The 115,343-nt window shown below is 69.8% G+C and carries 101 protein-coding genes and 3 tRNA genes (2 of these 104 only partly in view); 40 read left to right on the forward strand and 64 right to left on the reverse strand.

The genetic code is table 11. From position 1 onward, the window contains the following. Positions 1 to 851: the 3' portion of a GlxA family transcriptional regulator gene (locus tag OG542_RS19950; RefSeq protein ID WP_328412698.1), read on the forward strand. Its footprint begins 148 nt before the window's first position; the window shows 851 of its 999 coding nt (coding positions 149–999); its start codon lies off the left edge, out of view; the stop codon is at positions 849 to 851. After that, on the forward strand, positions 848 to 1,339 hold the full coding sequence (locus OG542_RS19955) for an LURP-one-related/scramblase family protein (protein WP_328412700.1): 492 nt from the start codon (positions 848 to 850) through the stop codon (positions 1,337 to 1,339). The genes OG542_RS19950 and OG542_RS19955 overlap by 4 nt, the downstream gene beginning before the upstream one ends. A 55-nt stretch (positions 1,340 to 1,394) precedes the next feature. Here the strand turns inward: OG542_RS19955 and OG542_RS19960 are convergent, their stop codons facing one another. Beyond that, positions 1,395 to 2,192: a carbon-nitrogen family hydrolase gene (locus OG542_RS19960; protein ID WP_328412702.1), complete on the reverse strand. Its 798-nt coding sequence runs from the start codon at positions 2,190 to 2,192 to the stop codon at positions 1,395 to 1,397. Between the two features lie 193 nt (positions 2,193 to 2,385). Between OG542_RS19960 and OG542_RS19965 the strand changes: the two genes are divergently transcribed. Then, a complete protein-coding gene (locus OG542_RS19965) occupies positions 2,386 to 3,210 on the forward strand; it encodes a maleylpyruvate isomerase family mycothiol-dependent enzyme (RefSeq protein WP_328412704.1) in 825 nt (274 codons plus the stop codon). Positions 3,211 to 3,395: 185 nt separating this feature from the next. Next, complete coding sequence (locus OG542_RS19970; RefSeq protein ID WP_328412706.1) at positions 3,396 to 4,133, forward strand: SAM-dependent methyltransferase; 738 nt, start codon at positions 3,396 to 3,398, stop codon at positions 4,131 to 4,133. Positions 4,134 to 4,139: 6 nt separating this feature from the next. Here OG542_RS19970 and OG542_RS19975 read toward each other — a convergent pair whose 3' ends face one another. Beyond that, positions 4,140 to 5,435 carry an MFS transporter gene (locus tag OG542_RS19975; RefSeq protein ID WP_311126689.1) on the reverse strand — a complete coding sequence of 432 codons (1,296 nt, stop codon included), beginning with the start codon at positions 5,433 to 5,435 and terminating at the stop codon, positions 4,140 to 4,142. Continuing rightward, complete coding sequence (locus OG542_RS19980) at positions 5,432 to 6,082, reverse strand: GntR family transcriptional regulator (protein ID WP_328412708.1); 651 nt, start codon at positions 6,080 to 6,082, stop codon at positions 5,432 to 5,434. Before OG542_RS19980 ends, OG542_RS19975 begins: the two co-directional genes overlap by 4 nt. Positions 6,083 to 6,290: 208 nt before the next feature. Here OG542_RS19980 and OG542_RS19985 point away from each other — a divergent pair, with 208 nt between their 5' ends. Then, on the forward strand, positions 6,291 to 7,190 hold the full coding sequence (locus tag OG542_RS19985; protein ID WP_193479238.1) for a D-alanyl-D-alanine carboxypeptidase family protein: 900 nt from the start codon (positions 6,291 to 6,293) through the stop codon (positions 7,188 to 7,190). Positions 7,191 to 7,266: 76 nt separating this feature from the next. Here the strand turns inward: OG542_RS19985 and OG542_RS19990 are convergent, their stop codons facing one another. The 6 genes from OG542_RS19990 to OG542_RS20015 form a co-directional block, all read right to left on the reverse strand. Next, the gene (locus OG542_RS19990; protein WP_311126687.1) at positions 7,267 to 8,091 is read right to left on the reverse strand and encodes a hypothetical protein; all 825 of its coding nucleotides are present in this window, start codon (positions 8,089 to 8,091) and stop codon (positions 7,267 to 7,269) included. A 20-nt stretch (positions 8,092 to 8,111) separates the two neighbouring features. After that, positions 8,112 to 10,346 carry a glycoside hydrolase domain-containing protein gene (locus tag OG542_RS19995; protein ID WP_328412711.1) on the reverse strand — a complete coding sequence of 745 codons (2,235 nt, stop codon included), beginning with the start codon at positions 10,344 to 10,346 and terminating at the stop codon, positions 8,112 to 8,114. A 152-nt stretch (positions 10,347 to 10,498) separates the two neighbouring features. Beyond that, entirely contained in the window at positions 10,499 to 11,905 is a 1,407-nt protein-coding gene (locus tag OG542_RS20000) for a dihydrolipoamide acetyltransferase family protein (protein ID WP_328412713.1), read from the reverse strand. 10 nt (positions 11,906 to 11,915) lie between these two features. Further along, on the reverse strand, positions 11,916 to 12,893 hold the full coding sequence (locus tag OG542_RS20005) for an alpha-ketoacid dehydrogenase subunit beta (protein WP_311126684.1): 978 nt from the start codon (positions 12,891 to 12,893) through the stop codon (positions 11,916 to 11,918). 1 nt (position 12,894) lies between these two features. Next, entirely contained in the window at positions 12,895 to 14,097 is a 1,203-nt protein-coding gene (pdhA, locus tag OG542_RS20010; RefSeq protein WP_311126683.1) for a pyruvate dehydrogenase (acetyl-transferring) E1 component subunit alpha, read from the reverse strand. 405 nt (positions 14,098 to 14,502) lie between these two features. Further along, entirely contained in the window at positions 14,503 to 16,092 is a 1,590-nt protein-coding gene (locus tag OG542_RS20015; RefSeq protein ID WP_328412715.1) for a protein kinase domain-containing protein, read from the reverse strand. Between the two features lie 355 nt (positions 16,093 to 16,447). Between OG542_RS20015 and OG542_RS20020 the strand changes: the two genes are divergently transcribed. After that, positions 16,448 to 18,094, forward strand: coding sequence for a Stk1 family PASTA domain-containing Ser/Thr kinase (locus tag OG542_RS20020; protein ID WP_328412717.1), 1,647 nt, complete (start codon positions 16,448 to 16,450; stop codon positions 18,092 to 18,094). A 75-nt stretch (positions 18,095 to 18,169) separates the two neighbouring features. On the opposite strand, the gene OG542_RS20025 is transcribed toward OG542_RS20020, so the two are convergent. Further along, positions 18,170 to 18,712, reverse strand: a complete 543-nt coding sequence (locus tag OG542_RS20025) for a bacterial proteasome activator family protein (RefSeq protein ID WP_184594011.1) — start codon at positions 18,710 to 18,712, stop codon at positions 18,170 to 18,172. An 85-nt stretch (positions 18,713 to 18,797) separates the two neighbouring features. Then, complete coding sequence (locus OG542_RS20030) at positions 18,798 to 19,367, reverse strand: PadR family transcriptional regulator (RefSeq protein ID WP_328412719.1); 570 nt, start codon at positions 19,365 to 19,367, stop codon at positions 18,798 to 18,800. 327 nt (positions 19,368 to 19,694) lie between these two features. Here OG542_RS20030 and OG542_RS20035 point away from each other — a divergent pair, with 327 nt between their 5' ends. Further along, complete coding sequence (locus OG542_RS20035; RefSeq protein ID WP_328412721.1) at positions 19,695 to 20,051, forward strand: hypothetical protein; 357 nt, start codon at positions 19,695 to 19,697, stop codon at positions 20,049 to 20,051. Positions 20,052 to 20,693: 642 nt separating this feature from the next. Here the strand turns inward: OG542_RS20035 and OG542_RS20040 are convergent. Then, positions 20,694 to 21,683 carry an NAD(P)H-quinone oxidoreductase gene (locus OG542_RS20040; protein WP_328412723.1) on the reverse strand — a complete coding sequence of 330 codons (990 nt, stop codon included), beginning with the start codon at positions 21,681 to 21,683 and terminating at the stop codon, positions 20,694 to 20,696. A gap of 190 nt (positions 21,684 to 21,873) precedes the next feature. Here OG542_RS20040 and OG542_RS20045 point away from each other — a divergent pair, with 190 nt between their 5' ends. Together OG542_RS20045 and OG542_RS20050 are read left to right on the forward strand one after the other, a co-directional pair. Then, entirely contained in the window at positions 21,874 to 22,908 is a 1,035-nt protein-coding gene (locus tag OG542_RS20045; protein WP_311126677.1) for an ATP-binding cassette domain-containing protein, read from the forward strand. Further along, entirely contained in the window at positions 22,905 to 23,753 is an 849-nt protein-coding gene (locus tag OG542_RS20050) for an ABC transporter permease (protein ID WP_328412725.1), read from the forward strand. The genes OG542_RS20045 and OG542_RS20050 overlap by 4 nt, the downstream gene beginning before the upstream one ends. A gap of 7 nt (positions 23,754 to 23,760) precedes the next feature. Here the strand turns inward: OG542_RS20050 and OG542_RS20055 are convergent, their stop codons facing one another. From OG542_RS20055 to pdhA (OG542_RS20080), 6 genes are all read right to left on the reverse strand, one after another. Continuing rightward, positions 23,761 to 24,867: a potassium channel family protein gene (locus OG542_RS20055; RefSeq protein WP_328412728.1), complete on the reverse strand. Its 1,107-nt coding sequence runs from the start codon at positions 24,865 to 24,867 to the stop codon at positions 23,761 to 23,763. Beyond that, complete coding sequence (locus OG542_RS20060; RefSeq protein ID WP_328412730.1) at positions 24,864 to 26,237, reverse strand: molybdopterin molybdotransferase MoeA; 1,374 nt, start codon at positions 26,235 to 26,237, stop codon at positions 24,864 to 24,866. The genes OG542_RS20055 and OG542_RS20060 overlap by 4 nt, the downstream gene beginning before the upstream one ends. Beyond that, complete coding sequence (locus tag OG542_RS20065) at positions 26,234 to 27,196, reverse strand: NTP transferase domain-containing protein (RefSeq protein ID WP_328412732.1); 963 nt, start codon at positions 27,194 to 27,196, stop codon at positions 26,234 to 26,236. Before OG542_RS20065 ends, OG542_RS20060 begins: the two co-directional genes overlap by 4 nt. Before the next feature lie 85 nt (positions 27,197 to 27,281). After that, positions 27,282 to 28,589 carry a dihydrolipoamide acetyltransferase family protein gene (locus OG542_RS20070; RefSeq protein WP_328412734.1) on the reverse strand — a complete coding sequence of 436 codons (1,308 nt, stop codon included), beginning with the start codon at positions 28,587 to 28,589 and terminating at the stop codon, positions 27,282 to 27,284. After that, positions 28,589 to 29,593 (reverse strand): alpha-ketoacid dehydrogenase subunit beta, encoded by a 1,005-nt coding sequence (locus tag OG542_RS20075; protein ID WP_261682798.1) that lies wholly within the window; start codon positions 29,591 to 29,593, stop codon positions 28,589 to 28,591. The genes OG542_RS20070 and OG542_RS20075 overlap by 1 nt, the downstream gene beginning before the upstream one ends. Continuing rightward, a complete protein-coding gene (pdhA, locus tag OG542_RS20080; protein WP_311126671.1) occupies positions 29,590 to 30,741 on the reverse strand; it encodes a pyruvate dehydrogenase (acetyl-transferring) E1 component subunit alpha in 1,152 nt (383 codons plus the stop codon). Before pdhA (OG542_RS20080) ends, OG542_RS20075 begins: the two co-directional genes overlap by 4 nt. 190 nt (positions 30,742 to 30,931) lie before the next feature. Here pdhA (OG542_RS20080) and OG542_RS20085 point away from each other — a divergent pair, with 190 nt between their 5' ends. Then, on the forward strand, positions 30,932 to 31,417 hold the full coding sequence (locus OG542_RS20085) for an Lrp/AsnC family transcriptional regulator (protein ID WP_328418011.1): 486 nt from the start codon (positions 30,932 to 30,934) through the stop codon (positions 31,415 to 31,417). Between the two features lie 7 nt (positions 31,418 to 31,424). Here the strand turns inward: OG542_RS20085 and OG542_RS20090 are convergent, their stop codons facing one another. After that, positions 31,425 to 32,015, reverse strand: coding sequence for a TetR/AcrR family transcriptional regulator (locus OG542_RS20090; protein ID WP_328412737.1), 591 nt, complete (start codon positions 32,013 to 32,015; stop codon positions 31,425 to 31,427). After that, complete coding sequence (locus OG542_RS20095; protein WP_328412739.1) at positions 32,012 to 33,529, reverse strand: 3-hydroxyacyl-CoA dehydrogenase; 1,518 nt, start codon at positions 33,527 to 33,529, stop codon at positions 32,012 to 32,014. The genes OG542_RS20090 and OG542_RS20095 overlap by 4 nt, the downstream gene beginning before the upstream one ends. A gap of 160 nt (positions 33,530 to 33,689) precedes the next feature. Between OG542_RS20095 and paaN the strand changes: the two genes are divergently transcribed. After that, positions 33,690 to 35,381, forward strand: a complete 1,692-nt coding sequence (paaN, locus tag OG542_RS20100) for a phenylacetic acid degradation protein PaaN (RefSeq protein WP_328412741.1) — start codon at positions 33,690 to 33,692, stop codon at positions 35,379 to 35,381. A 69-nt stretch (positions 35,382 to 35,450) separates the two neighbouring features. Here paaN and OG542_RS20105 read toward each other — a convergent pair whose 3' ends face one another. The 3 genes from OG542_RS20105 to OG542_RS20115 all read right to left on the reverse strand — a co-directional run bounded on the left by OG542_RS20105 (position 35,451) and on the right by OG542_RS20115 (position 38,331). After that, entirely contained in the window at positions 35,451 to 36,200 is a 750-nt protein-coding gene (locus OG542_RS20105; RefSeq protein ID WP_328412743.1) for a TrmH family RNA methyltransferase, read from the reverse strand. Between the two features lie 140 nt (positions 36,201 to 36,340). Continuing rightward, complete coding sequence (locus OG542_RS20110) at positions 36,341 to 37,579, reverse strand: HTTM domain-containing protein (RefSeq protein ID WP_328412745.1); 1,239 nt, start codon at positions 37,577 to 37,579, stop codon at positions 36,341 to 36,343. Continuing rightward, positions 37,576 to 38,331, reverse strand: coding sequence for a DUF5819 family protein (locus tag OG542_RS20115; protein ID WP_328418013.1), 756 nt, complete (start codon positions 38,329 to 38,331; stop codon positions 37,576 to 37,578). The genes OG542_RS20110 and OG542_RS20115 overlap by 4 nt, the downstream gene beginning before the upstream one ends. 352 nt (positions 38,332 to 38,683) lie before the next feature. Here OG542_RS20115 and OG542_RS20120 point away from each other — a divergent pair, with 352 nt between their 5' ends. Then, positions 38,684 to 39,817 (forward strand): acyl-CoA dehydrogenase family protein, encoded by a 1,134-nt coding sequence (locus OG542_RS20120; protein WP_328412746.1) that lies wholly within the window; start codon positions 38,684 to 38,686, stop codon positions 39,815 to 39,817. A gap of 18 nt (positions 39,818 to 39,835) precedes the next feature. Here the strand turns inward: OG542_RS20120 and OG542_RS20125 are convergent, their stop codons facing one another. The 4 genes from OG542_RS20125 to OG542_RS20140 all read right to left on the reverse strand — a co-directional run bounded on the left by OG542_RS20125 (position 39,836) and on the right by OG542_RS20140 (position 43,435). Next, the gene (locus OG542_RS20125; RefSeq protein WP_328418015.1) at positions 39,836 to 40,165 is read right to left on the reverse strand and encodes a rhodanese-like domain-containing protein; all 330 of its coding nucleotides are present in this window, start codon (positions 40,163 to 40,165) and stop codon (positions 39,836 to 39,838) included. A gap of 122 nt (positions 40,166 to 40,287) precedes the next feature. After that, a complete protein-coding gene (locus tag OG542_RS20130; RefSeq protein WP_408057773.1) occupies positions 40,288 to 41,157 on the reverse strand; it encodes a hypothetical protein in 870 nt (289 codons plus the stop codon). A 71-nt stretch (positions 41,158 to 41,228) separates the two neighbouring features. Beyond that, the gene (locus OG542_RS20135; protein WP_328412747.1) at positions 41,229 to 42,662 is read right to left on the reverse strand and encodes a DUF2252 domain-containing protein; all 1,434 of its coding nucleotides are present in this window, start codon (positions 42,660 to 42,662) and stop codon (positions 41,229 to 41,231) included. Between the two features lie 107 nt (positions 42,663 to 42,769). After that, entirely contained in the window at positions 42,770 to 43,435 is a 666-nt protein-coding gene (locus OG542_RS20140; protein ID WP_193479211.1) for a ScbR family autoregulator-binding transcription factor, read from the reverse strand. A 172-nt stretch (positions 43,436 to 43,607) separates the two neighbouring features. Here OG542_RS20140 and OG542_RS20145 point away from each other — a divergent pair, with 172 nt between their 5' ends. Together OG542_RS20145 and OG542_RS20150 are read left to right on the forward strand one after the other, a co-directional pair. Beyond that, positions 43,608 to 44,624 carry a ScbA/BarX family gamma-butyrolactone biosynthesis protein gene (locus OG542_RS20145; protein ID WP_311126663.1) on the forward strand — a complete coding sequence of 339 codons (1,017 nt, stop codon included), beginning with the start codon at positions 43,608 to 43,610 and terminating at the stop codon, positions 44,622 to 44,624. Beyond that, positions 44,621 to 45,544 carry an NAD-dependent epimerase/dehydratase family protein gene (locus tag OG542_RS20150; RefSeq protein WP_328412750.1) on the forward strand — a complete coding sequence of 308 codons (924 nt, stop codon included), beginning with the start codon at positions 44,621 to 44,623 and terminating at the stop codon, positions 45,542 to 45,544. The genes OG542_RS20145 and OG542_RS20150 overlap by 4 nt, the downstream gene beginning before the upstream one ends. Here OG542_RS20150 and OG542_RS20155 read toward each other — a convergent pair. After that, a complete protein-coding gene (locus tag OG542_RS20155; RefSeq protein ID WP_311126661.1) occupies positions 45,522 to 46,805 on the reverse strand; it encodes a cytochrome P450 family protein in 1,284 nt (427 codons plus the stop codon). The genes OG542_RS20150 and OG542_RS20155 overlap by 23 nt on opposite strands. Positions 46,806 to 46,896: 91 nt before the next feature. Beyond that, a complete protein-coding gene (locus tag OG542_RS20160) occupies positions 46,897 to 47,568 on the reverse strand; it encodes a ScbR family autoregulator-binding transcription factor (protein ID WP_311126660.1) in 672 nt (223 codons plus the stop codon). Between the two features lie 345 nt (positions 47,569 to 47,913). Between OG542_RS20160 and OG542_RS20165 the strand changes: the two genes are divergently transcribed. Next, positions 47,914 to 48,507: a winged helix-turn-helix transcriptional regulator gene (locus tag OG542_RS20165; RefSeq protein WP_328412753.1), complete on the forward strand. Its 594-nt coding sequence runs from the start codon at positions 47,914 to 47,916 to the stop codon at positions 48,505 to 48,507. A gap of 128 nt (positions 48,508 to 48,635) precedes the next feature. Here the strand turns inward: OG542_RS20165 and OG542_RS20170 are convergent. After that, positions 48,636 to 48,719 (reverse strand) — tRNA-Leu (locus OG542_RS20170). A gap of 483 nt (positions 48,720 to 49,202) precedes the next feature. On the opposite strand from OG542_RS20170, the gene OG542_RS20175 reads away from it, so the two are divergent. The 7 genes from OG542_RS20175 to OG542_RS20205 all read left to right on the forward strand — a co-directional run bounded on the left by OG542_RS20175 (position 49,203) and on the right by OG542_RS20205 (position 58,362). After that, a complete protein-coding gene (locus tag OG542_RS20175; protein WP_311126658.1) occupies positions 49,203 to 50,078 on the forward strand; it encodes a DUF3662 and FHA domain-containing protein in 876 nt (291 codons plus the stop codon). A gap of 10 nt (positions 50,079 to 50,088) precedes the next feature. Continuing rightward, on the forward strand, positions 50,089 to 50,598 hold the full coding sequence (locus tag OG542_RS20180) for an FHA domain-containing protein FhaB/FipA (RefSeq protein ID WP_189727151.1): 510 nt from the start codon (positions 50,089 to 50,091) through the stop codon (positions 50,596 to 50,598). Positions 50,599 to 50,736: 138 nt separating this feature from the next. Further along, complete coding sequence (locus tag OG542_RS20185) at positions 50,737 to 52,290, forward strand: Stp1/IreP family PP2C-type Ser/Thr phosphatase (RefSeq protein WP_311126657.1); 1,554 nt, start codon at positions 50,737 to 50,739, stop codon at positions 52,288 to 52,290. 27 nt (positions 52,291 to 52,317) lie between these two features. Beyond that, the gene (locus OG542_RS20190; protein ID WP_311126656.1) at positions 52,318 to 53,775 is read left to right on the forward strand and encodes an FtsW/RodA/SpoVE family cell cycle protein; all 1,458 of its coding nucleotides are present in this window, start codon (positions 52,318 to 52,320) and stop codon (positions 53,773 to 53,775) included. Next, positions 53,772 to 55,250, forward strand: coding sequence for a peptidoglycan D,D-transpeptidase FtsI family protein (locus tag OG542_RS20195; protein ID WP_328412757.1), 1,479 nt, complete (start codon positions 53,772 to 53,774; stop codon positions 55,248 to 55,250). Before OG542_RS20190 ends, OG542_RS20195 begins: the two co-directional genes overlap by 4 nt. A 169-nt stretch (positions 55,251 to 55,419) precedes the next feature. Beyond that, entirely contained in the window at positions 55,420 to 57,435 is a 2,016-nt protein-coding gene (pknB, locus tag OG542_RS20200) for a Stk1 family PASTA domain-containing Ser/Thr kinase (RefSeq protein ID WP_328412759.1), read from the forward strand. 303 nt (positions 57,436 to 57,738) lie between these two features. Beyond that, a complete protein-coding gene (locus OG542_RS20205; protein WP_328412761.1) occupies positions 57,739 to 58,362 on the forward strand; it encodes a restriction endonuclease in 624 nt (207 codons plus the stop codon). Between the two features lie 248 nt (positions 58,363 to 58,610). Here the strand turns inward: OG542_RS20205 and OG542_RS20210 are convergent, their stop codons facing one another. Genes OG542_RS20210 through OG542_RS20235 form a run of 6 tightly spaced genes read right to left on the reverse strand, consistent with a single transcriptional unit; the run spans position 58,611 to position 62,864 of the window. After that, complete coding sequence (locus tag OG542_RS20210) at positions 58,611 to 59,363, reverse strand: class E sortase (RefSeq protein WP_328412763.1); 753 nt, start codon at positions 59,361 to 59,363, stop codon at positions 58,611 to 58,613. A gap of 13 nt (positions 59,364 to 59,376) precedes the next feature. After that, positions 59,377 to 60,537 carry a class E sortase gene (locus OG542_RS20215; protein WP_328412765.1) on the reverse strand — a complete coding sequence of 387 codons (1,161 nt, stop codon included), beginning with the start codon at positions 60,535 to 60,537 and terminating at the stop codon, positions 59,377 to 59,379. Then, a complete protein-coding gene (locus tag OG542_RS20220) occupies positions 60,534 to 61,172 on the reverse strand; it encodes an aminodeoxychorismate/anthranilate synthase component II (RefSeq protein WP_184593957.1) in 639 nt (212 codons plus the stop codon). Before OG542_RS20220 ends, OG542_RS20215 begins: the two co-directional genes overlap by 4 nt. Then, positions 61,169 to 61,366, reverse strand: coding sequence for a hypothetical protein (locus tag OG542_RS20225; protein ID WP_193479593.1), 198 nt, complete (start codon positions 61,364 to 61,366; stop codon positions 61,169 to 61,171). The genes OG542_RS20220 and OG542_RS20225 overlap by 4 nt, the downstream gene beginning before the upstream one ends. Positions 61,367 to 61,383: 17 nt before the next feature. Further along, positions 61,384 to 62,061 carry a class E sortase gene (locus tag OG542_RS20230; RefSeq protein ID WP_328412768.1) on the reverse strand — a complete coding sequence of 226 codons (678 nt, stop codon included), beginning with the start codon at positions 62,059 to 62,061 and terminating at the stop codon, positions 61,384 to 61,386. Positions 62,062 to 62,084: 23 nt separating this feature from the next. Further along, positions 62,085 to 62,864, reverse strand: coding sequence for a DUF881 domain-containing protein (locus OG542_RS20235; protein WP_193479171.1), 780 nt, complete (start codon positions 62,862 to 62,864; stop codon positions 62,085 to 62,087). 150 nt (positions 62,865 to 63,014) lie between these two features. On the opposite strand from OG542_RS20235, the gene crgA reads away from it, so the two are divergent. Beyond that, on the forward strand, positions 63,015 to 63,269 hold the full coding sequence (gene crgA / locus OG542_RS20240; protein WP_189727162.1) for a cell division protein CrgA: 255 nt from the start codon (positions 63,015 to 63,017) through the stop codon (positions 63,267 to 63,269). 255 nt (positions 63,270 to 63,524) lie between these two features. Here crgA and OG542_RS20245 read toward each other — a convergent pair whose 3' ends face one another. Together OG542_RS20245 and OG542_RS20250 are read right to left on the reverse strand one after the other, a co-directional pair. Further along, positions 63,525 to 64,415 carry a rhomboid family intramembrane serine protease gene (locus OG542_RS20245; RefSeq protein ID WP_193479170.1) on the reverse strand — a complete coding sequence of 297 codons (891 nt, stop codon included), beginning with the start codon at positions 64,413 to 64,415 and terminating at the stop codon, positions 63,525 to 63,527. 136 nt (positions 64,416 to 64,551) lie between these two features. Continuing rightward, the gene (locus OG542_RS20250) at positions 64,552 to 65,079 is read right to left on the reverse strand and encodes a peptidylprolyl isomerase (RefSeq protein WP_184593948.1); all 528 of its coding nucleotides are present in this window, start codon (positions 65,077 to 65,079) and stop codon (positions 64,552 to 64,554) included. A 353-nt stretch (positions 65,080 to 65,432) separates the two neighbouring features. On the opposite strand from OG542_RS20250, the gene OG542_RS20255 reads away from it, so the two are divergent. After that, positions 65,433 to 66,134, forward strand: a complete 702-nt coding sequence (locus OG542_RS20255) for a DUF5324 family protein (RefSeq protein WP_311126647.1) — start codon at positions 65,433 to 65,435, stop codon at positions 66,132 to 66,134. A 438-nt stretch (positions 66,135 to 66,572) separates the two neighbouring features. Here OG542_RS20255 and OG542_RS20260 read toward each other — a convergent pair. Further along, positions 66,573 to 66,645, reverse strand: a tRNA-Ala gene (locus tag OG542_RS20260). 181 nt (positions 66,646 to 66,826) lie between these two features. Between OG542_RS20260 and OG542_RS20265 the strand changes: the two genes are divergently transcribed. After that, complete coding sequence (locus tag OG542_RS20265) at positions 66,827 to 67,375, forward strand: helix-turn-helix domain-containing protein (RefSeq protein WP_189727172.1); 549 nt, start codon at positions 66,827 to 66,829, stop codon at positions 67,373 to 67,375. Between the two features lie 272 nt (positions 67,376 to 67,647). Continuing rightward, on the forward strand, positions 67,648 to 69,144 hold the full coding sequence (locus OG542_RS20270; RefSeq protein ID WP_328412774.1) for a serine/threonine-protein kinase: 1,497 nt from the start codon (positions 67,648 to 67,650) through the stop codon (positions 69,142 to 69,144). 54 nt (positions 69,145 to 69,198) lie between these two features. Here OG542_RS20270 and OG542_RS20275 read toward each other — a convergent pair whose 3' ends face one another. Beyond that, entirely contained in the window at positions 69,199 to 70,494 is a 1,296-nt protein-coding gene (locus OG542_RS20275; RefSeq protein ID WP_328412776.1) for a hypothetical protein, read from the reverse strand. 216 nt (positions 70,495 to 70,710) lie between these two features. Continuing rightward, positions 70,711 to 70,839: a DLW-39 family protein gene (locus OG542_RS20280; RefSeq protein ID WP_003999697.1), complete on the reverse strand. Its 129-nt coding sequence runs from the start codon at positions 70,837 to 70,839 to the stop codon at positions 70,711 to 70,713. A 337-nt stretch (positions 70,840 to 71,176) separates the two neighbouring features. Between OG542_RS20280 and OG542_RS20285 the strand changes: the two genes are divergently transcribed. Continuing rightward, positions 71,177 to 71,539 (forward strand): DUF6344 domain-containing protein, encoded by a 363-nt coding sequence (locus tag OG542_RS20285; protein ID WP_328412778.1) that lies wholly within the window; start codon positions 71,177 to 71,179, stop codon positions 71,537 to 71,539. Between the two features lie 139 nt (positions 71,540 to 71,678). Here the strand turns inward: OG542_RS20285 and OG542_RS20290 are convergent. The 9 genes from OG542_RS20290 to dnaA all read right to left on the reverse strand — a co-directional run bounded on the left by OG542_RS20290 (position 71,679) and on the right by dnaA (position 84,787). Beyond that, a tRNA-Ile gene (locus tag OG542_RS20290) sits at positions 71,679 to 71,755 on the reverse strand. A gap of 113 nt (positions 71,756 to 71,868) precedes the next feature. Next, on the reverse strand, positions 71,869 to 72,693 hold the full coding sequence (locus OG542_RS20295; protein WP_328412780.1) for a DUF3566 domain-containing protein: 825 nt from the start codon (positions 72,691 to 72,693) through the stop codon (positions 71,869 to 71,871). Between the two features lie 18 nt (positions 72,694 to 72,711). Then, the gene (gene gyrA / locus OG542_RS20300) at positions 72,712 to 75,306 is read right to left on the reverse strand and encodes a DNA gyrase subunit A (RefSeq protein WP_328412782.1); all 2,595 of its coding nucleotides are present in this window, start codon (positions 75,304 to 75,306) and stop codon (positions 72,712 to 72,714) included. Positions 75,307 to 75,348: 42 nt separating this feature from the next. Then, positions 75,349 to 77,409 carry a DNA topoisomerase (ATP-hydrolyzing) subunit B gene (gene gyrB, locus OG542_RS20305; protein ID WP_311126641.1) on the reverse strand — a complete coding sequence of 687 codons (2,061 nt, stop codon included), beginning with the start codon at positions 77,407 to 77,409 and terminating at the stop codon, positions 75,349 to 75,351. A gap of 399 nt (positions 77,410 to 77,808) precedes the next feature. Next, positions 77,809 to 78,381, reverse strand: coding sequence for a DUF721 domain-containing protein (locus tag OG542_RS20310; protein WP_311126640.1), 573 nt, complete (start codon positions 78,379 to 78,381; stop codon positions 77,809 to 77,811). Then, a complete protein-coding gene (recF, locus tag OG542_RS20315; RefSeq protein ID WP_311126639.1) occupies positions 78,378 to 79,499 on the reverse strand; it encodes a DNA replication/repair protein RecF in 1,122 nt (373 codons plus the stop codon). The genes OG542_RS20310 and recF overlap by 4 nt, the downstream gene beginning before the upstream one ends. 37 nt (positions 79,500 to 79,536) lie before the next feature. Next, positions 79,537 to 80,412, reverse strand: a complete 876-nt coding sequence (gene gnd, locus OG542_RS20320) for a phosphogluconate dehydrogenase (NAD(+)-dependent, decarboxylating) (protein ID WP_261680478.1) — start codon at positions 80,410 to 80,412, stop codon at positions 79,537 to 79,539. A gap of 236 nt (positions 80,413 to 80,648) precedes the next feature. After that, a complete protein-coding gene (gene dnaN / locus OG542_RS20325; RefSeq protein ID WP_184593893.1) occupies positions 80,649 to 81,779 on the reverse strand; it encodes a DNA polymerase III subunit beta in 1,131 nt (376 codons plus the stop codon). Positions 81,780 to 82,639: 860 nt separating this feature from the next. Beyond that, positions 82,640 to 84,787: a chromosomal replication initiator protein DnaA gene (gene dnaA / locus OG542_RS20330; RefSeq protein ID WP_408057774.1), complete on the reverse strand. Its 2,148-nt coding sequence runs from the start codon at positions 84,785 to 84,787 to the stop codon at positions 82,640 to 82,642. 333 nt (positions 84,788 to 85,120) lie between these two features. On the opposite strand from dnaA, the gene rpmH reads away from it, so the two are divergent. The 9 genes from rpmH (at position 85,121) to OG542_RS20375 (ending at position 92,044) form a co-directional block, all read left to right on the forward strand. Next, positions 85,121 to 85,258, forward strand: coding sequence for a 50S ribosomal protein L34 (gene rpmH, locus OG542_RS20335; protein WP_005482975.1), 138 nt, complete (start codon positions 85,121 to 85,123; stop codon positions 85,256 to 85,258). 21 nt (positions 85,259 to 85,279) lie between these two features. Next, positions 85,280 to 85,651 carry a ribonuclease P protein component gene (rnpA, locus tag OG542_RS20340; RefSeq protein WP_184593889.1) on the forward strand — a complete coding sequence of 124 codons (372 nt, stop codon included), beginning with the start codon at positions 85,280 to 85,282 and terminating at the stop codon, positions 85,649 to 85,651. After that, entirely contained in the window at positions 85,648 to 86,022 is a 375-nt protein-coding gene (gene yidD, locus OG542_RS20345) for a membrane protein insertion efficiency factor YidD (RefSeq protein ID WP_184593887.1), read from the forward strand. The genes rnpA and yidD overlap by 4 nt, the downstream gene beginning before the upstream one ends. 3 nt (positions 86,023 to 86,025) lie before the next feature. Then, positions 86,026 to 87,300 (forward strand): membrane protein insertase YidC, encoded by a 1,275-nt coding sequence (gene yidC, locus OG542_RS20350; protein WP_311126637.1) that lies wholly within the window; start codon positions 86,026 to 86,028, stop codon positions 87,298 to 87,300. A gap of 15 nt (positions 87,301 to 87,315) precedes the next feature. After that, positions 87,316 to 87,825: a Jag family protein gene (locus OG542_RS20355; RefSeq protein ID WP_311126636.1), complete on the forward strand. Its 510-nt coding sequence runs from the start codon at positions 87,316 to 87,318 to the stop codon at positions 87,823 to 87,825. Positions 87,826 to 87,950: 125 nt separating this feature from the next. Next, positions 87,951 to 88,667: a 16S rRNA (guanine(527)-N(7))-methyltransferase RsmG gene (gene rsmG, locus OG542_RS20360; protein ID WP_184593881.1), complete on the forward strand. Its 717-nt coding sequence runs from the start codon at positions 87,951 to 87,953 to the stop codon at positions 88,665 to 88,667. Between the two features lie 265 nt (positions 88,668 to 88,932). Next, the gene (locus tag OG542_RS20365; protein WP_328418019.1) at positions 88,933 to 90,009 is read left to right on the forward strand and encodes a ParA family protein; all 1,077 of its coding nucleotides are present in this window, start codon (positions 88,933 to 88,935) and stop codon (positions 90,007 to 90,009) included. Continuing rightward, a complete protein-coding gene (locus OG542_RS20370; RefSeq protein WP_328412789.1) occupies positions 90,006 to 91,106 on the forward strand; it encodes a ParB/RepB/Spo0J family partition protein in 1,101 nt (366 codons plus the stop codon). Before OG542_RS20365 ends, OG542_RS20370 begins: the two co-directional genes overlap by 4 nt. Before the next feature lie 320 nt (positions 91,107 to 91,426). Beyond that, a complete protein-coding gene (locus OG542_RS20375) occupies positions 91,427 to 92,044 on the forward strand; it encodes a GNAT family N-acetyltransferase (RefSeq protein ID WP_328412791.1) in 618 nt (205 codons plus the stop codon). A 94-nt stretch (positions 92,045 to 92,138) separates the two neighbouring features. On the opposite strand, the gene trxA is transcribed toward OG542_RS20375, so the two are convergent. The 7 genes from trxA to OG542_RS20410 form a co-directional block, all read right to left on the reverse strand. Next, a complete protein-coding gene (gene trxA / locus OG542_RS20380) occupies positions 92,139 to 92,471 on the reverse strand; it encodes a thioredoxin (RefSeq protein WP_184593875.1) in 333 nt (110 codons plus the stop codon). Positions 92,472 to 92,517: 46 nt separating this feature from the next. Beyond that, complete coding sequence (gene trxB, locus OG542_RS20385; RefSeq protein ID WP_311126633.1) at positions 92,518 to 93,486, reverse strand: thioredoxin-disulfide reductase; 969 nt, start codon at positions 93,484 to 93,486, stop codon at positions 92,518 to 92,520. A gap of 167 nt (positions 93,487 to 93,653) precedes the next feature. Further along, positions 93,654 to 94,577, reverse strand: a complete 924-nt coding sequence (locus OG542_RS20390) for an anti-sigma factor family protein (protein ID WP_328412794.1) — start codon at positions 94,575 to 94,577, stop codon at positions 93,654 to 93,656. Next, entirely contained in the window at positions 94,574 to 95,299 is a 726-nt protein-coding gene (sigM, locus tag OG542_RS20395; protein ID WP_328412796.1) for an RNA polymerase sigma factor SigM, read from the reverse strand. Before sigM ends, OG542_RS20390 begins: the two co-directional genes overlap by 4 nt. Before the next feature lie 27 nt (positions 95,300 to 95,326). Next, complete coding sequence (locus OG542_RS20400) at positions 95,327 to 97,027, reverse strand: protein kinase family protein (protein WP_328412798.1); 1,701 nt, start codon at positions 97,025 to 97,027, stop codon at positions 95,327 to 95,329. 141 nt (positions 97,028 to 97,168) lie between these two features. Beyond that, a complete protein-coding gene (murJ, locus tag OG542_RS20405; RefSeq protein WP_328412800.1) occupies positions 97,169 to 99,478 on the reverse strand; it encodes a murein biosynthesis integral membrane protein MurJ in 2,310 nt (769 codons plus the stop codon). Positions 99,479 to 99,520: 42 nt separating this feature from the next. Next, positions 99,521 to 101,881: a DUF6049 family protein gene (locus OG542_RS20410; protein WP_328412801.1), complete on the reverse strand. Its 2,361-nt coding sequence runs from the start codon at positions 101,879 to 101,881 to the stop codon at positions 99,521 to 99,523. A gap of 277 nt (positions 101,882 to 102,158) precedes the next feature. Between OG542_RS20410 and OG542_RS20415 the strand changes: the two genes are divergently transcribed. Continuing rightward, entirely contained in the window at positions 102,159 to 103,604 is a 1,446-nt protein-coding gene (locus tag OG542_RS20415; RefSeq protein WP_261680238.1) for a CCA tRNA nucleotidyltransferase, read from the forward strand. A gap of 99 nt (positions 103,605 to 103,703) precedes the next feature. Here OG542_RS20415 and OG542_RS20420 read toward each other — a convergent pair whose 3' ends face one another. From OG542_RS20420 to OG542_RS20435, 4 genes are all read right to left on the reverse strand, one after another. Then, positions 103,704 to 104,213 carry an LppU/SCO3897 family protein gene (locus OG542_RS20420; protein ID WP_311126626.1) on the reverse strand — a complete coding sequence of 170 codons (510 nt, stop codon included), beginning with the start codon at positions 104,211 to 104,213 and terminating at the stop codon, positions 103,704 to 103,706. A 123-nt stretch (positions 104,214 to 104,336) separates the two neighbouring features. Continuing rightward, positions 104,337 to 105,599, reverse strand: coding sequence for an MFS transporter (locus tag OG542_RS20425; protein ID WP_328412805.1), 1,263 nt, complete (start codon positions 105,597 to 105,599; stop codon positions 104,337 to 104,339). A gap of 89 nt (positions 105,600 to 105,688) precedes the next feature. Then, positions 105,689 to 106,771: an inositol-3-phosphate synthase gene (locus tag OG542_RS20430; RefSeq protein WP_184593856.1), complete on the reverse strand. Its 1,083-nt coding sequence runs from the start codon at positions 106,769 to 106,771 to the stop codon at positions 105,689 to 105,691. A 45-nt stretch (positions 106,772 to 106,816) separates the two neighbouring features. After that, positions 106,817 to 107,500, reverse strand: a complete 684-nt coding sequence (locus tag OG542_RS20435) for a PadR family transcriptional regulator (RefSeq protein WP_184593854.1) — start codon at positions 107,498 to 107,500, stop codon at positions 106,817 to 106,819. A 768-nt stretch (positions 107,501 to 108,268) separates the two neighbouring features. Here OG542_RS20435 and OG542_RS20440 point away from each other — a divergent pair. Together OG542_RS20440 and OG542_RS20445 are read left to right on the forward strand one after the other, a co-directional pair. Further along, positions 108,269 to 110,530, forward strand: coding sequence for a transglycosylase domain-containing protein (locus OG542_RS20440; RefSeq protein ID WP_328418021.1), 2,262 nt, complete (start codon positions 108,269 to 108,271; stop codon positions 110,528 to 110,530). A 122-nt stretch (positions 110,531 to 110,652) separates the two neighbouring features. Next, positions 110,653 to 112,164, forward strand: coding sequence for a glycosyltransferase family 87 protein (locus tag OG542_RS20445; RefSeq protein WP_328418023.1), 1,512 nt, complete (start codon positions 110,653 to 110,655; stop codon positions 112,162 to 112,164). Positions 112,165 to 112,245: 81 nt separating this feature from the next. Here the strand turns inward: OG542_RS20445 and OG542_RS20450 are convergent, their stop codons facing one another. The 3 genes from OG542_RS20450 to OG542_RS20460 form a co-directional block, all read right to left on the reverse strand. Beyond that, positions 112,246 to 113,277, reverse strand: coding sequence for an alanine racemase (locus OG542_RS20450; RefSeq protein ID WP_193479137.1), 1,032 nt, complete (start codon positions 113,275 to 113,277; stop codon positions 112,246 to 112,248). A gap of 61 nt (positions 113,278 to 113,338) precedes the next feature. Further along, a complete protein-coding gene (gene femX / locus OG542_RS20455; RefSeq protein WP_184593850.1) occupies positions 113,339 to 114,460 on the reverse strand; it encodes a peptidoglycan bridge formation glycyltransferase FemX in 1,122 nt (373 codons plus the stop codon). 167 nt (positions 114,461 to 114,627) lie between these two features. Next, positions 114,628 to 114,945 carry a hypothetical protein gene (locus OG542_RS20460; RefSeq protein ID WP_261680230.1) on the reverse strand — a complete coding sequence of 106 codons (318 nt, stop codon included), beginning with the start codon at positions 114,943 to 114,945 and terminating at the stop codon, positions 114,628 to 114,630. Between the two features lie 262 nt (positions 114,946 to 115,207). Here OG542_RS20460 and rpsF point away from each other — a divergent pair, with 262 nt between their 5' ends. Continuing rightward, on the forward strand, positions 115,208 to 115,343 hold the beginning of the coding sequence (gene rpsF / locus OG542_RS20465) for a 30S ribosomal protein S6 (protein WP_030847098.1). The gene runs 155 nt beyond the window's last position; only the first 136 of its 291 coding nucleotides appear in the window; it begins with the start codon at positions 115,208 to 115,210; the stop codon falls past the right edge of the window.

Genomic DNA, 115,343 nt, shown 5'->3' on the forward strand with positions numbered 1-115,343 from the left:
TGTGCACGCCCGTGCCGGAGATCCGGATGAACCACGGCTTCTTCACGCTCACGGGCGTCCCGGGCCTGGACGCCGTGGACCGGGCGGACACGCTGGTCGTGCCCGGCCGGCCGGACAACGTCGTGCCGCGCGCCCCTGATGTGCTCGACGCCCTTCGGCACGCCCACGCGCGTGGCACCCGGATCCTGAGCTTCTGCACCGGCGCCTTCGCGCTCGCCGAGGCCGGGCTGCTGGACGGGCGTCGGGCGGCGACCCACTGGCGGTGGGCGGACTCCTTCCGCCGGCTGCACCCGAAGGTGCTGCTGGAGCCGGACGTGCTGTTCGTGGACGAGGGCGACATCCTCACCGCCGCGGGCAGTGCGGCAGCGCTCGATCTCGGGCTGTACATCTGGCGCCGCGACCACGGCGCCGAGATCGCCAACCACGTCTCCCGGCGGCTGGTGTTCGCCGCGCACCGGGACGGCGGGCAGCGCCAGTTCGTGGAGCGGCCCGTGCCGGACGTGCGGGACGAGTCCCTGGCCCCGCTGCTGGCGTGGGCGCAGGAGCGGCTGGGCGAGCCGCTGACGGTGGCGGACCTGGCCGCACGCGCGCGGGTCAGCCCCGCCACGCTCCACCGGCGCTTCCGCGCCCAGCTCGGCACGACACCGCTCGCCTGGCTGATCGGGGAGCGTGTGGCGCTGGCCTGCCGGCTGATCGAGCGGGGCGAGGAACGGCTGGACGTGGTGGCGGCCCGGAGCGGGCTCGGTACGGCCGCCAATCTGCGCACGCGACTGCGGCGGGCGACGGGACTCAGCCCGTCGGCCTATCGGCGGCGTTTCGGAACGGGCGGCGGGGAAGCCCTGGTGTCATGAGATTCCTCGTGTACGACCGGCTCCTCGGCTTCGGTGACGACTACTGGATCGAGGACGACCGCGGCAGCAAGGTGTTCCTCGTCGACGGCAAGGCCCTGCGGCTGCGGGACACCTGGGAGCTGAAGGACACCCAGGGGCGCGTCCTCGTCGACATCCACCAGAAGATGCTCGCCCTGCGCGACACGATGGTGCTCCAGCGGGCCGGGGAGCCGCTGGCGACGATCCGCAGGAAACGGCTGTCCCTGCTGCGCAACCACTACCGGGTGTCCCTGGCCGACGGCAGCGAACTGGACGTCAGCGGCAAGATCCTCGACCGGGAGTTCGCCGTCGAGTACGACGGGGAGCTGCTGGCGGTGATCTCCCGGCGCTGGCTGACCCTGCGGGACACCTACGGCGTGGATGTCGTCCGCGAGGACGCCGATCCGGCGCTGCTGATCGCTGTGGCCGTGTGTGTCATCCACCTGGCGGAGAGGGAGCGCGAGGACTGAAGGCGCGAGGACCGAAGGCGAGAGGACTGAGCGTGGGAGGGCTGAGAGGGCCCTGTCACGGCCTGCGCGGGGGCTCCAGTCCCAGCAGCCGGTCCTTCAGCGCCGGGAACTGCTCCCGCGTCGTCGCGACCTTCCCCGGGTCGAACTCCACCGTGAGGACCTCCTCGTCGGCACCGGCCCGGGCCAGCACCTCACCCCAGGGATCGACCACGATCGAGTGACCGGCCTGCGGAACCCCGGCGTGCGTCCCGGCCGTTCCACACGCGACGACGAACGACTGGTTCTCGACGGCCCGCGCCTGGGCCAGCAGCGTCCAGTGGGACCGGCGGCGCTCCGGCCAGCCCGCCGACACCACGAGCGTCTCGGCACCGGCGTCGACGAGACCGCGGAAGAGTTCAGGGAAACGGAGGTCGTAACAGGTGCTCAGACCCAGGACGGTCTTTGGCAGACGCACCGTCACCAGCTCGGCACCCGCGCCCATCAGCACGGCCTCGCCCTTGTCGAAGCCGAAGCGGTGGATCTTGCGGTAGGCGGCGGCCAGGTCGCCGGAGGGGGAGAAGACGAGGGAGGTGTTGTAGAGCGGTCCGTCAGGGTCGCGCTCGGGGATGGAGCCCGCGTGCAGCCACACGCCCGCGTCGCTCGCGGCCTTCGCCATCGCCTCGTACGTCGGCCCTTCGAGCGGTTCGGCCTCGCGCCCGAACTCCTCGTAGGCGAAGGCACCCGTGGTCCACAGCTCCGGCAGGACGACGAGATCGGCACCGGCCTGCTCCCGGACGAGCGATGCCACCCGCCGTCGCCGCGATTCGACCGATTCGCCCTCATCTACGGCGATCTGGATCACAGAGGCGCGCACACTACCACCGTCCTGGCATTCGACCCGTCCACATGGGCTTCCCCCCGGGCCTACGATCGTCACACGAAAGCACTGCCGGGGTGCCTCACAGCAGCGTAACTTAGCTGCCAAGACACCCGCCGACAGCCGCCACCTCCCACTGGCAACGCCGCCACCACCTGCCCGTGCACCGACCGCCGAGGGGTCCCGTTCCGTGAGTCTGCATCCCACCCTCCAGCCCTACGCCGACGCCTGGACCCACTCCATCGACGCGATATCCGAGCTGCTCCAGCCGCTCGCGGAGGCCGAGTGGAACCGTCGGACGCCGTGCCCCGGGTGGTCGGTGCGGGACGTGGTCTCCCACGTCATCGGCCTGGACTGCGAGATGCTCGGCGACCCGCGCCCCATCCACACGCTCCCGCGCGACCTCTTCCACGTGACGAACGACCACCAGCGCTACATGGAGATGCAGGTCGACGTCCGCCGGCACCACACGGCGCCGGAGATGACCTCCGAGCTGGAGTACGTGATCATCCGCCGCAACCGCCAGCTGCGGAACGAGTCGCGTGACCCGGGCACGAAGGTGCGCGGCCCGCACGGCTCGGAGCTGACCCTCGAGGAGTCCATGCGCCGGCACGCCTTCGACGTGTGGATACACGAGCAGGACCTGCGCGCGGCCCTCGGCCGGCCCGGCAACCTCGACTCCCCCGGCGCGCACGTGGCCCGTGACGTGCTGCTCTCCGAACTCCCGCGCGTGGTCGCCGAGAACGCCGGGGCGCCGCGCAGCTCGGCCGTCGTCTTCGACGTGCACGGCCCCATCGAGTTCTTGCGCACGATCCGCGTCGACATCCAGGGCCGCGGCACCCTCGAAACGGCCCCCGCCCTCGGCCCCGCAGCGACCCTCACCCTCGACTGGGAGACCTACGTCCGCCTGGCCTGCGGCCGTGTGACGCCGGAGGCGGTGACCGATCGCCTCAAGACGGAGGGCGACCCGGATCTTACGGCGGCGATCCTGCGCAACTTCACGGTGACTCAGTAGCCGTAGCTGCGGGCATGCGTGCCTCCCCCAGTGCCTTAAGGGCCTGGGAGGTGCCCCCAGGGCGGCACGGGTGGGCGCAGCGGCACCCCGTTCCGCCGGGCTGCGCACCCACCCGGCCCCGGCAGTGACGGCCAGGGCCGAAAACCCCATGCCGCCGTCCCACCACCCCACGTAGCGTCCCGCGCATGACCACCCCACCCCGCCACACCCGGCTCACCTTCCACGGCCCTCTGTCGGAGGCCAGGGCAGACCGCCTCATAAGCCGGCTCACCCGCAACAGCCCCACCACCGTCCTCGACCTCGGCTGCGGCTGGGCCGAGCTCATGCTCCGTGTCCTGACCGCCGCCCCGGACGCCACCGGCACCGGCGTCGACATCGACGCGGAAGCCCTGGCCCGGGGCCGCGAGGCCGCCACGGCCCGCGGTCTGGCCGACCGGGTCCGTTTCGTCGAGGGGTCCGCCACCGAGACCCCCCACGACCCCGCCGACCTCGTCCTGTGCCTGGGCGCGAGCCAGGCCCTCGGCGACCGGCTCCCCGAAGCCCTGAAGGAACTCCGCCTGCGGGTCGCCGACGGTGGTCGCGTCCTGCTCGGGGAAGGGTTCTGGCAGCGCACCCCGACCCCGGCCGAACTGTCCGGCATGTGGCCGGACGCCGCCGTCGCCGACCACCACGACCTCGCGACCCTCGTGGACCTGGCGATCGAGGCCGGGTTCAGGCCGGAGTGGACGGAGACCGCGAGCCTCGACGAGTGGGAGGAGTTCGAGTCCGCGTACCTGGCGGACGTCGAGGTGTGGCTGGCCGAGCACCCCGGGCACCCGCTCGCGGCCGAGACCAGGGAGCGTGCCGACCGGCACCGCGCCCGGTGGCTGACGTACCGCGGCGTCCTGGGGCTGGCCTACCTCACCCTCGTACCGACCGCCTGACACACGTCACGCCGGTACGTGCACCTTCTCCACCCGGCTCGCCACCAGGCGTTCCCGCTCGCGCCGGGCGGCACGCCCCCGGAGGCGCAGGATCTGGCTGACGCCGAGGGCCTGGAGCACGAACACCGCCGAGAAGGCGATGCCGTAGTCGTCGCCGGTGGCGTCCAGCAGTACCCCGACGGCGAACAGCGTGGTCATGGAGGCCACGAAGCCGCCCATGTTGGTGATGCCGGAGGCGGTGCCCTGCCGCTCGGGCGGGTTCGCCGGGCGGGCGAAGTCGAAGCCGATCATCGACGCGGGCCCGCACGCCCCGAGGACGGTGCACAGCACGATCAGCAGCCACATCGGGGCGTGCTCGCCGGGGTAGGCCAGCGTCGCCGCCCATAGGGCCGCCGTCGTGCCGACCGTGCCGAGCGCGATGGGCAGCCGCGCCTCCTGGTGCCGGGCGACGATCTGGCCGTAGATCATGCCGACGCCCATGTTCGACAGGACGACGAGCGTGAGGAGTTCACCGGCGGTGGCCCGGGACAGCCCCTGCGCCTCGACCAGGAACGGCATGCCCCACAGCAGCAGGAACACCATCGCCGGGAACTGGGTCGTGAAGTGCACCCACATCCCGAGCCGGGTCCCCGGTTCCCGCCAGGAGGCGGCGATCTGCCGCCGTACGTAGGCCGCGCCCTGGTGCGGGAGCGGCTCCGGCTCGTGGCCCTCCGGGTGGTCCTTCAGGAACAGCAGCACCAGCACGAGCACCACGGCCCCGGCGGCCGCGCTGCCGGCGAACGCGGCCGTCCAGCCGATGCCGTGCAGCAGCCGGGCCAGGACGAGCGTGGAGACGAGGTTGCCCGCCATGCCCACCAGGCCCGCGAACTGGGCGACGAGCGGCCCGCGCCGGGCCGGGAACCACCGGGTGCCCAGCCGCAGCACGCTGATGAACGTCAGCGCGTCACCGCAGCCGAGCAGCGCCCGGGAGGCGAGCGCCATGCCGTACGACGGGGAGAACGCGAAGCCGAGCTGTCCGGCCGTGAACAGCACCGCCCCCAGCGCCAGCACCTTCTTGGTGCCGAGCCGGTCCACGAGCAGGCCGACGGGTATCTGCATGCCCGCGTAGACCAGCAGCTGGAGGATGGAGAAGGTGGACAGGGCCGAGGCGTTGACGTGGAAGCGGTCGGCGGCGTCGAGGCCGGCCACGCCCAGGGACGTGCGGAAGATGACCGCGACGAAGTAGACCGAGACGCCTGTGCCCCAGACGGCCAGGGCCCGCCGGCCGCCCGGAGGATCGCCCGGCAGCAGGCCGGCGCTCATCGGATCTCCCCTCGGGCCAGGTGCGAGAACCAGCTGACGTGCCGGTGGACGAGCCCGACGGCCGCCTCGGCGTCCCCGGAGCGCAGCGCGTCGAGGATCTCCTCGTGTTCGGCGAGGGTCTTGGCGATCCGGTCGGGGTGGGAGTGCATGACGGCGACACCCATGCGCAGTTGGCGGTCGCGCAGCTGGTCGTAGAGGCGGGAGAGGATCTCGTTGCCGCCGCTGCGGACGATCTCGGCGTGGAAGCAGCGGTCGGTGACGGCGGCCGCGGCCAGGTCTCCGGCGGCGGCCTGCTCCTTCTGCCGGGCGAGGAGCGCTTCGAGGCGCTCGATGAGCCCGGCGTGCGCGGGGACGGCCTTGCGCGCCGCGTGCTCCTCGACGAGCAGCCGTGTCTCCACGACGTCGGCGATCTCCTGCGCGGAGACGGGCAGCACGAGGGCGCCCTTCTTCGGGTAGAGCCTGATGAGCCCCTCGACCTCCAGCCGGAGCAGCGCCTCGCGCACCGGCGTGCGGGATACGCCGACGGCCTCGGCGAGTTCGCCCTCGGTGAGCAGGGTCCCGCCCTCGTAGCGGCGCTCCAGGACGCCCTGCTTGACGTGGGTGTACACGCGGTCGGCGGCGGGAGGGGTCTTCACGGCCAGGGTCATGCCGACAGCATAGATACAACAGGTACGCATGGATGCATCCGTCCAGGATGCGGACTCAAATGTCACACGTCTGTGGCAAAGGGCGGGTCCCCCTCGGCAACGGCACAACCAACTGTGCTAGTTACGAGTCAGACACGTGCGGCTCCCTTCCCCTCGTCCTCAATTCTGCCGCACGCCTGGGGCATTCAACGCAATCGGGGTATTTCACTTGATAACCGGCATTAAGGGCACCCGTCTCCGTAGAGCCGCGGCCGTCGCCGTGACCACCGGCGCCATGCTCGCGACCGGAGCCCTCACCGTTGCGCCGGCGCAGGCCGCCACGGCGCCCACGATCGCCGCCAAGGGCGGCTACGTGATGAACAACGCGACCGGCAAGTCGCTCTACACCAAGGCTGCCGACACGCGTCGCTCCACCGGCTCGACCACCAAGATCATGACCGCCCTGGTGGTGCTGAAGCAGTCGAACCTCAACCTGGACAGCAAGGTCACGGTCCAGAAGGCGTACAGCGATTACATCGTCGACAACAACTGGGCGTCGAACGCCAAGTTGATCGTCGGCGACAAGGTCACCGTCCGCCAGCTGCTGTACGGGCTGATGCTGCCGTCCGGCTGCGACGCCGCGTACGCCCTCGCCGACAAGTTCGGCTCGGGCTCGACGCGGGCGGCGCGCGTGAAGTCGTTCATCGGCAAGATGAACTCCACCGCCAAGAGCCTGGGTCTGAAGAACACCAACTTCGACTCGTTCGACGGCATCGGCAAGGGCCAGAACTACTCCACGCCGCGCGACCTGACGAAGCTCGCCAGCAGCGCCATGAAGAACTCCCTGTTCCGCACGGTCGTCAAGACGAAGAAGTACACGGCGAAGACGACCACCAAGTCCGGCGGCACCCGGACGATGGCTCCGTGGGAGAACACCAACCCGCTCCTCTCGAGCTACAGCGGCGCGATCGGTGTGAAGACCGGTTCCGGTCCGGAGGCGAAGGCCTGCCTGGTCTTCGCGGCCACACGGAACGGCAAGACGGTCATCGGCACGGTCCTCGCCTCGACCGACCCCGCCACGCGGAAGTCGGACGCGACGAAGCTGCTCAACTACGGCTTCGCCAAGTAGGACAGGGTCAGAACAGGCACCACGAAGGGGGCTCACCGCCGACGGCGGTGAGCCCCCTCTCGCTTGTCCCAGGAACTCAGGCGGCCGTCCGCTGGCGGCGCTCCAGCGCCCGGGCCGCCTTGCGTCGCCCTCCGGCCAGCACGTTCACGGGCGAGCCCGCCCCGGCTCCCGGCTCCAGCTGCCAGCCGCGGATCCGCGCCGCGACCCGGGCCAGCCGCTGGTCGCCTGGCCGTACGTCGACGGAGAACAGCGACTCGTCGGGCGTACGGTCGTCGCCGCCCCAGCGGACGACGCCGTCGAGCTCGGCGAGGATGTCGCGGATCACGACCTCCTGCTGCGGGTAGAAGCCGCCCCGGGCTCCGCTCGGGTAGAAGCCCGGCCGGATCCGTACCGCCGTGCCGGACGCCAGGTTGGACTCCGGCCGGCCCTTGCCGACCCCGGACGGGTCGTGCCAGCCGACGACGTCGTCCCGGCGCAGGGCGTCGACCTCGTAGTGGAACCGGCGCACCAGGTGGACGAGGACGGTCTCCACGTCGCCCATGCGCACGGCGACGCCCTTGAGGGGAGTGCCGGGGACGGGCCGGGTGTAGACGGTGCCGCCGTCGTCGGCGACGTTCTCCATCTCCCAGCCGTTGTGGGAGCGCGAACCGGCCTGCACGCGCCGGGTCCGGTCCTGTGCGCTGCGCAGAGCGTCCCGTACGCGGGCCGGGATGGGGTTGTGCGCGTCGGCGTACGCCTGGGACAGGAAGTGCGAGACGGGCAGGGCCGCGACGCCCACGGCACCGCCGACGGCGGCGAGACGGCTGAGCAGGGCACGGCGGGACAGACCGCGGCGGTGCGCCGCGCCCGGCCCGGACCGTCTGCGGGTGATGCGGGGGATCTGGGGGAGGTTGAGGTTCAACGGGCTCTCATTCCGGCGATTCACGCGTTGCGGACGATGCTGTTGTACTTCTCGAAGATCTGGTAGACGGCCAGGCTCTGGTGCGTCTGGGCCTCCACGTCGGGGTCCCAGGCCCGGTAGCGGCGCAGGAGTTCGGTGATCTCGAACTCGGCGAGGTCCAGGCGCATGGACCGCGGGGTGGTGACACGGTCACCGGGTGGCAGTTGGCCGCCCGGCCTGCCGCGCACGCCCCACAGATGGATCAGCGCCGCGGTGCGCACGCTGAACGCGTTGTCCTTGTTCAGCCGCTGCCACACCGACCAGAGGTCGGCGTCCTTGCCCGGGTCGCGGCGGTCGCCGGTGGTGTAGCCCCAGCCGATGCAGTGGTTCCAGGCCTGGATGGCGTCGGTCGCGCTGATCTCGCCGATGCCGGTGGGCGAGTCCCTGACGGAGCCGGAGCCCGTGAGGTGGTGGTCGGCGACCTGCTGGTCGGTGGCCTGGCCGGCGAGGCTGTAGTCGCGCATGGCCCAGTAGACGGCCGTCTGGATCAGCGCCTTGCGCATCGTGTACGTGTGCGACAGCTCGGTGATCAGCTCGTCCTGGTCCTGGATCGCCCCGACGGCCTGGGAGTTGGTGTAGAGCCGCGCGTCGCTCCCGATGCCGCCCAGGTCCGGACGCCCGATCGACCGCATGTAGCGCGAGAGGTCGGCCCGCAGCGCGGGCACCTGGCGTGCGTCGAAGGCGACGTCCGGGACGGCGGGCCGGGGCCGGTCGAACGCGCCCTGCCCGGTGTCCCGTCCGGAGGCGATGTCGACGTCCACCTCGAGTTGCCCGTCGCCCGAGCCGAGGGTGCGGATGACGAACTGGTCGTAGGCCCAGTCGCCCGGCAGCGGGCGCCCGGCGTTGCCGTCGAAGCCCGGCGACATGTCGGCCACGAAGCTCGCTGTCGAGCAGCCGGCCGCGCCGACCTGTGCGCAGACGTTGCGGGAGCCGTAGACGCCGATCTCGTAGGGGTGGCCGGAGTCCGCCATCGCCTCCTTGATGCCCTTGAAGTGGGGCAGGACGTTCGCGGTGATCTCGGCGTCGATCGCGTCGAAGTCGACGGCGAAGAAGATCCGCGTGCCCTTTCTGAACCCGTGGTCCAGGGCGGCGTTGACCGCCGCGTACCCGGCCGTCCGCCCGGCGACGTAGTCGAAGTCCGAGGCGTCGTTGTTGACGGTCTGGTAGATCGGGAAGCAGCGCAGGCTCTGCTGGGCGATGGTGGTGAGCTCGCCCGGCTGGATGGCCTTCTCCGGCAGGGACGTGGCGCTCGGGTTGGTGAGGTAGCGGCCGACGTAGGTGATGCCCGCCGCCTTGAGCGTCGCCGCGCGCTCCGGGGTGACCTTCGCGATCGTGTCGCAGGCCTTCCCCTGCCGCGACTGGTCGCCGTAGGACGCCAGGAGGGAGGCGAAGGTGGAGAAGTCGCCGTCGCCCGTGGCCGGGAGGGCGACGAAGGTCTGGAACGCCCGGACGGCGGCGGCGAGGTAGGAGTCGAAGGTGTCGGTGAGGGCGACGGGCCGCCGGTTGACGACCATCCCGGCCGAGAACAGCTGGACGTAGACGCCCTTGTCGCCCTGCCGTACGGCGTGCGACCTCAGGGCCGACTGGGTGCCGGGCCCGAAGTTGCCGTTGGCGGTGCCGTCCGCCATGCCGAGTTCGTACTGCACCCCGAGGACCAGCGCCCTGGCCGTGTCCCGGGACACGTGCCCGTCGCAGGCACCGACGAAGAAGTCCTGGCGGCCGATGTACCGGCCGTTGAGCCACCGCTGCACATCACGGACCTGCCGGGTGCCGGAGGTGCCGAGGACGTACTCGTCCATCGTCAGCAGCGCCTTGAACACCTTGGGCGTCAGACCGGCGCCGGGGAGGGCCTGTTCGACACCCATGTCCGTCTTCAGCCTCGTGACGGCCGCCCGGGTCCGCGCGCCGTACGTGCCGTCCAGGTCGCCGCCGTCGTACCCCTTGCAGTACAGCCCGGCCTGGATGACGCGGCAGAAGTCGGGCGAGGGGACGGTGTCCGCGTCGAGCTCGGGGTACTTGGCGGTCAGTGTGGAGAGCGTGGTGGGTCCGAAGCTGTCGGACAGTGCCGTGATGCCCAGCTCGTACTGCAGAGCACGGGTCAGGGCGTACATGGTGGCCCAGTCGGCCTCGCCGGTCTCCTCCACGGTCCTGCCGATACGGCTGCCGTAGACGGAGTTCACGAACCTCTGGGCCTTGAGCACCATTGCGTCGCGCATGAAGAGTGATCGTATGTCCGGCTAAACCGCTTACTGTGGGGTACTTGGGCGGATCCGAGGAGCTTCTTGTGCTCTTCGGCGTACGGCCGGTTAACCCTCCGGGCAGACGCCGGCGGCCCCCCGCCCGAGGGCAGGGGGCCGCCGCGGCCGGCTCACGCCCAGGTGATCAGACGCTTCGGCTGCTCCAGGATCGCCGCCACGTCCGCCAGGACCTTCGAGCCCAGCTCACCGTCGACCAGCCGGTGGTCGAAGGACAGGGCCAGGGTGGTGACCTGGCGGGGCTTCACCTTGCCCTTGTGGACCCACGGCTGGAGCTTGATCGCGCCGACCGCGAGGATCGCGGACTCGCCGGGGTTGAGGATCGGCGTGCCCGTGTCGACGCCGAAGACACCGACGTTGGTGATCGTCACCGTGCCGTTCTGCATGGCCGCCGGGGACGTCTTGCCGTCCCTGGCGGTCGACACCAGCTCGCCCAGCGACTCGGCCAGCTGCGGCAGTGTCTTGGCGTGGGCGTCCTTGATGTTCGGGACGATCAGGCCACGCGGGGTCGCGGCCGCGATACCCAGGTTCACGTAGTGCTTGACCACGATCTCCTGGGCGGCCTCGTCCCAGGACGCGTTGACGTCCGGGTTGCGCCTGATCGCGACGAGCAGGGCCTTGGCGATCAGCAGGAGGGGGTTCACGCGCAGGCCCGCGAACTCCTTGTCCTCCTTCAGCTCCTCGACCAGCTTCATCGTGCGCGTCACGTCGACCGTCACGAACTCCGTGACGTGCGGCGCCGTGAACGCCGAGCCCACCATCGCCGCCGCCGTCGCCTTGCGGACGCCCTTGATCGGGATGCGGGTCTCGCGGGTGGTGTCGTACGACACCGCCGCCGGCGCGGGTACCGGGGCGGCGGCCACGGGGGCCGCGGGCTGCGGCACCTGCGGCTGGGCCACCGCCGCGTGCACGTCCTCGCGGGTGATGATGCCGTCCGGGCCGGTCGGGACGACCGTCGTCAGGTCGACGCCCAGGTCCTTGGCCAGCTTACGGACCGGGGGCTTGGCCAGCGGGCGTTCCTTGACGGCGGGGGCGGCCGAGGGCGCCGCTCCATGGCCGTTCAGCTCGGTCTGGATCGCGGTCGAGGCCTGCTGGACCGGGACCTCCGGGCCCTTGCGGGGGCGCCGGCGGGTGGACGAGGTCGCCACCCCGTAGCCGACCAGGACCGGCTGGCGGCCCGAGCCCTCCGCCTTCGGCTCCTCCGCGGGCCGGGACACCGCGGGCCGCTCGGCGGCGGGCGCGGGCTCGGGCGCGGCCCCTCCGCTCACGTCGACCGCGATGATCGACGTGCCCACGTCGACCGTGGTGCCCTCGGGGAAGTGCAGATCCCTGACCACGCCGTCGTACGGGATGGGCAGCTCGACGGCCGCCTTCGCCGTCTCGACCTCGCACACCACCTGGCCGTCGGTGACCGTGTCGCCGGGCTGGACGAACCACTTGAGGATCTCGGCCTCGGTGAGCCCCTCACCCACGTCCGGCATCTTGAACTCGCGTACGGACGCTTCCGTCATCGTCGTCACGACCCTCTCCTCAGTACGCCAGCGAGCGGTCGACGGCATCCAGCACCCGGTCCAGGTTCGGCAGGTACTCCTCCTCCAGGCGGGCCGGCGGGTACGGCGCGTGGTAGCCGCCGACGCGGAGCACCGGGGCCTCCAGGTGATAGAAGCAGCGCTCGGTGATCCGCGCGGCGATCTCCGCGCCCGAGCCGAAGAACACCGGGGCCTCGTGGACCACGATCAGCCGGCGTGTCTTCTCCACCGACGCCTGGACCGAGTCGAAGTCGAGCGGGGAGACCGAGCGCAGGTCCAGGACCTCCAGGTTCCTGCCCTCCTCGGCGGCCGCGTCCGCGACCTCCTGGCAGAGCTTCACCATCGGGCCGTAGGCGGCGAGGGTGAGGTCGGTGCCCTCGCGGACCACCTGGGCCTTGTGCAGCGGGCCCGGGATCGCCTCCGTGTTGACCTCGGCCTTGTCCCAGTAGCGGCGCTTGGGCTCGAAGAAGATCACCGGGTCGTCGCTCTGGATGGCCTGCTGCATCATCCAGTACGCGTCCGAGGAGTTGGACGGGCTGACGATCTTCAGGCCCGAGACGTGCGCGAAGAGCGCCTCGGGGGACTCCGAGTGGTGCTCCACCGCGCCGATGCCGCCGCCGTACGGGATGCGCACGACGACCGGGAGCTTGACCTTGCCCAGGGAGCGGGCGTGCATCTTCGCGAGCTGTGTGACGATCTGGTCGTACGCGGGGAAGACGAAGCCGTCGAACTGGATCTCCACCACCGGGCGGTAGCCGCGCAGGGCCAGGCCGATCGCCGTGCCGACGATGCCCGACTCGGCCAGCGGGGTGTCGATGACGCGGCTCTCGCCGAAGTCCTTCTGCAGACCGTCCGTCACCCGGAAGACGCCGCCGAGCTTGCCGACGTCCTCGCCCATGATCAGGACCTTGGGGTCGGACTCCAGGGCGTGGCGCAGCGACTCGTTGATCGCCTTGGCGAGTGCCATCTTGTCGGCCATGTCAGTTGCCCCCCTCATCGGCGAACGCCGCCTGGTACGCGGCGAACTGGGCGCGCTCCTCGTCGACGAGCGCGTGTCCGTCCGCGTAGACGTTCTCGAAGATCGCGAAGTGGTCCGGGTCCGGCATGGCACGGACCGCCTCGCGCACTCGTTTGCCCAACGCCTCGGACTCGGCCTCCAGTTCCTCGAAGAATCCCTCGTCCGCGTGGTTTGAGGTCTCCAGGAACCGGCGAAGGCGCAGGATCGGGTCCTTGGCCTCCCAGGCCTGGCGCTCCTCGTCGCCGCGGTAGCGGCTCGGGTCGTCGGAGGTGGTGTGGGCGCCCATGCGGTAGGTGAACGCCTCGACGAGGGTCGGGCCCTCGCCGGCACGGGCCCGCTCCAGGGCCCAGCGGGTGACCGCGAGGCAGGCGAGCACGTCGTTGCCGTCCACCCGTACGCCCGGGAAGCCGTAGCCCTGCGCGCGCTGGTAGATCGGGACGCGGGACTGCTTCTCGGTCGGCTCGGAGATGGCCCACTGGTTGTTCTGGCAGAAGAACACGACCGGGGCGTTGTAGACCGCGGAGAAGGTGAACGACTCGGCCACGTCGCCCTGGCTGGAGGCGCCGTCGCCGAAGTAGGCGATCACCGCGCTGTCGGCACCGTCTTTGGCGACGCCCATCGCGTAGCCGGTGGCGTGCAGCGTCTGGGAGCCGATGACGATCGTGTAGAGCTGGAAGTTGTTGCTGTTCGGGTCCCAGCCGCCGTTGTTCACACCGCGGAACATGCCGAGCAGGTTGGTCGGGTCCACCCCGCGGCACCAGGCGACGCCGTGCTCGCGGTAGGTGGGGAAGACGTAGTCGTCGTCGCGCAGGGCCCGGCCCGAGCCGATCTGGGCAGCCTCCTGGCCGAGCAGCGAGGCCCACAGGCCCAGCTCGCCCTGGCGCTGCAGGGAGGTGGCCTCGGCGTCGAAGCGGCGGGTGAGCACCATGTCGCGGTACAGGCCGCGGAGCTCTTCCGGGGTGACACCGGCGACGTACTTGTCGTACTCGGCGTTCTTGACGCGCTTGCCCTCGGGCGTCAGCAACTGCACGAGCTGGGGTTCGGCGGCCTTCTTCGCGGCTGCCTTCTTCGCAGGCGTGCGGGCGGTGCCCTTGGTGCCGGTGGTGCCGGCCTTGCTTCCGGCGCTGCGTCGCGATGTGCGCGCGGCAGTGCTCTCCACGGTCACGTGTGCTCCTCCGTCGGTCCGGCCCCCGGGGTTGCCGGTAGGCCAGTGCGGCTCACCTGTTCTCGGCCACCGGGGCACGGGGTGGGTGCCACTCGGCCGGGAACAGGCGTGACAGGTGCCCCGGCGAGCGCCCTGCAACAAGCACGTTACCCAGTGCTCCACATTTCTGTGTAACCCCATCTGACCTGCGATTTTGCTTGGATTTCCAAGTAAATCGGGAAGGCTGGGAAGGGGCCCTGGTCACAGCCTTGCAGGAGGCCGGAGCAACCGCACGTTAACCCGGTGACCCAGGTCACGGGAAGAGCCAATCTGTCGGCGCGGCGAAACGGCACGCGCGCGTGGGGCCCGTTTCCGGGTCCCACGCGCGCGTGGCGTGTTCCTGTTCGGTTGTTCGAGGGCCGTCGGTCAGCCGCCGCCCGCGCCTCCGATGACGCTGCCCGTGGCGCCCCCGTCGGCACCGCCCGTCTCCTCATCCGGAGGCGTCTCCGGGTCCGTGGGCTCCTCGCCCGTCGGCTCGCCGGTCGGCTCCGCGCTGGTCGGCTGGTCCGTCGGCTGGTCCGTGGGCGTCTCGGGAGCGCTCTGGGACTGCGTGTAGGACGGGGTGTACGACGGCGTCCATTCGCCGCCGCCGGAACTCGTGCCGGTGCCGTCGTCCGTCGACGTGTCGGTCGGCTCGTCCGTCACCTCGTCGCTCGGCGTCTCGCTCGGCGTCTTCTTCTCTTCCGTCTGCGAGGTGGTCGGCGACTTCTTGTTGTCGGTGGGACTCTTCGAGCCGCCGCCGGTGTTCTGCAACGCCAGGGCGACACCCGCGACCACGGCGATCACCGCGAGGACGGCGAGGATCCACAGCTTGCCCCGGCCGCTGCCCTTGTTGCCCCGGCCCTCGAAGCCGCCTTCGTCCCCGCCGCCGTAGCCGGAGGGAAGTATCGGCGAGGGAATCTGAGCGGTGCCGGAGACATCGCCGGGGTGGCCCATCACAGCCGTGTGGGCGAAGCCGCCGGACGGGGTGTGCCGGCCCTCGTGCATGTCGACCGGGCCGGTGTTCCAGGTGCCGGTGTGGCCGCCCTGGTCGTAGAGCATCTGGAGCGCGTACTGGACCAGCCCGCGCATCTCCTCGGCCGTCTGGAAACGGTCGTCGGGCTCCTTGGCGAGGGAGCGCATGACCATGCCGTCCAGCTCCGGCGGGCAGACGTCGGAGGCTTCGGACGGCGGCGTCGGGATGTCCTGGACGTGCTGGTAGACGACCGACAGCGGGGTCTCGCCGGTGAACGGCGGGCGCAGCGAGAGGAGTTCGTAGAGCAGGCAGCCCGTGGCATACAGGTCGGAGCGGTGGTCGACGGCCTTGCCGAGCGCCTGCTCCGGGGACAGGTACTGGGGGGTGCCCATGACCATGCCGGTCTGCGTCATGGTGGACTGCGCGCCGTGCAGGGCGCGGGCGATGCCGAAGTCCATCACCTTCACAGCGCCGTTGTGCGTGATGATGACGTTGGCGGGCTTGATGTCGCGGTGCACGATGCCGTGCTGGTGCGAGTAGGCGAGCGCCTCCAGGACGCCCGAGACGATGATCAGGGCCTGTTCGGGGCCCGGCGCCTCGGCGTTCAGCAGCAGATCGCGGATGGTGCGGCCCTCGACCAGCTCCATGACGATGTAGGGGAGCGGCTGACCGCCGACGATGTCCTCGCCGGAGTCGTACACGGCGACGATCGCGTGGTGGTTGAGGCCGGCCACCGACTGGGCCTCGCGCGTGAAGCGCGCCTTGGACACCGGGTCCTCGGCGAGGTCGGAGCGGAGCAGCTTGACGGCGACGGTGCGCCCGAGGCGGACGTCCTCGGCTGCGAACACCTCGGCCATGCCGCCCCGGCCGAGTCTGTGGGTCAGCCGGTACCGGCCGTCCCCGACCAACCCGCCGTTACCCCAGGCCTCCGGCGCGTCCGACATGCCGCCGCCAGTCGCCTCGGGTTCGGACGGGCCCTGAGCGCGCTGCTGCTGTGCCATCAGTCCTCGCCGTCGTTTCTGCCCGCGGTGCGCGCGGTGTTGTTACGGTCTCCGTCGGCCACGCTACAGCCTCCGCGCAAGGCGCCGGTCCGAGACGGGTGCCAGGGCCGGCACGGGACGGACGCGCCATGAAACCTTTACTCAGCACTCTCGTGCAAATTCTGTGTAGCGGCCGCACACCCCCGGTAACGCTTCCGCGACGCTTCTTTCGCGTACGGTCACGGAACGGGCACCGAGCTTGACGTGTCCGTGCCCTGGGGCAGACTTGGCCGGGAATGGCGGTTTGGATCAACGGCGGATCAGACGGATCAGCGGCAGTCGGCAGCTCCTCGGGGAGCCACGGGGGACACGGAACATGAGCCAGGACGGCGCACAGGGGCAGTACACGGGGCGGGCGCTCGCCAGTGGCCGCTATCAGCTGCGTGACCTCCTCGGCCAGGGCGGCATGGCCTCGGTGCACCTCGCGTACGACAGCGTGCTCGACCGGCAGGTCGCGATCAAGACACTTCACACCGAGCTCGGCCGGGAGCAGGCCTTCCGCGAGCGGTTCCGCCGCGAGGCCCAGTCCGTGGCCAAGCTCACGCACACCAACATCGTCTCGGTCTTCGACACCGGCGAGGACACCCTCGACTCCATGACGACGCCGTACATCGTCATGGAGTACGTCGAGGGCCGCCCGCTCGGCTCGGTCCTCGACGAGGACGTACGGCAGCAGGGCGCGATGCCCGCCGACAAGGCACTGAAGATCACCGCGGACGTGCTGGCCGCGCTGGAGATCAGCCACGAGATGGGCCTGGTCCACCGCGACATCAAGCCGGGCAACGTGATGATGACCAAGCGCGGTGTGGTCAAGGTCATGGACTTCGGCATCGCCCGCGCCATGCAGTCCGGTGTGACGTCGATGACGCAGACCGGCATGGTCGTCGGCACCCCGCAGTACCTCTCGCCGGAACAGGCCCTCGGCCGCGGCGTGGACGCCCGCTCCGACCTGTACTCGGTCGGCATCATGCTGTTCCAACTGGTCACCGGGCGGCTGCCGTTCGAGGCGGACTCGCCGCTGGCCATCGCGTATGCACACGTCCAGGAGGAGCCGCCGGTTCCGTCCACGATCAACCGCGCGCTGCCGCCGGCCGTGGACGCGCTGATCGCCCGGGCGCTGAAGAAGAATCCGAACGAGCGTTTCCCCAGCTCCGAGGCCATGCGCGACGAGTGCCTGCGCGTGGCGGCGTCCTTCCACGCCGCCCCGCCGAGCATCGTCCCGGGCACGCAGGCGCCGAGCGGCGCGGGCGTCGGCTCGGCCGTGTTCCCGCCGGTCGACCAGGCGCCCCCGGCCGTCTCGGGCCAGGTCCAGACGCCGTACCAGCCGACCCCGCCCCCGAACCCGTACGGCGCCCCCGCCCCGTCGGCGCAGTCCCCGGCGTACGGCTATCCGCAGCAGGGCGGCTACCAGACGCCGAACCCGGCCGCGTACTCCCCGCAGCCAGGCCCTTCGACCCCGCCGCCGTACAACCTCACGCCCCAGACCGCGCCCGCCTCCCAGGGCGGTGGCAAGAGCAACAAGCCGGTGATCATCGGCTCCGTCGTCGTGGCCGTCGTGGCGGTCGGCGGGCTGGTCGCGGCCCTGCTGATGAACGGCGGCGGCGAGGACGTCAAGGGCGGCGGGGGCAGCAGCGCGAGCGCCTCGGCCTCGGCGGCCAAGAAGCCCGGTTACCGCGGGCCGGACCCGTCGAAGACGATCGACTCCGAGGAGTGCACGGAGCCGGAGGAGTCGTACAACGACCCCGACAAGATCCAGATCCCGGACTTCAAGTTCATGAACATCACGTCCGTCAAAACCTGTGCCCAGGCGGCCGGCTGGCAGGTCAGCACCAAGAACGTGGACGAGAACACCTACGGCCAGGGCACGGTCATGAACCAGTTCCCGTCCAAGGGCACCGATGTCGACCCGGACGACATGCCGGTCATCGAGCTCAACGTCTCGACGGGCAACCCGCCGTCCTGACACCCCGGACATGAGGAAGGGCCCTGCGGCTTCGGCCGCGGGGCCCTTTCGCTTGGGGAGGTCGGGGCCGGGGGCCTACAAGTACGGCCCGCCCGAACGGCCTCCTGGGTGCTGGTCGTCGAGGCCCTCGTGGCCCACGCCCGGCGGGAGGGCGCGGCGCATCTGCTCCAGCTGGGCGCGGGCCGCCATCTGCTGGGCGAACAGCGTCGTCTGGATCCCGTGGAAGAGTCCCTCGAGCCAGCCGACCAGCTGGGCCTGCGCGATGCGCAGTTCCGCGTCGCTGGGGGTCGTCTCGTCCGTGAAGGGCAGGGAGAGCCGCTCCAGCTCCTCGACCAGCTCGGGCGCCAGACCGTCCTCCAGCTCCTTCACCGAGCTGGCGTGGATCTCCTTGAGCCGGACCCGGCTGGCCTCGTCCAGGGGCGCCACGCGCACTTCTTCGAGCAGCTGCTTGATCATGCTGCCGATCCGCATGACCTTGGCGGGCTGCTCCACCTGTTCCGTGACCGGGATCTCGCGGGAGTCCTCGTCTCCGCTGCCGCCACCGAGCGCCATCCCGTCCTGGCCCACGACCAGGATCTGCGGGCTCTCCGGCGACCGTTCGTTTCTCGGCATCTCCATGTCGCCATTCTCTCGCACGCCTGCACCTCACCTCCGTGGTGCCCCCACGGGAAGCTGATCCACCCTGTTTCGACAGACGTATCGGTCAGTCCCCGGGTTGCTCCCCGGAGGGTGGTTCCGCCTCACGGGTGAGACGCAGCAGACGGGCCTCGCAGTGGTCCAGCCACCGGACCTCGGCCTCGGCCTGGAAGACGAGCCGCTCCAGGACGAGCAGCCGGGCCATCTCCCGCGGGTGCCCTGGCCCGCGGGCCAGGGCCTCGGCCCGCTGCCGCACGAGGTCGTGGAGCGCCTGCGCCACGTGCCGGCGCTGGGCCTCGACGACCTCCCGCACGTCGACGCCGTCCGCTCCGACCGCCATCACGAGCTTGATGGCCGGCTCGTCGCGTGGCGGGCCGACCCGTTCCACGGGGCGGGCGTACCAGGCGCGCAGCTCGGCCCGGCCCGCCTCGGTGAGCGCGTACAGCGCCCGTCCCGCCTCGTCGACGCCCTCCTGGGCCACCAGCCCGTCCCGTTCCAGGCGGCCCAGCGTCGTGTAGACCTGCCCGATGTTCAGCGGCCAGGCCCCGCCGGTGCGGGCCTCGAAGTCCGTGCGCAGGCGTGAGCCGTAGCGGGGGCCGGCCGCCAGGACCGCCAGCAGCCCGTGACGTATCGACATAACCGGATTGTGCGCCGATTCCGCCCGTCGGCCGAACCCGGAATGCCGGATGTCCGGGGGAATGTGAGGCTGATTGCTCCGAAATGACCGAACTTGCCGAAATTGCCCTACCGGGCACGGCGGGAAGGGGTCACCAACGTGACTCCATCGCTACGCGCACTGCGGGCGACCGTACTGGTGGTCGCCTTGGGGGCGGGTGCGGTCGCCTCACCCTGCGGTTCTGCTCAGGCCCACGGTTCTGTCCCCTCTGTCCTCTCCATCCCCTCTGTCCTCTCCGTCCCCTCTGTCCTCTCCGTCCCCTCTGTCCGCGCGTACGGCTCTGTCCTCGTGTACGGCGACGAGGCCGGGGTCGTTGCCGTACGCTCCGCCCCGGCCGCGCCCGGGGAGCCCTCGCGGGCCGGGAGCCGGGCCGGTGAGGGGCGGGAGCGGCCGGGGCGGCCGGAGGAGGCCGAGGAGGAGCGGGAAGCTCGTGAGGCTCGTGAGGCCACCGCCGTGCCCGAGGCATCCCAGGAGGCCGTCCCCGTGCCCTCCGCACCGACGGAGCCGCCCGTGCGCGAGGCCGCGGCACAGTCCGAACGCCCTGCCGGTCCTGTACTGCGGATCGTGCCGCTGGGCAGCGGGCTATTGCTGATCGGACTCGGGCTGGGCCTGGCATTCGTCGGCCTCAGACTGCGACGCGCGTAGGGCACGCGGCCGGCCACATCCCGGGCCTTTTCCTGCGCCCCTGCGGCCGCGTCACGCCTGGGCCGACTTCAAGCACCGTAGGGCTGCGCCGCGCATGGAGCCGTTTCAAGCGCCCCGGGCTCCGCCCCGTCTTAAGCCCGTTTCAGACACCCTGCGGCTACGAACGCGCCTGGGCCGTTTCAAGCACCCTCGGGCCGCACCGGGTCCAGGGGCCGTTTCAAGCGCCCTTCGGCTGGGGGCGCCCTTGGGTGCGGCTCCAGCACCCTCCGGCCGCGGAGGCGCCTGAGGCCCGCTCAAGCGCCCTCGGGCTGCACCGCGCTTCAGGCCCGTTCAAGCACCCTCCGGCTGGGGGCGCCCTTGGGTGCGGCTCCAGCACCCTCCGGCCGCGGAGGCGCCTGAGGCCCGCTCAAGCGCCCTCGGGCTGCACCGCGCTTCAGGCCCGTTCAAGCACCCTCCGGCTGCGGACGCTCCAGGCTGCTAGCGCTCCTTGGAGCTGTTTCAAGCGCCCCCGGCTGCACCGCGCCTGAGGCCCGTTCAAGCACCCCCGGCTGATCCGCGCCTGAGGCCCGTGCGAGCACCCCCGGCTGCGGACGCGCCTGGGGGCTTTAGCAGCCTCGCATCGCGCCCTGTCCGAGGCCCGCTTCAGACACCCTGCGGGGCGATCAGCAGTACCTTGCCGATGTGGCCGCTGTCCTCCACGACCCGGTGGGCGGTGGCGGCGTCCCGCATGGGGAGTTCGCGGTCGATGACCGGGCGCAGGTGGCCGCCGGTGAACAGGGGCCAGACGTGTTCGCGCACGGCCGCGACGATGGCTGCCTTCTCCTCCAGCGGCCGGGCCCGCAGGGACGTCGCGCTGATCGCGCCGCGCTTGGCGAGTAGAGCGCCGATGTTCAGCTCGCTCTTGACGCCGCCCTGCATACCGATGATCGCCAGCCGGCCGTTGACGGCGAGGGCCTTGACGTTGCGCTCCAGGTACTTGGCGCCCATGTTGTCGAGGATGACGTCGGCACCGGCGCCGTCCGTGGCCTTCCTGATCTCTTCGACGAAGTCCTGCTCGCGGTAGTTGACCAGGATGTCGGCGCCCAGTTCGGCGCACCGGTCCAGCTTCTCCTGGGTGCCCGCCGTGACGGCGACCCTGGCACCGACGGCCTTGGCCAGCTGGATCGCCATGGTGCCGATACCGCTGGAGCCGCCGTGCACAAGGAGGGTCTCGCCGGGGCGCAGATGGGCGATCATGAAGACGTTCGACCAGACGGTGCAGGTCACCTCGGGCAGTGCCGCGGCCTGCCGCAGGCCGACGCCCTCGGGCACGGGCAGCAGCTGTCCGGCCGGGACCACCACCTTCTCGGCGTAACCGCCACCGGAGAGCAGCGCGCACACCTCGTCGCCCACGCTCCAGCCCGAGACGCCGGTGCCGATCTCGGCGATCCGCCCGGAGCACTCCAGGCCGGGGTAGGGGGGCGTGCCGGGCGGCGGGTCGTAGAAGCCCTGCCGCTGCAGGATGTCGGCCCGGTTGACGGCACCGGCCGTCACCTCGACCAGGACCTCGCCCTCGCCGGGCACGGGATCCGGGACCTCGTCCCAGACCAGCGCCTCGGGCCCACCAGGTTCGGGAATCGTGATCGCATGCATGACAGGGACGGTACTCCTCGGTAGTCCTCGGTCGCCGGACGGAGTCCGCTCCGTCCCCCTTCTTGCCTGGGGCGGCTCCCCCTACGTCATTGGTCCGGTTCTGGCGAAAATCCATGTGCGGGACCGATGAGTTTGCGCGACGGTAAAGGTCTCCTCATGCGTAGCCCACGTACTCGGAAGGACCCGAAACATGAGCACGCAGACGTCCGGCCTGGCGATCGAGACCGCGGGCCTGGTGAAGACGTTCGGCGAGACCAGGGCCGTCGACGGAGTAGACCTGTCCGTGCCCGCCGGCACGGTCTACGGCGTCCTCGGCCCGAACGGCGCCGGCAAGACCACCACCGTGAAGATGCTCGCCACACTCCTGCGGCCGGACGGCGGCCAAGCGCATGTCTTCGGCCACGACGTCGTCCGCGAGGCGGACGAGGTGCGCGCCCGGGTGAGCCTCACCGGCCAGTACGCGTCGGTGGACGAGGACCTCACCGGCACCGAGAACCTGGTCCTGCTGGGCCGGCTGCTCGGCCACCACAAGAAGGCCGCCCGGGACCGCGCCGCCCAGCTCCTGGAGGCCTTCGGGCTCACGGAGGCCGCCGCGAAGCAGGTCAAGCACTACTCGGGCGGTATGCGGCGCCGGATCGACATCGCCGCCTCCATCCTCAGTACCCCCGACCTGCTGTTCCTCGACGAGCCGACGACCGGCCTCGATCCGCGCAGCCGCAACCAGGTGTGGGACATCGTGCGGGCCGTGGTCGCCCAGGGCACCACCGTGCTGCTGACCACGCAGTACCTGGACGAGGCCGACCAACTGGCGTCCCGGATCGCCGTCATCGACCGCGGTAGAGTGATCGCCGAGGGCACCAAGGGCGAGCTGAAGTCGTCCGTCGGCGCCGGGTCCGTCCATCTACGGCTACGAGATCCCGACCAGCGGAGCCTCGCGGCCGACCTGCTGCGCCGGACCCTCGACGCGCAGGTGCAGCCGGAGCCCGACCCGGTGGCCCTGACCGCCCGCCTCGGTACGGCGGCGAGCGACGACACCGCGGCCCAGCAGGCGGCCCGCGCGCTGAACGAGCTGGCCGGCGCCGGGATCACCGTCGACAACTTCTCGCTGGGCCAGCCCAGCCTGGACGAGGTGTTCCTCGCCCTCACCGGACACGACACGCACGACTCCGACCGCTCGGCCGGCTCCGGCCACTCCCACGACCCGAAGGACGAGGTGGCGGCATGAGCACCACGACGACCACCGAGGCCAAGGAACTCGCCCCGGTCAGCACCGAGTCGCTCGCCGCGCTGCTCATCGCCAAGGAGCGGCCGTCGCGGCCCAGCGCCTTGTCGGCCTCGATGACGTTCGGCTGGCGGGCGATGCTCAAGATCAAGCACGTGCCGGAGCAGCTCTTCGACGTCACGGCGTTCCCGATCATGATGGTGCTGATGTACACGTACCTGTTCGGCGGGGCGCTGGCCGGCTCGCCGAAGGAGTACATCCAGTTCCTGCTGCCGGGCATCCTCGTGATGTCGGTCGTGATGATCACGATGTACACGGGTGTCTCGGTCAACACGGACATCGAGAAGGGCGTCTTCGACCGGTTCCGCACCCTGCCGATCTGGCGGCCGTCGACCATGGTCGGCTATCTGCTCGGCGACGCCCTGCGGTACACGATCGCGTCGGTCGTGATGCTCACCGTCGGCATCATCCTGGGCTACCGGCCGGACGGCGGGATCGGCGGTATGCTCGCTGGGATCGCCCTGCTGGTGCTCTTCTCGTTCGCCTTCTCGTGGATCTGGACGATGTTCGGGCTGATGCTGCGCACCGAGAAGTCGGTGATGGGCGTCAGCATGATGGTGATCTTCCCGCTCACCTTCCTGTCCAACGTGTTCGTCGACCCGACGACCATGCCGGGCTGGCTCCAGGCCTTCGTGAACAACAGCCCCATCACCCATCTGGCCTCGGCGGTGCGCGGCCTGATGGGCGGGGACTGGCCGGCCGACGAGGTCGCCTGGTCGCTGGGCTGGGCCGGACTGTTCGTGCTGGTCTTCGGGCCGATCACGATGCGGCTGTACAACCGGAAGTAGGGCTCGGTCAGTTGCGGGGCATCGGCGGCATCGGCCGGATGTCGGGGGCGACTTGTGTGGCCGGTGTCTTCCGCACGATCGTGATGAGCCGGTCGGTCAGCTCCAGCGTCCCGATGGCCGGATCGTCGTAGCCGAGCACCCGGTGGCCGCGTATGACACTGACCACCAGGTCGGCGACCTCGCGCGGCTTCTTGCCCACCTCGGCCTTGACGACCGGCCGTTCGACGAGATCAAGCCCGCTGCCCTGCTGGATGAGGTCCTCCATCACCATGCCGGCGGAGGGGCTGAGCACGGACAGACCGAGCAGACGGCCGGCGGCGCTGGCGCTGGTGATGACCGCGTCGGCGCCGGACTGCTTGAGCAGCGGCGCGTTCTCCTCCTCCCGCACCGTGGCCACGATCTTCGCCCCGCGGTTGAGCTGCCGGGCCGTCAGCGTCACCAGCACCGCCGTGTCGTCGCGCTGGGTCGCGATGATGATCTGACGCGCCTTGTGTACCTCGGCGCGCTTCAGCACCTCGCTGCGGGTCGCGTCCCCGACGATGCCCGTGTAGCCCTCGGCGGTCGCGGCGTCGATCACTTTGGAACTGGGATCGACCACGACGACCTGTTCCTTCTTCAGACCCGTGGCGCAGACGGTCCGGATCGCCGACCTGCCCTTCGTGCCGAAGCCGACGACGACGGTGTGATCACGCAAGGTGGACCTCCAACGGGTCAGTCGCCACTCCTCCCGCGTGCGTTCGGTGAGGGCTTCGAGGGTGGTGCCGACCAGGATGATCAGGAACAGCACGCGCAGGGGCGTGACGACGAGGATGTTCGTGAGCCGGGCGGCGTCACTGGCGGGGGTGATGTCACCGTAGCCCGTGGTGGAAAGGGTGACGGTCGCGTAGTAGAAGGCGTCGAGGAGGGTGATGCCCCCGCCCGCGTTGTCGTTGTATCCGTCACGGTCGGCGTAGACGATCAGCGCGGTGGCGACGAGGACCACCAGCGCCATGGAGAGCCGTTTGAGGACCTGGCGGATCGGGTGCTCCACCACTTTCTTGGGGAGTTTCACCCGATGGGTCACCAGATGCTCGTCCGCCTGGCGGGCGATCGCGTCCTGGCCCGGAAGTTTCACGTGAAACACACCCCGATCCCCGCGGACGCCCAGGGCAGGTCAAGCAGTTCCGCCTCCTGCCCCGGGCGGGCGCCGCCCGGGGGCACGACGGCCAGCGCGTCGGCCGCCGCGATGCCGCGCAGCATGGCCGGGCCGTTGTAGTGCAGCGGCACGGCCTCATCGCCGCGCAGGACGACGGGCACGAGCCGGGTGTCGTGCGGGTGCCCGTGCACGGCGTCCCTGAGCGGCAGCGTGTACGGCTCCGGGGCCGGGCGGGCGGCGAGGGTCCGCAGCAGCGGCTCGGCGAGCGTCAGCAGTCCGGAGACGGCGGCGAGCGGGTTGCCCGGCAGCCCGACGAGGTGCTGGGTCTCCGTGATGCGGGCCAGCAGCATGGGGTGGCCGGGGCGCACCTTGACGCCGTCCACGAGGAGTTCGGCGCCGATGCGGCGCAGGGTGGGATGGACGTGGTCGACAGGGCCCGCGGCGGTGCCGCCGGTGGTGATGACGACGTCGGCGTCGGACGTGGTCATCGCCCTGTGCAGGGCGTCGGCGTCGTCGCGGACGCGTCGTACGGCGGTGACCTCGGCGCCGAGCGCCCGCAGCCAGGGCGGGAGCATCGGGCCGAGCGCGTCCCGGATCAGACCGTCGTGCGGCAGCCCCTCGGTGAGCAACTCGTCGCCGAGGACGAGGACCTCGGCGCGGGCGCGGGGGACGGCGGTGACCGTGTCGTAGCCGGCCGCCGCGGCGAGTCCGAGGACGGCCGGGGTGACGAGGGTCCCGACGGGCAGGAGTTGGTCGCCGGTGCGGCATTCCTGGCCCCGGGGGCGGATGTCCTGGCCGGGGACGACGCCCCTGGTCGCGTGCAGACGGCCCTTGTCGTCGGTGCGGCCGTGCTCGCTGCGCAGGACGGCCGTGGTGTCCGCGGGGATGCGGGCGCCGGTGGCGATCCGGACGGCCTCGCCGTCGGTCAGCGGCGCCTGCCCGACGTGCCCGGCCAGGACGCCCTCGTCCCGTACGTCCCAGGGGGCGGGCCCGGCGACCGCCCAGCCGTCCATCGCGGAGGTGTCGAAGGGGGGAAGGTCGGTGAGGGCGTCGAGGGGGGTGGCCAGGGTGAGGCCGAGGGCGGCGTCGAGGGGCACGGAGACGGGGTCGCGGCGGGCGGCCCGGGTGGCGCTCCGGGCGGCGCGTTCGGCGATGTCCCGGGCCTGTGGCCAGGGGGTGGCCCGGTGCCGGGTGTCCGGCTTACGGGGTGGTGTGGGGGTGCTGTCCTTCTCACCTCGTGCGGCGGGGTCGGGCAGATGGGTGCCGTTGCTTTCGTTCACGAGGGCGAGCACCTCCTCGACGTCGAGATCTTCGGCGTCCTCACCGGTGCGGGTGCCACGCGGGGTCATCCGGCGTCCGGGCGGGTGTCGGGCGTCGCGTCGGGGGCGACGTCGGGCCGGTCCCCCGAGGCTTGCGGGGTGCTCTCCTCCGCCCAGCGGGCGGCGAGGGCCACGGCCTTGCGGGCGGCTTCGGCGACCGCCTCGGGGCCCCCGCCGGCCCGCGCGGCCGCATAGCCGACGAGGAAGGTGGTCAGCGGCGCGGCGGGCCTGGCCACGCCGTGGGCGGCGTCGCGGGCGAGGTCGAGCAGCTCTTTCACATCGACGTCGAGGTCGATCCCGAGCTCGTCCTTGACCGCGGAAATCCATTCATCCAACACGTGCCCATGCTCCCTGATGCGTGCCCTGGCGGAGGCGATGTCGTCCCAGGTGTCGCAGTCGAAAGACGCGACGGGGTCGGAGATGCGGGTGAGGTTCAGCTCGGCTGTGAGACGCCGCAGCGGAAGACCGTGCGGACCGCCGTGCCGGTCGGCGAGGAGGGCGAGCGTCTCGCGCAGACGCCGTGTGCGGTACGCGGCGACGAGCGGCTGGTCGCGGCCGTCGGGGTCGGTCAGCAGCACGCCGTCGGCGGCGCTCCCCCGGAGCGTGCTCAGCAGCCGGCCGACGGTCCGCTCCTCGAGGAACGGCAGGTCGGCGGAGAGCACCACGACGTGCTCCGCCGTGGTGTGCCGGAGCCCGGCGTCGAGTGCGGCGAGCGGTCCGCCGCCGGGCGGGTCCTCGCGGGCCCAGGTCACGGGCCGTGCCGTCGGCCGGGGCGCGGCCACGACGACGGTGGTGCGGGCGCCGTCGCACGCGGCGAGCACCCGGTCGAGCAGGGCCCGCCCGCCGACGCGCACCCCGGGTTTGTCCGCGCCCCCGAGGCGCCGGGCGGCGCCGCCGGCGAGCACGACGGCGTCGTGGGCGGCGGGGTCCGTCCCCTGCGCGGGGCCGGGGCCGGCGCCGGGTTCACCGGGAGGCTCGTACGCGGTCACCCCCCGAGTATGCGTGCCCCCGCGATCACATGGAACGCGGGGGATCCGACGCGATCACCGGGAACGGCCGCGCGCCGGAACGGAATCACAGCGTCCGCAGCAGCACCGCCGGCTGTTCCACGCAGTCCGCCACGTAGCGCAGGAAGCCGCCCGCCGTGCCACCGTCGCACACCCGGTGGTCGAAGGTGAGCGAGAGCTGGACGACCTGCCGCACCGCCAGCTCGCCCTCGTGCACCCAGGGCTTGGGGACGATGCGGCCGACGCCGAGCATGGCGGCCTCGGGGTGGTTGATGATCGGTGTGGAGCCGTCGACGCCGAAGACGCCGTAGTTGTTCAACGTGAAGGTCCCGCCGGTGAGTTCGCCGGGCGTCAGCGTCCCGGTCCGGCCCGCCTCGGTCAGCCGGGCGAACTCCGCGCTCAGCGACTCGGCGTCCCGCGCGTGCGCGTCCCTGACCACCGGGACCACGAGCCCCCGGTCGGTCTGGGCCGCGAAGCCCAGATGCACGTGGTCGAACTGGACGACCTCCCTGGCCTGCGCGTCCACGGTGGAGTTGAGCTCGGGGAACCGGGCGAGGGCCGCGGTGCAGATCCGGGCCAGCAGGGCCAGGAGGGAGATCTTCGGCCCGCCGGCCGTGTTCATGGCCGTGCGTGCCCGCATGAGCTCCGTGGCGTCGGCGTCGACCCAGCAGGTCGCGTCGGGGATCTCGCGGCGGCTGCGGGACAGCTTGTCGGCGACGGCGCCCCGCATGCCCTTGAGGGGCGTACGGATCTCGCCCGGGGCGGCTGTCGCGGCGGGCCGGGGTGCGGGGGCCTCTGTCGCTGCGGGACGGGGCGCGGCGCGCAGGGCGTACTCCACATCCGCCCGAAGGATCAGCCCGTCGGGCCCGGAGCCGGTCAGCTCCCGCAGGTCGAGGCCGTTCTGCCGGGCCAGCCTGCGGACCAGGGGCGAGATCACGGGGAGAGGTCCGTCCTCGGCCTCGGGGACACCTGCCCGCCCGTTCACCGCCGTGGTGGGGGCGGCACCGGCCACCGGCTCCTGCCGCACCCTGCGTCGCCGCGCGGGTGCCTCGGACGTGCCGTATCCGACCAGGACGTTCCCCGAGCTCTCGGTCCGGGCCTCTTCCACACCACCGCCGGACGGCGCCCGTTCCCCCACCGCCACCGTGATCAGCGGCGCCCCGACAGGCAGTTCCGTGCCCTCCTCGCCGAAGCGGGCCGTGACCACACCGCCGTAGGGGCACGGCACCTCGACCATCGCCTTGGCCGTCTCGACCTCGACGACCGGCTGGTCGATGGCGACGACGTCGCCGATCTCCACCAGCCAGCGCACGATCTCCGCCTCCGTGAGCCCCTCACCGAGGTCGGGCAGCTTGAACTCCAACACCTGTGCCATCAGCTCTCGGCCTCCCACTGCAGACGCCCCACGGCGTCCAGGATCCGGTCCACACCGGGCAGGTGGTGGCGCTCCAGCATCGGCGGCGGATACGGGACGTCGAACCCGGCGACGCGCAGCACCGGCGCCTCCAGGTGGTGGAAGCAGCGCTCCGTGACCCGGGCCGCGATCTCCCCGCCCGGGCCCCCGAAGGAGCCCGACTCGTGGACGACGACCGCGCGTCCCGTCCGCCGTACCGAGGCGCACACCGTCTCGTCGTCGAACGGCACCAGGGAGCGCAGGTCGACGACTTCGAGGTCCCAGCCCTCGGCCCGGGCCGCCTCGGCCGCCTCCATGCAGACGGGTACGGACGGCCCGTACGTGATGAGCGTGGCGCTCCGGCCCGAGCGCCGCACCACCGCGCGGCCTATCGGTTCAACGGGCGCCGGCTCCTCGGGGTTCCAGGAGTCCTTCGACCAGTACAGCCGCTTCGGCTCCAGGACAACGACCGGGTCGTCGGAGGCGATGGCGGCGCGCAGCAGGCCGTAGGCGTCGGCGACGGTGGCGGGCGTGACGACATGGAGCCCCGGAGTCGCCATGTAGTACGCCTCGGAGGAGTCGCTGTGGTGCTCGACGCCGCCGATGCCGCCGCCGTAGGGGACGCGGATGGTGATCGGCAGGGACATCCTGCCTCGGGTGCGGTTGCGCATCCGGGCCACGTGCGAGATGAGCTGTTCGAACGCCGGGTAGGCGAACGCGTCGAACTGCATCTCCACGACCGGCCTCAGGCCGTACATCGCCATGCCGACGGCCGTGCCGAGGATGCCCGCCTCGGCGAGCGGGGTGTCCGTGCAGCGGTCCTCGCCGAACTCCTTGGCGAGTCCGTCGGTGACGCGGAAGACGCCGCCGAGGGTGCCGACGTCCTCGCCCATGACGTGCACGGCGGGGTCGGCGGCCATGGCGTCGCGCAGCGCGCGCGTGAGGGCCTGCGCCATGGTGGCCGGCTTGACGGCGACGGTGGTCATCGGTGCGTGCCCCCTTCCGGGCCGGTCTCGGCCTCGGCCTCCAGCTCGGCCCGCACCTGGTCCCGCTGCTCGCGCAGCTGGGAGGTGGGCTCGGCGTAGACGTGGGTGAACAGGTCCATGGGGTCGAGTGCCGGGTCCTGGTTCATGTGCGCGCGCAGGTCGGCGGCCATCGCCTCGGCGGCGTCCCGTGCGGCCTGCTTGCCGGCCTCGTCGAGCAGGCCGCGCGCGGTCAGCTCCCGCTCCAGCAGCTGGATCGGGTCGTGCTCGCGCCAGGTCTCGACCTCGGCGTCACCGCGGTAGCGGGTCGCGTCGTCGGCGTTGGTGTGGGCGTCGACGCGGTAGGTGATCGCCTCGACCAGGGTGGGACCGCCGCCCGCACGCGCGTGCCGTACGGCGTCGGAGAGCACCTCGTGCATGGCCGCCGCGTCGTTGCCGTCGACCAGGCGGCCGGGCATGCCGTAGCCGACGGCCTTGTGGGCCAGCGACGGGGCCGCGGTCTGCTTGGCGAGCGGGACGGAGATCGCGAAGCCGTTGTTCTGCACCAGGAAGACGACGGGGGCCTGCCAGACGGCGGCGAAGTTCAGCGCCTCGTGGAAGTCGCCCTCGCTGGTGCCGCCGTCGCCGACCATGGCCAGCGCGACCACGTCGTCCCCCTTGAGGCGGGCGGCGTGCGCGAGGCCCACGGCGTGCGGCAACTGCGTGGCGAGCGGGGTGCACAGGGGGGCGACCCGGTGCTCGTACGGATCGTAGCCGGTGTGCCAGTCGCCGCGCAGCAGCGTGAGCGCCTCGACGGGGTCCACCCCGCGGGCCACCACGGCGAGCGTGTCGCGGTAGCTCGGGAAGAGCCAGTCCTGCTCCTCCAGCACGAGCGCGGCGGCGACCTCGCAGGCCTCCTGGCCGGTGGTGGAGGGGTAGACGGCGAGGCGGCCCTGCTTGGTGAGGGCGGTGGCCTGCGCGTTGTAGCGGCGGCCGCGGACCAGCTGCGCGTACAGCGTCCGCAGCAGTTCCGGGTCGGCCTTCGCGGCGGCCTCGGTGCCGAGGACGCGGTACGGCTCGGCGTCGGGCAGCAGCGGCGCGGGATCCATGCGGGGCTGCCAGGCGGGCGGCGGGGTCGGCCGGTACGCGCCCCGCTGCTCCATGACCGTCATGACGGCACCTCCTCGTGGGAGCGGCTACGGGAGGCGTGTCGGCTGTGACCCGCCTCACCTACCGATTGTTCGGTCGACGGCACAATTTGGCTATGGGTGACCCCAGGCTGTGGACAAACGGTTCTCCACAGCCTGTGATGGACGCAGTACGTCCATGGTAAGGAGGTCGGCGCAGGTGGCATCTGAACAAATGGCCGAAGGGCAGGACGCCGGCGCTGTGCTGCCGCCGCCGCGACCCCTGGACGCCATAGATCAGGACATCCTGCGCATGCTCCAGGCCGACGGCCGCGCCTCGATACGGTCGGTCGCCGAACGGGTCCACGTCTCGCGCGCCAACGCCTACGCCCGTATCAACCGGCTCGTCGAGGACGGTGTCATCCGCGGCTTCGGCGCCCGCGTCGACCACCAGCGGGCCGGTCAGGGGACATCCGCGTACATCACGCTGAAGATCGTGCAGAACTCCTGGCGCACGGTGCGCGAGGAGCTCAGACAACTGCCGGGCGCCTCCCACATCGCCCTGATGGGCGGGGACTTCGATGTGCTGCTGCTGGTGCACGTGTCCGACAACCGGTCACTGCGCGAACTGGTGCTGACCCGCCTCCAGGCGATCCCGCAGGTGCTCAGCACACGCACGCTGCTGGTGTTCGAGGAGGAGGACCTGGAGCCGCAGGGCTAGCGACAGGTCACCCGGCCTTGCGCAGGCCTCCGAACGCCAGCCGTACCACCGCGTCGGCCACCTCGCGCTCGTTCATGCCCCGCCCGTCCGGCCGGTACCACTCCACGATCGAGTTGATCATTCCGAAGACCAGCCGGGTCACCAGCCGGACCTCTATGTCGCCGCGCACGTCCCCGTCCGCGGCCGCCGCCTTGATCAGGTCGGCCACCCGGTGGTCGAAGTCGCGGCGCCGCTCCAGGGCCCACCGCTCGGTGTCCGTGTTGCCGCGCACCCGCAGCAGCAGGGTCACGTAGGGCAGCTCGGCTATGAGCACCTCGACCATGCGCCGCACGACGTACTCCAGGCGCTCGGAGGCGCGACCCTCGCGCGCGTGCTCCTCGTCGAGGATCCCGAAAAGGCCGTCCAGGGCCCGGCTCACGGCGCGGCGCAGCAGTTCCTCCTTGCCGGCGACGTGGTGGTATATCGACGACTTGGAGATGCCCGCCGCCTTGGAGAGGTGCTCCATGGAGGTGCCGTCGTAGCCGCGCTCGTTGAACACCTGGACGGCGACGGACAGCAGGGTGTCCGGGGTGTACGTGTCGCGCTTGGCGGTGGTCATGAGGCTGTGCCCTCCCGCTTGTCGGAGGCGTGGGCGTGGCGGTACAGCGCGAGGGACGGCGTGTAGCGCCCCGAGGGGTCGCGCAGGTGGAGGTCGTCCAGGAGCGCGTAGGCCCAGTAGCGGCCGAGTTTCCGGCTCCACTCGAAGGGACCCAGGGGGTAGTTGACACCGAGGCGCATCGCGGTGTCGATGTCCTCCTCGGTGGCCACGCCCTTGGCGACCGCGTCGTGCGCCAGGTCGATGATCCGCGCGACCGTGCGGGCGACGATCATGCCGGGTACGTCGCCGATGAGGCTGACCCGCTTGCCCAGCGCCTGGAAGAGGCCGATGGCCTCGGCGAGGGTCTGCGGGGAGGTGTCCTGGGAGGCGGACAGGGCGATCCGGGTGGCCTTGCGGTAGTCGAGGGCGAGGTCGAAGTAGACGACGTCCCGGAACTCCACGGAGGTCTGCCCGTCGGCGAGGGCGAGCTGGCCGCCGCTCGGCAGCACCATGCGGGTGCCGTTGTCGTCGTCCTCGTCGCGGACCGGGATGCCCGCCTCGCGGATCAGCGCGAGCAGGTCGGACGCCGGGCCGAGGTCGCCCTCGGCGACGACGTACGCGGGCGGCTGCCGCCGCTCCGCCGTGTCCGGCTCCGGGCGCTCGGCGCCGTCCTCGTGGTCGTACCAGCCCTGGCCGGTCTTGCGGCCCAGCCGGCCGGACTCGACCAGGCGCCGCTGGGCGAGGGACGGCGTGAAGCGCACGTCCTGGAAGAAGGACTGCCACACCGACCGCGTGACGGACTCGTTGACGTCCTGGCCGATCAGGTCGGTCAGCTCGAACGCGCCCATCCTGAAGCCGCCCGACTCGCGCAGCACGGCGTCGATGGTGGCCGGGTCGGCGCCCTGTGCCTCGTACACCGCGAAGGCCTCGGCGTAGAAGGGCCGGGCGATGCGGTTGACGATGAAGCCGGGGGTGTCCGCGCAGGCGACCGGCGTCTTGCCCCAGGCGCGGCCGGTCTCGTACGCGCGCGTGGCGTACGTGACGTCGGTGGCGAACCCGGAGACGACCTCGACCAGCGGCAGCAGCGGCGCCGGGTTGAAGAAGTGCAGGCCGACGAAGCGGCCGGGGGAGCGCAGGGCGCCGCCGATGGCGGTGACGGACAGGGACGAGGTGTTGGTGGCGAGCAGGCAGTCGTCGGCGACGATGCCCTCGAGCTCGCGGAACAGGTCCTGCTTGACGTCCAGCCGCTCCAGGACCGCCTCGACGACCAGGGCGCAGTCCGCGAGCTCGGCGAGGGTCTCGGCGGGCAGCAGCCGGGCGCGGGCGGCGTCCCGGTCGGCGCCGGTGAGCCGCTCCTTCTCGACGAGCCGGTCCAGGCGCGCGCCGATCTCCTCGGCCGCCTCCCGGGCCCGCCCGGGGACGGTGTCGTACAGCCGTACGGGATGGCCCGCGACCAGCGCGACCTGGGCGATGCCCTGGCCCATGGTGCCGGTGCCGACGACGGCCACGGGGCTGCTGAGGTCGAGTGCTGTCATGTGCGCGATCCTCCCGCACGGGGTTTTCCACAGATGCGGCGGACCCCCTTGAACCGACCGATCGTTCGGTTACTCTAGCTCTGTCCGAGTGTTCCTGCCCAGGATTCTGCCCAGGTCATGAACTCGACGAAGAGTTCTTGAGACGAGGAGATGGTCACCCATGACCGCCGCACTCTCGGCGCACGAGCTGATCGCCCGGCACCGGTCCACCCTCGACCAGGCGCTGGAGGCGATCCGCACGCGCGCGTACTGGTCCCCGCACCCCGAGCACCCCAAGGCCTACGGGGAGCACGGCAGCCTGGACGCCGCGGCGGGCAAGGCCGCCTTCGACGCCCTGCTCGGCACACGCCTCGACCTGGGCCAGCCCGGCACCGACGACTGGGTGGGCGGCGAGACGTCCCCGTACGGCGTCGCCCTGGGCGTGACGTACCCGCACGCGGACCTCGACGTACTGCTGCCCGCCATGAAAGCCGGACAGCGGGCCTGGCGGGACGCGGGCGCGGAGCAGCGCGCGGTGGTCTGCCTGGAGATCCTCAAGCGCGTCAGCGACCGGACGCACGAGTTCGCCCACGCGGTCATGCACACCTCAGGCCAGGCCTTCATGATGGCGTTCCAGGCGGGCGGGCCGCACGCGCAGGACCGCGGCCTGGAAGCGGTGGCGTACGCGTACGTGGAGCAGGTGCGCACGCCCGACAACGCCGAGTGGACCAAGCCGCAGGGCAAGCGCGACCCGCTGGCCATGACCAAGCAGTTCACCCCGGTCCCGCGCGGCATCGCCCTGGTGATCGGCTGCAACACCTTCCCGACGTGGAACGGCTACCCGGGCCTGTTCGCCTCCCTCGCCACCGGCAACGCGGTCCTGGTCAAGCCCCACCCGCGCGCGGTGCTGCCACTCGCGCTGACCGTGCAGGTCGCGCGCGAGGTGCTCGCCGAGGCGGGTTACGACCCGAACCTGATGGCGCTGGCCGCCGAGCGGCCCGGCGAGGGCATCGCGAAGACCCTGGCGACGCGTCCGGAGATCCGGATCATCGACTACACGGGTTCGACCGAGTTCGGCGACTGGCTGGAGGCCAACGCCCGTCAGGCACAGGTCTACACGGAGAAGGCCGGCGTCAACACCGTCGTCGTCCACTCCACGGCCGACTACCAGGGCATGCTCTCCAACCTGGCGTTCTCGCTGTCCTTGTACAGCGGCCAGATGTGCACGACCCCGCAGAACCTGCTCGTCCCCCGTGTGGGCATCTCCACGGACCAGGGCCCCAAGTCGTACGACGAGGTGGTCGCCGACCTGGCCAAGGCGGTCGACGGGCTGCTGGGCGACGACGCCCGGGCCAACGCGCTGCTGGGCGCGATCGTCAACCCGGACGTGAAGGCCCGGCTGGAGGCAGCGGCGGGGCTGGGCGAGGTCGCCCTGGCCTCCCGGGAGATCACCAACCCGGACTTCCCGGGCGCGGCCGTCCGTACGCCGGTGATCGTGAAGCTGGACGGGGCCAAGCCGGACGCGGAGGCCGCGTACATGAGCGAGTGCTTCGGGCCGGTGTCCTTCGCCGTCGCCGTCGACTCGGCCTCGGACGCGGTGGAGTTGCTGCGGCGGACCGTGCGCGAGAAGGGCGCGATGACCGTCGGGGCGTACACCACCGACCCGGAGGTCGAGCAGGACGTGCGGGAGGCCTGTCTGGAGGAGGCGGCGCAGTTGTCGCTGAATCTGACGGGTGGGGTGTATGTGAACCAGACGGCCGCGTTCTCCGACTTCCATGGGTCGGGAGGGAATCCAGCGGCGAGTGCGGCGCTGTGCGACGGGGCGTTCGTCGCCAACCGGTTCAGGGTTGTCGAGGTACGGCGGGAAGCCTAGGAGCTCGGGGCGTGCGGTGATTGCGCGGCTGACGGTGCATCGTGGCTTGTCGCGCAGTTCCCCGCGCCCCTATAGGGGCGCCCCGGAGCCCGCGCTCCAGTGGTACAGGGTCATCGCCACGCTGGTCGCCAGGTTGTAGCTGCTGACCTGGGGACGCATCGGCAGGGACAGCAAGTGGTCCGCACGATCACGTAGTTCCGTCGACAGGCCGGTGCGCTCCGAGCCGAACGCGAGGACGGCGTCGTCCGGGAGCTTGATGCCCCGGATGTCGTCGCCCTCCGGGTCGAGGGCGAACAGCGGGCCGGGCGGCAGATCGGGGACCTCCAGCCGTTCCACCGCCGTCGCGAAGTGCAGGCCCGCCCCGCCGCGTACGACCGTCGGATGCCAGGGGTCGACCGTCCCGGTCGTCACCACGCCCGTCGCGCCGAAGCCGGCGGCCAGGCGGATCACCGCCCCCGCGTTGCCCAGGTTGCGCGGATTGTCGAGGACCACGACCGGGGTGGTGCGGGGCGTGCGCGCCAGCCGCGCGAGGTTGGACTCGCGGGAGGGGCGTACGGCGAGCGCGGCCACGGCGGTGGGGTGCGGGCGCGGCACGAACGACGCGTACGTCTCGTGCGGCACCTCCGTGAGCAGCGCGCCCAGCGCGTCCCGTACGTCCGGGGCCAGCTCGTCGGCGAGGGCGAGTGCGGCCGCCCGGTCGGCGGTGACCGCCACCGGCACCTCGGCGCCGAACCGCACCGCGTGCTTGAGGGCGTGGAAGCCGTCGAGCAGGACGGCGCTGCCGGCGAGCCGGTGCCAGACGGTCACGGGGTCGGTCATGCCCCCGAAGCCTACGTGCTTGACATCCTCCCCCTCTTAAACGCAACGGCCAGTGGCATGCCGCGCCCCAGCATCTGGACAACACCGAATCGCCCTGACGGCGATTCGGCTTCCCTGCCCCGCTCCGCGGGAACGGGCATTCACCCCGGCCCTGAAGGACCGAGCACCCTGCCCGCAATCAAGGTGGCCTGGGAACTCTCCGGGGCGTGCTGCTCGGGCACCGGCTCGCGCCCGCCGGGCCGGCGCAGCAGCCGGTCACGCGCGCGTGCCGTCCAGCCGCCCAGGCGGCGCAGGAAGGACGTCGGCAGGAACACCGCGTCCGCCGCGATCATCGCCAGCGAGAAGAACGGCAGTCCCAGGACGACGGCGATCACGGCGTGCTCGGTGATCATGATCGCCAGCAGTGCGTTCTTCACCCGCCGGTTGAACAGCGTGAACGGGAAGGCGACCTGTACGAGGACCGTCCCGTAGGTCACGAGCATCACCATCGTGCCGCTGGAGGACAGCAGGTCGGCGAGGGCGGGCCAGGGCGAGAAGTACTCCAGGTGGAGCGGGTAGTAGACGGCGGTGCCGTCCTGCCAGCGGGAACCCTGGATCTTGTACCAGCCGGCCGTCGCGTAGATCAGGCACGCCTCGGCCATGATCACGATCAGGGCGCCGTTGTGCACGATGTTGGCGACGACGTCGAGCAGGATCCGCGGTTCGCCGGACCTCGCGCGGCGCCCGACCAGCCACCACAGGGCCTGCGCCGCCCACACGGTCCACAGCAGCACGGGTATCAGCAGGTCGTCGCCGTCCATCCGGCCGGCCAGGGTCGCCGCGAGCAGCGCGAACCCGAGCACGCCCCACAGGGCCGGGCCGGTCCGGTCCGTGACCCGCTCGCCGCGCGCACGGGCGTCCCGGGCACGCGAGGCCCGCCGGGCGTCCAGCGACCAGACCTGGGCGCAGCGCGTGAAGACCAGGTAGACCGACATCAGGTGCAGCACGTTGTCGCCGCCGTCGCCCATGAAGACGCTGCGGTTCTGCAGCGACAGCACGCCGACCATGAACAGCACCGACATGGTGCGGGTGCGCCAGCCCAGCAGCAGCAGGGCGCTGGACAGGATCGCGAGCGCGTAGACGAGCTCGAACCAGATCCGGCCGTCCGACCACATCAGAGTGGTGAAGGCCTTGTTGGTCCCGATCAGCTGCTCGGCGAGACCCCAGCTCCAGGGCCCGTCGGGACCGTAGAGCTCATGGCGGTGGGGCAGCTCGCGCAGCAGGAACAGCAGCCAGGTCGCGCTGAAGCCGATGCGGATCACGGCCGTCTGGTACGGGCCGAGGGCGGCCTCGGTGACACGGGCGATGCCGCGCGAGACGGCCAGGGAGAAGCGGTTCACCGCATGCCTCCCCGGGCTTCGTCCCGCGGCACCGGCCACCAGGGCAGCTCGCGGTAGGACGGCGTCGTGGAGACCTTCTCCCGGCTCCACTTCGGCGGGGGCACGTTGGTGGTGCGGGAGCGGACCTGGACGCGCTCGATGACACCGCCGTCCCCGGCCGAGGCGCCCGCCGCGTCGTCGCGGTCGAGGCGCAGCACCACGATCCGGCGCAGATACGACTCGGAGAGTGATCCTCGCAGGCCGACCGGGCGGCTCTCGCTGTCGTGCGTCGCGGTGAAGAAGTCCCAGGCGCGGCGCAGCTCGTTCTGCTGGGTGTGGCTGGGCAGCAGATTGCCGTCGATGGCCCGGCCGTCCTCGGCGGACAGGTCGTACCAGCCGGTGCTCAGCCTCTCGCCGTCCGCGCCGCGGACCTCGGCGCGGGCCTGGATCGAGATGTTCTGCTGGAGCGGGTTCGGGGCGAAGAGCTTCCAGTTCTGCTCGAATTCCGGATAGATCCAGTCGTCCACGGCCCGGCCGTGCTCCTTGGTGACCGTGTTCGCCGGCGCGACATGCAGGAACGTCATCGCGATATGCACACAGACCCCGATCGCGACGACCGCGAGCGCCAGCGCGACCCCGATCTGAGAGGGGAGGGAGAGCGCGGCGATGCCGGAGCGGGGCGGGTCGGGCGGACCCGGCTCGGCGAGCCCGGGCGGGCCGGGCGGGCCGTCCGGCCCGTGCGGGGCGCTCGAGCCCTCGTCGTACGCGTCCATTCCGCCCCGTTCCAGATCCCGGTCCGTCGTGCCGCCCGCGTACCGTCGCGCGGCCTCGGCACGGGCACGGTACTCAGGCCACCCACCCCGGCACAGCCCCTGTCCGCCGGTCCCGGCCGTGGCCGTCGCCACACCGTGGAAGCCGACCGTACGGCGCCCGCGACCGCCCGGGAGCGGCGGTCCCCCTGGTCCACAGGGGACCCCCGCAGGTTATCCACAGGGCGCCCCGGCAGGTCGCCCACAGGAGGGACACCCTACGGCGCCCGCCCGTACACCCATTCCCTTCTTCTAGAACCTGTTCTATCTTGACGCCCCGTCAGCTCAACGGGATCGGCCCGGAAGGACAGGCACCGTGGACTTCACCTTCACCGAGGAGCAGCAGGCGGCGGCCGAGGCGGCGAAGGGCGTGTTCGCCGGGGTCGCCCCCGACGCCGTGCCCAGCCCCGCGCTCACCCCCGGCGCCGTCGCGGAGACCCACGACCACGCTCTGTGGGCCGGGCTCGCCGGCGCGGACCTGCTGAGCCTGCTGCTCGACGAGCGGTACGGCGGGGCCGGCCTGGACGCCATAGCGCTGTGCCTGGTGCTGCGGGAGTCGGCGCGGGTGCTGGCCAGGGTGCCGCTGCTGGAGAGCAGCGCGGCAGCGGCGGCCGTCCAGGCCTTCGGGAGCGACGAGGCGAAGTCCGCCCTGCTCGCCCGGGCGGGCCGGGGCGAGATCGTGCTGACCGTCGCCGCGCACGGCCGCACCGGCCACGACCCGGCCGAGCTCGCCGTGACCGCACGGCGGGACGGCGAGGCCTGGGTGCTGGACGGGGTGCAGACGGCCGTGCCGTGGGCCTACGACGCGGACGTCACGGTCGTGCCCGCCCACACCGCGACCGGCCGGACCGTCCTGGCCCTGGTGCCCCGCGAGCACCCCGGGGCCGTCCTCGCCGAGCAGTTCTCCACCAGCGGTGAGCGGCTCGGCGAGCTGCGGCTGGAGTCGGCCCGGCTCACCGAGCGGGACGTGATCGACGCCGAGGGGGCGTGGGAGTGGCTGCGGGACCTGCTGGCCACCGGCACGTGCGCGCTGGCGCTCGGGCTCGGGGAGCGCGTACTGCGGATGACCGGGGAGTACACGAGCCGGCGGGAGCAGTTCGGGTTCCCGATCGCCACCTTCCAGGCCGTCGCCGTGCAGGCCGCCGACCGTTACATCGACCTGCGCGCGATGGAGGCCACGCTGTGGCAGGCCGCGTGGCGCATCGCCTCGGGGGCACCCGGCGCGCTGCCCGCCGCCGGTGACGTCGCCGTCGCCAAGATCTGGGCGGCGGAGGGAGTACGCCGGGTCGTGCAGACCGCGCAGCATCTGCACGGCGGGTTCGGCGCCGACGTCGACTACCCCCTGCACCGGTACCACGCCTGGGCCAAGCACCTGGAACTGTCGCTCGGCCCGGCCGCGGCCCACGAGGAGGCCCTGGGCGACCTGCTCGCGGCACACCCCCTGGCCTGACCCGGCACCCAGGACTGGCTAGAGAACGAACCCCTGCTGCCCGTCGTCCGTCGTCACGGGACGGCCCGCCGCCTCCCACACCTGCATGCCGCCGTCGACGTTCACGGCGTCGATGCCCTGCTGGGCCAGGTACATCGTGACCTGGGCGGACCGGCCGCCGGAGCGGCAGATCACATGGACGCGGCCGTCCTGCGGGGCGGCCTCGGTCAGCTCGCCGTACCGGGCGACGAACTCGCTGATGGGGATGTGCAGCGCCCCTTCGGCGTGACCGGCCTTCCACTCGTCTTCCTCGCGGACGTCCAGCAGGAAGTCGCCGTCCTTGAGGTCAGCGACCTCGACCGTGGGCACACCAGCTCCAGAACTCATGCCTCCGACGCTACCCGACCCGCCCCACGGGCCGGACGGGACGCGGCTCGGCCCCAGCGGCTCTCAGCCCTCGCGGCTCAGCCCTCACAGCTCGGCCTCGCAGCTCAGCCCTCGCCGAGCAACGTGGCCAGCTCCGTCTCCCGCTCGGTGACCTGGGTGCGCAGCTGCTGCCCGATCTCGTCCAGAAGGCGGTCCGGGTCGTCCGGGGCCAGCTGGAGCATGTGGCCGATGGCGCTCTCCTCCAGCTCCTTGGCGAGCAGGGCGAGCAGTTCCTTGCGCTGGGCGAGCCATTCGAGGCGGTTGTAGAGCTCCTCGGCGCGGCTCGGGCCCCGCTTCAGCTCGGGCCCCTTGGCCCACTCCTCGGCGAGCTCGCGCAGCTCCGCCGCGTCGCCACGGGCGTAGGCGGCGTTGACCCGGGTGATGAACTCCTCGCGCCGCTCGCGCTCCTTCTCCTCCTGAGCCAGGTCCGGGTGCGCCTTGCGGGCCAGGTCCCGGTAGAGCTTGCGGGCCTCCTCGCTGGGGCGGACCCGCTGCGGGGGCCGGACCGCCTGGTCCGTGAGCATCGACACGGCCTCCGGGAACAGGCCGCTGTCGTCCATCCAGCCGTGCAGCAGCTCCTCGACGCCGGGGATGGGCGCCAGCCGCGATCTGGCCTCCTCCGCGCGCCGCCGGTCCTCGGGGTCGCCGCTGCGGGCGGCCCTGGCCTCGAGGATCCGGGCGTCCAGGTCCTCGAGCCGGGCGTACAGCGGACCGAGTTTCTGTTCGTGCAGCCGGGAGAAGTTCTCGACCTCGACGCGGAAGGTCTCCACCGCGATCTCGTACTCGATCAACGCCTGCTCGGCGGCCCGCACGGCCCGCTCGAGCCGCTCCTCGGGCCGGGCCGCGTCACCTTCGGCACGGGCCGCGTCGCCTTCGGGCGTCACCCGTTCCTCATCGGCGCCGCCACCGCCCTGCTCAGCTTCCGGGGTCGTCACCCGACCAGCCTAGGCCACGCCGCGCCCGCCCCTGTGCCCCGGACGGCCACCCGCCCGAGGCATCCCCAGGGTCAGACCCCCATCTCCGCGGCGACCTTCCCCGCCCGCACCCCCGCCACCAGATCCGCGTGATCCGCCTCGGTCCGGTCCGCGTAGGCCACGGCGAATGCGGCCATCGCCTCGTCCAGCTCCTCGCTCTTGCCGCAGTACCCGGCGATGAGGCGAGGATCGGCGCTGTGGGCGTGCGCCCGGGCCAGGAGCGCGCCGGTCATCCGGCCGTAGTCGTCTATCTGGTCGGCGGCAAGCGCGGCCGGATCGACGCTGCCCTTGCGGTTGCGGAACTGGCGGACCTGGAAGGGGAAACCGTCGACCGTCGTCCAGCCCAGCAGGATGTCGCTGACGACCTGCATCCGCTTCTGGCCCAGCACGACCCGCCGGCCCTCGTGCACGGCCTCCGGCGCCTCGAAACCGGCGGTCACCAGATGCGGCACCAGCGCCGAGGCCCGCGCCTCCTTCACCTGGAGCACCAGCGGCTCGCCCCGGTGGTCCAGGAGCAGCACGACGTAGGACCGGGTGCCGACGCTGCCGGTGCCGACGACGCGGAACGCCACGTCGTGCACCGCGTGCCGGGCGAGGAGCGGGAGGCGATCCTCCGGCAGGGTGCCGACGTACTCCTCCAGGGACGCGGCCACCGCGGCGGCCTCCGCGTCCGGGACGCGCCGCAGCACCGGCGGGGCGTCGACGAAGCGGCGCCCTCCGCTCTCCGTGGCCTCCGTCGATTTGGCCGCGAAGCGCCCACTCGTGTTGTGGCGGGCCTTCTCGGAGACCCGCTCCAGCGTGCCGAGCAGGTCGTGGGCGTCCGTGTGGGAGACGAGCTCCTCGTCCGCGATCGCGTTCCACGCGTCCAGCACCGGGAGCTTGGCCAGCAGCCGCATGGTGCGGCGGTAGGCGCCCACCGCGTCGTAGGCCGCCTTGCGGCACCGGTCCTCGTCCGCGCCGGCCTCCCGGCCCGCGAGCACCAGGGAGGCCGCGAGGCGCTTGAGGTCCCACTCCCAGGGGCCGTGCACCGTTTCGTCGAAGTCGTTCAGATCGATGACCAGGCCGCCGCGCGCGTCGGCGTACAGGCCGAAATTGGCCGCGTGGGCGTCGCCGCAGATCTGGGCCCGGATCCGGGTCATGGGGGTGCGCGCCAGGTCGAAGGCCATGAGGCCCGCCGCGCCGCGCAGGAACGCGAACGGGGTGGCGGCCATGCGGCCGACCCGGATCGGGGTGAGCTCGGGGAGCCGGCCGCGGCCCGACTCCTCGACCGCGCTCACCGCGTCGGGCCGGGACGCGTCCAGGTCGAGCAGGGAGTGCGCGCTCCGCGGGATCCGCTTGCGCAGGGCCTTGCCCTCGTCCTTGGGTGAGCCCTCGGCCGGCCATTCGGCGAAGCCGCGCACCCGGGGCAGCCGACGGTCCGTCCCGTCCGCTGCCATGCCCTCGGCCCCCACTCCAGCCCTGGTCATCCCAACCGCCTCCCCCGCACGCGCACGAACATCAACTCGTGCCGACCGTACATCCGGGCGGCCGAAACGCGTCAGACCCTGTGGACAACTCCCCGGCTGGGGACAACTCACGCGGGAGCGGGGAGCACCTGCCCTTCCGCCACCTCCGCCACCTCGGCCAGCACCCGCTCCGCCCGCTCCACCGAGACGTCGAGCCGGGCCAGCACCGCGGGCACGCAGATACTCGGCAGGAAGTGCTCGAACATCACGACGACACGGCGTTCCAGATCCCGCCGCTGGCAGCGCAGCTGGGACAGCAGCTGCACCCCGGAGAAGCTGCCGACCAGCAGCTCGGCCGTCTCCGCCACGTCGACATGCTGCAGCAGTTCGCCCTGCGCCTTGGCCTCCGCCAGCCGCTGAACGTTCTGTTCGAACCACATTCCGAAGGCCTGTGCGCGGTCGAGATCCATGGCGCCCTGGTCGAGGGCGAGCCCCACACTGGCCCGCACCAGCGGCTCGGACCGCAGCCGGCGGGCCAGCACCAGACCGGAGTCCACGAGTTCCTGGAGCTTGCTGGACTGCGGCGGGAGGGGGATCGCGAGCTGCTCCTCGAACACTCCGATCGCGAGCTCCTCCTTGGAGCCGAAATGGAAGTACAGCGCGCCCTTGGTGACGCCCGCCCGGTCCAGGATCTCCCCGATGGTCGCCGAGGTGTAGCCGCGTTCGTCGAAGACGGCCGCCGCCGCCTCCAGGATGGTCCGCCGGGTGCGGATCGCGCGCTCCTGTCGCGCCATCGGGTGCCTCCTGATCTCCGTCGATCCCTGTGAAGTCACTGTGCAGCGGGGGCGCGAGAGCCTGTCCCAGCGGCTTGGCTCACCCTTTGAAAAAAACCGGCTCGTCCGTATCTTAGTCAACCGTCCACATCCGATACCGACCGCAGCCAGGCAGCAGATCCTGGGGGTTCTCATGCCGCAGACAGGACCTTTAAGCGCACCCACGGACGATCAGACCGGACGCGAGGCCCCTCCGGCAAACAGAACCGTCGCGGCCGTCGAGAACGCGCCATACGACGAGCCCGCCCCCCACACCACCGTCACCGCGGACCTCGCCCACCGCACCACCGGCACCGACGTCTTCCCCACCCGGTGGCGCCGAATCTCCGACGCCCGCTTCCGCTTCACCGCGCACTGGCCCGCCGCCCACCCCTTCTTCGGCCCCGTGGACGACCGCCACCAGGACCCGATGATCGTGGGAGAAACGTTGCGGCAGGCCTCGATGGTGCTCGCCCACGCCGAGTACGGCGCCCCGGCCGACACCCACTTCGTCATGTGGGACCTGACGGTCACCGCCGACCCGTCCGCGCTCGCGCTGTCGGACGCCGCCGAACCGGTCGACATCGACGTCGTGTGCTCCGAGGTACGCCGCCGCGGTCGCGGCCTGAGCAGCATGCGGACCACGATGGAGTTCCGCCGCGCGGGACGCTTCGTCGCCCGCGGCACCGGAAGCACCGGCTGTACCTCGCCGCTCGCCTACCGCCGTCTGCGCGAACGGCAGTTGGCGGCCCTGGAGACTCCGGTGCCGCTGCTGCCGGGCATCGCGCCCGAACTCGCCGGCCGCTCTCGCGCCGAGGACGTCGTCCTCGCCCCCGCCGACCGCCCCGGTGTCTGGCTGCTGCGCCTGGACACCCGCCACCCGGTCCTCTTCCCCCGCCCCAACGACCACGTGCCGGGCATGGCCCTGTTCGAGGCGGCCCGCCAGGCAGCGACCGCCGCGACCGGACAGCACCCCTTCCTGCCCCGCGCGATGACGGCCACCTTCGCCCGGTACGCCGAGTTGCACAGCCCCTGCCGGCTGGAGACCGAGGTGCTCGGCACGGACCCGGAGGAGGTGACCGTACGGGTCTCGGGGCGGCAGGACGGCGAGTCCGTCTTCACCGCCACGCTGACCTCCGCACGGCCCGCCCGGGTACGGTCGCTGTCGTGACGGCCAACCTTCTGATCACGGGCGCGAGCGGCTTCGTCGGCACCCAGGTGGCCGCCGCCGCGCACCGGCAACCCGGCGTGCGCGTACGGCGGTTGTCCCGGCGGACACCGCCCGGCCCCGAATTTGTCCACGGCGACCTCGGCGACCCGGCCTCCCTGCGCGGCGCCTGCGCGGACACCGACGTCCTGGTGCACTGCGCCACCCGGATCAGCGGCGACGCCGAGACCGTCGAGGCCGTCAACGACCTGGGCACGCGGGCCCTGGTCGAGGAGGCCGTGCGCTCCGGGGTGGGCCGGATCGTGTACGTGAGCACGGCCGCCGTGTACGGCCGGGGCCCCTTCCGCGGCGTACGCCCCGGGGAGGTGCCGATCGCGCCCGCGTCGGCCACCAGCCGCACCCGGGCCGCCGCCGAACGGCACGTCCTCGACGCGGGCGGCCTGGTGCTGCGGCCGCACCTCGTCTACGGCGAGGGCGACCGCTGGGTCGTCCCCGGACTGGTGTGGCTGCTGGGCGAGTTGTCGGCGACCCTGACCGGCTGCGCGGCACTCCAGTCGATGATCGACGTCGAAACCCTGGGCCGTGCGGTGGTGGCGGCGGCCCTGTCCCCGGCGCACGGCGGCGGTGTGCACCATGTCAACCACCCCGAGCCAATCGGGGTGGCGGACCTGCTCGGCGCCGTGTGCGCGCAGGTGGAGGAGCCCGGCGGCGGTGCGGCGGTGGATGTCGCCACCGCCCTGGAACGGTCCGCCGGGTCACCGCTCGCCCTCCATCACCTCGGCATGCTCACGGTCGACCACTGGTTCGAGGACGACGGCTTCTGGAAGGACCTCGACTGCTCGCCCGGCGAGGGCTTCGCGGCGGCCTTCACGCGCGCGGCACCCTGGTACCGCTCGTTCCTCAGCGACCGGACGGCTTCCTGACCGTCTCCTCCTCTTCGAGACGGGGGCCGTGCAGCAGTACGGGCAGTTCCTCGTGCCCCGTCGAGATGATGGAGCGCAGCCGCTTCGGCGGGCGGGACGGGTCGGCCAGGGCCAGTCGCGGGAAGCGGTCGAACAGGGACGTCAGGGCCGCCGTGGCCTCGGCCATGGCCAGCGGCCGGCCCAGGCAGTGGTGCACGCCGTGGCCGAAGGACACATGGTCGCGGCTGGTGGCACGGGTGAGGTCGAACCGCTCGGCGTCCGGGCCGTGCCGCTCGGGATCGCGTCCGGCGCCGGCGAAGGAGACCACGAGCGGGTCGCCCTTCGGGATCGTCAGACCCGGCTCGATCTCGATGTCCTCGACGGCGTAGCGCAGACCGGACATGGCGCCCGGCGCTTCGAGGCGCAGCGACTCCTCGAGGGCGTCCTCCCAGGTCGCCCGCCCGGAGCGGACCAGTTCGAGCTGGTCGGGGTGGGCGAGCAGGCTGTGCACGGTGTTGTCGATGAGGTTGACGGTCGTCTCGAAACCGGCGGTGAGCAGCAGGATCAGGTTGTCCATCAACTCCTGTTCGCTGAGGCTGCCTTCGTCGCGGGCGGCGATGAGGGCCGTCGTCAGGTCGTCGGCCGGGTGCTCGCGCTTGTCCTGGAGGAACGCGGTGAGCGTGCCGTACAGCTCGACCCCGTTGGCCTGGGCGTCCTCCAGGGAGATCGCCGTGTCGAAGAAGCGGTTGATGATGCGGTAGAGGGCCCCGCGCGGACCGTCCTCGCCGGCCGGTACGCCGAAGAGTTCGCACACCACCTCGTGCGGCACCGACGCCGCGAACGCCGCCCGCAGGTCGACGACTTCGCCATCCGGGATCCGCTCCAGCTCGTCCAGCGCCCGGTCGACGATCTCCTGGACGCGCGGGAGCAGCGCCTCGACGCGCCGCTTGGTGAAGGCGGCGGCCATCGGCTTGCGCAGCCGGCTGTGGTCGGTTCCGTAGGCGGTGACCATGTTGCGCACCGAGACCCAGATCGCGAGCGGCCAGGTGCGGGAGATGTCCCCGTTGATCCAGGCCGGCCAGTGCTGGAAGGCGTCCTTGCTCGTCTCGGGGCCGGCCAGGAGCCGCTTGTTCAGCTCCAGGCCGTTGATCCACCACGCCCGAACGCCGCCGGGGAGTTCCACCTCGACGGCCGGGCCCTGGGCCCGGATCCGGGATATCTCGCCGTAGAGGTCCTGGCCTGACGGGTCGATCATCAGGAAGGGACAGGCCTGCTGTGCCATGACACTTCGCTCCTTGGTCCAGAGGCTGGGGAACCATGGTGCGATCCGGCCACCGGAAAAACTTGCCACCCGGTTTGTTTTGGCCACTGCTTCACAGAGTGTTGGCCAAGGGCCGACACGTCTCCGCGTGGTCGGCGTCCACATGACCGGGACGGGTCCCCGCCGGGTCCAGGGTGCCGGCCAGGTGCGGCGCGGCCACGCTCGGCAGGAGCAGCTGCCACAGGTCGGTCAGCGAGGGGCGGGCGAGCCAGCCGTGGTCCTCGCGGGCCAGCACCTCGATGCCGGTCGTGGCGGCGAGGACGACGGCGCCGGTGCGGTGCGGGGGCACACCGGCGGCGAGTTCGCCCTGCCGCTCGGCCTCGGCGAGCAGGTCGTCCACGCACTCCCGCCACTCCCGGCGCAGATCACGCACCCGCCCGGCGGCCGCCTCGGCGTTCAGCCGTAACCCCGCCCGCACCACGCTGTCGGCACGCAGCAGCCGGGCGACCTGGTGTGTGATGTCCACGAGACGTTGCAGGGCGCACCCGTCGCCGTCGCGGCCCCGGGCAGCGGCACGGCGCAGGGCACGGGCGGCCGCGTGCTCGACGGCCTCGGCCACAGCGGCCTTGTTCGCGAAGTGGAAGTGCAGCGCGCCTGAGCTGACCCCGGCCCCCGCGCTGATCTCCGCCAGGCTGGCCTGGACGTATCCCCGTGCCTCGAACTGCCCGGCCGCCGACCGGATCAGCGCGAGACGGGTCCGGACGGCCCGGTCCTGTTTGGTCACCGGTGGCTCCCCTGGAGGGCTCTGATGGCGGCGCAATGAAACCAACTCGCTGGTTTTTATACAACGCGCGTACGGCACACCGGGCTTGGGGCCGCCGCTGGGGGCCGCCCTAGGCCCGCAGATACTGCGCTGCTGTCGGTCCGGCCCGCCCCCACCCTCCCGTGGCAGGCCCTCGGCACGACAGCGGCCGCCTACGCGCTCCTGGCCGTCGTCTCCGCGACACTCCCCGCGGCCATCGCCCTGCGCCGCCGCCCGGTGGAACTGGCAGGCGTACGGGAATGACGTCCCGAAGGCCGGTGGATCTCATCATGAGACCAATAGAGAAGAGACCAATAAAGTGGACCCATGCGACGGACCTCGTTCGGCACCTGGCCCTGCTCGATCGCCCGCACCGCCGACATCCTGGGCGACGCCTGGACCCTGCTGGTGCTGCGCGAGGTCTTCTACGGCGAGTCCCGCTTCGACGGCTTCATCGGCTCGCTCGGCATCGCCCGCAACACCCTCACCGACCGGCTGCGCCGCCTGGAGGCCGAGGGCCTCCTGCGGCGGCGCGCCTACCAGACCGACCCGGTCCGCCACGAGTACCTGCTGACGGACAAGGGCCGCGACTTCTTCGGCGTACTCGCCGCGATCAACGCCTGGGGCGACCGCTGGCTGGCCGGCGACGAGGGCGCCCCGGTCGTCCTGCGCCACACGTCCTGCGACCACGACACGCAGGCCCGGGTCGTCTGCTCCTCCTGCGGCGAGCCCCTGCACCACCAGGACCTGACCGCCCGCACCGGCCCCGGCTACCCGCCCCGCCTCCTGGACGACCCCGCCGTCCGGGAACGTTTCGCCCCCGGACGGGCCCCTGGGGGACGGACGGGCCTAGGACTTCGCCCTGACCGACCGGGTGTCGCAGGCCGTGATCACGGCGAGGGCCCGGCCGCCGTGAGATAGCTCACGCGCGAGGCCGTCGTGGGGCCTGACCAGGCTGTGTGATGCCTCACAGGGATCACAGAAACGAGAAACGGGCCCCTGCCGTGACTTCCGTCACCGGCAGAGACCCGTTTCATCGGTTCTCTCTGTGCGCGAGGGGGGAGTTGAACCCCCACGCCCTTGCGGGCACTGGAACCTGAATCCAGCGCGTCTGCCTATTCCGCCACCCGCGCATTTGGGTGTGTCCTGGGCTCCTGCCCCTTGCGGGCTGGCGCCTTCCGACACCCAGAACATTAGCACGCAGGAGGGGGTGGGTTCACATCCCTTGTCCCCGCAGGCAGACCCGCCCCCGAACCTTCGATGCCCTGGCCACGTATCAACGCGTACTGCTTCACGTATCAACCTCGTACCGGTACCCCTTGTCTCCCCAGGAGGCGGTCCGGGTCCACAGCCGGGTGCGGGACACTGGTCCACGGCCGCCTCTACGATCCTTGGCAGGGGTACGCGAAGCGGTGACGCGCAGCAGTACCACCGGAGGAGTTCGAAGAAGAGCTCCACAGGGAACTTCGTCATCCGTCGACACCCGTCGGCCGCGCTGACAGGGGGAACCAGCCGATCGACCGGCGCGTGGATACGATCAGTAAGCAGTACCAGCAGTACACGGCAAGCGGCCCGCAGGGCAGTGCACAGGACGGCAGCCAAGGAGGAGGTGCCCCATGGGAGTCCTGAAGAAGTTCGAGCAACGTCTCGAAGGTCTGGTCAACGGCACCTTTGCCAAGGTGTTCAAGTCCGAGGTCCAGCCCGTGGAGATCGCGGGAGCGCTCCAGCGCGAGTGCGACAACAACGCCACCATCTGGAACCGCGACCGGACGGTCGTGCCCAACGACTTCATCGTGGAGCTGAGCACGCCGGACTTCGAGCGGCTCAGCCCCTACTCCGGCCAGCTCGGCGACGAGCTCGCCGGCATGGTGCGCGACTACGCCAAGCAGCAGCGCTACACCTTCATGGGCCCGATCAAGGTCCATCTGGAGAAGGCGGACGACCTCGACACCGGCCTGTACCGGGTGCGCAGCCGTACGCTCGCCTCCTCCAGCAGCCAGCAGGACGGCCCGGGAGGCGGCGCCGCCGCGCCCGCCGCCCCGCAGGGCGGACGCGCCGGCGGTGGCTACGGCTACCCGCCGGCCACCGGATCGCCCGCGGGCGCCCCGCCCATGCCGTCCGCGCCGCCCCCCGGCGGCCGCCCCGGCGGGTACGGCTACCCGCAGCCCGCAGGCGGCCAGCGGCCTCCGGCCGCCCCGGCCGCCGGCGGACGTACCCGCCACTGGATCGAGATCAACGGCACCCGCCATCAGATCTCCCGCGCGACGCTCGTGATGGGCCGCAGCACCGACGCCGACGTGCGGATCGACGACCCCGGCGTCTCCCGCCGGCACTGCGAGATCCGGACCGGAACGCCCTCGACGATCCAGGATCTCGGATCCACCAACGGCATCGTGGTGGACGGGCAGCACACCACCCGCGCTACGCTCCGCGACGGCTCGCGGATCGTCGTGGGCAGCACCACCATCATTTACCGGCAAGCCGAAGGGTGAAGCGGGGGCAATGTCAGAGCTGACCCTCACGGTCATGCGGCTGGGTTTCCTGGCCGTACTGTGGCTGTTCGTGATCGTGGCCGTGCAGGTCATCCGCAGCGACCTGTTCGGGACGCGTGTCACGCAGCGCGGATCGCGCCGCGAGGCCGGCCGGCAGCAGCAGGCCGCCCGCCAGGCGCCACCGCAGCAGCGCCAGCAGTCCGCCGGCGGCCGACGCGGCCGTAACGCCCCCACCAAGCTGGTCGTGACCGAGGGCACCCTCACCGGCACGACGGTCGCGCTCCAGGGCCAGACCATCTCCCTGGGCCGGGCGCACGACTCGACGATCGTGCTGGACGACGACTACGCGTCCAGCCGCCATGCCAGGATCTACCCGGACCGCGACGGCCAGTGGATCGTCGAGGACCTCGGCTCCACCAACGGCACGTACCTGGACCGGAACCGGCTGACGACTCCCACACCGATTGCGCTGGGCGCGCCGATCCGCATCGGCAAGACCGTCATCGAGCTGCGGAAGTAGTGCTACACCAATGAATGAGCGCGAGCGGAGCGAGCACGCAGTGGCGGGCCTCCCGGGCCCCCGCGCGCTCCCGACCGGAGGGTGGGCAGTGTGGCTCGACACGACCGGCTGTACCCGGAGCCGACAGGCGAGGTGCGCATGAGTCTGTCACTGCGCTTCGCCGCCGGATCGCACAAGGGGATGATCCGGGAGGGCAACGAGGACTCCGGGTACGCCGGCCCGCGCCTGCTCGCCATCGCCGACGGCATGGGCGGCGCCGCGGCCGGTGAGGTCGCCTCCTCCGAGGCCATCTCCACCATCGTCGCGCTCGACGACGACGTCCCCGGCTCCGACGTCCTCACCTCGCTCGGCACGGCCGTACAGCGCGCCAACGACCAGCTGCGCTCCATGGTCGAGGAGGACCCCCAGCTGGAGGGCATGGGGACCACCCTGACCGCCCTGCTCTGGACGGGGCAGCGGCTCGGCCTGGTACATGTCGGCGACTCCCGCGCCTACCTCCTCCGGGACGGCGTGCTGACGCAGATCACGCAGGACCACACCTGGGTGCAGCGCCTGGTCGACGAGGGCCGCATCACCGAGGAAGAGGCGACGACCCACCCGCAGCGGTCGCTGCTGATGCGGGCGCTCGGCTCCGGCGACCACGTCGAACCGGACCTGTCCATCCGCGAGGTCCGCGCCGGCGACCGCTACCTGATCTGCTCCGACGGCCTGTCCGGCGTGGTGTCCCACCAGACTCTGGAGGACACCCTTGCCAGCTACCAGGGCCCGCAGGAGACCGTCCAGAACCTGATCGAGCTGGCGCTGCGCGGCGGCGGCCCGGACAACATCACGGTGATCGTCGCCGACGTCCTCGACCTGGACACCGGCGACACCCTCGCGGGGCAGCTCTCCGACACCCCGGTCGTGGTCGGCGCGGTCGCCGAGAACCAGCACCAGCTGCAGGACAACGCCTTCATGCAGACCCCCGCCGGCCGCGCCTCCGGCCTCGGCCGCCAGGGGCACGGGCACGGCGGCGGAGGCGAGTTCGGACCGCCCGGCTCCGGCGACACCACCGGCTACATCCCGGCGAACGGCCTGGACTACGGCGACGACGACTTCGTCAAGCCGCGGCGCAAGGGCCGCTGGCTGAAGAGATCCTTCTACGGCGCCCTCGCGCTGGCCGTCATCGGCGGCGGCCTGTACGGCGGCTGGCGCTGGACGCAGACGCAGTACTACGTCGGCACCCAGGACGAGCACGTCGCGCTGTACCGGGGCATCAGCCAGGATCTGGCCTGGGTGTCGCTGTCGGAGGTCGAGAAGGACCACCCCGAGATCGAACTCAAGTACCTGCCGCCCTACCAGCAGAAACTGGTCGAGGCGACCATCGCCGAGGGCGGCCTGAAGAACGCCCAGTCGAAGATCCAGGAACTGTCGGTGCAGGCCTCCGCGTGCAAGAAGGAAGCGCAGCGGCGCGACGCCGAGAGCCGGAACAACTCCAAGACCGGCGAAGGCGAGGCCGGGGGCACCACGGGAACCACTCCCGCCTCCTTCACGTCCAAGGCCACACCGACGCCGAACCCGTCGAATCCGTCGGGCTCGCCGTCGGCGCCTGAGAAGTCCACGCCCCCGTCCACGACCGCACCTACTCCCAGCCCCGGCCCCAGCCTCTCGGAGGAAGAGCAGAAGGTCGTCTCGCTGTGCGGTAAGCAGTAGGCAAGCCGTGAGAGGCCCTGTCACACGATGAGCAGTACGAATACGTCGAACTCGCCGACGCACCACACGTCCACGATCGGCGCGATCGGTGCGCCCAGCCGGCGCAACACCGAGCTCGCGCTGCTGGCGTTCGCCGTCGTCATCCCGGTCTTCGCCTACCTCAACGTCGGGCTGGCCATCAACGACGAGGTACCCGCCGGCCTGCTGAGCTACGGCCTGGGCCTCGGCCTGCTGGCCGGCGTGGGCCATCTCGTCGTACGGAAGTTCGCGCCGTACGCGGACCCGCTGATGCTGCCGCTGGCCACGCTGCTGAACGGCATCGGGCTTGTCGTCATCTGGCGGCTCGACCAGTCGAAGAAGCTGCAGGCGTCCGACGCGTTCGTCGAGGCGGCTCCCCGCCAGCTGCTGTACTCCGCGATGGGCGTCGCCCTGCTGGTGGCCGTGCTGATCTTCCTCAAGGACCACCGCGTCCTGCAGCGCTACACCTACATCTCCATGGCCGGAGCGCTGTTCCTGCTGGTCCTGCCGCTCGTGCCCGGCCTCGGCGCGGACGTCTACGGCGCAAAGATCTGGATCAAGATCCCCGGCCTCGGCACGCTCCAGCCCGGCGAGTTCGCGAAGATCGCCCTCGCGGTCTTCTTCGCCGGCTACCTCATGGTCAAGCGGGACGCCCTGGCACTGGCCAGCCGCCGCTTCATGGGCCTGTACCTGCCGCGTGGCCGCGACCTGGGTCCGATCCTGGTCGTCTGGGTGATGTCGATCCTCATCCTGGTCTTCGAGACCGACCTCGGCACATCCCTGCTGTTCTTCGGGATGTTCATCATCATGCTGTACGTCGCCACCGAGCGGACCAGCTGGATCGTCTTCGGTCTACTGATGTCCGCGGTCGGCGCCGTCGGTGTGGCGAGCTTCGAACCGCACATCCAGACCCGTGTGCAGGCCTGGCTCGACCCGATGCACGAGTTCGAGCTCAGCCGGGCCGGCGTCCAGGACGGCATCGTCCACTCCGAGCAGGCCATGCAGGCCCTGTGGGCCTTCGGCTCGGGCGGCACTCTCGGCACCGGACTCGGGCAGGGCAACTCCGATCTCATCGGCTTCGCCGCCAACTCCGACTTCATCCTCGCCACCTTCGGCGAGGAGCTGGGCCTCGCCGGCGTCATGGCGATCCTGCTGCTCTACGGCCTGATCATCGAGAGGGGCGTACGCACCTCGCTCGCGGCCCGCGACCCGTTCGGCAAGCTGTTGGCCATCGGCCTGTCCGGTGCCTTCGGCCTCCAGGTCTTCGTCGTGGCCGGCGGTGTGATGGGCCTCATCCCGCTGACCGGTATGACGCTGCCGTTCGTGGCCTACGGCGGATCCTCCGTGATCGCCAACTGGGCCCTGATCGGCATCCTTCTGCGCATCAGCGACACCGCACGCCGCCCAGCCCCCGCCCCGGCAAGCAACCCCGACGCCGAGATGACCCAGGTGGTCCGCCCGTCATGAACAAGCCCCTGCGCCGGATCGCGATCTTCTGCGGCCTGCTCGTACTGGCCCTGCTGATCCGCGACAACTGGATCCAGTACGTCCAGGCCGACGAGCTGCGGACCAACAAGAACAACCGCCGCGTAACCATCGAGCGCTATGCCTCCCCCCGCGGCAACATCATCGTCGACGGGAAGCCGATCACCGGCTCCAAGGAGACATCGGGCAGCGACTTCAAGTTCAAGCGCACCTACAAGGACGGCGCGATGTGGGCGCCGGTCACCGGCTACGCCTCGCAGGCCTTCGGTGCCACCCAGCTGGAGAACATCGAGGACGGCATCCTCACCGGCAACGACGACCGGCTGTTCTTCCGCAACACCCTCGACATGCTCACCGGCAAGAAGCAGGAGGGCGGCAACGTCGTCACGACGTTGAGCGGCGCCGCGCAGAAGGCCGCGTACGACGGTCTGAAGAAGCAGGGCGGCAAGGGAGCGGTGGTGGCTCTGGAGCCGTCCACCGGCAAGATCCTCGCGCTGTCCTCCTACCCGTCGTACGACCCGTCGTCGTTCGCCGGCAACTCCACGACCACGGACACCAAGGCCTGGCAGAAGCTGGAGAAGAAGAACAACCCCGACGACCCGACGCTCAACCGGGCGCTGCGCGAGACCTACCCGCCGGGTTCCACCTTCAAGGTGCTCACCGCGGCCGCAGCGCTGGAGGACGGGCTGTACTCGGAGGCGGACCAGAAGACCACGACGCCGCTGCCGTGGACCATGCCGGGCACCACGACTCCGCTGAAGAACGAGGGGAACATCCCCTGCAAGAACGCGACCCTGCGGGTGGCGCTCCAGTACTCCTGCAACACCGTCTTCGGCAAGATCGGCTCCGACCTCGGCAACGAGAAGATGCTGGCGATGGCCAAGAAGTTCGGCTTCACCGAGGAGCAGTTCACCCCGGTCCGCGCCAACGCCTCGGTCTTCTCCGACGGCATGAACCCGTCGGAGACCGCGCTGTCGTCGATCGGCCAGTTCAACACCGCCTCGACCCCGCTCCAGATGGCCATGGTCGCCTCGGCCGTCGCCAACGACGGGAAGCTGATGAAGCCGTACATGGTCGACGAACTCCAGTCGCCCGGCCTCGACCCGATCGAGAAGACCGAGCCCGAAGAGCTGAGCCAGCCGATGTCGCCGGAGAACGCCCAGATCCTCCAGTCGATGATGGAGACGGTCGTCGACGAGGGCACTGGCTCGAACGCCAAGATCCAGGGCGTCAAGGTGGGCGGCAAGACCGGTACCGCCCAGCACGGCGTCGACAACAGCGAGAACCCCTACGCGTGGTTCATCTCGTACGCCAAGGACAACGACGGCGGCGCGCCGGTGGCGGTCGCCGTGGTGATCGAGGACGACAAGGCCGTCCGTGACGACATCTCCGGTGGCGGCCTCGCGGCGCCGATCGCGAGGAACGTGATGGAGGCGGTCATCAACAGCAGGAAGTGACCCCGCTCACGTCTGTTTCACATCGGTGCACGTTGCGATACCGGTCCTGTATCGGCTGACGGGCTTGGCCAGGTCACACAAAGCGAGCCGGGTACGGTAGGCCCGGACGGCAGCCTCCGACCGTACAAGCGTGCCGGTCGGGACCGACGGAGAGGGCTGGTAGGTAGCTATGGAAGAGCCGCGTCGCCTCGGCGGCCGGTACGAACTGGGCCAGGTGCTCGGGCGTGGTGGCATGGCGGAGGTCTACCTCGCGCATGACACCCGCCTCGGCCGCACCGTGGCGGTGAAGACGCTGCGCGCGGATCTCGCGCGCGACCCTTCCTTCCAGGCCCGGTTCCGCCGGGAGGCCCAGTCGGCCGCCTCGCTCAACCATCCCGCGATCGTCGCGGTCTACGACACGGGCGAGGACTACATCGACAACGTGTCGATCCCGTACATCGTCATGGAGTACGTGGACGGCTCGACGCTCCGTGAGCTTCTGCACTCCGGTCGCAAGCTGCTGCCGGAGCGGACGCTGGAGATGACGATCGGCATCCTCCAGGCCCTGGAGTACTCGCACAGAGCCGGCATCGTCCACCGCGACATCAAGCCGGCCAACGTCATGCTGACGCGCAACGGCCAGGTCAAGGTCATGGACTTCGGCATCGCCCGCGCCATGGGCGACTCCGGCATGACGATGACCCAGACCTCGGCCGTCATCGGCACCGCCCAGTACCTCTCTCCGGAGCAGGCGAAGGGCGAGCAGGTCGACGCGAGGTCGGACCTCTACTCGACCGGCTGTCTGCTCTACGAGCTCCTGACGGTCCGTCCGCCGTTCGTGGGCGACTCCCCGGTCGCCGTCGCGTACCAGCACGTGCGGGAAGAGCCCCAGTCCCCGTCGGTCTTCGATCCCGAGATCACGCCCGAGATGGACGCGATCGTGCTGAAGGCCCTCGTCAAGGACCCCGACTACCGTTACCAGTCGGCCGACGAGATGCGCGCCGACATCGAGGCCTGCCTCGACGGCCAGCCGGTCGCGGCCACGGCCGCGATGGGCTCGGTGGGCTACGGCGGCTACCCCGACGACCAGCCGACGACGGCCCTGCGCGCGGACTCCGGCGCGGGCGCCACGTCCATGCTGCCCCCCATGAACGCGGACGACGGCGGCTACGGCTACGACGACCGCCCCGACCGGCGCCGCGGGCAGCAGCGCAAGTCCAACACCTCCACGATCCTGCTGGTGACGGCGGGCATCCTGGTGCTGGTGGGCGCGATCCTGATCGGGCGTTGGGCGTTCAGTGGGAACGGGGTCGGCAACGACGCGGTTCCCACTCCGAACTTCGTCGGCGAAACGGTGAACGACGCCAAGCGGCTGGCAAGAAACAGCGATCTCAAGGTGGCCACCACCAACAAGCCCTGCGAGAACCAGAGCAAGGGCAAGGTCTGCGACCAGGACCCGGACGCCGGGGTGGACGTCAAGAAGGGCGACACCATCAACCTCGTGGTGTCGACCGGGGCGCCGAAGGTGGCGGTGCCGAGTGTCGTCGGCGACATCATCGACGACGCCAGGGCGACGCTGGAGGGCGATAAGTACCAGTTCAAGGTCGAGACGAAGCCGAAGGAGTCCCCGGAGGACCCCGGCACCGTCCTCGAACAGAACCCGCGCCTGGGCGAGGAGGTGGAGAAGGGATCCACGATCACCCTCACCATCGCCAAGGCGGAGGAGAAGTCCACCGTCCCGGACGTCCTCGGCCAGAGCTGTGACCAGGCCAAGGCGCAGATGACGGCCAACAACCTGGTGGGCAACTGCACCGAGGTGGACACCCAGGACGACAACCAGGTCGGCAAGGTCATCGCGACCACGCCGCAGTCCGGCTCCTCCGTCGACAGGAACTCGTCGGTCAACATCCAGATCGGCAAGAAGGAACAGCAGAAGGCGCGCGTGCCTCAGGTCGTCGGCCAGACCGTCGGCCAGGCCAAGCAGACGCTCGCGCAAGCCGGCTTCACGAACATCCAGTTCGCGAACGGCAGCGACCAGAGCGACACCGCCCTCGTCGCCGGCCAGGACCCGCAGCCCAACCAGGAGGTTGACGACCCGGCGGGCACGACGGTCACCCTTCAGACCGTCGGCGTCGGAGGCAACAACAACGGCGGCAACGGCAACGGCGGCATCTTCGGAGGCCTCGACGGCCGCAACGAGGACTGACCGACCGCACCCGCCACGTAAGAGAGAGCCCTCGGCCCCGCACCAACGCGGGGCCGAGGGCTCTCGGTCTTGATCAACGCTGTTACGCCGTTCCGAGCACGATGACCCGAGCCCCAGCAGCACTTCGACCCGGAGCGCGGGATCCGCCTGGTGCTGGGCGCGCTGCTTCAGCGTTAGGGCGTTTCGGGTTCGCCTCGCAGACTTGTACGCCCATCGATCGTGTCTTCATATTTCATGACTCGTTCACCGGGTGGGGTGGGGAATCGGAACTCTGCCCCGGCCACACGAGCCGAAGGGCAAGACGTGATCAACGAAACCGCGCTGCTGGAATCGCCGACTCTGCGCAGCAGCGTGCTCGACCGCACGGACGTACTCGACAGAGTCAAGACACTGTCGCTGCTGCCGGACGGGATGCATGTGACGACCGCGATGGTGGCGACGTACTTCGAGGTCGGTCTCGAAGCCATCAAGTCACTTGTCAAGGACCACCGAACCGAGCTGGAGGCCAACGGCTACGGCCTGCTGACCGGCGAAGAACTGAGGTCCTTCAAGAACCTCAGTGGAATCCAGTCCCGCACCCGGTCCCTCGCTCTCTTCTCGCGACGGGCCGTCCTCAACATCGCCATGCTGCTCCGAGACAGCGAAGTCGCACGTCAGGTACGTGTGTATCTCCTCGACATGGAGTACCTGGCCCGCACACAGCCTGTGGAAAACCCTGTCCGGGCCGACGCCTCCTCCCTCGACGACCGCATCGACCAGCGCATCACCCACATCCTGGGCAAGACTGTCGTCCCCATGTTCAACGCCCTGATCGAAACGTCGGGCGAGCACCGACGAGAGCTCATCGCCCTCCGGGCAGGCGTCCAGCGCATCGAGAAGCGTCTGCATCAGCACAACGCGAGGCTGCAGCGACTGGAAGGCCCGTGAGAAGACCGTCCCCTCGCCGGAGTCATGGCCGCCATGGACGCCATGAACGGGCGCGTGTTCGAAGAACGCGTCGCCGAGCGGCATCACCGCCGTGCATCGTGGACTGCTGGAGGAGTGGAGCTCCGGGGCGGCACTGAGCGTCCTGGAGTAACCACCGGGACTGTGACACAAAGGCCCGAAGCCGCAAAAGAAGCTTGCGGCTTCGGGCCTCCGTCATGCTAGCGGCTGATCTCCCGATGGGAGGGCGGTCAGCGCAGTTCCTCCGGCGGCGTCCGGTCCGCGTCCACCTTGTCCACCCGCTCCAACTCGCCCCACACGACGTAGCGGTACGTGCTCGTGTACACCGGCGTGCAGGTCGTCAGGGTGATGTAGTGGCCCGGCTTCTTCTTCCCCGATTCCTTCGGGACCTTGGACAGGACCTTGACGTTGTACTTCGAGGTCTCGGGAAGGATGTCGTAGACCTTGTAGACGTACCACTTGTCCTTCGTCTCGAAGACGATCGGGTCGCCCTTCTCGATCTTGTCGATGTTGTGGAACGCGGCGCCGTGGCCGTCGCGATGGGCGGCGAGGGAGAAGTTGCCGTTCTTGCCCGACATCGGCAGGGCCGACTTGACGGGGTCGGTGTAGTAGCCGGCGACACCGTCGTTGAGGATCTTGTTCGACGTGCCCTTCTCGACCAGGACCTCGCCGTTCTTCATCGCGGGCACGTGCAGGAAGCCGATGCCGTTCTTGGTGTCCAGCACACCGGGGCCGCCCCGGCCGTGGGCCCAGTCGTCACGGACCTTGTCGGCCTGCTTGCCCGCCGCGCGGTCGGCGACGACGTTCGTCCACCACAGCGAGTAGACGACGAACAGGCCGAGGACCAAGCCCGCCGTGATGAGGAGTTCCCCGAAGACACCGACCGCTATCGCGATCGGGCCGGGCCGGCGGCGTGCCGCGGCCGGCCGGGACGCGGGTGCGCCGATGTGCTCTTCGTGGTCCGTGTCGGTGGTCGCTGCCACTGGTCATCTGCCCTTAACTGACGAGCGCATCCGGCTTGCCCTTGCTGCGCGGCCGTTCCTCGACCATCTTGCCCCAGACGATCATCCGGTACTTGCTGGTGAACTCCGGCGTGCACGTGGTCAGCGTGATGTAGCGGCCGGGCTCGGTGAAACCCGACCCCGGAGGGACGGGCTTCAGAACGCTCGTGTTGCTCGGCGGGGTCACCGGCAGGATCGACGCCATCTTGTAGACGAAGTACTCGTCCTGCGTCTCCACGACGATCGGATCACCCGGCGTGAGCCTGTTGATGTACCGGAACGGTTCTCCATGGGTGTTGCGGTGACCCGCGAGCCCGAAGTTGCCGCTCTTGTCGCCCGGCATCGCGGTCTTCAGCGCGCCGTCCGCGTAGTGCCCGACCATGCCCCGGTCCAGGACGCCCTTGTTGCTGGTGCCCTCGGCGATCGGCACGACCACGTCCAGCTTCGGGATGTGCAGGATGGCGAAACCCTGCCCCGGCTCGAAGGCCCCCGGCTTGCGCTTGCCGCTCGCCCAGTCGTCCTGGAGGCTGCTGGCCTCGCTGCCGGCCTGGGCGTGCGCCCGCACGTTCGTCCACCACAGCTGGTAGGTGACGAACAGCAGCATCAGCACGCCGGTCGTGATGAACACCTCACCGATCGCCCGGCTGGCGACGACCGCCGCGCCCGGCTTGCGCGCCCGCGCCTGCCGCCGCGCCTCGACCCGTGACAGCGGCGCCCGCCGCCCCTCCTGCGCCGCTTCATCCTGAGCCGGGCGGGTGTCCGCAGCGCCGCCATGGCGCCCGTGACGGCCTTTGGCGGCCTTTCTGCGGGCCGCCCGTCCACCGTGGGCCGGTCCGGCCGGCCGAGGGGCTGAAGAGCCCGGAGAACCCGCTATGGAGCCACCGGCCGCGGGCGGCGGATCCGGTATCCGCAGCGCCACCGTCTCCTCGTCGACGGGAGGCAGGTACGGCTCCTCAGGAAGAGGCTCGTACGACGCCGTGTACGGATCCGGCCCCGGCTCTGACATGTACGGCTGTGACTGCGGGTTCGGATGCGGTTCCGGCTGCGGGGCGCCGTACGCCCCCGAGCCCGACCAGTCCTCGAACGCACCCGGCGCCCCGTACGACTGCTGCCCGTACGAGGTGTCGGACTTGCGCTCGGGGCGCAACGCCGTCACGCCGTGGCCCTGCCCACCACCGGGGCGAGCCCGGCCGACCTCGCCACCGCGCCCTGGTCGCCACACTCCACCAGCCAGTTGGCCAGCATCCGGTGCCCGTGCTCGGTCAGCACCGACTCCGGGTGGAACTGCACACCCTCGACCGGAAGTTCGCGGTGCCTCAGCCCCATGACTATGCCGTCGTGCGTCCGGGCGGTGACCTCCAGCTCGGCCGGGACCGTGGCCGGCTCGGCGGCCAGCGAGTGGTAGCGCGTCGCCGTGAAGGGCGAGGGCAGACCCGCGAAGACGCCCCTGCCCGCGTGCTCCACAGGCGAGGTCTTGCCGTGCAGCAGCTCGGGCGCGCGGTCCACGACACCGCCGTACGCCACCTGCATCGACTGCATGCCCAGGCAGACGCCGAAGACCGGGACACCCGTGGCGGCGCAGTGCCGGACCATGTCGACGCAGACACCCGCCTGCTCCGGAGTGCCGGGGCCCGGGGAGAGCAGGACGCCGTCGAAGCCGTCCTGGGCGTGCGCCGTCGACACCTCGTCGTTGCGCAGGACCTCGCACTCGGCGCCCAGCTGGTACAGGTACTGGACCAGGTTGAAAACGAAGCTGTCGTAGTTGTCGACCACGAGAATGCGCGCGCTCACTGGTTGTCCACCGTCACATCGTTGAAGGGCAGCAGCGGTTCCGCCCACGGAAAGACGTACTGGAAGAGGACGTAGACCACGGCCACGACCAGGGCGAGTGAGATCAGCGCCTTCACCCACGTGTTCCCCGGCAGATGCCGCCAGACCCAGCCGTACATGCCGTCCCTTCCGTCGTACCACGGCACCAGACCCACGCCGTACAGCCACCAGACTAACGGCGCAACGCCTCAGGTTTCCCGGCCTCCACGGGCTGGGTGGAGTCCAGGTGCGCCCAGACGATCAGACGATGACTGTGACCCCATTCCGGTTCGCACGTGGTCAGCGTCAGATACCGGCCCGGACGCGTGTACCCGGAAGTACGTGGAACAGGGTCGATCACCTCGATGTCCGAGGGCACTGTTTTGTACGGGCCTTTGTCGATCCGATACGTGAACCATGTCGTGCCGTCGGTCAGCACCACCGCATCGCCGCGCCGCAGCCTGGGAAAGTCCTTGAAGGGGTCGCCGTAGGTGCGGCGATGGCCGGCGACCGCGAAGTTCCCCTTCTGCCCCAGCTGGGCGGTGTCCGCGTAGTGCCCGAGACCCTTCTTCAGGGTGCCGGTCGCGGTGCCTTCGAGCACCGGCTTGTTCCACGTGAAACCAAGACGCGGGATGTACATGATCGCGAAGGGCTTGCCCTTGGCGTAGGGCGCGGGCCTCAGCGGGCTCGCAGGGGAGCCGTCGGCCGCCGGACGGGGCTTCGACCACTCCTTCTGGAGCAGGTCGATCTGGTCGTCCATGACATGGCCGGCCTTCACACCGGTCCAGAACAGCACATAGACGACGAACAGCACGATCACGCTGCCGACGGTGATGCACAGTTCGCTGACGGTCCTGACGATCACGCGCACCGGCAGCTCCCCCGGCCTGGCACCTACTCCACGGGCTTCGCGTAGTGCAGATCCACTGTGCCCGAGTAGCCGGGAAGAGTCACCGGCCCGTTCTCCTCGACTTTCCAGCCGAGCCCGTAGACGTTGACGTAGACCATGTAGTTCTGGATCGCCGGGGACGCCGCGAGCGTCCTCTGCAGCTTGCCCGGGTCACCGACCGCCGTGATCTTGTACGGCGGTGAGTAGACGCGGCCCTGGAGGATCAGGGTGTTGCCCACGCAGCGCACCGCGCTCGTGGAGATCAGCCGCTGGTCCATGACCTTGATGCCCTTGGCACCGCCCTGCCACAGCGCGTTCACCACGGCCTGGAGGTCCTGCTGGTGGATCACCAGGAAGTCGGGCTGCGGCTCGGGATAGCCCGGGAGCTTGGCGGTGGCGTCCGGCGGGGCGTCATTGAGGGTGACCGTCAGCGACTCGCCCTTGACCTTCTGGGTGCCCGCGCGCTGCTCCAGGGCGGCGAGCTTGTCGTCCTCCGCCTTGGTGCTGCCGTCGTCGCGCTCGGCGAGCGCCTCTATGTCCTGGCGCAGGGTTCCGTTGGTCTCGTCCAGCTCACCGTTCTCACGGCTGCGCTCATGGATGAGGTCGGACAGCTTCAGCAGGGAGCTGTCCGTGCGGATATTGGTGCCCTTGGCGGTGTTGAAGCTGGTGAAGAAGATGAGACCCGCGAGAGCGAAGACGGCCGCCGTGAGGATTCGCACGGGCCGGAAGCGGCGCGCGCGCTCAGGGGTGGATCCCGTCCCGGGGGAGTCGGCAGAATTGCTCAACGTACCCTTATCTCCTTCGGCGCCACGGAAGCACTACGCTAACGGACGACCGGGGGAGCACTCAGAGTCCCCTTACGCTGCCCCGGGCCAGACCCAGTTCTGACCCAGTTCCCTGCGCGGCCACGCAGCGCATCGACAGGAGAGACCCTCGTGCCGAAGTCACGTATCCGCAAGAAGGCCGACTACACGCCGCCGCCGGCGAAGCAGGCAACCGCCATCAAGCTGACCAACCGTTCCTGGGTCGCGCCCGTCATGCTGGCCATGTTCCTCATCGGTCTGGCCTGGATCGTCGTCTTCTACGTCACCGACGGCTCGCTGCCCATCGACACGCTGGGCAACTGGAACATCGTGGTGGGCTTCGGCTTCATCGCCGCCGGATTCGGTGTCTCCACGCAGTGGAAGTAGCGGTCACCGGACGGTGAACGCAGCTCTGCCCAGGGCTGTTCGCTGAGTTATCCACAGCAGTTATCCACAGGTGGAAAAGAAAGACGATCTGTGGATAACTCGTTGAGTGTTGACGCCGGTATGACGGAAGTACCGGAGGTCGAAAACTTGTTCGCCCCCTGCCTGACCTGCGGAAACGCAGGTCAGTGACAGGGGGCACATGTGTTCCCGCACCGTATGCACAAGATTCGCCACCCGCTGTGGACAACATCACGCTCAGCTGAGCTGGGCCGTCCTCAGGAGGGTCAGCAGGACGACCACGCCCAGGACCAGTGCGCAGGTGCCGTACTGGACCAGCGCGCGGCGTGCGCGAGGGGCGTGGACCATGGCGTATCCGACGACGACACCGGCGACGAGGCCGCCGATGTGGGCCTGCCAGGAGATGTTGAATCCCGGGCTGAAGGTGAAGATCAGGTTGATCACCAGCAGTGCGATGATCGGCCGCATGTCGTAGTTGAGCCGGCGCATCAGCACGGCCGTGGCGCCGAAGAGGCCGAAGATCGCGCCGGAGGCGCCCAGCGTGGCCGTGTTCGGGGAGGCCAGCAGATAGGCAAGGGCGCTGCCCGCGAGGCCCGAGACGAGGTAGAGCGCGAGGTAGCGGGCGCGGCCGAGGGCTGCTTCGAGCGGGCCGCCGAGCCACCAGAGGCTGAGCATGTTGAACGCGATGTGCCAGATCTCCTGGTGCGTGAACATCGAGGTCACCATGCGGTACCACTCGCCTCCCGCCACGCCCTGGGTGGGCGTGAAGGGCGCCGGCGGCCACGCGCCGAGCAGGACGATGTCGGTGAGGATCGACTCGCGGACCTGGACGGCGATGAACACCGCCAGGTTGATGCCGATGAGGATCTTGGTCAGCAGCCGTGGATCGGAGGTGATCGCGCCGCCCGCGATGGTCCGGGGCATGGCGGCGGTGGGCGCGTGACCTGTGCCGGAGCCGGTGCGAACGCACTCGGGGCACTGGAATCCGACGGAGGCGTTGACCATGCACTCGGGGCAGATCGGGCGCTCGCAGCGGGTGCAGCGGATGCCGGTCTCGCGGTCCGGGTGGCGGTAGCACATGGGGACGCTGTGGGCGTCCTGCGGGCTGCCCGCAGCCTGGTCGTCCATGAGATCCCCTATGTCGTGGAAGCCGTGGGTCTGTGGTGGAGGCCGTGGGTCGTGAAAGCCGTGGTGGGAAAAGCCCCGCCCCGCCCATCCTTACGGACGAGCGGGGCGATTGGTTCCCCTGTGGGGGCCTTCGTGCTCAGCGCGTCTCGATGACGACCGACTCGATGATCACGTCGTTGAGCGGGCGGTCGGTGCGCGGGTTCGTCTGGATCGCGGCGATGGTGTCCACGACCTTCTGGCTCGCCGCGTCGGTGACCTCGCCGAAGATGGTGTGCTTGCGGTTCAGCCACGCCGTCGGGGAGACGGTGACGAAGAACTGCGAGCCGTTGGTGCCCGGGCCGGCGTTGGCCATCGCCAGCAGGTAGGGCTTGTCGAAGCGCAGGTCCGGGTGGAACTCGTCCTCGAACTGGTAGCCGGGACCGCCGGTGCCGTTGCCCAGTGGGTCACCGCCCTGGATCATGAAGCCACTGATCACCCGGTGGAAGACCGTACCGTCGTAGAGCCTGTCCGTGGACTTCTTCCCGGTCTCGGGGTGAGTCCACTCCCGCTCGCCCTGGGCGAGCTCGACGAAGTTCTTGACCGTCTTGGGGGCGTGGTTCGGCAGAAGCCGGACTTCGATGTCGCCGTGGTTGGTCTTCAGGGTGGCGTAGAGCTGCTCAGCCACGATCCTGCCTTCCGTTGTCTTTCCGTGACTCCCTGATCCTCGCATGGACGGCGCCCCACGTCGCCTGACCTCCGTTCGCCCGGGGGGAAACAGGGCCGATCGGTTGCGGAAAACCAGTCGAGTACTCCCGGGGCGGGGGCGAGCGGCGGCGATCCGTGGCATTGTCGACGACAAGCTCCTGTTGCCCCCGATTCATCCGATATTGCACGTGATCGGCTTCGACCTGAGATGGCCCTGGGCCGTTTCCCGTGACCCGGATGCCCGTCCGCGCATGCCTGGCGGCGCTCCCGGAGGCATGATCCGTAAAAGGGTGGAAAGTCGAAATACCGTACGCCACCGAGGAGGAGGAACCCGTGACCCGCATCGACAGCGTGCGCGCCGCGACCGGTTCGGCGAAGGACAGCGTGCTGCACGCCGCGGAAGTGGTGGCGCCCTACGCCGACACGGCCAAGGACAGGGCCACGCACTACGCACACGAGGCACGCGTACGGCTGGCGCCCAAGGTGACCCAGGCCGCCGGACAGGCACGCGTTCAGTACGGCGCCCATGTGCAGCCGTATCTGGAGCAGGCCCGTACGCACGTGCCGCCGAAGGTCGACCAGGCCGCCCACGAAGCCGCCGTCCGCACGCGCAAGGCCGCACAGCAGGCGGCGGACTACTCCCGGCCGAGGCTTGAGCAGGCGATGGCCGCGGCCGGTCCCGTCACGACCGAGGCCGCCGCCCGGAGTGTGGCCGCGATGGCCGCACTGCGCGGTCAGGTCTCGTCGAAGGAGATCCAGAAGCTGGTCCGTAAGCAGCAACGGCGGGCGAAGGCCGGCCGTGCCGTGAAGACGCTGGCGATTCTGGGCGCCCTCGCCGGTGGTGCCTTCGCCGCCTGGAAGTGGTGGGACAAGCAGGCCAACCCGGACTGGCTGGTGGAGCCGCCCGCCGCGACCGAGGTTCCCGAGTCGGGCCGGCTGTCCTCCGTGGACGGCAGCGGCCAGTCGGTCCTGGACCCGGAGGTCGAGGCCAAGCAGGCAGAGGAAGAGGCCGCTCGACGCGACGACCGTTCCTGACGGCCGCCGGGGCAACAGCACGGCGGGGCGGGAGACTCGAGGTCCGACCTTGCGAGTCTCCCGCCCCGCCGTGCTGTTTCACGTGAAACACGAGATGCCGGCCGGAGGCCGGAAACTCGAGCTCAGAGGCTCAAGCTCGGAAGTTCGAGCTCGGAAGTTCAACCTCGGGCTCAGTCCTCGCGTACCTTCCACACCACTTCCGCCGGCCACTTCTCCGCCCAGTTCCGGTCGTCCCGGAACATGTCGATCCACTGCGCGTAGGTGGAGTGGAAGACGACCACATCGCCTGCGGTTCCTGGCCGCAGGGATGTTCCTGTGGAGCTTCGCCATCGTCGTGAACCTGGTCTTGAGCGAGACGATCAAGCAGATGGTGACGCCTACGCACATGAAAAGACCCCTCTGCCTGCGTTTTCCGCAGGTCAGAGGGGTCGAATCAAGTGGAGCCTAGGGGAGTCGAACCCCTGACATCTGCCATGCAAAGACAGCGCTCTACCAACTGAGCTAAGGCCCCGGAAGGGGACATCCGCCCGGACGAAGCATGTCCCGGCGGGCGTCGGAGACCAGAGTACCGGGTCACCCCCGTGATTCCGCAAAAGGATTGGGGGTCCCCGTCGCCGACCACTCTCCGTAAGATGCTCGGCGTGGTTCGCTACCGCGAACCGCCGTACATGGGGAAGCGATGGGGAGACGCAATGGACGCCGCACAGCAGGAAGCCACCGCAAGAGCGCGGGAACTGCAGCGGAACTGGTACGGGGAGCCGTTGGGGGCGCTCTTCCGTAGGCTCATCGACGATCTTGGTCTCAACCAGGCTCGTCTCGCGGGGGTTCTGGGACTGTCCGCACCGATGCTGTCGCAGCTGATGAGCGGGCAGCGGGCGAAGATCGGCAACCCGGCCGTCGTGCAGCGCGTCCAACTGCTGCAGGACTTGGCGGGGCAGGTCGCGGACGGCAGCGTGAGCGCGGCCGAGGCCACTGAGCGCATGGAGGAGATCAAGAAGTCACAGGGGGGCTCGGTGCTGAGCAACACCACGCAGACCACGACCAGTTCGGGAGCGCCCACGGTCAAGCGCGTGGTCCGGGAGATCCAGTCGCTGCTGCGCTCGGTCGCGGCGGCGGGCGACATCATCGAGGCCGCGGAGACCCTCGCCCCGACCCACCCGGAACTGGCAGAGTTCCTCCGGGTGTACGGCGCCGGCCGCACCTCGGACGCGGTCGCGCACTACCAGTCCCACCAGAGCTGATCACACCGCCCGGCCGCCGAAGGGGGTTCGGCAGCCGGCCCAGGGTGATCTGACGGGGGACGCTGATCGGCGTGACGGGGGACAGCGCACGGCACGGGCGGGCACGAGGGGGCGTGCACGCACGGGGGACCGATCGGCACGAGCGGGTTCTCCCGCTCAACGGGGGAGTCGTATCACTCATCGGGGGAGCCGTCTCGCTCGTCGGGGAGTCGTAGCGCTCGTCGAGGGGGAAGCAAGGGGGGAAGCCGCAGGGGGAGGAGTGACGTACAGCCATGGGTGAGGTCTTCGCCGGCCGGTACGAACTGGTCGACCCGATCGGACGCGGAGGGGTCGGTGCCGTCTGGCGCGCCTGGGACCACCGCCGCCGTCGCTACGTGGCCGCCAAGGTCCTGCTCCAGAGCGACGCGCACTCGCTGCTGCGCTTCGTCCGCGAACAGGCCCTGCGGATCGACCACCCCCATGTGCTCGCCCCCTCCAGCTGGGCGGCCGACGACGACAAGGTCCTGTTCACCATGGATCTGGTCGCGGGTGGTTCCCTGGTCCACCTCGTCGGGGACTACGGCCCCCTTCCGCCGGCTTTCGTCTGCACTCTTCTCGACCAGTTGCTGTCGGGGCTGGCCGCGGTGCACGCGGAGGACGTCGTGCACCGTGACGTCAAACCCGCCAACGTGCTGCTGGAGGCCACCGGCACGGGCCGGCCGCGGCTGCGGCTGTCCGACTTCGGCATCGCGATGCGGCTGGGCGAGCCACGCCTGACGGAGACCAACCTCGTCGTGGGAACGCCCGGCTATCTCGCGCCCGAGCAGCTGATGGGCGCCGAACCAGACTTCCCGGCCGACCTGTTCGCCGTAGGACTGGTCGCGCTGTATCTGCTGGAGGGGGCCAAGCCCGACAGCAAGGCGCTCATCCAGTACTTCGCCGAGCACGGGACGCCCGGTGCGCCCAAGGGCATCCCTGAACCGCTGTGGCAGGTGGTGGCCACGCTGCTGCAGCCGGACCCGCAGGCGCGGTTCCGTACGGCCACGGGGGCGCGCAAGGCGCTCGCCGCCGCCGCGGAGCTCCTCCCGGAGCCCGGCCCGGACGACGAGCTGATCGAGATCTTCGACCAACTCGGCCCGCTCCCCCCGGGGTTCGCCCCCGAGGGCCCGCTGGAGCGAGCGCGAGGACTGGGCCGGAGGGAAGAACCGTCCGGCTCGGGCACGGACGAGGCACCGTCGGACGTCAACGGCCAGGCCTGGTCGCTCCCGGGCCCCGAGGCCGTACAGCCCGGCCCCCGCCAGGACGCCGACCCGCCGGCCACCGCGTCCCACCCTGCTCAGCCTCTGCCGGCCTCCATGTCGGACACCGGCAGCTTCCACCTGCCGCCCCCGCAGGCCACCGTCACCTCCTCCCCCGCGCCCGACGGCCGGCCCCACGACGCACAGGCCCACGCCCCGCACCAGCCGGAGACCCCCGTCTCCCCTTACGACCCCACGCACCGGCTGCACCCCTCCCAGCCGCTTCCACCGGCGTACTCCAGCCACGCGGGCTACCCCGGTCAGCCTCTGCCCCCCGCGGCGCACCACCGCACCGACGCCTCCACGGCCTCATACACCGCTCAGTCCCCACACCAGACCCCGCAGGCCTCACCGCCCGCCCGGGCGGCTTCACGGCATCGCGCGGAACGGCCGCGCCACCGCCCCGGCCCCCCGGCCAAGGTGGCGGTACCGCTCCTGCTTCTCGCCCTGGCCTGCTACGCCGTCGGCTTCTGGGCCCTGACCCGCATCTGAGCCCGCATCTGAGCCCGCGCGGGCATCAGTCCCGGCACTTGGCCCGGCCCAGCGCTACGCGGCGCTCCTCCGCCGAGCCACCACGGTCCACACCCCGAGCCCCACCAGCAGCGCGCTCCCGGTGCCGATGCCGCCCACGGCGACCGCCCTCATCGCGGTGTCGTCGCCCCCGGCCACACCCTCCGCCGCCGCCTCGCGCTCCTGGTCCGAGACCTCGAAGACGCCCGCGGGCTGGGACTCCCCCGCGTACTCGGGCCCGCTCTTCGCCGCTCCACTCACCCGGACGCGCAGCGTCATCTTGAACGGCCCGTCCCCGAAGCTGTCGGCCACGCTCTCCGCGAGATGCGCGACGAGGTAGTAGGAGCCGGCGAAGCGCATGGCGCTGACCTGGCCGATGGCGGCATTGCGGTTGGCGTGGTCGACCGGCGGCAGAGGAGGCAGGCTGCCGGACTTCTGGTCGCCGTCGTAGCCGACACTCACGTCGGCCACGTGACCACGAGCGGGGTTGTAGAGGGCCAGGTCCAGGGCGCCGGGCGTGTAGCCGGTGCCGCCGGAGTCCGTGCTGCCCAGCTCGGCGGTCACGTGGAGCTGCCGGCCCCAGTCGACCGGTACCTCGTAGAAGACCGTCTGGCCGGGCCGGATGTCGTCCCGCCAGACGCCCTGGTCGAGGGGGGTCGCCCCGGCGAACCCCGCACCGCCCCGGCGGCGCTCGGCCTCCCCCTGGAGCGGCTGGGGCGAGGCGGAGTCCCACACCTCGGGCGCGCCGGTCCCCCCGGTCTTCGCCGTCCGCGGCTCGGTCGTGGCGAGGAGTTCCAGGTCCCACGCGTCCGGCGAGGAGCCCTCGCCCTCCGGGTCGACCCGCTCGACGGAGACGTAATAGGTGCCGGCCTTCCGGCACAGGGGCTTGGCGGGCGAGATCTCGCGCACGCCCCAGGCCGCGATCGGGTGGGGACTACGGGCGGCGCCGAAGCTCGCGGTGTCGACGAAGCAGGAATTGCCCTCGGCGTCCTGCATGGACACCTTCAGCCCGTCGATGACGGAGACGGTGCTGTCGGGGGAGGGGGCGGCGGTGACGGACACGTACGCGTTCGAGGCGGCGTCGAGTTCGATGCTGTAGTTGACCTTGCCGCTGCTCGGGAGCGAGCTCTTGTAGGCGGTGCCGGGTTTCAGGATGACGGCGTCCGCGGTGCTCCTCGCTCCCTCGATGCTCCGGGCACCGTCGGCGAAGGCGTACGGGCTCGGCGTCACGGCCGCGCCGGAGGCCCCGGCGGCGGCCAGGGCGACCCGGCCCGGCACCACGGCAGCCGTCGCACCCAGCACCACCCCCACGACCCCGAGGCGCACGGCCACCGACCGACGACGGCCGCGCCCCGCGCCCGCACGCCCCCACGCCGTACGACACCGTCCCCTCACGCGCCACCCCTCACGTCACCGGACCTCACGTCACCGGACCTCGGAACCATGAATCCGCGAGCCGTGGCCCATCCTGCCCGTACGGCCGGCCCCAGGACACACAAAACCCCGACCGCGAAGCGGCCGGGGTGTGCTCGTTTGGGATGTCGTGACTCACGAACCCGTGGGCACGGAGTCAGTCGCCTCCGTCCACAGATCCTGCTCGGCGCGATCCGCCTGGATCTGGCGGTACACGAGGAGCCCGCCGATGGCGGCCAGTGCGACCAGGAGAAGCTTCTTCACCGCGCGACCTCGTCTTTCGTTGACGTAGGGGACCTCTGGCGCCCGACTATACACACCGACCGATACCGATCGGTGACCTGAGTCGGACCTCAACTCCCGTCCGGGCAACCGGGATAGAAGCGGAGTTCACCGCTCCGATCGGAGGGTGATCACACCCTGACGGACGGTTATTTTGGGCGCCTTTCTCCTCTCTTCTCACATTTTCACCCCTCTTGCGTCCATCCGTGTGGTGTTCATCGGAACATCGCCGCGCCACGGGCGTCGGTCCACCACTTCTCGCCCCCCATACACATCATGAGGAAAGTACGCAAATCGCCCGACCCGAAAGTGAGGGGCCATGGCCCGGAACAAGGTCATGAAGCTGTGGACCGCCATCGTCACCGCCTTCCTGGCGCTGTGCACGACGCTCGGACTCGTCACCAGGACCACCGCCCCGGCGGTACTCCAGACCGAGCCGGAGCGCAACAGCGGGCGCATCCCGCAACAGCGAACGGCATCGGTGACGTCTCCCGCGTCCCAGGCCAAGGCTTTGCCCCCCACGATGAAACAACGCATCCGGGCCGAGGCCCACGGCAAGACCCCCCGCTGCCGCCACCGCCCGCTCACGGACGCGACGGCATCACCCGCCGACCGCACCGACGAGGACACCGACGCGGACTCAGACCCCACGGCGGACTACTTCGCTCCCCTGCAGCGCTGAACCCCCAGGCCATCCGAACGGCGAACCTGCGTACAGGAAGCCCGGCAGCTCGACAGAGCCGCCGGGCTTCCTCATGTCCCGCCCGCTCCCAGGTGACGCAGAAAACCCCCAACCGCTACCGGTTGGGGGTTCATCATGCTGGTGGGGCTAACAGGATTTGAACCTGTGGCCTCATCCTTATCAGGGATGCGCTCTAACCAACTGAGCTATAGCCCCGCCGCGCTGTGCGGGGTGTGTCCCGCGCGCTGACTCCTGAAGATTAGCGCACGACATGGGCAGTCCCAAAATCGGTTGTCGGGACAACGTCAAACCATGTCAAAGGGGTCGTGTCACTCGTCTTCGGCGAGCGTCAGCTCCACACCGCCGACGAAGCCCGCGGACAGGTTGTAGATGAACGCGCCGAGGGTCGCGAGGGCCGTCGCCAGGACGACATCGATGACCGCGATGACCGATGTGAACATCAGGACGTTGGGCAGCGACAGGAAGGCCTGCAGGTCGAAGCCGTTGGACTCGTTCGAGCCGGTGGCCTCGGAGATCGTGCCGCCGACGGTCGAGAAGACGCCCATCGCGTCCATGACCATCCACAGCACGGCGGACGCGACGATCGTGCAGATGCCCAGCGCGATGGAGAGCAGGAAGCTGACCTTCATCACCGACCAGGGGTCGGCCTTCGACACCCGCAGCCGCGCCTTGCGGACGCGGGGCACGGTGCGTGCTCCCGGGCGGGAGCGCCGCACGGCACCGGCGGAAGCACCGGCGCCGGCCGCCGCCTGCTGCGCCGGATAGGCCTGCGGCGGGTGGTACGGCCCGGCCTGCTGCTGTGCCTGCCGTTCTCCCGGCAGCGGGGAGGCCGTGTGCGAGGTGCCCTGCTCCTGCGCGGCCCCCTTGGGCTGCGGCTGTGGCTGGGCTCCGGGTGCGGCCGGGCCCGCTCCAGCGCTGTGCTGCTGGGTCTGCGGACCTCGGGTGTCCGTCACAGTTCCCCCCTGGGATCCATGCGTGTCAGGCGAGGGCGAGTCGTCCTTGGCGGTCGGCTTGACCGCCTTCAGGTTGGTCGTGTGCGGATCCGCCGCACGCGCGGCGGAGCCACGGCCGCCGTCGTCCGTGTCCGTACCCGTCGGGGTACCGCTCGGTCCGGCGCCCGTGGCTCCGCTCACGCTGACTCACTCCTCGTGCTACTCAGACGAGGGCGCCTCACCCTCGTCCGTGCCGGTGGTCGCGGCGCCGTCGGCGGTCTCGTCGACGACGACATCGCCGTCGACCTCCTCCGCCTCGCGTCCCGCCTCGGCGTTGCGTGCGATGCCCACAACGGCATCGCGCTTGCCCAGATTGATCAGTTGGACGCCCATGGTGTCACGGCCGGTTTCCCTGATCTCGTTGACTCGCGTACGAATCACACCGCCGCCCAGCGTGATGGCGAGGATCTCGTCGGTCTCCTCGACCACCAGTGCGCCGACGAGAGATCCACGGTCCTCCACGATCTTGGCGGCCTTGATGCCGAGGCCGCCGCGACCCTGGACGCGGTACTCGTCGACGTTGGTCCGCTTCGCGTACCCGCCGTCTGTGGCAGTGAACACGAACGTACCGGGTCGAACAACATTCATCGAGAGCAGCTCGTCGGTCTCGCGGAAGCTCATGCCCTTGACACCCGAGGTGGCACGGCCCATCGGTCGCAGAGTTTCGTCCGATGCGGTGAACCTGATCGATTGGGCCTTCTTGCTGATCAGAAGCAGATCATCGTCCGCCGAGACAAGCTCGGCTCCGATCAGTTCGTCGTCCGAACCGTCCTGCTGCTCACGGAGGTTGATGGCGATGACACCGCCGGAACGGGGCGAATCGTAATCCTTCAGAGGCGTCTTCTTCACCAGCCCGGCCTTGGTGGCGAGAACGAGGTAGGGAACCGCCTCGTAGTCGCGGATCGCCAGGATCTCGGCGATCGCCTCGTCCGGCTGGAAGGCGAGCAGGTTCGCGACGTGCTGGCCGCGCGCGTCCCGGCCGGCGTCGGGCAGCTCGTAGCCCTTGACGCGGTAGACGCGGCCCTTGTTGGTGAAGAACAGCAGCCAGTGGTGCGTGGTGGACACGAAGAAGTGGTCGACGATGTCGTCTTCCTTGAGCTTCGTGCCGCGGACGCCCTTGCCGCCGCGCTTCTGGGCCCGGTAGTCGTCGGTCTTGGTGCGCTTGATGTAGCCGCCCCGGGTGACCGTGACGACGATGTCCTCCTCGGCGATCAGGTCCTCGATGGACATGTCGCCCTCGTACGGGATCAGCTTCGTCTGGCGGTCGTCGCCGTACTTCTCGACGATCGCGGCCAGCTCCTCGCTGACGATCCCGCGCTGGCGGACCGGGCTGGCGAGGATCGCGTTGTACTCCGTGATCTTCGCCTGGAGCTCGTCGTGCTCCTGGACGATCTTCTGGCGCTCCAGGGCGGCGAGCCGGCGCAGCTGCATCTCGAGGATGGCGTTGGCCTGGATCTCGTCGATCTCCAGGAGGTCCATCAGGCCGTGGCGCGCGATCTCGACGGTGTCACTGCGCCGGATCAGCGCGATGACCTCGTCGATGGCGTCCAGGGCCTTCAGCAGACCGCGCAGGATGTGCGCCCGCTCCTCGGCCTTGCGCAGCCTGAAGCGCGTACGGCGGACGATGACCTCGATCTGGTGCGTCACCCAGTGGCGGATGAACGCGTCGAGCGAGAGCGTACGCGGCACGCCGTCCACCAGCGCCAGCATGTTGGCGCCGAAGTTCGTCTGCAGGTCGGTGTGCTTGTAGAGGTTGTTCAGGACGACCTTGGCGACCGCGTCCCGCTTCAGCACGATGACCAGGCGCTGGCCCGTGCGCGACGACGTCTCGTCGCGGACGTCGGCGATGCCGCCGATCTTGCCGTCCTTCACCAGGTCGGCGATCTTCTGCGCGAGGTTGTCCGGGTTGACCTGGTACGGCAGTTCCGTCACCACCAGGCACTGGCGGTTCTGGATCTCCTCGACCTCGATGACCGCGCGCATGGTGATGGAGCCGCGGCCGGTGCGGTACGCCTCCTCGATGCCCTTGCGGCCGACGACGAGCGCGCCGGTCGGGAAGTCGGGGCCCTTGATGCGCTCGAGCAGCGCGTCCAGGAGCTCCTCGTGCGAGGCCTCGGGGTTCTCCAGGTACCACTGGGCGCCGGCCGCGACCTCGCGGAGGTTGTGCGGCGGGATGTTGGTCGCCATGCCGACCGCGATACCGGCCGAGCCGTTGATCAGCAGGTTCGGGAAGCGGGCCGGCAGGACGGTCGGCTCCTGGGAGCGGCCGTCGTAGTTGTCCGTGAAGTCGACGGTCTCCTCGTCGATGTCACGGACCATCTCCATCGACAGCGGCGCCATCTTGCACTCGGTGTACCGCATGGCCGCCGCCGGGTCGTTGCCCGGAGAGCCGAAGTTGCCGTTGGAGTCGACGAGCGGCATGCGCATCGACCAGGACTGGGCGAGGCGCACGAGCGCGTCGTAGATCGAGGAGTCGCCGTGCGGGTGGTAGTTGCCCATGACGTCGCCGACGACGCGGGCGCACTTGTAGAAGCCGCGCTCCGGGCGGTAGCCGCCGTCGTACATGGCGTACAGCACACGGCGGTGGACGGGCTTGAGGCCGTCCCGGACGTCCGGCAGCGCACGCGAGACGATGACGGACATCGCGTAGTCGAGGTACGAGCGCTGCATCTCCGTCTCGAGCCCGACGGGCTCGACGCGCATGGCCAGGGCGTCACCCTCGGGCGTCGTCACGGGAGTGTTCTCGTCGGTCATTGCTGGTGAAGGTCCTTCCTGGTGCGGTCAGCTGAGACCGACTCAGATGTCGAGGAAGCGGACGTCCTTGGCGTTGCGCTGGATGAACGCGCGGCGGGCCTCGACGTCCTCGCCCATGAGGACCGAGAACAGGTCGTCGGCCTGGGCGGCGTCGTCGAGGGTGACCTGGCCGAGGACGCGGTGCTCCTGGTCCATGGTCGTGATGCGCAGTTCCTCGGCGTTCATCTCGCCGAGACCCTTGAAGCGCTGGACGGAGTCGTCCTTGATGCGCTTGCCGGCGTTGCGGCCCATCTCGATCAGGGCGTCGCGCTCGCGGTCGGAGTACGCGTACTCGAAGTCGTCCTTGCCCCACTTGATCTTGTAGAGCGGCGGACGGGAGAGGTACACGTGCCCGGCCTCGACCAGCGGCCGCATGAAGCGGAACAGGAAGGTCAGCAGCAGGGTGTTGATGTGCTGGCCGTCGACGTCGGCGTCCGCCATCAGGATGATCTTGTGATAGCGCAGCTTCTCGATGTCGAAGTCCTCGTGGACCCCGGTCCCGAAGGCGGAGATCAGCGCCTGGATCTCCTGGTTCTGGAGAATCTTGTCGATCCGCGCCTTCTCGACGTTGAGGATCTTGCCGCGGATCGGGAGGATCGCCTGGTACTCGGGGTTTCGGCCGGACTTGGCCGAGCCGCCGGCGGAGTCACCCTCGACGATGAAGATTTCGCACTTGGTGGGGTCGTTCGACTGGCAGTCACTCAGCTTGCCCGGGAGGGAGGCCGTCTCCAGCAGGCCCTTGCGGCGCGTCAGGTCACGCGCCTTGCGGGCCGCCACGCGCGCGGTGGCCGCCTGGATGCCCTTGCGGATGATGTCCGACGCCTCGTTGGGGTTGCGGTCCAGCCAGTCGTTCAGGTGCTCGTAGACGACTCGCTGAACGAAGGTCTTGACCTCGGTGTTGCCCAGCTTGGTCTTCGTCTGGCCTTCGAACTGGGGCTCGCTCAGCTTGACCGAGATGATCGCGGTCAGCCCCTCGCGGATGTCGTCACCAGTGAGGTTGTCGTCCTTCTCGCGCAGCAGCCGCTTGTCGCGCGCGTACTTGTTGATCAGCGAGGTCAGCGCGGCACGGAAGCCCTCTTCGTGCGTACCGCCCTCGTGGGTGTGGATGATGTTGGCGAAGGAGTAGACGCCCTCGGTGTAGCCACCGTTCCACTGCATGGCGATCTCGAGGGACAGGTGCTTGTCCTTGTCCTCGGCCTCCAGGTCGATCACGGTGGGGTGCACCGCTTCGCCCTTGCGGGAGTTGAGGTACTTCACGAAGTCGACGATGCCGCCCTCGTAGTGGTACGAGACGACCTTGACCTCGTGCTTCTCGTCCTCACCGGCCTCGTCCGCGCCGGCCGTGGCCTTCGCCGACTCGCGCTCGTCGGTGAGGTTGATGCGCAGGCCCTTGTTGAGGAACGCCATCTCCTGGAAACGCCGCGACAGCGTCTCGAAGGAGTAGTCGGTGGTCTCGAAGATGTCCGGGTCGGCCCAGAAGGTGACCGAGGTGCCGTGCTCGTCCGTGGCCTCGTGCTGGGCAAGCGGGGCCGTCGGGACGCCCAACTTGTAGTCCTGCGTCCAGCGGTGGCCGTCGGTCTTGATCTCGACGGACACCTTGGTCGACAGGGCGTTCACGACGGAGACACCCACGCCGTGCAGACCGCCGGAGACCGCGTAGCCGCCGCCACCGAACTTTCCGCCCGCGTGCAGGACCGTCAGCACGACCTCGACGGCGGGCTTGCCCTCGGAGGGGATGATGCCGACCGGGATGCCTCGTCCGTTGTCGACGACCCGCACGCCGCCGTCAGCGAGGATCGTGACGTCGATGGTGTCCGCGTGCCCGGCCAGGGCCTCGTCGACGGAGTTGTCGACGACCTCCTGCACCAGGTGGTGCAGGCCACGCTCACCGGTCGAGCCGATGTACATGCCGGGCCGCTTGCGGACCGCGTCCAGACCCTCGAGGACGGTGATGGCACTGGCGTCGTACGAGGCGGTGACCTCGCCGTTGGAGGTGATCGCCTCGCTGGTCACGCCTTCGTCGGTGGACGGGATGTTCTCGTTGGGGTTGCCGGAATCGGCCACGAAGCGCCCTTTCTGGCACAGCACGAGCCAGGCTCGTCGGCGGGTTGCCGGAGCGGCTGCGGCATGTTGCGTTGGTAAGCCTTGATCAGCGTTGCTCAGCTTTTCCCGGACGGTCCCCAGTGAGTGGGGCGGGATTGGCTCCAGTCTACCGGTAGCACTGACACTGATGGGGGTTTGCCGGTACCTGAGTCCGCATGTGCCGCCCTCGACGGGTCTTCCCCGACTCCCGATATGCGGATGGGGGCTCCAAGAGGCTCACGGAGGCACTCAGCGCTTCCGGCCGTCAACCCTTGGCTACTTCGGAGTCAGGTCGCTCTTCGCAACCGTGTGCGGTGGCAGAAATGGGTGCCCGGAACGGCTGGGACAGGGACTCCCCGGCCCGGCTAGACGTGACGTAAGTCACCTGTAGGTATCACCAGGTCCACTGCTGCCCGGGGCACGCAGGGGGCCGTAGCGGCGAGTGGGGGCGCTGGGGCCCAGCACCTTGATCTGCCGCACGGTGCCGTGGCCCAGGTCCTCGTTGAGGCGTGCGACCAGGGTCGGGGCGAGCAGCCGCAGGTTCGTCGCCCAGGCCGTCGAGTCACAGCGCACGATCAGGACGTGCTCGTCCTCGTCGTACTTCTCCGGCACACAGTGGTTGGCCACGTCCTCGCCGACGATCTGCGGCCAGCGGCCCATCACACCGCCCACCGCGGCCGGGGCCTCCCAGCCGCGCTCGGTGATCAGCCGGTTGATCGCCGAGCCGAGCGCCATCGGATCGCGGCCGTCGGCGCGCGCGCCGGAGCGCAGCCCGCCGCGGCGCGCCTGCCGCTTCTGCTGAGCCGCGTCCCCACGCGCGCGTGCGGCTTCCTTCGCCGCGCGGAGCGCCACGCGCGCGAGGTCGACGCCGGAGGGCTCGGGAGACGGGGGCTTGGCGGACGAAGGATTGGCGGACGAAGGAACGGGGTCGTTCCCGGGTGTGTTCTCCGTCATACGCGCTCGACCGCCCCCTCGGACACGGCGAACCGTGCCCCGGACAGCACATGCGGTACGTCGTCGTCGACCGCGGCGGTCACCAGGACCTGCTCGCCGGGCGCGACCAGCTCGGCGAGACGCTCACGGCGTCGGGTGTCCAGCTCGGCGAAGACGTCGTCGAGCACCAGCACCGGCTCATTGCCCTCGGCCCGCAGCAGGTCGTACGAGGCCAGGCGCAGTGCCAGCGCGTAGGACCAGGACTCGCCGTGCGACGCGTAACCCTTGGCGGGCAGCTGGCCGAGCTTGAGCTGGAGGTCGTCCCGGTGCGGCCCGACCAGGGTGACGCCCCGCTCGATCTCCTGCTTGCGGGCCTCGGCGAGCGCGGCCATCAGCTGTTCGAAGAGGTCCTCGCGGGTGTGCGCCTCACCCGGCGCGGACGGCTTGTACTCCAGGGCGACGGGGCCGCCGCCGGGGGCGAGCTGCTCGTACGCCTTGTCGGCGAGCGGCTGCACGGCGGCGATCAGATCCAGGCGCTGGGCGAGCAGCTCGGCGCCCGCGCGCGCGAGGTGCTGGTCCCAGATGTCGAGCGTGGACATGTCCACGCTGCGGCCACCGTGCCGGCGGGCCAGCGCGGCCGACTTCAGCAGGGTGTTGCGCTGCTTGAGGACCCGCTCGTAGTCGGAGCGGACCCCGGCCATGCGCGGAGAACGGGCGGTGATCAGCTCGTCGAGGAAGCGGCGCCGCTCACCGGGGTCGCCCTTGACCAGGGCGAGATCCTCCGGCGCGAAGAGGACCGTCCGTATGATCCCCAGCACGTCACGCGGCTTGACCTGCGAGGACCTGTTGATGCGGGCGCGGTTGGCGCGCCCCGGGTTCAGCTCAAGCTCGACCAGCTGCTGCCGGTCACCCTGCCGGACCTGGGCCCGGATGATGGCGCGCTCGGCACCCATGCGGACCAGGGGAGCGTCGGAGGAGACCCGGTGGCTGCCGAGGGTGGCGAGATAGCCGACGGCCTCGACGAGGTTGGTCTTACCCTGCCCGTTCGGCCCGACGAAGGCCGTCACCCCCGGATCGAGCGGGACCTCGACCCGGGGATACGAGCGGAAGTCGGCCAGCGACAGATGCGTGACGTGCATGGTCGTTTCGCCGACCTCCCAGGCGCTCGGGTGTTGGTTACTTCTTCTCGACCGCGTGGCCGCCGAACTGGTTCCGCAGCGCCGCGATCATCTTCATCTGAGGCGAGTCCTCCTGGCGGGAGGCGAACCGCGCGAACAGCGACGCGGTGATCGCCGGCAGCGGCACCGCGTGGTCGATGGCGGCTTCCACAGTCCAGCGTCCCTCGCCGGAGTCCTGTGCATAACCCCGGAGCCCGTCCAGGTGCTCGTCCTCGTCGAGCGCGTTGACCGCGAGGTCCAGCAGCCAGGAGCGGATGACCGTGCCCTCCTGCCAGGAGCGGAAGACATCGCGGACGTCGGTCACGGAGTCGACCTTCTCCAGGAGCTCCCAGCCCTCGGCGTAGGCCTGCATCATCGCGTACTCGATGCCGTTGTGGACCATCTTCGCGAAGTGGCCCGCGCCGACCTTACCGGCGTGCACCGCGCCGAAGTCGCCCTCCGGCTTGAGGGCGTCGAAGACCGGCTGCACCTTGGCGACGTTCTCCTTGTCGCCGCCGTACATCAGCGCGTAGCCGTTCTCCAGGCCCCAGACGCCGCCGGAGACACCGCAGTCGACGAAGCCGATGCCCTTGGCCGCCAGCTCCTCGGCGTGCTTCTCGTCGTCGGTCCAGCGGGAGTTGCCGCCGTCCACGACGACATCGCCGGGCTCCAGCAGTTCGGCGAGCTCGTCGATCGTGGACTGCGTGGCCTCGCCTGCCGGGACCATCACCCAGACCACGCGCGGGCCGCTGAGCTTGCCCACAAGCTCCTGCAGGCTGTGGACATCGGCGAGATCCGGGTTGCGGTCGTATCCGAGGACGGTGTGGCCGGCGCGGCGGATCCGCTCGCGCATGTTGCCGCCCATCTTGCCGAGGCCGACGAGACCGAGCTCCATCAGTTGTTTTCCTTAGGTTCTGCGACGTGGCGTGGCGGCACGTTCGTACCGCGCGGCACTTTCGTACCCACGTCCGAGCCTAAACCCGGACGCTCGCGCACATCTGTGGGCATACGCGCTCAGTCGTAGGCCCTCACCTGCGGGTTTGCCCCCAGCCTGTGGGCAACCGCCGACGGCGCCCGACCGGCTCAGCCGCTCAGCCGCTCAGCCGCTCAGCCGCTCAGCCGCTCAGCCGCTCAGCCGCTCAGCCGCACCGGCATGATCAGGTACTTGTAGGCCTCGTCCGCCTCGGCGTCCAGCGCCGGCTTGCCGCTGAGCAGGGCTGGCTTCGTGGACGTCGTGAAGGACAGCTGGGCGACCGGGGAGTCGATCGCGCTCAGGCCGTCCAGCAGGAAGGTCGGGTTGAAGGCGATCGACACGTCGTCGCCCTCCAGCTGGGCGTCGACCCGCTCCACAGCCTGTGCGTCGTCGCTGGAACCGGCCTCCAGGATCAGCACGCCCTGCTCGAAGCTGAGCCGCACCGGGGTGTTGCGCTCGGCGACCAGGGCCACACGCTTGACGGCCTCCACGAAGGGGGCGGTCTCGATCACGGCGACGCTGTTGAACTCGGTCGGGAACAGCGAGCGGTACTTCGGAAGGTCGCCCTCCAGCAGCCGCGTGGTCGTGCGACGGCCTGCGCCCTCGAAACCGATCAGGCCCTCGCCCGAGCCCCCGCCGGACAACGCCAGGATGACGCTGTCGCCGCTTGTGAGGGCCTTGGCGGTGTCCAGGAGCGTCTTGGCGGGCACCAGGGCGACCGCGGAGGCCTCCGGGTTCTCCGGCTTCCACAGGAACTCGCGGACCGCGAAGCGGTAGCGGTCGGTGGACGCCAGCGTGACGGTGTCGCCCTCGATCTCGATGCGCACACCCGTGAGGACGGGCAGCGTGTCGTCACGGCCGGCCGCGATGGCCACCTGGGCGGCCGCGGAGGCGAAGACCTCACCGGGGACCGTGCCCGTCGCGTTCGGCATCTGCGGCAGGGCCGGGTACTCCTCCACAGGCAGGGTGTGGAGTGTGAACCGCGAGGAGCCGCAGACCACGGTCGCCCGTACACCGTCTGTGGAGATCTCCACCGGCCGGTTGGGGAGCGCTCGGCAGATGTCCGCGAGCAGGCGGCCCGAGACCAGGACCGTGCCCTCCTCCTCGACCTCCGTCTCCACCGACACCCGCGCGGAGACCTCGTAGTCGAAGCTGGACAGGCTCAGCTGGCCTTCCTCGGCCTTCAGCAGCAGTCCGGCGAGGACAGGCGCCGGCGGCCGGGCCGGGAGGCTGCGCGCTGCCCAGGCCACTGCCTCCGCGAGTACGTCGCGTTCCACCCGGATCTTCACTGTTGCCGCCTCCTGCTGTTGCCGGCGCTTCTCGCTCTGCCTGGCCCTCGTCGTCTGTCTCGGTGTCGACGGTCCCTGGGATGGGGAGGACACCGGGGACCAGTCTGACGCACCGCACTGACAGTAGGTGCCTCTCGGGGTCAAGTCGTGACGAGGGGCGGTCGGACGCCGAAGAGCGAGTTGTGCACAGGACCCACTTCGAAACGGATTCCCAGCTCTCTCTAGTTGGGAGTAGTAGTAGGGGCTGTGGATACCGTGGATAACCCCGTTTGCCCAGCTCAGAGCGGGAATTTTGTCCACCGGGCCTGTGGGTGACGGCAGTGGACAACCTGGTGTCTCTGTGGAGAACGGAAAGTTCTGCACACTCCGTGCACAGGGAGAGGCGAGTTCTCCCCAGCGGCGTCCCCAGGTTTACCCACCTTTCCCACAGCCCAACCCGGCACCTTTGTGTGACGCCTTTCACTCGACCCGGTGAGAAGGCGCGTCGTGTTGCCGAACAGTGGACAGCGATGTGGAGAAGTCGGGGATCGCTGGGGACAACTGACCCCAGCCTGTGGGTTGTCGGTGGAAAACTCGATGCACAGCCTGTGGATCTCCGCGCTGTCCACAGTCTGTGGAGATCGTTCGTCCACGAATCCACATGCAGGTGACCTGGCCTGATGGCCCCTCAACAGGAGCCTCTGTGGACACAGTCTGGACAACTTCCCAGTCCCCAGGATGTGGACGGGAGAAAGTCACCGAATCTGTGGAGAGAGGCCGTAACCCGGCAGGTAATCGAACAGCCGGGGACCGCGACATGACGAAGGGCGCCCCCGGAAACCTCCTCCGGGAGCGCCCTCGGCGGCCTGCCGCTCGGTACGTCAGCCGTTCTTGATGCGGTTGGTCAGCTCGGTGACCTGGTTGTAGATGGAGCGGCGCTCGGCCATCAGATTGCGGATCTTGCGGTCCGCGTGCATGACCGTCGTGTGGTCGCGGCCGCCGAACAGCGCGCCGATCTTCGGCAGCGACAGGTCCGTCAGCTCACGGCACAGGTACATGGCGATCTGCCGGGCGGTGACCAGGGCGCGGCCCCGGGACGTGCCGCACAGGTCCTCGACGGTCAGCCCGAAGTAGTCCGCCGTCGCGCTCATGATGGCCGTCGACGTGATCTCGGGGGCCGAGTCCTCGCCGCCGGGGATGAGGTCCTTGAGGACGATCTCCGTCAGGCCCAGATCCACCGGCTGCCGGTTGAGCGAGGCGAACGCCGTGACCCGGATCAGCGCGCCCTCCAGCTCGCGGATGTTGCGCGAGATCCGGGACGCGATGAACTCCAGCACCTCCGGCGGCGCGTTCAGCTGCTCCTGCACCGCCTTCTTGCGGAGGATCGCGATACGCGTCTCCAGCTCGGGCGGCTGGACGTCGGTGATCAGACCCCACTCGAAACGGTTCCTCAGCCGGTCCTCCAGCGTGACCAGCTGCTTCGGCGGCCGGTCGCTGGAGAGCACGATCTGCTTGTTCGCGTTGTGGAGGGTGTTGAAGGTGTGGAAGAACTCCTCCTGCGTCGACTCCTTGTCCGCCAGGAACTGGATGTCGTCGACGAGCAGGATGTCCATCTCGCGGTACCGCTTGCGGAAGCTGTCGCCCTTGCCGTCGCGGATGGAGTTGATGAACTCGTTGGTGAACTCCTCCGAGCTCACGTAGCGCACCCGCGTGCCCGGGTAGAGGCTGCGCGCGTAGTGCCCGATCGCGTGCAGCAGGTGCGTCTTGCCGAGCCCGGACTCCCCGTAGATGAACAACGGGTTGTACGCCTTCGCCGGCGCCTCGGCGACAGCGACCGCGGCGGCGTGCGCGAAGCGGTTGGAGGCGCCGATGACGAACGTGTCGAAGAGGTACTTGGGGTTCAGACGCGCGGTCGGCTCACCAGGGCCGGTCGCCGGCGCGGGCTGCGCGGCCAGCGGGCCGGGCGCACCGGTCGTCGGCAGGTTCGGTCCTACGGGGCCGCCCCGGTGCACGTGCCCCGAGCCGGCCGGCGGCTCGGGCAGCTCCCGGCGGACCGCATCGCGCTGATCGTATTCGGGGCGTGAGGTGTCGTAGTCGGAGCGCGGCGGCTCGTAGGAGGGGCGCTCCATGGACTGCGGGCGATAGTCCTGGGCGGATGAGCCGTAGGAGTCCTGTGATCCGTGGGAGCTACGGGATCCGTGAGAGCCGTAGGAGTCCTGTGATCCGTGGGATCCATGGGACCCGTGGGTTCCGTGGGATCCGTAGGAGTCCTGGGACCCGTGGGTTTTATAGGAGTCCTGCGCGTTGTACGAGTCCTGACCGCCGCCGTACTGGTCCTGACCGCCGTACTGATCCTGTGAGCCGTAGGAGCCCTGCCCCGGTGACGCGTACGGGTCACGCTCGGGGAAGCCGAGGCGCTGCTGCTGCCAGCCGTACTCGTCCTGCGTGGGCCGCGGCCAGGCGCCGGGCTCGGGGCGCTGGTACTCGGACGGGTACGCGGGGCGCGGGGAGGGCAGTTGATCTCCGCGCGTAGGCGGAAGCTGATCGTCGGCCGCTCCCGGCATCTGCTCGGCGCGGTGGCGGCCGTACCCCTCATACCCGTCGCGGTCCTGGCGGGCGGCGGGGAGCTCGGGCTCCTCGTAGCGCGGCTGCTGGGGGCGGGCCGGGGGCGCCGGCGGAGCCGGGGGCTCGCCCGCGGAGTCGTCGACGGTGATCGCGATCCGGATCGGGCGGCCGCACTCGCGGCTCAGCGTCTCGCTGACGATCGGCGCCAGCCGGCCCTCGAGTACGCCCTTCGCGAATTCGTTCGGTACGGCGAGGAGAGCGGTGTCCGCGACCAGCGCGAGCGGCTGGCAGCGCCGGATCCAGTGCTCGTCCTTCGTCTCGACCCCCTGACCGCGACCCTCCCCGAGGAGCTGCTCCAATACGCGTGGCCACACTGCGGCAAGATCGGCAGGTACGTCAGCCACAGGGCACGCTCTCTCACAGGTCCCACGAACGTGTGGTTCTGGGACGGGTCGGGATGTCATCCGGGTGGGCGGGAGCAAACCCGCTGGGGCAGGGACAAGGGAACGAATCGGAGTTACGTCACGGTAGTCAGGGCGGCCGGTACGGTTCAAGTTGTTGTCCCCAGCCTGTGGACAAGTGTCTCCCGGCGACTCCTGGTTTGACCGGATGGCGTAGCCGCGCGTACCGTAACCAGGTCGAGTTGTCGATGGCTGCTGCCGCCTGCCTCCGATGGGCACAGATCATTTGGGTGATCGGTCAGCGGTGCACTCGGGCGTAACTGCGAGCTACTCGTGGGCGCACGGTGACAGCCAGGACGGCACCCCGCAACTACCGATTTCTTCTGGAGCCCCCGAGTGAGCAAGCGCACCTTCCAGCCGAACAACCGTCGTCGCGCGAAGACCCACGGCTTCCGCCTGCGGATGCGTACCCGTGCCGGCCGCGCGATTCTCGCGAACCGCCGCAGCAAGGGTCGCGCCAGCCTGTCCGCCTGATCCCGATCAGGTCATGACGTCGTGCTGCCTACCGAGCATCGGCTGAGGCGGCGCGAGGACTTCGCGACCGCGGTACGACGAGGACGCCGGGCCGGACGCCCGCTCCTCGTCGTCCACCTACGTAGCGGTGCCACGGACCCGCACGCGCCTGGGGAGAGCGCTCCCCCGACGCGTGCGGGTTTCGTCGTGAGCAAAGCTGTGGGTGGCGCGGTCGTGCGCAACAAGGTGAAGCGCAGGCTTCGCCATCTGATGCGCGAGCGAGTCGCCCAGCTGCCCCCCGGTAGCCTGGTAGTCGTACGAGCGCTGCCCGGATCGGGCGACGCCGACCATGCACAGCTGGCCCGAGACCTGGATGCCGCTCTCCAGCGGTTGCTGGGAGGGGGCGCGCGATGAAGTACCCGCTGCTGGCTCTGATCAAGCTCTACCAGTGGACGATCAGTCCGCTGCTCGGGCCGGTCTGCAAGTACTACCCGTCGTGCTCCCACTACGGCTACACGGCCATCGACCGGCACGGTGCCATCAAGGGAACGGCACTCACGGCCTGGCGCATCCTGCGGTGCAACCCGTGGTCGCTGGGTGGTGTGGACCATGTCCCGCCGCGCAAGCGCCCGCGGTGGCACGAAATGCTGCGTACCGCGTGGCGTGCACGCAAGGGCGGGCCCTCCGCCGCCGACCCGGCCATCGAGGGACAGACTTCTCCCACAAGTCAGTCCAGTCCTTCGAGCCCGGCCGCAGAGACACCGTCCCATGCCCAAGGAGCATGATTAGTGGACACGATTGCCAGCCTCTTCAGCTTTATCACCACACCCGTCTCCTGGGTCATCGTCCAGTTCCATTCGGTGTACGGCGCCCTCTTCGGCCCTGACACCGGCTGGGCCTGGGGCCTGTCGATCGTGTCCCTGGTGATCCTGATCCGTATCTGCCTGATCCCGCTCTTCGTGAAGCAGATCAAGGCGACCCGGGCCATGCAGACGTTGCAGCCCGAGATGAAGAAGATCCAGGAGCGCTACAAGAACGACAAACAGCGTCAGTCCGAAGAGATGATGAAGCTGTACAAGGAGACGGGCACCAACCCGCTCTCCTCGTGCCTTCCCATCCTGGCGCAGTCCCCGTTCTTCTTCGCTCTGTATCACGTGCTCAACAGCATCGCGTCGAACGACACCATCGGCGTCATCAACGACAGCCTGCTGCAGAGCGCGCAGAAGGCCCACATCGTCGGTGCGCCGCTGGCGGCGAAGTTCACCGACAGCTCGTCGAAGGTGGAAGCACTCGGTGCCTCCCTCACCGACGTCCGCGTGGTCACCGCCATCATGATCGTCCTGATGTCGGCGTCGCAGTTCTTCACCCAGCGCCAGCTGATGACGAAGAACGTCGACACCACGGTGAAGACTCCGTTCATGCAGCAGCAGAAGATGCTGATGTACGTCTTCCCGGTCATGTTCGCCGTCTTCGGCATCAACTTCCCGGTTGGTGTCCTCGTCTACTGGCTGACCACCAACGTGTGGACCATGGGCCAGCAGATGTACGTCATCCGCAACAACCCGACCCCGGGTTCCAAGGCCCAGGCCGAGTACCTGGAGCGCCTGAACAAGCACGTCGCGCAGCACGACAAGGTCGGCCGGCGTCGTGACCGGGCCATCGTCAAGGCGATCGTCGCCAAGGGACGCGACCGCAACGAGTTCGAGCGCAAGTTCATCAACGGACTCAGCAAGGCCGGACTCGTCGCCCAGGCCGACGGCACCGTGATCAAGGGCGACACCTCTGCCGCTGTCGAGACCGAGGACGGTACGCCGACCACGGCCACCCCGAAGCGTCAGCAGCCCAAGCGCCAGAGCAAGTCTCAGCGCCAGACCGGTGCCGCGAAGGCGGCCGGGGAGGCCGAGCCGAAGACGTCGCTGAGCAAGTCCGACGAGCCCGACGACGCCAAGCCAGCCGCCGCTGCCCAGAAGGGCGGCGCGAAGTCCGGCGGTGGTACCCGCAGCAAGGCCCAGTCCGGACAGCGTAAGGGCCCGCAGCGGCCCAAGTCCCCGTCCAAGAAGTAAGAAGGAGTCCATCCCGTGACGGAAGGCACCACCTCCTCCGCTGCCGAGGGTGCAGACACCCTGTCCCGCCTGGAGCAGGAGGGCGAGATCGCTGCGGACTACCTGGAGGGTCTGCTCGACATCGCCGACCTCGACGGCGACATCGACATGGACGTCGAGGCCGACCGTGCCTCCGTCTCGATCATCAGCGATGCGGGCCGCGACCTGCAGAAGCTGGTCGGCCGTGACGGCGAGGTGCTGGAGGCGCTCCAGGAGCTCACCCGTCTGGCGGTGCACCGGGAGACCGGCGACCGCAGCCGCCTGATGCTCGACATCGCGGGATACCGCGCCCAGAAGCGCTCCGAGCTGTCCGAGCTGGGTGCCAAGGCCGCCGCCGAGGCCAAGAGCAGCGGTGAGGCCGTGAAGATGAAGCCGATGACGCCGTTCGAGCGCAAGGTCGTGCACGACGCGGTCAAGGCCGCGGGCCTGCGCAGCGAGTCCGAGGGCGAGGAGCCGCAGCGCTTCGTCGTCGTGCTGCCCGCCTGATCGGCCCCTACGTTTCCCGGCCCCGTCTGTTGCGCAGACGGGGCCGAACTTTGTCAGCCTGATAGTTCTGGTGGTTCTGGCGTCGGCGCTGGGCGCGCTGACGCGGTACGGAAGGACGGTCCCCCGTGACGGAGGCAGCGGAGCTTCCCCCCGCGCCCGAGCAGGCGCGCGAGGTGTTCGGTGATCGCTTCGCGGATGCGGTGCGGTACGCCGAGCTGCTCGCTCAGGCGGGCGTGCAGCGCGGTCTCATCGGCCCGCGTGAAGTGCCCCGCCTGTGGGAGCGGCACCTGCTGAACTGCGCGGTGCTCTCGGAGGTCGTGCCCGAGGGTGTGACCGTGTGTGATGTCGGCTCCGGGGCAGGTCTGCCCGGCATTCCCCTGGCACTCGTCCGGGAGGATCTGAAGATCACGCTGCTCGAGCCGCTGTTGCGGCGCACCAACTTCCTCACCGAGGTCGTGGAGCTGCTCGGCCTGGATCACGTGACGGTCGTACGCGGCCGGGCCGAAGAGGTCATGGGGAAGATCCAGCCTGTCCACGTCGTGACCGCCCGAGCCGTCGCGCCGCTCGACCGCCTCGCCACCTGGGGCGTCCCGCTACTGCGGCCCTATGGGGAGATGCTCGCGCTCAAGGGCGATGCCGCCGAGGAGGAGCTGAAGAGCGCGTCGGCGGCACTGAGCAAGCTGGGTGCCGTGGAGACGTCCATCCTGCATGTGGGTGAGGGCGTCGTGGACCCGATGTCCACGGTCGTACGGGTCGAGGTCGGGGAGAGCCCCGGCGGTGTGCGCTTCGCCGCGAAGCGGGCCAAGGCGGCTCGCACGGGTCGGGCACGCCGCCGACGCTGATCCGTCCTGACGACGAGACGTACTCCACACAAGCTGCCAAAACGATGCGTGCCGGAGTGTCGCGGCAGTTCGGCCCCGGCGGCTGTGCATCGTGTTTCACGTGAAACGTCGCTCACTGCTGCACGGCATCATCAGTCGTGGCCGCGCTGCGGCCGAACCCCGCGACCGTAAGCCTCTCGGTTCACTCGATGAGGGAACCGAGTTGTCCACAGAGGTGGATTTCTCCACAGAACGCCAGGCCTCACTGGTTCACGACCCCGAAGGCATGGGAGGCTCTGTTCATAGCGAGCCTGTAGTCGAGGAGAGTGAATCCTTGCGGTCCGACGCCAACATCGCGGGACCGATGACCGATCCGGTCCCCGGTCCCCGTACCGAGTCGATGGGGGCGGATGTTTCACGTGAAACACCGCCTCCGATGGACGACACTCCCATCGGTCGTGCTGCCCAACTGGCGGTGGAGGCACTGGGCCGTGCCGGCGAGGGCCTGCCACGGCCCGAGCAGACCCGAATCATGGTGGTCGCCAACCAGAAGGGCGGTGTGGGCAAGACGACGACGACCGTCAACCTTGCCGCGTCGCTGGCCCTGCACGGCGGCCGTGTCTTGGTGGTCGACCTCGACCCACAGGGCAATGCCTCCACGGCACTGGGGATCGACCATCACGCAGAAGTCCCGTCCATCTACGACGTGTTGGTGGAGAGCAGGCCGCTCTCCGAGGTCGTCCAGCCGGTCCCCGATGTGGAGGGCCTCTTCTGCGCCCCGGCCACGATCGATCTCGCCGGTGCGGAGATCGAGCTGGTATCCCTGGTGGCCCGGGAGAGCAGGCTGCAGCGCGCCATTCAGGCGTACGAGCAGCCGCTGGACTACATCCTCATCGACTGCCCGCCCTCACTGGGTCTCCTGACGGTCAATGCGTTGGTGGCGGGCCAGGAGGTCCTGATCCCCATCCAGTGCGAGTACTACGCGCTGGAGGGCCTGGGGCAGCTGTTGCGCAACGTCGACCTCGTGCGCGGACACCTCAACCCCGCCCTGCATGTGTCGACCATCCTGCTCACCATGTACGACGGCCGGACGCGACTCGCGTCCCAGGTCGCGGACGAGGTGCGCACCCACTTCGGCGACGAAGTACTGCGCACGAGCATCCCCCGCTCCGTCCGTATCTCCGAGGCCCCGAGTTATGGGCAGACAGTACTGACATACGATCCAGGATCGAGTGGTGCCCTCTCGTACCTTGAGGCGGCACGAGAGATCGCGCTGAAGGGCGTCGGCATCAGCTATGAAGCGACGCACGCCCACATCGGCGCACAGCAGACAGACCCGAGCATGGTGGAGGGCATCCAGTGAGCGAGCGACGGAGGGGACTGGGCCGTGGACTCGGCGCACTGATCCCTGCTGCCCCCACGGAGAAGTCGGTGGCCCAGGCTGCGGCAGGGGGAGCCGCTTCCACATCCCCCACGGCAGTGCCTTCGCTGCCGAACGACCGTGGGGTGGCGGCAGCGAAGGTAGCGACTCTGCCGACTGTTTCACGTGAAACAGAGGAGCCGGTTCAGCCCAGTGCTCCCGCCGCGCCTGCGGCGCCCGTCGGTTCGCACTTCGCCGAGATCCCCCTCGACGACATCACACCGAACCCGCGGCAGCCGCGCGAGGTCTTCGACGATGACGCCTTGGCCGAACTCATCACCTCCATCAAGGAGGTCGGGCTCCTCCAGCCGGTCGTCGTACGGCAGGTGGGTCCCGCCCGCTACGAGCTCATCATGGGCGAACGCCGCTGGCGTGCCTGCCGCGAGGCGGGACTGGAGGCGATCCCAGCGATCGTGCGGGCCACGGAGGACGAGAAGCTCCTCCTGGACGCTCTGCTGGAGAACCTGCACCGCGCCCAGCTGAACCCGCTGGAAGAGGCAGCTGCCTACGACCAGTTGCTCAGGGACTTCAACTGCACGCACGACCAGCTGGCGGACCGCATCGGCCGATCCCGCCCGCAGGTCTCCAACACCCTGCGCCTGCTGAAGCTCTCTCCGGCCGTGCAGCGCCGGGTCGCCGCCGGTGTGCTCTCCGCCGGCCACGCGCGGGCACTGCTGTCCGTCGAGGACACGGAGGAGCAGGACAGGCTGGCCCACCGCATCGTGGCCGAGGGACTCTCGGTGCGGGCCGTCGAGGAGATCGTGACCCTGATGGGCTCACGGCCTCAGAAGGCGCAGCGGCCCAAGGGCCCGCGTGCCGGTGCCCGGGTCTCTCCCGCGCTGTCCGACCTCGCCACGCGGCTGTCGGACCGCTTTGAGACGCGGGTGAAGGTCGACCTGGGGCAGAAGAAGGGCAAGATCACCGTCGAGTTCGCCTCCATGGAGGACCTAGAGCGGATTCTCGGGTCCTTCGCTCCCGGAGAGGGGCCGGTCCTGCAGAAGAGCCTTCTGGAGAGCGACCCCGAAGAGATCGAGTCCTGAGCCTCCGGCAGGAGCCTCCGCTGTGCATCCGACAGAGCGGGTCGTGTCCGGTGTGTACCGGAACATGGCCCGCTCTTTCCTTTCTGGCGGTATCGATGGAATCGCATCGTGGATACGATGCCTTGGGGTACGGCGCGACCACTCGGCAGCACCTCTGAAAGGAAGGCAGGGGCCATGCGAACGATGAGCCGCACCGGACTGGTGAGCGCTGGTTTGGGGCTGGGGGCGGTCGGTGGGTTCATCGGCGGTCTCCTCAGGGAACGGAGTGCTCTGACAGCCGCCCGCGATGCGGCGGGCGAAGGAAGCGAGGAACAGCCTTCATGGGGCGTCGGCTCGTACCGCTCACGCTGGACAACCTTCAGGACCTTCCCAAGCGCTGTCGCTCGTGTGTCTTCTGGGAGCTCGACCCAGTCAGCGGTGAGGCCGCGCTAAAGGCGGGCACGCCCGCTCTGGAGAAGGAATCCTGGATCTCGGCTGTTCTGCTGGACTGGGGTTCCTGCGGCCGGGTCGTGTACGTCGACGATGTGCCGGTGGGCTTTGTGCTCTACGCCCCTCCTGCCTACGTCCCCCGCTCCACGGCGTTTCCCACGAGTCCCATCTCCCCCGACGCGGTGCAGTTGATGACCGCGTTCATCATGCCGGGCTACCAGGGGCAGGGACTGGGCCGGGTGCTGGTCCAGACGGTCGCCAAGGATCTACTGCGCCGCGACTTCAAAGCGATCGAGGCGTTCGGAGATGGGCGCTGGAAGGAGCCGGCCTGTGTGCTGCCCGCCGACCATCTCCTGGCGGTGGGTTTCAAGACGGTCAGGCAGCACCCCACCCATCCCCGGCTGAGGCTGGAGCTGAGATCGACGCTCTCCTGGAAAGAAGACGTCGAGATGGCACTGGACCGGCTCCTGGGCGCCGTGCAGAAGGAGCCGGCGCTGCGGCCGCTGTAGAAGCAAGCAGTCAAACGAATGGGCCAACCCTTCCGGGTTGGCCCATTCGTGTTTCACGTGAAACATGCACCGCCGCTGCGACGGCTCAGCCGATTCACTCGGCGATGAACTCCTCGAGGTCGCGAACGATCGCGGCCTTCGGCTTCGCGCCCACGATGGTCTTGGCGACCTCGCCACCCTGGTAGACGTTCAGGGTCGGGATGGACATGACGCCGTACTTGGCGGCCGTACCCGGGTTCTCGTCGATGTTCAGCTTGACGACCTCGATCTTCTCGCCGTACTCGGAGGCGATCGCCTCGAGGGACGGCGCGATCTGGCGGCACGGACCGCACCAGGCGGCCCAGAAGTCCACCAGGACAGGCTTGTCGCTCTTGAGGACGTCCTGCTCGAAGGAGTCGTCGGTCACATTCTTCAGGGTGCCGGCCACGGCGGGCTCCTTAACTGGTTGGTGCGTGGGGCGGGTATGGAGGGGTTCAGACAGAGGTCTTCTCGGGCTCGGGCTGCTCCTCGTCCGCGAGGGCGGCGAGGAAGCGCTCGGCGTCGAGCGCTGCGGAGCAGCCGGTCCCGGCCGCGGTGATCGCCTGACGGTAGGTGTGGTCGACCACGTCGCCGGCGCCGAAGACACCGGTCAGGTTCGTGCGCGTCGACGGCGCCTCCACCTTCAGGTAGCCCTCCTCGTCCAGGTCGAGCTGACCCTTGAAGAGCTCGGTGCGGGGGTCGTGGCCGATGGCGATGAACAGACCGGTCACCGGCAGGTCCGAGAGCTCACCGGTCTTGAGGTTGCGCAGCTTCAGGCCCGACAGCTTCGGGTCGCCCTGGATCTCGGCGACCTCGCTGTCCCACACAAACTTGATCTTCGGGTCGGCGAAGGCGCGTTCCTGCATGGCCTTGGAAGCGCGCAGGGTGTCGCGGCGGTGGACGACGGTCACGGACTTGGCGAACCGCGAGAGGAAGGTGGCTTCCTCCATGGCGGTGTCGCCACCACCGATCACGGCGATGTCCTGGTCCTTGAAGAAGAACCCGTCACAGGTGGCGCACCACGACACTCCACGGCCGGAGAGCGCGTCCTCGTTCGGCAGGCCGAGCTTGCGGTGCTGCGAGCCGGTGGAGACGATGACGGCCTTCGCCCGGTGGACGGTACCGGCGGTGTCCGTGACGGTCTTGATCTCGCCGGACAGGTCGACGGCCACGACATCGTCCGGGACGAGCTCGGCCCCGAAGCGCTCCGCCTGGGCACGCATGTTGTCCATGAGCTCGGGGCCCATGATGCCGTCCTGGAAGCCAGGGAAGTTCTCGACGTCGGTGGTGTTCATGAGGGCGCCGCCTGCGGTGACGGCGCCCTCGAACACCAGCGGCTTCAGCGACGCGCGCGCGGTGTAGAGCGCCGCCGTGTAGCCGGCGGGCCCGGAGCCGATGATGATCACGTTACGGACGTCGCTCACGGGTTGTTTCCTCGTCTCTGGTCTACGTCGTTCGACCGGTGGGAGCGTCTCTCGGAACTCTCACACCACCCAACGGATCCTAAGGGGCGTGCATTCCCACTGTGTCCGGGCACACGGAGACGCGGCACTGTGCTGGATACCAGGCAGGGAAGAGACGATGCACGCGCTCAGGAGGTCGGGTAGGAGCGCTCCAGGAGGACCTTGCCCCCATCAGTGGACGCCTGATGATCCACACAGGTCGCGTCGACGATATAGGCGGTGACCCGGGTGGCGTCGGAGGCGTTGGGAAGCAGCACGAGCATGGCCTTCTTCCCCTGGTACGTGCCGTTCTCGACAGCCAGCGCCGCATCCTTGCGCCCGATGCCGTCACGGACACAGCCGGGCACGGTGGGCTCCCTGAGGACCCTGGGGTGGTTGGTGCCGGGGGCGGTCGCCGCGCCGAGGGGGGTGCGGGAACCGTCGCCTTCCTCGCTCTGGTTCTCGGCCAGGAGATCGGTGACCTGCTTCTGCAGCTTCCCCTCGGAGAAGGTGTCCGAGGCGGTGGTCTGCCGGCCGCCCGCTGTGTCGTGGGGCGGCTTGTTGTCGCCGAGTGACGACAGCAGGACGGAGCCCAGCCCCAGGGCTGCCACCGTGAAGACGGTCCCCAGAACGGCGATCCTGCGCCGCCCGTTCCGTGGGAGGCCCTTGCGGCCCGGTCCGGTGGTGGAAGAGCGGGGGCGCCCGGCGGGCCGGTCGGCGGGCGTCGATGTTTCACGTGAAACATGCGCACCGCTGTCGTCGGCAGCGGATCGGGGAGCACTGACCGGCGTCGGCCCTTCTGCGGCCTCGGGCTCCGTGGCGTTCAGCAGAGCCTCGGCGGCGAGTGCGGCATCGATGCGGCCTGCGACATCGGCGGGCATGCGCGGCGGGCCCGGCAGCGTGCCGAGCAGGTCGCGGATCTCCTCCAGGGAGGCATAGACGTCCGCGCAGAGCTCGCAGTCGTCCAGATGGCGGCGCACGTCGGCGCTCCGGGACGGCGGGAGAACGCCTTCGGAGAGGTCGGAGATCTCCGCGACGTCCGGGTGCCCGGCCATGTCTGTCGTCGACGTCACGCTCGTCCACCTCCGCCCTTCACTGCAGCTGAGTCGCTCGGTCCTGTGTCCGGCGGTCCCGTTCGGCGCGGTCCCGCTGCGGGTGGGACGGTTGGCTCTTGCGTCCGGTTCCGTTCCCCGCCCGGGTTCTTGCCCTTGCCGCCACTGTCCGGCCGTAGATGCGTGAGCAGCGGCAGGAGTCTGGCTCTGCCGCGTGCGCATCGGCTCTTCACCGTGCCGGTCGGCACGTCGAGGATGCGGGCCGCCTCCGCGACCGGGTAGCCCTGCATGTCCACCAGGACGAGCGCCGCGCGCTGGTCGGCCGGCAGGGTGCCCAGGGCTTCGATGAGCTGCCGGTGGAGATCATTGCGCTCGGCGGGAGCGGAGGCCGGCTCGTGCGGCTCCAGCAGCTGCTCGAGGCGCTCGGTGTCGTCGACGGGGGACGTCTTCCGAGAGGCGACCTTGCGGGCGCGGTCCAGGCAGGCGTTCACCGTGATCCTGTGCAGCCAGGTTGTGACGGCCGACTGGCCCCGGAAGGTGTGGGCGGCCCGGTAGGCAGAAACGAGGGCGTCCTGCACCGCGTCAGCGGCCTCCTCGCGGTCCCCCAGCGTCCGCAGGGCGACGGCCCAGAGACGATCACGATGCCGCCGCACGATCTCACCGAAGGCGTCGGGGTCGCCTTCGACCTGGCGGGCGAGCAGATCCTGATCGCTTACTCCGTCGTACCCGGTGCCGTCTGCCATCGGCCTCCTTCCTCGAGGCAGATGCCGTCAGCTGGTCACCTTGATGTCCGCCACCCTGCCGCGCCACTTGCCGTCGTCCACCTGCGTGGGCAGCTCGGTCAGCCACACCAGGAGGTAGCGGCTCTTGAGGGACTTGCCGGGCTTGAGTTCCACTGTCGTCCCGGTGCCCTCGGCGACTTTGGTGTAGGCATCGAAGGACGTCGGTTCCGAGCCCGCGTCCGCGCTCGCGCTACGGAGCTCGACCGAGGTGTTCCCGACGAAGGTGACCTTCACCTTTCCGACCTGCTGGACCTTGCCGAGGTCGAGGATGACGCCGACGCCCGACTTCAGGCGGCCGAAGTCCGAGCTGAGGTAGAAGTCCGTCTGCCAGTACGTGGCCGTGCTGTTGTCGTAGACCTTCCCTATGTCGGACGGCTTCTCGGAACCGTCCGCGCCGAAGGGGTCGAAGTCGCGGGCACCGCTGATGGCGATGGGCTTGCCGCCCGTCGGCTTCTTCGGGCTCTTGTCGTTCCCGTCGTTCGTCTGCGTCTGGCCCGGGTCCTCGTTCTTGCCGCCCTGGTCCATGAGCGCGTCCGCCAGCTGCCAGCTGCCGAGGCCCAGTGCGGCGATCAGGAGCGCGGACACGGCCCACTTCAGGGCCTTGCCCGTGCGGCTCTGCAGCGGGGGCGGCGGGGTCGGGACCGGCTGGGTGGCGCCGAGGCGCGGGGCCTGGCGGCCGTACGTGCCCTGCTGGTACGTCGTGCGCTGGTATTCGGGCGGGGCCGTGAAGGCCGGCTCCGGCGGGCGGATGCGGGGCATCTCGCCGATCGCCTTCACCAGCTCCTCGGGCGTCGTGCACGGCGACTCGTGCCGGGATGCGGTGGCACCGTCGTTGACGAGCGCGCGCATGGACAGCTCGGAGAGCCCGCGGTGCACACCGGCACGCACCTGGTCGGGTGCGATCAGACCGATGTCCTTCGGCAGGCCCGACAGGCCGTAGGCGTCGCTCTCGTACGGCCAGCGCTGGGTGAGCGCCGCATACAGCAGGGCGCCGATGGCCTCGGTGTCGGTGCGCTGCGGGGTGTCGGTCGTGACGCCACGCAGGGCGGCGTTGACGGCGAGCCCGCGGATGCGCCACTGGCCGGTCGAGGTGCGCAGCACGGCGTTGGGGTTCAGCCGCAGATGAGCGAGACCCTCGCGGTGCGCGGCGGCCATGGCGGAGGAGATCTGACTGACCATCTGGTAGGCGTCGTACGGCTCCAGCGGCCCGGAGGCGAGGAGCGGGGTCAGCTCCGTCGCGTCGGGAAGCCACTCATGGACGACGTAGACGAGGTCGTTCTCCTCCACCGCGTCCAGCACCTGGACGAAGCGGGGGTCGCCGAGGAGCGCGGAAGAGCGTGCGGCGGCCAGGACCGAGCGGGCCCGTGAGTGGTCGGCGGGCAGGATGTGCACGCCGACGGCACGGCGGAGCTTCTCGTCCACGGCACGCCAGCTGCTGAAACCGTCCAGACGGGTGACGCACTCCTCGAGGCGGTAGCGTCTGGCGAGTTTGTGCCCACTGTGCAGTTCAGGCGGCGAGGTCGTTCCGGGCCCGTCGGTCCGGGTGCTCTCCTGTACCTCGTCGCTGTCCGTGTCCCGCTCCCGGTTCTTGGCCACCCCGTCGGCCGTGGACTGGTCCGCCTTCGCGGTCAGCGACGTGTCGTCGCTGTTGTCTGCCACGTCGACGGCAGCCGTACTACGTTCCGCCACCGTCGTTCCTGCCTCCCCATCCATGTGCGCGCCGGCCGGCATCCGTTGCGCGCCGCCCGACGCCGAAACCAATTGTGCCCACAGTCCGCCGCTATGCACGACACGCGGCGGCTGACGATGGTTGTGCGCCTACCCCCCGACTCAGCGTCCCAGGCGTCCGCGGACCATGCCGACCAGCGAGTTGAGTTCCTCGATGCGCATGCGGCGGGCGGCGACGAAGAAGATCCCGAGGAGCACGGCACCGCCGGCCAGTACCCCGGCGAGCGAGCCCGCGACGCCTTGGCCGAGGGTGTGGCCGATGCCGTAGCAGGCCGCGCCGCTGAGCAGTGCGGCCGGGATCGACGCGATGCACAGCCGGGCGTAGGTCCGCAGGACACGGGCGCCGTCGAGGTCCCCGCCCAGCCGCTTGCGCAGCCGGCTCCAGGCGACGCCGACACCGATCGCGTACGCCAGGCCGTACGAGGCGGCCATGCCGACCACGGCCCAGCGGGCCGGGACGACGAAGTAGCAGACCGCCGACGCGCCCGCGTTGACCGCGGCCACGATGACCGTGTTGTAGAAGGGCGTTCGGGTGTCCTCGTAGGCGTAGAAAGCGCGCAGGACGACGTACTGCACGGAGTACGGGATCAGGCCGAGACCGAACGCCATCAGCATGAAGCCCATGTTGGTGGCCTCGCTGGTGCCCGAGGAGCCGAACATCAGCGTGCACAGGGGGATGCCGAGCGAGAGGAAACCGAACGCGATCGGCACGATCGCGACCGCCGTGGTGCGCAGGCCCTGGGAGATGTCGTCGCGGACGGCGCCACCGTCGCCCTCGGCAGCCGAGCGCGACAGACGCGGCAGCAGGGCGGCCATGAGGGAGACCGTGATGATGGCCTGCGGCAGGCCCCAGATCAGCTGTGCGTTGGCGTAGGCGGAGAAGCCGGTGCCGTCCACGGGCGAGGCCTTGCCCGCCGCGGTGGACAGCCAGACGACGACCATGGCGCCCGCCTGGTTGGCGAGGACGAACAGGACGGTCCACTTGGCGAGCGTGATGGCCTTCCCGAGGCCCTGGCCCTTCCAGTCGAAGCGCAGCCGCAGCCGGAAGCCGGTCTCGCGCAGGTAGGGGATCATCGCCAGCGCCTGGACCACGAGGCCGAGCAGGACGCCGATGCCGAGGAGGCGCTGACCCTCCGGCGGGATGGTCGTCACCCTCATCCCGGAGTCGGCCGCCGTGCCGTAGACGTAGATGAACATGCCCAGCGTCACGATGATGACGATGTTGTTCAGGACCGGGGTCCACATCATCGCGCCGAACTTCCCGCGGGCGTTGAGGATCTGGCCCATCACCACGTGGACGCCCATGAAGAAGATCGAGGGCAGGAAGTACTGGACGAAGGTGATGGCGACCTGATTCGCCGCGGGGTCGCCGGCGATCGAGGGGGACATCATGCGGATCAGGAGCGGCGCGCTGAAGACCGCGAGTGCGGTGAGTGCGCCGAGCGCCACCATGACGAGGGTCAGCAGGCGGTTGGCGTACGCCTCGCCGCCGTCCTCGTCGTCCTTCATGGCGCGCACGAGTTGCGGCACGAAGACGGAGTTGAGACCGCCGCCGACCGTGAGGATGTAGAGCATCGTCGGCAACTGGTAGGCGACCTGGAAGGTGTCACCGAGGAAGCCGACGCCGATGGCCGAGACGATCAGCGCGGAGCGGATGAAGCCGGTGAGCCGCGAGACCATCGTGCCCGCCGCCATCACGGCGCTGGACTTCATGAGGCCCGCGGCGCGGCCGCCCTTCTTGGGGGCCGGCGAGGCAGCGGGCTCCGGGGCGGGGGGCTCCTCCACGAGGGGCGGCGTCGGAGCGGTCTGGCCGGGCGCGCCGTACGGGCCCTGTGCTCCGTACGGGCCCGCTGCCGCGTACTGGCCCTGTCCCATCTGCCCCGGGGCCTGGGACGGGCCGGGGACCGACGGCTGCTCGTACGACGGGTGACCGCTGTTCTGCTGCTGGTCCCTGTAGAGGTGCGCGAAGGCGTCCGGCTCCTGGCGCGGTTCACCCGCCTGGGAGACCAGATCGTCCACCCCCACGAACTGGGTGGTCCTGGGGTCGTCGCCGTACGGCAGATGCCGCGTCAGGCCCTCCGGCTCCGGCGCGGGCGTCTGGGCCCACACCTGCGGGTCGGGCGCGTACGGCGACTGCGGCGGCTGGGAGTACATCTGCTGCGGCTGGTACGTGCCCGCAGGGGGCGGTGGGTGCGCGGCGCGGTCGTAGAGCGCCTCGGCGACCGGGTCCTGGGCGGAGAGGTCCTGTGCCCGGTAGGGGTCCTGGTCGTAGGCGTCCTGGAGGTACATGTCCGCGGGGGACTGCGGCGGCACCTGGCCGTGCTCGGCCGGCGAGCCCTCGGGCCCACCCGACTCGGGGTAGCCCGAGCTGCCCGCGGCACGGCCGCGGTCACCGTCGTACGGCGCGTTCATGGTTACCCCACCTCATCGTCCCCGGCCCACCGGCCACGACATCTAACGGTCCACTCTCTCACCCGTCCCGGACGGGTCGGCGCTTTCCGCTGCGGTGTCCGGGGCCGGGTCACTCGGCTGCTCCGGGCCCTCTGCCCGCGATCCGGCCTCGGTCTCCTGCTTGAGACGGTCACCGGGGGCCTCGGGGTTCTGCAGGTTGTCGGCGTCGTCGTCCGCCTCGCGGGCGGCGGCGCGCTTGCGCTGGGTGTACATACGGAAGCCGGCGAGGACCAGGAGCAGGACACCGCCGCCGATGACCAGCATCACGGTGGCCGTGACCTCGGTGACCTTCACGTCGAAGGTGACGGGGGCGCCGTACTTCTGGCCGTCCTCGGTGTACAGCTGGGCGACCACCTCGGCCCGGCCGTTGGCGTTGGCGGACGTGGTGAACTTCACCGACTGGCTGTGGCCGCCGTTCACGGTGACGCGCTGTTCCTCGTAGGCGGCGTCGCCGATCTTCAGGCGCGTCGGGTTCTTCGACGTGAGCCGCAGCTCGAGGTGCTCGACGCCCTGGACCAGGTTGTTCTGGACGGTCACGGGGATCGTGGCGCTGCGGCCGGAAAGCTTGGTCTCCGACTTCTCGATCAGCTTGACCCCCTCGGTGAGCCCGTCGAGGTACGACTCGACGCCGGCGCGGTACCCCACCGCCGCGACGCCCCGGCCACGCCATGACGTGGACATCTCGCGGTTCATGGCCCGCCCGAAGGGGGTCACCACCCGGGACTGGTCGGTGAGGATCACCTTGAAGCCGTCGAGCTTGCCCTGTGTCCTCGCGATCTGCTTGAAGTCCGCCCGCAGCAGCTCCTGGTTACGCAGCGAGGAGGGATACGCGGAGGTCGGCGGCACCCTGGTGTTGGCGGCCGGGTCCGGCTTGGCCTTGGCGGCGTCCGCGAGGTCCTGAGACTCGGACCAGTTCCCGCTCTGGAGGGTCGCCAGCGCCTCGGCCATGGCCTGCGCCTGGCTCACGGAGGGCATGCGCTGCGGGGCGACGACGACACTGCGCTGCTTGCCGGTCTGCAGGCCGAGCGTCAGGCTCTGGGCCAGGAAGCGCTGCACGGCGAGTGTGGACGCGGAGGCCTTGGTCAGGTTGCCCTGGAACGCCGTGGACATCCTGGAATCCGCGACGACCGCTGTGGTGCCGCCTCCGACGGGCCGGGCCGCGGAGGGTGTGTACGACAGGTGGTCCTGGAGGCTGTCGCTGCGGGCGATCACCTTGTCGGCTCCCGCGGAGGTCGCGACCTTCACGATCGACGGATCGACGGCGCCGTCCGCGGGCCAGGCGAAGTCAGTGGACGGTTTCACGTGGAGGATCGTCTCCACCGTGTCGTCGACGACGTCGGTGGCGTCCTTCAGGTGGCTCAGCGAGCCTGTGACGTTCGTACCGTTGTGGGCGAGGGAGGCCAGGTCCGGGTCGCCGAAGGGCAGGGCGACGACCTCCTTGCCGGTGACGGCCTGCTGGAGCTGGGCGAGCCACTGCTTGGCGACTGCCTGGTTCCGGCCGGGGGTGGTGGTGCCGCCCTCTCCCCTGACCTCGTAGTTCCTCGTCATCGCGTCGACGGATGCCAGCAGGTCCGGGTCGATCACCCAGGTGATGTCGAGGCCCTTGCCCAGCGACACCATCTGGTCGAGGCGGCCGCCCGGGGCGATCTCGTCGGCGAGGTCGTCGTTACGGAAGACCGGTGTCTGCTGCTCGTTCGACCCCGTCTCGGCCGTCATATGGACGGTGGAGGTGAGCGGCCACATGAACGTGGTCTTCGTCTTGGTGCCGGCCTCCTCGGGCTGCCACGGCAGGAACGTGCGCTGGACCCCCAGGACCTGGTCCCAGGGCTGCGCGGAGGTCTCCCCGGAGAGCGCGACGGCCAGCTGGTAGACGCCGTCCGGGCCGAGGTCCAGCTCGTCGGCCGGCACGGAGATGTTGAAGGGCTCGGCCACGCCGGGGGTGAGTTTGGCGAACTTCTCGCTGTACTTGCCGCCGACCGCCTCGCCGGTGGGGCCCTGGACGTCGTCGCTCTTCTTGGCGAGGGCGTCGATGGAGGAGCGGGTGTCGAGGGAGGGGCCCACCCGCAGATCGACGTGGGCGTCGGTGACCGGCTGCTTGCCGTTGTTGGTGACCGTGCCCGACACGTTCACCGTGTCCCCCTCGGTGGGGGCGGTGGGGCTGAGCGAGTCGACAGCGACGGACACCGAGCCCGCGCGGGCGGCCGCCTGCGGGGCCTCCTGTCCGGCCGCGTCCGCCGGGACCGCGGCGGGCAGCTGGAGCAGCCCGGCCAGCAGCGGCGCACCGGCGAGCAGTGCCCCGGTGCGCCGCAGCCATCGGAGGGCAGGTGAGGCACTGGTCCCCTGGAAGTCTGCCGCGTCGGCCACGCGCTTCGCCCGTCCCTCGTCGTCGTCAGTGGTCGTCGGAATGTGCGTCCACGCATGGTAACGATGCGCGCTGAGGGGAAGTGCCGCGGTCCGCTCCACAAGATCGCGGGCCGGCATCGTCCTGCCCGGTATGTGACCGTATAAAAGGGAGCGGTTTTTTACATCTCAAGGGCGGGTCTTGTGCGCCTATTCACGGACGAGTCCGCACGCTCAAGACGGGTCCGCACGCGTAATAGGGGGAGCCTGCGGCCGCCCGGGCCACGTACCCTCTTCTGTTGTGCCGAACGCCAACGAAGAAACGTCCAGTGCCCTCAGCCAGGTGCAGCACCGCGCGGTGAGTGAACTGCTGCGGGTCGCTCCTGTCGCCGACGTCCTCGCCCGCCGCTTCCAGGAGGCCGGGTTCTCACTTGCCCTGGTCGGCGGCTCGGTGCGGGACGCGCTGCTGGGCCGGCTCGGCAACGACCTCGACTTCACGACCGACGCCCGTCCCCAGGACGTCCTCAAGATCGTGCGCCCGTGGGCCGACGCCGTCTGGGAGGTCGGGATCGCCTTCGGCACTGTCGGCGCCCAGAAGGACGGCTACCAGATCGAGGTGACGACCTACCGTTCGGAGGCCTACGACCGGACCTCGCGCAAGCCCGAGGTGTCGTACGGCGACTCCATCGAGGAGGACCTCGTCCGCCGTGACTTCACCGTGAACGCGATGGCCGTCGCGCTGCCGGAGAAGGAGTTCGTCGACCCGCACGGAGGGCTCGAGGACCTCGCGTCGCGTGTGCTGCGCACTCCTGGCACCCCGGAGGAGTCCTTCTCGGACGACCCGCTGCGGATGATGCGGGCCGCGCGCTTCGCGGCCCAGCTCGATTTCGAGGTCGCCCCCGAGGTCGTCACGGCGATGACGGACATGGCCGGGCGTATCGAGATCGTCTCGGCCGAGCGGGTGCGGGACGAGCTGAACAAGCTGGTCCTGTCCCGGTACCCACGCAAGGGGCTCACGCTGCTCGTCGAGACCGGCCTCGCCGACCGCGTGCTTCCCGAGCTGCCCGCTCTGCGCCTGGAGCGTGATGAGCACCACCGGCACAAGGACGTCTACGACCACACGCTGATCGTCCTGGAGCAGGCGATGGCGCTGGAGGACGACGGTCCCGACCTGACGCTCCGCCTGGCCGCCCTGCTGCACGACATCGGCAAGCCGCGCACACGTCGTTTCGAGAAGGACGGCCGAGTCTCGTTCCACCACCACGAGGTGGTCGGGGCGAAGATGACCAAGAAGCGCATGACGGCACTCAAGTACTCCAACGAGCTGGTGAAGGACGTCTCCCGTCTGGTCGAACTCCACCTGCGCTTCCATGGCTACGGCACCGGCGAGTGGACGGACTCGGCGGTCCGCCGCTACGTCCGTGACGCCGGCCCGCTCCTCGACCGTCTCCACAAGCTGACCCGCTCGGACTGCACCACGCGCAACAAGCGCAAGGCAACGGCCCTGTCGCGTGCGTACGACGGCCTGGAGGAGCGGATCGCCAGCCTTCAGGAGCAGGAGGAGCTGGACTCCATCCGCCCGGACCTCGACGGTAACCAGATCATGGAGATCCTCGGCGTCGGCCCCGGTCCGGTCATCGGCCGCGCTTACAAGCACATGCTGGAGCTGCGGCTGGAGAACGGGCCGATGGAGCACGACATCGCGCTGGCCGCGCTCAAGGAGTGGTGGGCCGAGCAGGAGGGCTGAGGCTGTGAAACGGGGTCATGTTTCACGTGAAACATGACCCCGCGGGGACAGCCCAGGGGCGGTGTTTCACGTGAAACACCGCCCCTCTCTCTGTCTGCCTTACTTTTTGTAGTCCTTCAGGCAGAGCAGGAAGTCCTTGCCGTCACCGCTCTCGGTGTACGTGTACTGGAAGTCCTTGGCCTCGGACTCGCACTTGCTCGAGGCCAGCGTCTCCGTGAGGTACGCGCCCTCGATCTTGGCCAGCACCTCGTACTGAGCCTTCGCGTCGCTGCACTCGACGACCTCGAGGTCCGGGTTGTTGTCGCTGCTGCTGCCACGGTGCATGCAGTCGCCCACGGCCGCCGTCTTGGCGTCGTCGCGGCTGGTTATCCAGCCCCCGATGGCCACACTCGCCACGGCGATGACGATGACGATGTTCTTGATGGTCTTGAAGCTGAGCTTGCGGCCGGACGGCTGCGGCGGGACCGGGGCGTACGGAGCACCCTGGGGCGGGAAGCCGGGCTGGCCGGGCTGCTGGGGGTAGCCGCCCTGCGGCGGGTACGGGGCCTGGGGCTGACCCGCGGGCTGGCCCTGTGCGAACGGGTTGCCCTGGGGCGGCGGAGTGGTCATTCGGGGATCCCCCTAGTGCATGGTGAATGACGCGAACATGTCGCGAGATAAGACGCACGTAAGTTATCGGTCCCCACTGACAACTCAGTAGCCAGAAGTGGCTCTGTGTCATTTATGTGACACTTACCGGTGGCCAAACCGGGCCATAGCCACCGCTACTGCCGCGTAGACAACGGCGATTGTGATCACCAGCGGCACGGACCGGCCGTCCGGAGGCAGCATCAGGGCCGCCACGGCGGCGGCGCCGACGAAGAAGACGTTGAACAGGACGTCGTAAACGGAGAAGATCCGGCCACGGAAGCCGTCCTCCACGGAGGACTGGACGATGGTGTCCGTGGCGATCTTCGCGCCCTGGGTGGTCAGCCCCAGGACGAAGGCCGCGACCAGCAGCGGGGTGGTGGCGAACGGCAGCCCGAGAGCGGGCTCCAGCAGTGCGGCGGTTCCTGCGCACACGACGATCCAACGGCCCGGCCCCAGCCGCCCGGCGGCCCAGGGTGTCACCACGGCCGCGGCGAAGAATCCCGCGCCGGAGACGCCCAACGCCAGCCCCAGCAGGGCGAGTCCGTCGTCCGTGGTCGAGGTGAGGGAGTACCGGCAGAGCATCAGCAGCATGACCAGCAGGCCGCCGTAGCAGAACCGCATCAGCGCCATCGCCGCCAGGGCCCAGGCGGTTCCCCTGCGCGGCGGCGCGGCCAGGTGACGTACGCCGGCCACCAGGTCGCGAGCGGTACCCGTGAGAGCGGGCCCGAGCCGCTCGCCCACCAAGGTCCGGTCGGGGCCGAGGAGTTCCCGCGCCATGCTCATCGATGCCACAGCCGCACACAGATACAGCCCGGCTCCCACGAGCACCACGGCGGCGTCGGAGTCCGCCACCACCAGGCGGACGGCGAAGGCCAGGCCGCCGCCCGCGGTCGCCGCCAGCGTTCCGGCGGTCGGGGAAAGGGAGTTGGCGATGACCAGGCGCTCGGCATCGACCACGCGCGGCAGGGCGGCGGACAGGCCCGAGAGGACGAAACGGTTGACCGCGGTGACGCACAGGGCGGAGACGTAGAAGAACCAGTCGGGAGCCGGGCTGAGCATCAGCACGGCCGTCGCCGAGGCCAGCAGGGCGCGCAGCAGGCTGCCGTACAGCAGGACCTGGCGGCGCCGCCAACGGTCCAGCAGGACACCGGCGAAGGGGCCGACGAGGGAGTACGGGAGCAGCAGCACCGCCATGGCGGAGGCGACCGCCGCGGCCGACGTCTGCTTCTCCGGAGAGAACACGACGTACGCCGCGAGCGCGACCTGGTACACGCCGTCGGCGCCCTGGGAGAGCAGGCGCACGGCGAGCAGACGCCGGAATCCCTGGAATCGCAACAGGACGCGCAGGTCACGGACGACGGCCATGGGGCACAGCCTCACATACGGGGAGGGTCCCCAGGCCGTACGACCCGGGGACCCTCACAGCCCTGGCAGGAGCGACTCGTTGCGGCGCGTCAGCGCTCGACCTCACCCTTGATGAACTTCTCGACGTTCTCGCGGGCCTCGTCGTCGAAGTACTGGACCGGCGGGGACTTCATGAAGTAGCTCGACGCGGAGAGGATGGGACCGCCGATGCCGCGGTCCTTGGCGATCTTCGCGGCGCGCAGGGCGTCGATGATGACGCCGGCGGAGTTCGGCGAGTCCCAGACCTCCAGCTTGTACTCCAGGTTCAGCGGGACGTCACCGAAGGCGCGGCCCTCGAGGCGGACATAGGCCCACTTGCGGTCGTCCAGCCAGGCGACGTAGTCGGACGGACCGATGTGGACGTTGCCCTCGCCCAGTTCGCGGTCGCGGATCTGGGAGGTGACGGCCTGCGTCTTGGAGATCTTCTTCGACTCGAGGCGGTCGCGCTCGAGCATGTTCTTGAAGTCCATGTTGCCGCCGACGTTCAGCTGCATCGTGCGGTCCAGGACGACGCCCCGGTCCTCGAACAGCTTCGCCATGACGCGGTGCGTGATGGTGGCGCCGACCTGGGACTTGATGTCGTCGCCGACGATCGGGACGCCCGCCTCGGTGAACTTGTCCGCCCACTCCTTGGTGCCGGCGATGAAGACCGGAAGGGCGTTGACGAAGGCGACCTTGGCGTCGATGGCGCACTGGGCGTAGAACTTCGCCGCGTCCTCGGAGCCGACGGGCAGGTAGCAGACGAGGACGTCGATCTGCTTGTCCTTGAGGATCTGGACGACGTCGACCGGCTCCTCGGCGGACTCCTCGATCGTCTCCCGGTAGTACCGGCCGAGGCCGTCGAGGGTGTGGCCGCGCTGGACCGTCACGCCGGTGCTGGGCACGTCGCAGATCTTGATGGTGTTGTTCTCGGAGGCGCCGATGGCGTCCGCGAGGTCGAGACCGACCTTCTTGGCGTCCACGTCGAACGCGGCGACGAACTCGACGTCGCGGACGTGGTACTCGCCGAACTGGACGTGCATCAGGCCCGGCACCTTGGACGCCGGGTCGGCGTCCTTGTAGTACTCGACTCCCTGCACCAGCGATGCGGCGCAGTTGCCCACGCCGACGATGGCTACGCGAACCGAACCCATTCCGGTTGCTCCCTGTGTGTATGAGTGAGGCCCGTCAAAGGGCTCTCACGTGGCGGTGTCGTCGGGCGTATCCGGACGGGGGTCGTCCCCCGGCCGGGGCAGGCCGCCCGACGCTCCAGATGTGGTGTCACGCGAGGCGGGCTCTCCGGAGGAGGAACCGTTGAGGTCCCGCCCCGCCCGCTCGCTCTCGATGAGCTCGTTCAGCCAGCGCACCTCGCGCTCCACGGACTCCATCCCGTGGCGCTGAAGCTCAAGCGTGTAATCGTCGAGGCGTTCCCGGGTCCGGGCCAGGGAGACGCGCATCTTCTCGAGGCGCTCCTCCAGCCGGCTGCGGCGGCCTTCCAGCACGCGCATGCGTACATCACGTGAGGTTTGCCCGAAGAACGCGAAACGGGCGGCGAAGTGCTCGTCCTCGTACGCGTCGGGCCCGGTCTGCGAGAGCAGCTGCTCGAAGTGCTCCTTGCCCTCCGCCGTCAACCGGTAGACGATCTTGGCGCGCCGCCCCGTGAGGGGGGCTGCGAGGGCGTCCTCGGTGGTGTTCCCCGGCTCCTCGATCAACCAGCCGTTGGCGACCAGCGTCTTGAGGCAGGGGTACAGCGTCCCGTAGCTGAACGCACGGAACACACCCAGTGATGTGTTGAGTCGTTTGCGCAGCTCATAGCCGTGCATCGGAGATTCGCGGAGCAGGCCGAGTACGGCGAACTCGAGGATCCCGGAACGCCGGCTCATCGTCGCCTCCTCTCTCCCGCGGTACCCATGTCTCGGTCCGATGTGTCGAGCTGATGTATCGACTCGATACATCATGACGATAGAACGGCCTTGCGGATGCGACAAGAGGGGGTGTGGTGAACGGGGTCACATCACCGATTCGTCAGACGTGAGTTGCCTGATTTGCGGTGAACTTCGGTCCTCGGCAGGTTTTGGCGGTGCGTAGTCTGTGCGCCATGCACATCACCGGGAACCGTGGGACGCCTGAGGGCGTCCTCGTCTTCGGTGTAGTACGGGTGCATGCGGGACCGATGAATGCGGAGCCGACCGCATCCGTACTTCGGGGGGACCGGAAACTAGCTGCCGTTTCCAGGCGCGCAGGGGTGCGCCTGCCCGAGGAGTAGTCGTTCGATGAGCGAGCACCGTCGCAAACCGCCGCAGCCGCAGGGAGGCGGACGTGCCGCGATCCGACGCGGCCAGTCCGGCTCGTCCTCCGGCCGCCGCGCGGCACCGCGAGGCGCCACCGGGTCTCCGTCCGACTCCTATGGGTCGGACTCCTACGACTCGGGGGGTGAGGAGCGCCAGTACGGTGGCCGTGCAGAGGCCCGGCGTGCGGCGCAGAGAAGTGGAGGCGGCCGCCGCAGAGCGGCCGAACCGACACGTGGCGGCCGGCGCGCCGCCCCCGGCGGGCCGAACGGGCCCGGGCGGGGCAAGGGGCGCCCGGTCATGTACGACCAGAAGCGAGTGATCGACTATCCGCGGGCCGGCAAGTACGGCTGGCGCCGCTGGATGCCGTCCTGGAAGCTCGTCTCCGGCCTGTGCATCGGCTTCTTCGGGAGCCTGGTGGCCGTGGCGGGCATCGGGTACGCCATGGTCGGCGTCCCCAACGAGGAGAACGCCGCGGCCCTGTCGCAGAACAACGTCTTCTACTGGTCCAACGGCAAACAGATGATCGCGACCGGCAGTGGCCAGAACCGGCAGAACGTCACGATCGACCGGATCCCCAAGGCCATGCAACAGGCGGTGATCTCGGCCGAGAACAAGAGCTTCTACCAGGACTCGGGCGTCGACCCCATGGGCATCGCCCGGGCGCTGGCGAACATGGCCCGGGGTGGCGACACGCAGGGTGGTTCGACGATCACCCAGCAGTTCGTCAAGAACACCTACCTGAGCCAGGACCAGACGGTCACCCGTAAGTTCAAGGAGATGTTCATCTCGATCAAGGTGGGCACGAAGCTCTCCAAGGACGACATCCTCCGGGGGTACCTCAACACCTCGTATTACGGCCGCGGCGCGTACGGCATCCAGGCCGCCGCCCAGACGTACTACGGCAAGGACGCGGAGCGGCTCACGCCGAGCGAGTGCGCCTTCCTCGCCGCCCTGCTCAAGGGTCCGACGTACTACGACCCCGCGGGCAACGACGGCATCGACAGCTCGGCGAGCAAGAAGGCCAACCTCAAGCGCTCCAAGGACCGCTGGGGCTGGATCCTCCAGCAGATGCACAACGACAAGAAGCTCTCGGACGCCGCTTACCAGAAGGCGATCAGTAAGTACCCCATGCCCGATGACCGCAAGGCGGCCAAGGGCATGAGCGGCCAGATCGGTTACCTGGCGGACACGGCCAAGAAGTACGTCCTGAACCACTCCAACATCACGGAGAAGCAGTTCGACCAGGGCGGGTACCAGATCAAGACGACCTTCGAGAAGTCCAAGGTCGAAGCGCTAGCCAAGGCCGTCAAGAAGGTCGAGAAGGAGAAACTCGACCCGGACAAGCGTGAGCGGGACAAGCATGTCCAGTTCGGTGCGGCGTCGGTGAAGCCCAAGGACGGCGCGATCGTCGCGCTCTACGGTGGTGCGGGGTACGAGAACGGCCACTTCAACAACAACGCGGACACCTCGGGTGTCCCCGTCGGTTCGACGTGGAAGCCGTTCGTGCTGGCCGCCGCCATGGAGCACGGCACCTACCGGACTGACGGAGTCGGCCTCTCGCCGCTGAGCAAGTACAACGGCAACGACCATCTCAAGATCAGGAACAACGACGGCTCCTACGTCATGAAGAAGGACAACACGCCCTTCTTCCAGGAGAACGAGAGCGATCGCCCGTGGGGTTACATCTCCCTGCGTAAGGCGATGGAGCAGTCCGTCAACACCCCGTTCGTGCAGCTCGGCATGGACGTCGGGATGAAGAACGTGGCGGACCTGGCCGAGAAGGCCGGCATCCTGGACAGCAGCTTCGCCGGCCTCAACGCGTCGTTCGCGCTCGGTACGTCGACTCCCAGCGCGATCCGCATGGCTGACTCCTACGCGACGTTCGCCGCCGCCGGCAAGCAAGCCGCTCCGTACTCGGTGACGAGCGTCAAGCTCAACGGGGAAGAGGTTCCCGGCTTCGACAAGCCGAGGATCACGCAGGCGATGCCCGAGAACGTGGCGAACAACGTCACGAACGTTCTGGAGAACGTCATCCAGAACGGTACGGGTAAGAACGCGCTGTCGCTGGGCCGTACGGCGGCCGGCAAGACCGGTACGACGGACGAGAACAAGTCGGCCTGGTTCGTCGGCTACACCCAGCAGCTCTCGACCTCGGTCGCGATGTTCCGTGAGGACCCCAAGAGCGCCAAGCTGCTCTCCATGAACGGTACGGCGGGCGAGGCGTCGATCCACGGTGGTGACGTCCCCACACTGGTGTGGACCGAGTTCATGAAGGCCGCGCTGAACGGCCAGCCCGACCTCGGCTTCCCGGATCCCGAGAAGATCGGCGACATCCAGGACGCGGTGGGCGCTCCGACGCCGACGCCGACTCCCAGTGTGGAGCCCAGCGAGACCGCGACCGAGTCCCCGAGTGCCACGCCCAGCGGGACGCCGTCGCTGCCGTCGCCCTCGCCGACCGACACCTGCGGCTTCTTCGGTTGCGATGAGGAAGACGGTGGTACGGAGAACGGTGGCACGGGCGGAGAGCCGAGCACCTCGCCCTCGCCAACGGATACGAGCGAGGACGGCGGCAACAGCAGAGGAAACGGCAACGGAGGCATCTTCGGAGGCCCCGCCGGCTAGCCGACCGATCGCCCGGCTTGGGTGTTTCACGTGAAACGCGAAGCTGTTTCACGTGAAACATGGGCCGCCGTACCCACTCGGGTACGGCGGCCCTCGGCGTATTGATAGACACGTACGGCAGGATGTGCGGCATGCCCAGTGCAGAATCGACGCAAGCGAGCGTCCACGAGCCGGACCCGGTGCGGCCGACCAAGGAGGACGAGGTCGCCGCGGCCGGCAGCGAGCTGATCGGCGGCCCGCTGGGGCGGCGTGCCCTGGTCGGGGCGTCCCGGTGGACTCCCGCGCGGGTGATCGCGCTGGTGGCGATCGGCATGTTCGCTCTCGGCCTGGTCCAGAAGGCGCCCTGCTTCAACGGCGCCTGGTTCTTCGGTGCCAGCTCCCAGTACACGCACGCCTGCTACTCGGACATCCCGCACCTCTACCAGGGGCGCGGCTTCGCCGACGGACTCGTGCCGTACTTCGACCGGCTCCCCGGCGACATGCAGTACCTGGAGTACCCGGTGCTGACCGGTGTCTTCATGGAGGTCGCCTCCTGGCTCACGCCCGGCAGCGGCACCATCCAGTACCAGGAGCAGTGGTACTGGATGGTCAACGCCGGGATGCTCATGGTGTGTGCGTCGGTCATCGCCGTCTGCGTGACCCGTACCCATGCCCGGCGTCCCTGGGACGGTCTGCTGGTGGCCCTGGCGCCCGCCTTCGCGCTGACGGCGACCATCAACTGGGACCTGCTGGCGGTCGCTCTGACGGCTGCGGCGATGCTGATGTGGTCACGCGGCCGCCCCCTCGCTTTCGGCGTCCTGCTGGGGCTCGCCACGGCAGCCAAGCTCTATCCCTTCCTGATCCTCGGGCCGCTGCTGGTGCTGTGCTGGCGCGCGGGCAGGTGGCGTGCGTTCGGGACGGCTCTGGGCGGCGCGATCGTCGCCTGGGCCGTCGTGAACGGGCCGGTGATGCTCTTCGCGTTCGAGGGATGGTCGAAGTTCTACACGTTCAGCCAGGAACGGGGCGTCGACTTCGGCTCCTTCTGGCTGATCATGGCCCAGAACTCGGACGATCCGCTCAGCATCGACACCGTCAACACGCTCGCCACGCTGCTGATGCTGGTGTGCTGTGCGGCAGTCGCGGCGCTCGCCCTGACCGCGCCGCGCCGCCCGCGGTTCGCCCAGCTCGCTTTCCTGGTCGTCGCGGCGTTCATTCTCACCAACAAGGTCTACTCGCCGCAGTACGTCCTGTGGCTGATTCCCCTGGCCGCCCTCGCCCGGCCGAAGTGGCGGGACTTCCTGATCTGGCAGGCCTGCGAGGTGGCGTACTTCCTGGGGATCTGGCTGTACCTCGCGTACACGACCAGCGGAGAGGCCCACAAGGGCCTGCCGACCGACGGCTATCACTGGGCCATCGGCCTGCATCTGCTGGGGACGCTGTACCTGTGCGCCATGATCGTGCGCGACATCTTCATGCCGGAGCGGGATCCGGTGCGCCGGTCCGGCGACGACGACCCATCGGGCGGAGTGCTCGACGGCGCCGAGGACGTCTTCGTCCTCGGTCCGGCGGCCCGTCCCTCGCGCCACGCGACCGCTCGGTTCGACGGGGCGCAGGTCCAGTGGGGCAAGCAGGGCACGACCGGCGGTTCGCTCTGAGCGAACGACGCGAAAGGCCGTACACGGGAAGCCGTGTACGGCCTTCTTGCTGAGCGGTGCGACCTCAGCGCACCGCGCCGGTCAGCGGTCCATGATCCGATCGAACTGCGTGGTGGTGTGCCGCAGATGGGCCACGAGTTCCTCGCCGACCTTCGGCTCCGGCGCGTCCGAGGGCACGAAGAGGATCGAGACCTGCATGTGCGGCGGCTCGGCGAACCAGCGCTGCTTGCCGCCCCAGACGAACGGAGAAAGGTTCCGGTTGACCGTCGCGAGGCCGGCTCGGGCTACGCCCTTGGCGCGCGGCATGACGCCGTGCAACGCCTTGGGTGCCTCCAGACCCACCCCGTGCGACGTACCGCCCGCCACGACCACCAGGAAGCCGTCGGAGGCCGCCTTCTGCTGTCGGTAGCCGAAGCGCTCGCCCTTGGCGACGCGTGTGACGTCCAGGACCGCGCCGCGGTACTCGGTGGCCTCGTGGTCCCCCAGCCACAGCCGCGTGCCGATGCGCGCACGGAACCGGGTCTGCGGGAACTGCTGCTGGAGACGGGCGAGTTCATCGGCCTTGAGGTGGCTGACGAACATGGTGTGCAGGGGCAGCCGGGCCGCACGCAGCCGGTCCATCCAGCCGATGACCTCCTCGACCGCGTCCGAGCCGTCGGTCCGGTCCAGCGGCAGGTGAATGGCGAAGCCCTCCAGGCGGACGTTCTCGATGGCGGCGTGCAGCTGGGCCAGGTCCTGCTCGCTGATGCCGTGCCGCTTCATCGAGGACATCACCTCGATCACCACGCGGGCACCGACCAGGCCGTACACGCCGTCTATCGACGAGACCGAGCGGATGACCCGGTCCGGCAGCGGCACCGGTTCCTCGCCGCGCCGGTACGGCGTCAGCACCAGCAGATCCCCGCCGAACCAGTCTTTGATCCGGGCGGCCTCGTACGTCGTGCCGACAGCGAGGACGTCCGAGCCCAGGCGCGTGGCCTCCTCAGCCAGCCGCTCGTGCCCGAAGCCGTATCCGTTGCCCTTGCAGACCGGGACGAGCCCAGGGAACTGATCCTGCACGTGCTTGTGGTGCGCACGCCAGCGCGCGGTGTCGACGTAGAGCGTGAGCGCCATGGCCGGACCTGGAACCTTTCTCGTGGCTGTCAGAGGTGCGGGATGAGGGGTGAGTGCGGGGTCAGCGGCGCGACATGTAGATGTCGAGCGCCTTGTGCAGCAGCTTGTTCAGCGGGAAGTCCCACTCGCCGATGTACTCGGCGGCCTGTCCGCCCGTACCCACCTTGAACTGGATCAGACCGAAGAGGTGGTCGGTCTCGTCCAGCGAGTCGGAGATGCCGCGCAGGTCGTAGACGGTGGCGCCGAGCGCGTAGGCGTCACGCAGCATCCGCCACTGCATCGCGTTCGAGGGCCGGACCTCACGGCCGATGTTGTCGGAGGCGCCGTAGGAGTACCAGACGTGCCCGCCGACGATCAGCATCGTCGCGGCCGACAGGTTCACGCCGTTGTGCCGGGCGAAGTACAGCCGCATGCGGTTGGGGTCCTCGCTGTTGAGGGCCGTCCACATGCGCTGGAAGTACGACAGCGGGCGCGGCCGGAAGTGGTCGCGCACGGCCGTGATCTCGTACAGCCGCTGCCATTCCTCGAGGTCCTGGTAGCCGCCCTGGACGACCTCGACGCCGGCCTTCTCGGCCTTCTTGATGTTGCGGCGCCACAACTGGTTGAAGTTCTTGTGGACCTCTTCCAGGGAGCGGTTCGCCAGCGGCACCTGGTACACGTAACGGGGCTGGACGTCGCCGAACCCGGCGCCGCCGTCCTCGCCCTGCTGCCAGCCCATGCGGCGCAGCTTGTCGGCGACCTCGAAGGCGCGCGGCTCGATGTGGTCGGCCTCGATGTCGCGCAGGCGCTTGACGTCCGGGTTCTGGATGCCCTGCTTGATCGAGGCGGCCTCCCAGCGACGGATGATCACCGGGGGGCCCATCTTCACGGAGAAGGCGCCCTGCTGCTTCAGATGCGCCAGCATCGGCTCGATCCATTCCTGCAGATTCGGCGAGAACCAGTTGATGACCGGGCCCTCGGGCAGGTAGGCGAGGTAGCGCTTGATCTTGGGGAGCTGCCGGTAGAGGACCAGGCCGGCACCGACGAGCTCGCCGGTCCTGTCGTCGAACCACCCGAGGTGCTCGGAGCGCCACTCCGCCTTGACGTCAGCCCAGGCCGGGACCTGCATGTGGCTAGCCGACGGCAGGCTCTGGATGTAGGCCAGATGCTGCTCGCGGCTGATGGTCCTCAGGGTCAGGCTCATTTCGGGGCGCTCCTCGGGCTGGTGTGTCCCCATGGGTTCAGGGGCTCCGGCTCTCGCGCGAAGCCTACTGCGCCTTGGGAGCGCGCCGGTTGGGCGTAGGGAACCTTCGCCGCGGCCTGTGGGCGGCCGGGGCGTCACACGATGTTCGGGAGGGAGTGTCCCTGGCGTCAGTCGATGAGCCCGCCGAACAACCCGCCGTGCGCCATGCCCAGGAAGAACCCGACAGCCGCGGCTCCCAGGCCCAGAATCAGGCCGAAGCGCTCACGGGTCGTGACCGAGATCCACTGGCCGTACGCACCGATGAGAATGCCCACCAGTCCGGTCCAGGAGCTGAGCAGGTGCAGGTCATCGTCGACGAGTGCCGTGACGAACGACGTGATGCCCAGCACCAGGGTCACCGCGAGCAGGGTGTCCTGAAGGGGGTGGGGCTTGCCGTCCGTGGCGAAAAGGCCGCCGGCGGTGTTGGGTCGCAATGCCTGTGCCATAGGGCACCTCCTGCGAAAGTCGGCGCATCGTAGCGCCATACACACCCGATGTGTACAGATTGGCTGCCGTCGGGGCCGGATTTCAACCGCAAGCCGCTGTGCGGGTACTCTGTACCGTCCGCACCGGTGTCTGCCCACATCACGGCAGGAGTTCTCGACAGAACCCCTGACTGTCAGTGGTGGTCGATACCGTTGCTACGCATCACAACCCTCCTGCCACGGAGCGACCGTGGCCGCTGAGTCCAAAGGAGGTGGGTTCCACATGCGTCACTACGAGGTGATGGTCATCCTCGACCCCGAGGTCGAGGAGCGCGCTGTCTCTCCGCTGATCGAGAACTTCCTTTCAGTCGTCCGTGACGGCGGCGGAAAGGTCGAGAAGGTCGACACCTGGGGCCGTC

The organism is Streptomyces violaceus (genome assembly GCF_036014075.1).
In the GTDB taxonomy this organism is placed as follows: Bacteria; Actinomycetota; Actinomycetes; order Streptomycetales; family Streptomycetaceae; genus Streptomyces; species Streptomyces violaceus.

Bases quoted from the DNA above. Each gene is read 5' to 3' on its own strand.
- OG542_RS20050 (WP_328412725.1), top strand. From the start codon at position 22,905: ATGAGCACCACGACGACCACCGAGGCCAAGGAACTCGCCCCGGTCAGC.
- OG542_RS20005 (WP_311126684.1), bottom strand. From the start codon at position 12,893: ATGGCCGACAAGATGGCACTCGCCAAGGCGATCAACGAGTCGCTGCGC.
- OG542_RS20430 (WP_184593856.1), bottom strand. From the start codon at position 106,771: ATGGGTTCGGTTCGCGTAGCCATCGTCGGCGTGGGCAACTGCGCCGCA.
- OG542_RS19955 (WP_328412700.1), top strand. From the start codon at position 848: ATGAGATTCCTCGTGTACGACCGGCTCCTCGGCTTCGGTGACGACTAC.
- paaN (WP_328412741.1), top strand. From the start codon at position 33,690: ATGACCGCCGCACTCTCGGCGCACGAGCTGATCGCCCGGCACCGGTCC.
- OG542_RS20420 (WP_311126626.1), bottom strand. From the start codon at position 104,213: ATGACCACTCCGCCGCCCCAGGGCAACCCGTTCGCACAGGGCCAGCCC.
- OG542_RS20145 (WP_311126663.1), top strand. From the start codon at position 43,608: ATGCCGCAGACAGGACCTTTAAGCGCACCCACGGACGATCAGACCGGA.
- OG542_RS20195 (WP_328412757.1), top strand. From the start codon at position 53,772: ATGAACAAGCCCCTGCGCCGGATCGCGATCTTCTGCGGCCTGCTCGTA.
- OG542_RS20310 (WP_311126640.1), bottom strand. From the start codon at position 78,381: ATGACGGAGAACACACCCGGGAACGACCCCGTTCCTTCGTCCGCCAAT.
- OG542_RS20435 (WP_184593854.1), bottom strand. From the start codon at position 107,500: ATGAGCCGGCGTTCCGGGATCCTCGAGTTCGCCGTACTCGGCCTGCTC.
- OG542_RS20140 (WP_193479211.1), bottom strand. From the start codon at position 43,435: ATGGCGCGACAGGAGCGCGCGATCCGCACCCGGCGGACCATCCTGGAG.
- OG542_RS20030 (WP_328412719.1), bottom strand. From the start codon at position 19,367: ATGTCGATACGTCACGGGCTGCTGGCGGTCCTGGCGGCCGGCCCCCGC.
- OG542_RS20440 (WP_328418021.1), top strand. From the start codon at position 108,269: ATGCCGTCCTGGAAGCTCGTCTCCGGCCTGTGCATCGGCTTCTTCGGG.
- OG542_RS20445 (WP_328418023.1), top strand. From the start codon at position 110,653: ATGTGCGGCATGCCCAGTGCAGAATCGACGCAAGCGAGCGTCCACGAG.
- OG542_RS19995 (WP_328412711.1), bottom strand. From the start codon at position 10,346: ATGCGCGACGCAATGGTGCTCAAGGCCCAGAGGTTCGTGAACTCCGTC.
- OG542_RS19975 (WP_311126689.1), bottom strand. From the start codon at position 5,435: ATGAGCGCCGGCCTGCTGCCGGGCGATCCTCCGGGCGGCCGGCGGGCC.
- OG542_RS20015 (WP_328412715.1), bottom strand. From the start codon at position 16,092: ATGGCACAGCAGCAGCGCGCTCAGGGCCCGTCCGAACCCGAGGCGACT.
- OG542_RS20265 (WP_189727172.1), top strand. From the start codon at position 66,827: ATGGACGCCGCACAGCAGGAAGCCACCGCAAGAGCGCGGGAACTGCAG.
- OG542_RS20450 (WP_193479137.1), bottom strand. From the start codon at position 113,277: ATGGCGCTCACGCTCTACGTCGACACCGCGCGCTGGCGTGCGCACCAC.
- OG542_RS20115 (WP_328418013.1), bottom strand. From the start codon at position 38,331: ATGGACGCGTACGACGAGGGCTCGAGCGCCCCGCACGGGCCGGACGGC.
- OG542_RS20375 (WP_328412791.1), top strand. From the start codon at position 91,427: ATGGGGCGTCGGCTCGTACCGCTCACGCTGGACAACCTTCAGGACCTT.
- pknB (WP_328412759.1), top strand. From the start codon at position 55,420: ATGGAAGAGCCGCGTCGCCTCGGCGGCCGGTACGAACTGGGCCAGGTG.
- OG542_RS20085 (WP_328418011.1), top strand. From the start codon at position 30,932: ATGGCCGAAGGGCAGGACGCCGGCGCTGTGCTGCCGCCGCCGCGACCC.
- OG542_RS20060 (WP_328412730.1), bottom strand. From the start codon at position 26,237: ATGACCCCGCGTGGCACCCGCACCGGTGAGGACGCCGAAGATCTCGAC.
- OG542_RS20155 (WP_311126661.1), bottom strand. From the start codon at position 46,805: ATGGCACAGCAGGCCTGTCCCTTCCTGATGATCGACCCGTCAGGCCAG.
- murJ (WP_328412800.1), bottom strand. From the start codon at position 99,478: ATGAACGCGCCGTACGACGGTGACCGCGGCCGTGCCGCGGGCAGCTCG.
- OG542_RS20045 (WP_311126677.1), top strand. From the start codon at position 21,874: ATGAGCACGCAGACGTCCGGCCTGGCGATCGAGACCGCGGGCCTGGTG.
- OG542_RS20190 (WP_311126656.1), top strand. From the start codon at position 52,318: ATGAGCAGTACGAATACGTCGAACTCGCCGACGCACCACACGTCCACG.
- OG542_RS20425 (WP_328412805.1), bottom strand. From the start codon at position 105,599: ATGGCCGTCGTCCGTGACCTGCGCGTCCTGTTGCGATTCCAGGGATTC.
- OG542_RS19980 (WP_328412708.1), bottom strand. From the start codon at position 6,082: ATGACCCTGGCCGTGAAGACCCCTCCCGCCGCCGACCGCGTGTACACC.
- OG542_RS20245 (WP_193479170.1), bottom strand. From the start codon at position 64,415: ATGGACGACCAGGCTGCGGGCAGCCCGCAGGACGCCCACAGCGTCCCC.
- OG542_RS20075 (WP_261682798.1), bottom strand. From the start codon at position 29,593: ATGACCACCGTCGCCGTCAAGCCGGCCACCATGGCGCAGGCCCTCACG.
- OG542_RS20105 (WP_328412743.1), bottom strand. From the start codon at position 36,200: ATGACCGACCCCGTGACCGTCTGGCACCGGCTCGCCGGCAGCGCCGTC.
- yidD (WP_184593887.1), top strand. From the start codon at position 85,648: ATGAAGTACCCGCTGCTGGCTCTGATCAAGCTCTACCAGTGGACGATC.
- OG542_RS20185 (WP_311126657.1), top strand. From the start codon at position 50,737: ATGAGTCTGTCACTGCGCTTCGCCGCCGGATCGCACAAGGGGATGATC.
- OG542_RS20270 (WP_328412774.1), top strand. From the start codon at position 67,648: ATGGGTGAGGTCTTCGCCGGCCGGTACGAACTGGTCGACCCGATCGGA.
- OG542_RS20025 (WP_184594011.1), bottom strand. From the start codon at position 18,712: ATGGAGATGCCGAGAAACGAACGGTCGCCGGAGAGCCCGCAGATCCTG.
- OG542_RS20285 (WP_328412778.1), top strand. From the start codon at position 71,177: ATGGCCCGGAACAAGGTCATGAAGCTGTGGACCGCCATCGTCACCGCC.
- dnaA (WP_408057774.1), bottom strand. From the start codon at position 84,787: ATGACATCCCGACCCGTCCCAGAACCACACGTTCGTGGGACCTGTGAG.
- OG542_RS20175 (WP_311126658.1), top strand. From the start codon at position 49,203: ATGGGAGTCCTGAAGAAGTTCGAGCAACGTCTCGAAGGTCTGGTCAAC.
- recF (WP_311126639.1), bottom strand. From the start codon at position 79,499: ATGCACGTCACGCATCTGTCGCTGGCCGACTTCCGCTCGTATCCCCGG.
- femX (WP_184593850.1), bottom strand. From the start codon at position 114,460: ATGAGCCTGACCCTGAGGACCATCAGCCGCGAGCAGCATCTGGCCTAC.
- OG542_RS20365 (WP_328418019.1), top strand. From the start codon at position 88,933: ATGGGAGGCTCTGTTCATAGCGAGCCTGTAGTCGAGGAGAGTGAATCC.
- OG542_RS20090 (WP_328412737.1), bottom strand. From the start codon at position 32,015: ATGACCACCGCCAAGCGCGACACGTACACCCCGGACACCCTGCTGTCC.
- OG542_RS20165 (WP_328412753.1), top strand. From the start codon at position 47,914: ATGCGACGGACCTCGTTCGGCACCTGGCCCTGCTCGATCGCCCGCACC.
- gnd (WP_261680478.1), bottom strand. From the start codon at position 80,412: ATGGAGCTCGGTCTCGTCGGCCTCGGCAAGATGGGCGGCAACATGCGC.
- OG542_RS20460 (WP_261680230.1), bottom strand. From the start codon at position 114,945: ATGGCACAGGCATTGCGACCCAACACCGCCGGCGGCCTTTTCGCCACG.
- OG542_RS19970 (WP_328412706.1), top strand. From the start codon at position 3,396: ATGACCACCCCACCCCGCCACACCCGGCTCACCTTCCACGGCCCTCTG.
- OG542_RS20095 (WP_328412739.1), bottom strand. From the start codon at position 33,529: ATGACAGCACTCGACCTCAGCAGCCCCGTGGCCGTCGTCGGCACCGGC.
- OG542_RS20180 (WP_189727151.1), top strand. From the start codon at position 50,089: ATGTCAGAGCTGACCCTCACGGTCATGCGGCTGGGTTTCCTGGCCGTA.
- gyrA (WP_328412782.1), bottom strand. From the start codon at position 75,306: ATGACCGACGAGAACACTCCCGTGACGACGCCCGAGGGTGACGCCCTG.
- OG542_RS20135 (WP_328412747.1), bottom strand. From the start codon at position 42,662: ATGACCAGGGCTGGAGTGGGGGCCGAGGGCATGGCAGCGGACGGGACG.
- sigM (WP_328412796.1), bottom strand. From the start codon at position 95,299: ATGGCAGACGGCACCGGGTACGACGGAGTAAGCGATCAGGATCTGCTC.
- OG542_RS20070 (WP_328412734.1), bottom strand. From the start codon at position 28,589: ATGGCACAGGTGTTGGAGTTCAAGCTGCCCGACCTCGGTGAGGGGCTC.
- OG542_RS20040 (WP_328412723.1), bottom strand. From the start codon at position 21,683: ATGCATGCGATCACGATTCCCGAACCTGGTGGGCCCGAGGCGCTGGTC.
- OG542_RS20020 (WP_328412717.1), top strand. From the start codon at position 16,448: ATGAGCCAGGACGGCGCACAGGGGCAGTACACGGGGCGGGCGCTCGCC.
- pdhA (WP_311126671.1), bottom strand. From the start codon at position 30,741: ATGACGGTCATGGAGCAGCGGGGCGCGTACCGGCCGACCCCGCCGCCC.